The following is a 105539-nucleotide window of genomic DNA, read 5'->3' as shown; positions in this document are numbered from 1 at the left end:
CCTACGGCAGCGTCTCGTCGGCGACGCGGGCGCGGGCGCGCGGCTGGGCCATCGCCATGGCCGCGACCCTGATCGACCACGCCCCGCCCGACGATCCCGACTTCGCGGCCATGGGCGAGCGCACCTTCAGGGCGCTGGTCGAAGGCCCTTAGTCCTCCTCGCGGCGCTCATCCTCGCGTTCGCGGCGGCGGGCGTCGCCGGCCGGTTCGGTCAGGCTGGGCGGATCGCTGGCCGGGAAGGTGCCGTCCAGCTCCTCGTCGAGTTCCTCGTCGGTGGGCTTGCGCGGGGCCATGGCCAACCTCCTCTGCGGAGCGGCCAGTCGAGACCCTGCCGTCCGCCCCCGTCAAGCGCGCCCGTCAAGCGCTTCAGCGCGAGGGCGGCGTCCATTGCGCCAGCCAGTCGGCCAGAGCCTGGGGCGTCATCGAGCGGGCGTCGGCGAGCGCGGCCACGTGGCCCTTGTCGAGCAGCCGGTTGGTCCTCGGGTCGACCACCAGCAGGGCGGGCACGCCCTCCAGCCGCTCGGTGATCCCGTAGCGGGCGGGCACCTGCAGGTTCTTGTTGAAGCGGCCGACGTCCACCAGCACCACCTCGTAGTGGCGGTCGACGAAGGCCTTCAGCTCCGGCAGCTCCATGGTGGCGGCGAGGATCCGGCAGTCGCCGCACCAGTTGCCGCCGAGATCGACGATCAGGAGCTTGTGCGCCTTGGCCGCGCGGGCCCGCGCCTTGGCGACCGCCGCATCGACCGCCTTGGCCTCGGCGGCTTCGTCGTAGGGATAGGGCAGCGGCGTCTTCAGCTCGGCGAAGGAGGAGATGCCGACCTTCGGCGCGGCGGCCGCGTCGGCGGCGCCCGCCAGGGCGAGGGAAAGGCCGAGGGCCAGGAAAAGGCGAGAGAACATGGGCGCTCAAACTGTGGTGGTGTTCAGCGCCTTCTAGCGTGGCCGCTCGCCGCAGCCTCCGTAGAATTCCTTAGTTTGGCGCCAGCGCCACTTACATTAGCCCCATCCGAAGCCCCGCCTTCCGGCCCGGCGCCCCCCAAACCGGATCTCGACCCCATGACCGAAGCGGCCCGCGCCGCCGCCAATCTCTATCGCCCCAAGCTCGCGACGACCTTCGCCGAGGGCTATGGGCTCGGCGACCTGCGCAAGGACGCCATCGCCGGCCTGACCGTGGCGATCGTCGCCCTGCCCCTCTCCATGGCCATCGCCATCGCCTCGGGCGTGTCGCCGGACCGCGGGCTCTACACCGCCATCATCGGCGGCTTCCTGGTCTCCGCGCTCGGCGGCAGCCGCTTCCAGATCGGCGGCCCGGCCGGGGCCTTCATCGTCTTGGTCGCCGCGACGGTGGCCAGGTTCGGCGTCGAGGGCCTGGCCCTCACGGTGCTGATCTCCGGCGCCCTGCTGACGCTGATGGGGCTGTTCCGCCTCGGCAACCTGATCCGCCACATCCCGCATACGGTCACGGTCGGCTTCACCGCCGGCATCGCCGTGACCATCGCCGCCAGCCAGATGAAGGACCTGTTCGGCCTGCGCCTTGCGGGCAAGGAGCCGGGCGAGTTCATCCCCAAGATCGCCGCCCTCGCCAAGGCCGCGCCGACCGCGAGCCTGTCGGCCTTCATCCTGGCGGTCAGCGTCATCGCCATCACCACCGCCATCCGCCGCTGGCGGCCGATGTGGCCCTCGATGCTGATCGCGGTGGCCGCCGCCTCGCTGGCGGCCCTGGCCCTGCACCTGCCGGTGGAGACCATCGGCACCCGCTTCGGCGGCATCCCGCACGGCCTGCCGGCCCCCAGCCTGCCGCACATCGACGCCCAGAAGATCCTGCAGGTGCTGCCGGCGGCCCTGTCCTTCACGCTGCTCGGCGGCATCGAGAGCCTGCTCTCGGCCGTGGTCGCGGACGGCATGACCGGACGGCGGCACCGCTCCAACATGGAGCTGATCGCCCAGGGCGCCGGCAACATGGCCTCGGCCCTGTTCGGCGGCATCAGCGTCACCGGCACCATCGCGCGAACGGCCACGAACGTGCGGGCCGGGGCGCGCAGCCCGGTGGCCGGCATGCTGCACTCGGCCTTCCTGCTGGCCTTCATGATCGTCGCCGCGCCGCTGGCCAGCTACATCCCGGTCTCCGCCCTGGCGGGGGTGCTGATGCTGGTCTCCTGGAACATGGCCGAGAAGGCCGAGTTCGCCCACCTGCTGCGCGACTGGCGCACCGCGGTGGTGCTGCTGGCCACCTTCGGCCTGACCGTCGTCCGGGACCTGACCACCGGCATCATCGCCGGCTGCGGCCTGGCGCTGGCGCTGTGGCTGGCGGGCCGCGGGCGCGCCAAGCCGCAGCCCTGACCGGCGGCGCCTAGGCCCGGGGCAGGCGCGCCAGCACCGCGCTGGTGATCCGCTCGCAGCGGGCGCCGAGGAACGGGAAGGCGCCGGTGAGCGCCGAGGCGAGCTGCTCGTCGAGGGCCTCGCGCAACTGGCGACGGGCGCGGAACAGGCGGGTCTTCACCGTCTCCGGCTTCACCGACAGGGCCTGGGCGGTCTCCTCGATCGTCAGCCCCTCGACCTCGCGCATGACGAACACCAGGCGGAACGCCTCCGGCAGGGCGTCCACCGCCCGCTCCAGCAGGCGCCGCGTCTGCGCCAGGGCCGCGTCGCGCTCCGGGTCGTCGGACGCGCCGGGGAAGAGGAGGATGCGGCCGGGATCGGACTGGGCCTGCTCGAGGGCGTCGAGCTCGACGGTCGGGCGGCGCTTGCGCAGCCGGTCGTGGGCCTCGTTGAGCACGATGCGCGTCAGCCAGGTGAACACCGAGGACTCGCCGCGGAACGACGGCAGGGCGGCGAAGGCGCGCAGATAGGCCTCCTGCAGGACGTCCTCGGCCTCGCCCTCGTCGCGGACCACCGAGCGGGCGATGCGGAACAGGCGCTGGTTGCCGCGCTGCATGAGGGCGGCGAAGGCCTCGCGCACGCCGGCGCGCGCCTGGGCGACCAGCTCGCCCTCGGGCAGGGCGGCGTAGTCCACCGTCTTGAGGGTCACGGCCATGCGCATCTCCCGCTCGTCATGCTGGTTGGATGAGCCGCGCGGCGCAAGGTTCCCGTGCGGCCGGCCGGAACCTGACGGGAACCTCCCGGGCCAGGCGCCATCCAAGGCTCCGGGGCGGCGATCCGCCCGAAGGAGATCCAGATGAACCTCAAGACCCTCGTCGCCTCGGCTGCGGTCAGCCTGATCCTGCCGGCCGCGGCGCATGCGCAGGCGGCCAAGCCGAACGACGCCCAGATCGCCCACATCGCCTACACCGCCGGCGCCATCGACGTCGCCGCGGGCAAGCAGGCGCTGGCCAAGTCCAAGGACAAGCAGGTGCGCGCCTTCGCCGCCGAGATGGTGCGCGACCACACCGCGGTGAACGACAAGGCCCTGGCCCTGGTGAAGAAGCTCGGCGTCACCCCGCAGGACAATCCGACCAGCGCCTCGCTGCAGACCGGGGCCTCGGCCAAGCTGAAGTCCCTCGCCCAGCTCTCCGGCCCGGCCTTCGACAAGGCCTACGTCGCCAACGAGGTCGCCTTCCACAAGACCGTCAACGGGGCCCTGCAGTCGACCCTGATCCCCGACGCCCAGAACGGCGAACTCAAGAGCCTGCTGCAGAGCGGGCTGAAGCTGTTCGAGGAGCACCAGCACCACGCCGAGATGCTGGCGCACGGGATGAAGTGATGCGCGCCGCGCCGCTCCAGATCCTCGTCCTGGGCGCGCTGCTGACGGTCGCCGGCTGCGGGAAACCGCAGCCGCGCACCTTCACGGTGACCATCGCCGACATGGCGTTCGGGCCGGCCCCCGCCGACGCCCGGGTCGGTGACCACATCCGCTTCGTCAACGCCGACATGTTCGAGCACACCGCGACGGCGCGGGACGGCGCCTTCGACCTCGACCTCGCGCCCAAGGCGAGCGGCGAGGCGGTGCTGAGCCGGGCCGGCCAGCTCGCCTTCTACTGCCGCTTCCATCCGGGAATGACCGGCGTGATTGCGGTCTCGCCCTGAAGACCGCCCCGGGGCTGCAACCTTGGCTTAAGGAGTTCCCCTGATTGAGGGCGCTCGGGGCTTCGGGCTAAGCTCGGCCCCAGGACCTCAACTCAGAAGGGGGCGCCTTCATGCGCAAGTTCTCCGCGACCGCCGTCGCGCTCGGCCTCGCCGCTTCCCTGGCCGCCGTGTCTCCCGCCGCCGCGCAATACGGCATGGACAAGAAGCCGCCGAAGAACGCCGCGACGCCCGAGCTGCCCCGTTGCGCCACCCCGCTCGGCCGCGCCGCGGTCCGCGAGCCGGAGCGCGACTGGTGGACGCCGCTGGGCCTGTCCAACCCCGAGGCCCTGCTGAAGCTGTTCGCGGCGCGCTCCAACTGCCTGCGCATCGTCGACCGCAACGCCGGCCTGGCCATGCGCAACCAGGAGGCCGCCCTGGGCGCCTCGGGCGACCTGCGCCGCGGCTCCAACATCGGCAAGGGCCAGGTGGCCGGCGCCGACTTCTTCATCGTGCCGGACATCGCCAACTCGAACTCCAACTCCGGCGGCTCCAACCTCGGCGCCATCGCCGGCGGCCTGATCGGCGGCCGCGTCGGCGGGCTGGTCGGCGGCCTGCGCACCAAGAGCTCCGAGGCCCAGGCGCTGATCACCCTGGTGGATGCGCGCACCACCGAGCAGCTCTATGTGGCGGAGGGCGTCGCCAAGAAGACCGACGTCGGCTTCGAGGTCGGCGGCGGCGGCGGCGGCTGGGGCGGCTTCGCGGCGGCGGCCGGCGGCGGCTATTCGAACACCGAGATCGGCAAGGTGATCTCGGCCGCCTATTTCAACGCCTTCATCGACCTCGTGCACTACATGCAGAGCGGCTCGGCGCCGACCGGCGAGCAGGCCAGCCAGGCGGCGGGGACCCAGGGCTATCACGTGACCCAGGCCACCACCGTGCGGGTCACCCCCTCGCCCAAGGCCAAGGCCGTGCGCACCGTGGCCGTCGGCGACCTCCTGTTCCCCACCGGCCAGAAGAACGGCATCTGGTGGGAAGTGGACGACGAGAACGGCAACCGCGGCTGGGTCACCTCGACCACCATCAGCCCGCGCTGAGGCCGAGCGGAACCGTAGGAACCGGTGTTTGGCGACCGGGTTGAGGGGCGGACCCTCGACCCGGAGACCGCCATGACCACCGACTCCCAGAACGACCACGACGCCGACCGCAAGCTGGACCAGGGCGAGGCCGAGACGCGGCTCTGGGACGCCATGGAGAAGCGCCGCATCGGCATGCTCGGGCCCGCCGAGGGCGGCCAGCACTTCCAGCCGATGACCGCCTTCGTCGAGCGCGACACCGGCCAGATCTATTTCTTCGCCTATGCCGACAGCGACCTCGCCGCCCTGATCGGCGCCGGCGCCCCGGCGATGTTCGTCTTCCAGGACGACGACGACCTCTATGCCTGCATCGAGGGACGGCTGAGCCCCGACGCCGACCGCTCCCGGATGGATCGCTACTGGAGCCCGATGGTCGCGGCCTGGTATCCGGAGGGCAAGGACGACCCGCGGCTGACCCTGCTTCGGCTCGACTGCGACGATGCCCAGGTGTGGATCACCAAGGCTGGCCCCGTGCGGTTCGCCTGGGAGGTCGCCAAGGCCAACGCCCGCCACGAGCGGCCCGACCTGGGCGGCCAGACGCGGCTGGATCTTCACTGAAAGCCCCGCGGCCTCCTGCCCGAAGCAGATTTCGGGAGCGCAATAGTTAGGCGCTCCCGAATCATTTCTTTCAGCGCGCGAGATGTCCCGATTCTCGCGCCGGAATGGCGGTCAGATATAGTTACGTCGCCTGCCCGACATTCTCGAACTCCCGCAAAAGTCCTTCCTTCGATACTTTCGACGCAATCTTTTCTGCACTTCCGGGGATAAACGCGGCGGAATGTCGAGTTCTCGACAGTCTTTGCCTCATCGCATCGATAACTTGAAACCTAAGCCGGACGGCGACGTTTCGTACCCCCGATGCAGAGGCCTTATTCCGCGTTGCCAAACCTGCTGCTCGCCGCTCTTCCGCCGGACGACTACGGGCTGCTGGCGCCCCACTTCGCCCATGTGGAGCTGGAGCGGGGGCGGTTGCTCTACGATCCGGGCGACCGGATCGACTACATCTATTTCCCCCACGACGGCGTCATCTCGCTGATGACGCTGATGGACAGCGGCGCGGCCATCGAGAGCGCCACCATCGGCCGCGAGGGCGCCCTGGGCCTGGCCGCCGCGGTGGCGCCTCGCGCCTCGCTGGTGCGGGCCATCGTCCAGACGCCGACGCGCGGGGTGCGGATCAGCGCCACCCAGATGCACGAGGCCTGGGAGAAGAGCGCCAAGATCCGCGAGCTGGTCGACCGGCATGGCGAGGCCCTGTTCGGTCACGCCATCCAGTCGGTGGCCTGCAACGCCCTGCATTCGGTGGAGGCGCGGTTCTGCCGCTGGCTGCTCACCTGCCACGACCGGATCTCAACCGACACCATCGCCCTGACCCAGGAGTTCCTGGCCGACATGCTGGGGGTGCAGCGCACGACGGTCACCGCCGTCGCCCGCGCCCTGCAGGAGAAGGGCGCGATCCGCTATCGCCGGGGCGTGGTGGACATCATCGACCGGGCCGCCCTCGAGGCCATGACCTGCGAGTGCTACGGCGTCATCCGCCGCACCTACGAGCGCCTGCTGCCCGAGAGCCAGAAGGCGAGCGCCGTCGGCTAGCAGGCGGTGGCGATGCAGGGCCGCGCCCGCAGGCGCCGGTCCTTGGCGGCCGGCGCCTTCAGGCTCTGCATGAACGCCGCCAGGTCCTCGGACTCCGACAGGGTGAGGAAGCGCTGCGGCATGCCGTAGTGCGGATTGCCGAGCAGCAGCTTGAGCCGCGCCTGCAGGGCATGCGGCGGGATCGGCGGCAGGTCGCGGAACGGCGGCGCGGCGCGATAGACGCTGGCGCCCACCGGATTGATGCTGTGGCAGCCGGCGCAATAGGTCGCCGCGAGCTCCTGGCCGCGGGCGATGGCCGCGGACCGCGTCTCGGGCCTCGCCGGATGAGCGGCGGCGAAAAGAGTCACCACAAAGGTCATGGCCGCGACGGCGGTCCGCGCGCCCGCATGCGCCGTCATGGCAGCACCCCCGCTCCCCGAAGATCCGGTACGGTGAAGACGCCACGCGGGCGCGAAGCGGTCCAGCGCCCGGCGCGCGAGAGTGCGACGCGGCGCTACTTGCGCGCGCAGCATTCTTCCTCTCTTGATGCCGCTCCGCGGTCGGACGATCCAAGAACCGGCCCTTCAACGCTGTATCGGGGGCGAAATGACGCCGTTCTTTAGAAGCCACTTGCTGTCCGCCGCGGCCGTCGCCGCCCTCGCCCTGTGCGCCGCGCCCGCCGCGGCCCAGACGGCTCAGATGGACCAGACGGCCAAGCCGGACCTCGCCCACAAGGCCTCACAGGAAGCGGCCTCGTCGCTGGCGGCGCCGAAGTACGGGACCTGGGGCTTCGACCTGTCGGGCATGGACCGCAGCGTGAAGCCGGGCGACGACTTCTTCAAATACGCCAACGGGACCTGGGACCAGCGCACCGAGATCCCCGCCGACCGCGTGCGCTACGGCAACTTCAACAAACTGCGCGAGCTCTCCGAGAACCGCATGCACGCGATCCTCGAGGACGCCGCGGCCGGCAAGCTCGCCGACCCCGACGCGGCCAAGATCGCCGCCGGCTACCGCTCGTTCATGGACGAAGCCTTGGCCGAGAAGCTGGACGCCAGGCCGATCGCGCCGGAGCTGGCGCAGATCCGGGCGGTGAAGACCAGGGACGGCTTCACCGGCCTGATGGCCAAGGCCAACACCACCGCCTTCACCACCGTCCTGCCGGTGTTCATCACCATCGACGCCAAGGCCCCCACCCGCTACGCGGTCTCGGCCGCCACCGGCGGGCTCGGCCTGCCCGACCGCGATTACTATCTGCAGCCCGGCTTCGCGGAGAAGAAGGCCAAGTACCAGGCCTATGTGGCCCAGATGCTGGGCATGATCGGCTGGGACAAGCCGGCCGAGAACGCCAAGGCCATCGTCGACTTCGAGACCCGCCTGGCCGAGGCGAGCTGGAGCCGGATCGAGCGCCGCGACCGCGACAAGACCTACAATCCGATGAGCCCGGCCGAGCTCTCCGCCTACACCCCCGGCCTCGACTGGAACCGCTACCTGGCCGGCGCCGGCCTGCCCAAGGTGGAGCGCGTGGTGGTGACCACCAACACCGCCTTCCCCAAGGTGGCCAAGGTCTATGACGAGACGCCTCTGGAGACCCTGAAGGCCTGGCAGGCCTTCCACGTGGCGGACAACGCCGCGCCCTACCTCTCCAAGCGCTTCGTCGACGCCAACTGGAGCTTCCGCCAGCACGAGCTGGCCGGCCAGCCCGAGCAGCAGGCGCGCTGGAAGCGGGCGGCGGCCTTCATGGACGGGGCGATCGGTGAATCCGTCGGCCGCGTCTATGTGGCGCGCTACTTCCCGCCGGAGAGCAAGGCCAAGATGGACGCCCTGGTGGGCGACATCCGCACGGCCCTGGCCGCCCGCATCGAGAAGCTCGACTGGATGGGGCCGCAGACCCGCGCCAGGGCGCTGGAGAAGCTCTCCAAGTTCACCGTCAAGATCGGCTATCCCACCCACTGGCGCGACTACGCCAAGCTGGAGCTGAAGGCGAACGACCTCTACGGCAACGTCACGCGGGCCGGCGCCTTCGAGTGGAACCGCGACGTGGCGCGGCTCAACCAGCCGGTGGACAAGTCCGAGTGGGGCATGACCCCGCAGACGGTCAACGCCTACTACAACTTCGCCAACAACGAGATCGTCTTCCCGGCGGCGATCCTGCAGGCGCCGTTCTTCGATCCCGACGCGGACCCGGCGATCAACTACGGCGGCATCGGCGGGGTGATCGGCCACGAGATCAGCCACGGCTTCGACGACCAGGGGCGCAAGTCCGACGGCGACGGGGTGCTGCGCGACTGGTGGACGGCCGAGGACGCCGGCAAGTTCAAGGTCCAGGCCGAGCGGCTGGGCGCCCAGTACTCGGCCTTCGAGCCCCTGCCCGGCGCGCACGTCCAGGGCGGCCTGACCATGGGCGAGAACATCGGCGACATGGGTGGGCTGAGCCTCGCGCTCGACGCCTACCACGCCTCGCTGAAGGGCCAGCCGGCGCCGGTGGTGGACGGTTTCACCGGCGACCAGCGGGTGTTCCTCGGCTGGGCCCAGGTGTGGCGCGAGAAGACCCGCGACGAGGCCCTGCGCCAGCAGGTGGTCACCGACCCGCACTCGCCGGCCTACTACCGCGTCGACGGCACGATCCGGAACATCGCCGGCTGGTACGAGGCGTTCGGCGTCAAGCCGGGCGACAAGCTCTATGTGCCGCCCGAGGAGCGCGTGAAGATCTGGTGAGGCCGCTAGCGGCCGAGGTCCACGCGGTAGACGGCCGGCTTGCCGTAGGGATTGTGGATCTCGGCCACATAGCCGTGGCCTTCGGCGGGCGGGTTGACCTGGACCGCGAAGAGGGTGCGCTCGTCGTTGCGCCAGAGCAGCCAGCCGCGCTCGGACCAGCCGGCGGCGTCGTGCACCCGCAGGCCCTTGCGGTTGACGGCGTTGGCGAAGTCGTCGCGCTCGAACCGGTTGCCGCCGGCGACGGTGAAGCGCACCTCCACCTCCCACGGCACGCCCTGGTGGGCGCGGGAATAGGATGCGGCCGAGACGGCGCGCAGGGTGAACGGGCCCATGGCCATGTCCTCGCCCATGACCGCGGGCGTCGGCTGCGGGGCGCAGCATGCGAGGGCCAGTACGGCGGCCAGGACCGGGAGCGCGGTCAGCACCGGGAGTTCAGGGCAGCGCACGGACGGCCTCGCGGGCGGCTGTGTGCGAGCGGTCCTCGGCCATCGCCTCGGCGCCGGGCAGGCCGTAGTAGCAGTACATGATGTAGGCCTCGCGCGCGGAGACCAGGTCGTAGTTGAGGCGCACCAGCCGCTCGTCCGCCCAGCGCACATGGACCAGCTTGTCGGTCCCGCCGGCCTCGTCGATCAGCCGGGTGAGCGCGGTGTTGGCGTTGAAGCAGGCGGTCTTGGCCTTGAGCCGCTCGGCCTTGGGGCGCGCCGCGTCGCCGAGGATCGCCAGGGCCGCGTGCATCCGGTCGAGCTCGGCGACCATGGCCCGTGCGCAGGGGCCGTACTGGGCGCGGCTGACCCCGGCGTCGGTGTAGGTCAGGCCCGCGCAGGCGCTCTTCTTCGGCCCGGCGCAACCCGCCAGGGCCAGGACGCAGACGGCGAGCAGGACGAGACGCCTCATGCCCCAGCGCTAGACCCGCGCCCGCCCAGGGCCTTGATCGCGATCAAGCCCGCGCCCCGGCTTGAGACCCTCTGGAAGACCCGCTAAGGGGAAGGCTGCGCGGGTGTAGTTCAGAGGTAGAACGTCAGCTTCCCAAGCTGAATGTCAGGGGTTCGATTCCCCTCACCCGCTCCAAGCCTCCCCGCAGACCCCTGCCGCCCGCGACCCTGTCTCACAGGCGCCGCAGAATCCCTGCATTGGCGCCCTTGCGGCAGCTTCGCTAGGGTTCAGCCCGAACAAGCGTTTGAGGATGCTGCCTTGACCGACGTGCTGTCGCCGATGTCCTTCGCCCGCGGACCTGAGATGAAGAACAGGTTCGCGCTCGCCCCGCTCACCAACTCCCAGAGCCACGCCGACGGCGTGCTGTCGGACGAGGAGTTCCACTGGCTGACCCTGCGGGCCAAGGGGGGCTTCGGCCTGACCATGACCTGCGCGGCCCACGTCCAGGCCGTCGGCCAGGGCTTCCCCGGCCAGCTCGGCGTGTTCGGCGACCAGCACCTGGCGGGGCTGACCCGGCTGGCCAAGGCCATCAACCAGGAAGGCTCGTTGAGCGTCGTCCAGCTGCACCACGCCGGCAACCGCTCGCCCAAGGAGCTCGTCGGCCAGCCGGTCTGCCCCTCCGACGATCCGGAGACGGGCGCCCGGGCGCTGAGCGCCGCCGAGGTCGAGCAGTTGATCGAGGACTTCGTGGCCGCGGCCGTGCGCTGCGAGAAGGCCGGCTTCCACGGCGTCGAGATCCACGGCGCCCACGGCTACATCCTCGCCCAGTTCCTCTCCCCGGAGATCAACAAGCGCACGGACAAGTGGGGCGGCAGCCTCGAGAACCGCATGCGGATCATCAAGGAGATCATCGCCGGCATCCGCGCCCGCACGGGCAAGGACTTCAACCTCGGCCTGCGCCTGTCGCCGGAGCGGTTCGGCCTGAAGCTGCTGGAGATCCGTGAGGTCGCCGCCGAGGTGCTGCGCGACGGCCAGCTCGACTACCTCGACATGAGCCTTTGGGACTACGCCAAGGAGCCGGTGGAGGAGGAGCACAAGGGCAGGAGCCTGATGAGCTTCTTCACCGACCTGCCGCGCGGCGAGACCCGGCTGGGCTGCGCCGGCAAGATCATGAGCGGCGACGATGTGCGCGCCTGCCTGGATCAGGGGATGGACTTCGTCTTCCTCGGCCGGGCGGCGATCCTGCACCACGACTATCCGAAGCAGTACGCCGCCGATCCGGACTTCGAGCCGGTGGCGCGGCCGGTGAGCCCGGAATACCTGGCGTCGGAAGGGCTCAGCCCCACCTTCGTGCAGTACATGCGCAACTGGCCGGGCTTCGTCACGGCCCCGGCCGTGGAGCCGGCGGAGTAGGCCTCGCCGCGTTGACGTGCGGCCAGGCCGGCCGCACGATCACCGCCAGAAGAACAAGATCACAGGGAGGCCGCGATGGCCGACGACGCCAGCATCCAGGTTCAAGACCGCGCCAAGTTCCACGCCATGACCGAGGGCACCCTCGAGGACTGGCAGACGATCATGCGCGCCAACGCCCAGCATCGCGGCCAGCACGTCGACGCCATCCTGGCGCACCTGAAGCTGTTGGACGAGGACTACGGCGGCTACGCCGTGGACCGGCTGGAGCACTCGCTGCAGACCGCGACCCGCGCCCACAAGGACGGCCGCGACGAGGAGTACGTGGTCTGCGCCCTGCTGCACGACATCGGCGACATCCTGCTGCCGGCCTCACACGCCGAGATGGGCGCGGCGATCCTCAGGCCCTACATCTCCGACGCCAACCACTGGATGCTGGAGAAGCACGGCGTCTTCCAGGGCTACTACTTCTTCCATCACCTGGGCCTCGACCGCGACATGCGCGAGGAGTACCGCGGGCATCCGCACTTCGAGTACTGCGCCCAGTTCTGCCACCTCTACGACCAGAACTCGTTCGACCCGACCTACGAGTCCATGCCGCTGGAGGCCTTCGTGCCGATGATGCGGCGGGTGATGGATCGGCCCAAGCGCTCGATCTACATGCGGCCAGCCGAATAGCTACTGGATGCGCTCGACGTCGTAGCCGCGGGCCCTGAGCAGGGCCGGCAGGCCGTCGTCGCCCATCATGTGCAGGGCGCCTACGTTGACCAGCTCGACGGGGGCGCCGGTGGCGAGCTCGCGCTCCAGCCGGGCGGCCCAGGCCTCGTTGCGTCGCTTCAGGAGGGCGTTGTAGAGCGCTGGGTTGTTGGTCTTCATCTGACCGACCAGGGCCGGCCCCAGGCGGGCGAGATCGCCGTCGAGCCAGGCCTGCTCCATCGGCTCCTGCCTGGCGGGGCCATGGCCCGACGGCCGGCTGCGCTCCTTCAGCACGTCGGCGAGGTACTTCACCTCGGCCGGTTCGGGCAGGTCGGCGAAGAGGCGGGCCTGATCCTCAAGGGTCTCGAAGAACTTCACCGGCTTGGCGCCGGCGCGGGCGGTCCGCGTCATGGCGATGTCGGCCCCGGCCTGCACCTGGGCGCCGCCGGAGAGGACGGGCTGCATGGAGAGCATCAGGGCCGCCGCCCAGGGCCGCAGGTGGTCGATGCGCGCGAGGTCGGCCTGGCGGCGCAGGACCTCGACCTGGGAGGGAGCGAGCTTCTGGCTGAGCGGGTGCAGCGGATCGACGCCGTAGTGGGCGACGAGGTCGGCCACGGCCTTCGGGTCGGCGCCTTCGACGTCGGTCTCGAACCACAGGGTCTGGGCCTGGCCGAACACCTGATCGTAGAGCGGCGTGCGCCAGGCCTTGGCGGCGGCCGGCGACAGGGCGTGGAGCGTGCCGAACAGATAGATCTTGGCGTGGTCGGATTTGACGAGCCAGAGGGCCGGCGCAGCATCCGCCGCGCCAGCCGCTCCGAGCCCCCCGATCAGGACCGCGGCCGCAGCCGCCATCCTGCAAAACCAACGCTTCACGCCGTCGCTCCCGCCCCTTGTCTCCCGGGGCGCGGCGGATCAGTTCCCCCAGGCCCTGAAGTGCTTGGATAGCTTGAGGCCCTGGCGCTGGTAATGCGACCCGAGGTCGCCGTAGAGCCGCGCGGGCCGGGCGGTCAGCGGCTCGTAGACCAGCCGGGCGACCGTCTGGCCGTCCTCCAGGATGAAGGGGGTCTCGTGGCTGCGCACCTCGAGCACGCCGCGGCTGCCCTTGCCGTGCGCCTCGTCGGTGCCGAAGCCGGGATCGAAGAAGCCGGCGTAGTGGACGCGGAACTCGCCGACCGAAGGGTCGATGGGCGTCATCTCGGCCGCTTCCATGACCGGGATCTCCACCGCCTCCTTCGAGGCCAGGATGTAGAATTCGCCGGGATCGAGCAGCAGCTGGCCGTCGCGCGGGATCAGGGGCTCCCAGTAGTCGCTCGGGTCGTGGCCGTCCTCGCGGTCGAGGTCGACGACCGGCGCGTGGCGGCGGGCGCGGAAACCGGCGATGCCGTCGGTGAGGTCGACCCCGACGCTCTCGATGCGCAGCCGCGAGGGTTGGCCGCGCTTGAGCCGCAGCTGGTTGAGGCGCGTGCCCTGGCGCACCAGGACCGAGAAGGTCTGGGGCGCGATCTCGATGTAGATCGGGCCATGGTAGCCCTCGGCCACGTCGTCGAAGGCGGGACCGGCGTCGGACAGCAGGCGCACGAAGACGTCGACCCGGCCCGTGGAGCTCTTCGGATTGGCCCGGGCCGAGACGCCCGGCGGCAGCTTCAGATGCTCCTGCAGCTCCGCGATGTAGACGCAGCCGCGCTCCAGCACCGCGCCCTTGGTCAGGTCGAGCTCGTGCATGGCCACGTCGGCGATGCGCTCGGTCACCTTGCGGCCGCGGCCGGGCAGGAAGGAGGCGCGCACCCGCCAGGCGCGGGCGCCGAGCCGCAGGTCGAGGCTGGCCGGCTGGACCTGATCCTTGTCGAACGGCTTGTCGGAGAGGATCGCGCCCTTGGCGATCAGCTCGTCGATGGACTGCGAGGGCAGGATGCCCGGGGCGGTGGTATCGCTCATGGGCGGCGAAGACTTAACGCAGACGGCGAGTCTGGCAAGGTTCGGCTCAGCTTTCCTTCTCCGCGCGACGAGACTGGCTGCCACCTTGGGCAGAATCCCTGCCTTGACCTCGGCGCCCGCGTGCGGTTCCTGCCCCCACCGTTCTGGCTTTGCGACGAAAGGGGCCCGCCATGGCCGAAGATCCGCGCGCCGAGGATCCCAAGAACTGGGAGATCGAGACCAGGTCCGTCCGCGGCGGCATGGCCCGCTCGCCGTACGGAGAGATCTCCGAGGCCCTGTTCCTGACCCAGAGCTTCGCCTACCCCAGCGCCGAGGCCGCCGACCGGCGGTTCAGCGGCGAGGATCCCGGCTTCATCTACCAGCGCTTCGGCAACCCCACGACGTCGATCTTCGAGGACCGCCTGGCGCTGATCGAGGGCGCCGAGCAGTGCCGCGCCACCGCCTCTGGCATGGCCGCGGTGCAGATGGCGCTGATGGGCCTGGTGCGGGCCGGCGACCACATCGTGGCCGGCCGCGCCCTGTTCGGCTCGTGCCGCTGGATCCTGTCGAACTGGATGCCGCGCTTCGGGGTGGAGACCACCTATGTGGACGCCACCGACCTCGACGCCTGGAAGAACGCCGTTCGGCCCAACACCAAGGCCTTCCTGGTGGAAAGCCCGGCCAATCCGCTGCTGGAAGTCACCGCCATCGGGGCGGTGGCCGAGATCGCCCATGCGGCCGGCGCCAAGCTGGTGGTGGACAACGTCTTCGCCACGCCCGTCTTCCAGAAGCCGCTGGCGCTCGGCGCCGACGTGGTCGTCTATTCGGCCACTAAGCACATCGACGGCCAGGGCCGGGTGCTCGGCGGGGCGATCCTCGGCTCCCAGGCGGTGATGGACGAAGCCTACAAGGACATGCTGCGCCACACCGGCCCGGCGCTGTCGCCGTTCAACGCCTGGGTGCTGATGAAGGGACTGGAGACGCTGGAGCTTCGCGTCGTGCGCCAGGCCGAGGGCGCGGCCAAGCTGGCTGAGGCGATCGCCGCCTCGTCCAAGGCGAGGTCGGTGCTCTATCCGACGCGGCCCGACCATCCGCAGGCGGCGGTCATCGCCAACCAGATGACCGGCGGCGGCAACGTCGTGGCCTTCGACCTCGGCAGCCGCGAGGCCGCCTGGCGGTTCCTGAACGCGCTGCAGATCGTCGACATCTCCAACAACCTCGGCGACGCCAAGTCGATGGCCACGCACCCGTGCACGACCACGCACCGCTCGATGTCGGACGCCGAGCGGGCCGAGATCGGCCTCACCGAAGGCTGGGTGCGGATGAGCGTCGGCCTCGAAGGCGTCGGCGACCTGACCCGCGACGTCTGCCGGGCGCTGGACGCGGCCTGACCCCGGTCAGGCCGCCGCTTCGTCGAGGCTGTCGGGCTCGACCGCATAGACGCGGCTGCAGTACTCGCAGGTGACGCGGATCTTGCCGTCGTCCTCGACCATCTCGGCGCGGTCGGCGGCCGGGAAGGACTTGAGCACCGTCTCGATGCGGTGCTGCGAGCAGCGGCAGAAGGCGCGCAGCATCTTCGAGCCGAACACCCGCACCCCGTCCTCGTGGAAGAGCCGCCACAGCAGGGTGTTGGAGGCGAGCTCCGGGTCGATCAGCTCGTCCTCGCCGATGGTCTCGAAGAGGGCCTGGGTGCGGTCCCACGCCTCCTGGGTCGAGCCGCGGGCGTCGTCGCCGGCGATGTGCTGGATGAGCACGCCGCCCGCGCGCCACTTGGGGCCCTGGCCGTCGTCGGCCTGGCCGACGGCCAGCAGGATGCGGGTGGGCGTCTGCTCGGACTGGGCGAAGTACTGCTCGGCGCAAAGCGCCAGGGTCTCGCCCTCGATGGCGGTGACGCCCTGGTAGCGGTCCATGTCCTCGCCCTGGTCGATGGTCATGATGAACACGCCGTCGCCGAGCAGCGAGCGCGCGCCGGGCCGCTGGAAGCCCTCGCAGGCCTTGGCGACCTCCTCCTCGGAGTAGCGGCAATAGCCGCGCAGCCCGCCGGAGGTGTCGTAGTCGGCGACCACGTAGCGGACCGGGCCCGAGCCCTGGGCCTGGACGATCAGCCGACCCTCGAACTTCATGTTGGAGCCCACCAGGGCGGCGAGCGCGCAGGCTTCGCCCAGCAGGTTGGCCACCGGCTCCGGATAGGAGTGGCCGGTCAGGATCTCGTGGATGGCGGGACCCAGCCGGGCGAGGCGGCCGCGGACGGGCTCGCCTTCGATCTGGAAGGCGCCGACCAGGTCATCGGAAACTGTCGTCATGCGGCCCCATATAGGATGCTGGGACGATTTCGCGAGCCTGCGCTGCGTCGCAGCCTTCCGGAAGGCGCGGGCTACCTTGCGGCATCTGTCGCGACAAGACGACGCGCGCTATAGGAGGGGTCATGTCGAAGATCGCCCAAAAGCTTTCCGCTCTCGGTCTGACCCGCGCCGGCGCCCTCGCCGCGATCGCCGCGGTGTGCCTCTACCGGATCGTCCCGCACCTGCCGAACCTGACGCCGGTCGGCGCGATGTTCGTGCTCGGCGGGCTCTATCTCGGCGGCGGGTTGATGTGGATGGCCGCGCCGTTCATCGGGCTGCTGATCTCCGACACCGTGCTGAACCTGGCCTTCGACGGCCGCGCCGTGCACCCGGACCGGGCGTTCGACTACCTGGCCTTCGCCCTCATCGCGCTCGGCGCCCGCTGGGCGGCCAAGCGTCCGGCCGCGGCCCGGATCGGCGTCGTCGTCGGCGCGCCGGTCGCCTTCTTCCTGGTCTCCAACTTCGGCGTCTGGCTGGCGGGCGGCATGTACGCCCACACCCCGGCGGGCCTGGCGGAATGCTACACCGCCGCCCTGCCCTTCTTCCGCGGCACCCTGTTCGGCGACTGGCTGTTCGCCGGCGCCGGCATGCTGATGCTGGAAGGCCTGAAGACCCGCGAAGCCAGGACCGCCGCCCTGGCGGCCTAGTCCTTTTCCCTCCTCTTTAGGGGAGGGATGATCCCTTCAGATCTTCCCGAAGCACCACGCCAGGATCGACTTCTGGGCGTGGATGCGGTTCTCGGCCTCGTCGATGACGACGCTCTGCGGCCCGTCGATGACCTCGTCGACCACTTCCTCGCCCCGGTGGGCGGGCAGGCAGTGGAGGAACAGGGCCTTGGAGTCGGCGAGGCTCATCAGCTCCTCGTCCACCTGATAGGGCTCGAGCGCGTCCATCCGCTCGTCATGGTCGGTGTCGCCCATGGAGACCCAGGTGTCGGTGATGACGGCGTGCGCGCCTTTCACCGCTTCGCGCGGATCCTCGGTGGTCTCGATCAGGCCCTGCTGCTCGGCGGCGCGGGCGAGGTCGACCAGGTCCGGGTGATAGACCGCCGGGCTGGCGATGCGCAGCCGGTAGCCGAGCTTGGGCGCGGCGTGGATGAAGCTGGCGCAGACGTTGTTGCCGTCGCCCACCCAGGCCAGGGTCTTGCCCGACACCGGCCCCAGCCGCTCCTCGATGGTCAGCAGGTCGGCGATGATCTGGCAGGGGTGGCCCTTGTCCGACAGGCCGTTGATCACCGGCACCGAGGCGTTCAGCGCCAGCCGCTCCAGGTCCTCGTGGACGTTGGCGCGGACCATGATGGCGTCGACCATGCGCGACAGCACCTTGGCGGTGTCCTCGATCGGCTCGCCGCGGCCGAGCTGCATGTCGGCGGCGTTGGAGATGATCACGTGGCCGCCGAGCTGGCGCATGGCCGCGTCGAACGAGAAGCGGGTCCGCGTGGAGTGCTTCTCGAAGATCATGGCGAGGGTCCGGTGCTCGGCCGGCTTGTCCGCGTCCGGCTGACCCTTCGGCCACCCGAGGCGCGCGGCCTTGCGGGTGCGCGCGTCGTCGAGGATCGCGCGGACGTCCGCGTTCTCTAGCTTCCAGAGATCGATGAAGTGTCTGACGGGCTGGGTCATCGTGAACCCCCCAAGGCCCGCTCCCGGCGCTGACGCGAGGAGCGGGTGGCTGTGATCGGAAATCCGGCGGGCGCCGGGATGGATGGCGGGATCAGGCGGCGGCCTTGGCCTTGGCCTGGGCGGCCTCGCAGGCGCGCTCGAACTTCTCGATGGCCTCGCGGGCCTCGTCGAGAGTGAGGGTGAGCGGCGGCAGGAGGCGCACGCAGTTCTCGCCGCCGCCGGCGATCAGCAGGTGCTGGTCGCGGGCGTGCTGCATGAACTCGCGGTTCGGCGTCACCAGCTTGACGCCGATCAGCAGGCCCTTGCCGCGGATGTCGGCGACCACGTCCGGGTAGCGGTCCTTCAGGCCCGAAAGCTGCTGGGTGAAGTAGCCGGCCACCTCGCGCACATGGGCGAGCAGCTCGGGCTTGGTCAGCTCCTCGACCGCGGCGATGCCGACGGCCATAGCCAGCGGGTTGCCGCCGTAGGTCGAGCCGTGCGAGCCGGGGGTCATGCCCTTGGCCGCATCGACCGTGGCGAGGCAGGCGCCGACAGGGAAGCCGCCGCCGAGCGCCTTGGCCACGGCCATGATGTCCGGGTCGGCGGCCCCGTCGAGCCACTCGTAGGCGAAGAGGCGGCCGGTGCGGCCGAGGCCGCACTGGATCTCGTCGTAGATCAGCAGCGTCCCGGTCTCGTCGCAGAGCTGGCGGATGGCGCGCAAGGTCGCCTCCGACCACGCCCGCGCGCCGCCCTCGCCCTGCACGGGCTCGAGGATGATCGCCGCGGTGGTCGGGCCGACCGCTTCCCGGATCGCGTCGAGGTCGCCGAACGGCAGCTGGACGAAGCCCGGCAGGCGCGGGCCGAAGCCCTCGAGGTAGCCGGCGTTGCCCGAGGCGTTCACCGCCGCGATGGTGCGGCCGTGGAACGAGCCCTCGAAGCCGATGATATCGATGCGCTCGGGCTGGCCGTTGGCCCAGTGGTGCTTACGCGCGGTCTTGATGGCGCACTCGATCGCCTCGGTCCCCGAGTTGGTGAAGAACACCACGTCGGCGAAGGTCGCGTCGGTCAGCATGCCGGCGAGCGTCTGCTGGCCCGGGATCGTGAAGATGTTGGAGACGTGCCACAGCTTCTCGGCCTGGTCCTTCAGGGCCTGGACGAGCTTGGGGTGGGCGTGGCCGAGCGCGTTCACCGCGATGCCGGCCATGCAGTCGAGGTAGGCCTCGCCCTCGGCGGTGTAGAGGCGCGCGCCTTCGCCTCGCTCGAACGCCAGCGGGGCGCGCTGATAGACGCCCATGATGTGGTCGCTGGGAACGGTCGCGGCGGCTTGCGGCGCGGTCTTCTCGGTCACCGAAGGAGCCCTCCAAAAGGCAAACGTCCCCGGCGTGCGCGCACGGGGACTGGAAGGCCTGGCCTTTTCCGCTCGTAACGGCGGGATGTCAACGATTTAGGGGCGCCCGGGCGCTGCGCGACAGAACCGCGGCGATGGCGAGCCCGACGCCCACATGGGCGGCGATGTCGGTCAGGGACTGGACGCCGTCCCAGCGCGGGAACCTCGCCGGGAACCGCAGCGGCAGGACGAGGCCGTACATCACCCCGTAGAGCACCAGGCCGTAGACGGCCCCGGCGGCGAGCGGCCGGGCGTAGAGCTGGCGCAGGCGGCTTGCGACAAGGGCGAAGGCGGCGGCCATGCAGGTGGCGATGGCGAAGTGGGTGACGACGCCCAGCGCCGCCGTGGCGAGGCCGCCCTCCCCCGCCGCCTTGCCGATCCAGCCGCTCGCCACGCCCTGCCAAGGCCGCAGGAGCGAGCGGCCGTGAACCAGCGCGACGCCGCAGGCGTAGACGAAATCCACCGCGCCGCCGGCCAATCCGGCCAGCACCACAGCGCGGATCGAGCCCTGACCCGCAGGCGAAGCCTCGGAGGCGTGAACGGCGGCCATGGCGTTTCTCCCGGCGAACCCCGCGGGAGCTTGACCTTAAAAGCCGCCGGGTTGCGAGCACATTCCGATGCCCGGCCAGGTGGCGCTCAGGTCTTGATCTTGTAGCCCGTGGCGAACATCCGGTAGCAGACGAAGCCGGTGACGAGGGTCAGGGCCAGGGTCAGCGAGACGCCGACCGTGAGCGAGCCTTCGGCGTGGCCGATGAAGCCGTACCGGAAGCCGTCGATCAGATAGAAGATCGGATTGTACTGGCTGATCGTGCGGAACGGCTCGGGCAGGCGCTCGATCAGGTAGAAGGTCCCCGAGAGGAACGTCATCGGCATGATGACGAAGTTGGTCACCGCCGCGATGTGGTCGAACTTCTCCGACCAGAGCCCGGCCATGATCCCGACGAAGCCCATGATCAGCGCCGCGCCGAGGCCGAAGAACAGGGCCGCCCAGGGGTGGGCGAGGGTGATGTGAGCGAAGGGCAGGACCGCCAGGCCGGCGACCGCGCCCACCAGGATGCCCCGCGTGGCCGCGCCGCCGCCGAAGCCGATCAGATGCTCCAACGGGGTGAGCGGCGGGGTCATGAAGTCGCCCATCAGGCCGTTGAACTTGGCCTGTAGCAGCGAGGACGAGGAGTTGGCGAAGGCGTTGGAGAGGACCTGCATCATGATCAGGCCCGGCGCCACGAAGGCGCCGTAGGCGATGCCCTCCACCGGCCGGCCGCCGCCGACCGCCACCACGAACACCAGCATGTACAGCAGGGCCGTCACCACCGGGGCGGCGAGCGTCTGCATGCCCACCTTCCAGAAGCGCCGCACCTCCCGCAGATAGAGGGTCTTCAGGCCCTCCCAGTTGATCCCCTGATAGACCCGGGGCTGGGGCGGCAGAACGACTTCGTCTTGGGTGGCCATGTCCTTCATGACCCCTCATGTGCGCCGCCCGCGGCCCAGCCGCAAGCCTGCGACGGGTTAACCCAACATCTAGTTCCTGTGGATGAAGCGAAGGGCGCCTATTGTGTCCCTTAAGGACTTGTTTACCACTGATAGTGGTTGGTGAGCGCTGAGACTGTCGGGCGCCACAAGATGTTGAGTCCGAGGGCCGCCGTGGGGGAGGTCCGGACCGCAGGCTGGGAGGCGAGCATGGGTTGGACTGACGAACGGGTCGAGCTCCTGAAGAAGCTCTGGCAGGAGGGTCTCTCCGCCAGTCAGATCGCCAAGCAGCTGGGGGGAGTCACCCGCAACGCTGTGATCGGCAAGGTGCACCGCCTGGGCCTCTCCGGCCGCGCGGCGCCGTCCAAGCCCGCCCGCACGGTGTTCAAGGCGCCGCGCCCGGCCCGTCCGGCGGCGGCTCCCTCGGCCCCGCGCCGGCTGGCCGAGCCCGCGACCCTGGCGCCGGCGCCCTCGCCGGTTCGCTACGTGGACGAGGAGCCGGGCACGGCCACCGTGCTGACCCTCGGCGCCCACATGTGCAAGTGGCCGATCGGCGATCCGGCCCTGGACAACTTCACCTTCTGCGGCCGCCGCACGGACGAGACCGGCCCCTACTGCCACGAGCACGCCCAGGTGGCCTATCAGCCCGCCCAGGCGAAGAAGAAGAGCTCCGCCGCCGAATTGGCCCGCTCGCTGCGTCGGTACATCTGACCGACCGGCCTTCGGGCTCCCTGGATCCGTTGGGGATGGGGGCGCGTCCGCAAGCTTCGGCGGCGGGCGCGCCCTTTCCGTTTGGGGCCTAGCCTTCCGGCGGCGCGACGGCCGTGAAGTCCGGCGCCTCGACCGCGGGCGTGGCGGCCGCGGGCACGACCTTGTTCATCACCGTCACTAGGTGGACGCCGTTGTCGTGGCGCTTCTGGCTCTGGATCCGGAAATAGCCCTTGAACCCGTACATCGCGGCCATCCGGCGCTGGTCGTCGAAGTAGAGGGGGAAGGTCTCCTCGGTGATGATGTTGACGTGCGTCGGGTCGCGCCACGCCGGCCCGGCGGGGAAGGCCGGGGTGTAGGACAGGAACGCCCCGCCCGGCTTCAGCACCCGCCAGATCTCGTTCATCAGCTCGACGAACGGGAACCGCCGCCCCGGCGCGTAGAGGATGCGCGGCACGTGCTCGATGAAGTCGAAGGCGGTGACCACGTCGAAGAAGTCGTCCTCGAAGGGGATCGGCTCGATCGCCAGGTCCGCCTGCACTACCCGCGCGGCGGCGTCCTCGCGGATGTCGACGCCATAGACCTCCTCGGCGGAGAACGGGTTCTGGGGCGCCGAACCGCAGCCCAGGTCGAGTGCTCTCTTGATCACGGCGCCGCCTGTGAAGTGATGATGCGTCCGGGCTTCATAGGCGCAAACGCCCACCGCCCCGAAGCGCAAAGCGCACATTGGGAATCGCGGGCTGCGGGACTACCTTCTCCCCGATGACCGACGTCGCGCCCGAGGCCTCTCCCGACACCGTCGCCCAGGATGGCAACGCCCGGCCCTATTCGGTGTCGGAGCTGGCGTTCGCGCTGAAGCGGACGCTGGAGGACGCCTACGGGTTCGTCCGCCTGCGGGGCGAGCTGTCCAAGGTCACTCATCACTCCAACGGCCACGTCTACCTGACCCTCAAGGACGAGCGGGCGGCGATCGACGGGGTGGTCTGGAAGGGCCAGGTGCGCGGGCTGTCGATCCGGCCCGAGCAGGGGCTGGAAGTGATCGTCACCGGCAAGATCACCGCCTATCCCGCCGGCTCTCGCTACCAGATCGTCATCGAGACCATGGAAGCGGCGGGCATGGGCGCCCTGCTCGCCCAGCTCGAGCGGCTGAAGGCCCGGCTCGCGGCCGAGGGCCTGTTCGCACCGGAGCGCAAGAAGCCCCTGCCCTCGATGCCCGCCGTGGTCGGGGTGGTGACCAGCCCGACGGGCGCGGTGATCCGCGACATCCTGCACCGCATCCGCGACCGCTGGCCGTGCCGGGTGGTGGTCTGGCCGGTGGTGGTGCAGGGCGATGCGGCCGCGGCCCAGGTGTCGGCGGCGATCCGCGGCTTCTGCGCCCTGGGACCGGCGGCCGGCGTCCCGCGGCCCGACGTCCTGATCGTGGCGCGCGGCGGCGGCTCGGTGGAGGACCTGTGGCCGTTCAACGACGAGGGCCTGGCGCGCACCGTCGCCGACTGCCCGATCCCGCTGATCAGCGCCGTGGGCCACGAGACCGACACCACCCTCATCGACTTCGTGTCCGACCGGCGCGCCCCGACCCCCACGGCGGCGGCCGAAATGGCGACGCCGGTGCTGGCCGAGCTGAAGGCGCTGGTGGGCGACCTGGGCAGCCGGATGCACCGCTGCGGCGGGCGCGTGGTGGAGGACCGCCGCGCGCGGGTGATCCACGCCGAGCGGGCGCTGCAGCGGGTCCCCGATCTGGTGCGGCTTGCCGAGCAGCGGTTCGACATCGTCTCCGGCCGGCTCGGCGCGGCCCTGGCCAAGAACGCCGCCGCCCACGAACGCGACCTCGTGCGGGTGGCCTCGCGCCTCTCGCCGCTCCTTCTCCAGCGGCCCCAGGCGGTGCAGCGCCAGCGGCTTGATGCCGTGGCCCAGCGGCTGCAGCCCGCCGCCGAGCGGCGCCTCGCCCGGGCCGGCGAGCGGCTGGAGGCGCTGGGCAAGCTGCTGGTCAGCGTCGATCCCGACCGGCCCCTGCAGCGCGGCTTCGCGCGGGTAGCGCGGGCCGACGGCAGCCTGGTGCGCTCGGGCGCCGAGCTGGTGAGCGGCGAGACGGTCGCCATGACTTTCGGCGACAAGGTGACCCGCAGCGCCGTGGTGGACGGTCAGGGGCCCGCCGGCGGCGGCGATCCCGTCGCCAAGCCGGCTCCGAAGCCCGCCAAGCCGAAGGCCAGGCCAGGCCCGGCCGCAACCTCGGTGCAGGGCGATCTGTTCTGATCGTCATCGAGGGCTTAAATAGGCCCCATGAACGCCCACGATCGCGATTTCGCCAGCCAGGACCTCGCCGTGCTGCACTATGGCGACGGCGAGTTCGCCGTCCTCAAGCCCGGCCGCTTCGTGCTCTGCGCCGTCACCGGCCAGAAGATCCCGCTGGAAGCCCTGCGCTACTGGAGCGCGCCGCTGCAGGAGGCCTACGCCGGCCCGGCGGAGGCGCTGAAGCGCTGGCAGGAAACCAGCAACCCGGCCTAGTTCCCGCCCCTCCCCCGCTACGCGTGGGAGGACGATTTCTTGTAGATCTCGTTCGGCCAGCGCTTGTGGACCCAGAACCACTGGGTCGGCTGGGCGAGGATGCGCTCTTCCATGAAGGCGTTGACCTTGCGCACGCCGGCCTCGAGGTCGGCGTCCCGGTCGCCGGTGTCGTCGAGCCAGATCGGCTCGTGGGCGGTGACGCGGAAGTGGGTCTTGCCGATCCGCTCGACGCTCATCGGCTGCAGCGGGATCTTGAAGCGCAGGGCGAAGGTCGAAGGGCCGGGCGCGGTATGGGCCATGACCCCGAACAGCGGCGCGGCGATGCCGCCGTTGAACTTCTGGTCGTTCATCAGCGCCACCGACTCCCCGCGCGAGAGGGCGCGGATCAGCTCGCGGGCGCCTTCCAGGCCCTTGGGCGCGAAGAGCTCGACGCCGTAGCGCGTGCGGGCCCGGTGGATGCGGGCGTCCACATAGGGGTTGTTGGTGGCGCGGTAGGTGATCTGGCAGGTGATGCCGGCGTGCAGGATGACGGCCGGCATCAGCTCGAAGGACGAGAAGTGGCCGGAGATGAACACCACCGGCCCGCCGCCCTCGGCGATGGCCTTCAGCCGCTCGGCGCCGACCACCTCGACCCGGGCGGGATCGGCGACGATGCGGTCGAGGATCGGGAACTCCGCCGCCCAGCGGCCGAGCTGGCCCCACTGTTCGTCCAGGAGGCGCGCGATCTCGGCGTCCGAGGCCGCCGGAAAGGCGATCCGCAGGTTGGTCTCGGCCACCCGGTGCGAGGAGGTCAGCGGGCCGAGCCTGCGGAACAGGGCTGATCCGAAATCGGACACCGCATCGATGGGGAAGGCGCGGGCGAGCGCCTCCACGACATCGTAGGCGAACGCCTCGAGCCGCCAGAGGAGATGCTGTCCGAAGGAAGCCTTGGCCATCGTCCTCCTACTAGTTGGCGTCGCCGCCCCAGCGCAACGCGGCGCAGCGCGCGAGGCCTCTTTTGGCGCCCGTCTTGCGGGAGGCGAAGCGTGGGGTCCCGAAAGGGGACATGAACCAGCGCGGACGGCGCGAACACGAGAATACCGGGTGATGGCGGACGATATCGATGTGCATCTGGGACGGCGGCTTCGGCGTCGGCGGCGGTTGCTGGGCCTGACCCAGCAGGAGCTCGCGCACGCCTGCGGCGTCCGCTTCCAGCAGATCCAGAAGTACGAATGCGCCGCCAACCGCATGTCGGCCGCCCGCGTCTGGCAGCTGGCCGAGGTGCTCGAGGTGCCGGTCAGCTACTTCTTCGAAGGCTTCGCCGAGGCCCAGGCCCAGGGCATGGAAGAGAGCGGCGAGATCTTCTCGCGCAAGGAGACGCGCGACCTGGTGCGCGCCTACTACCAGCTTGGCGAGCGCCCGCGTCGCCGCCTGCTCGACCTCGCCAAGTCGCTGAACGGCGACATCGAGGGCGAGAGCTGTTCCTAAAGCCGCCGCCAACCTCTAAACCGGCGTCATGCCGGCGCTGTCCCAAGACCTGATCGACGAGCTCGACGCCTTCCTGATCGAGCTCAACCACGCCGCCGCGGGCGAGATCCTGCCGAGATTCCGCGGCGACCACGGCATGGTCCACAAGGAAGGCCGCTGGAGCTTCGATCCGGTCACCGAGGCCGACAAGGGCGCCGAGCGGGCGATCCGCAAGCTGGTCTCCGAACGCTATCCGCACCACGGCTTCATCGGCGAGGAATATGGCGAGGACCGGCCGGACGCCGACTTCGTCTGGGTGCTCGATCCGGTGGACGGCACGCGGGCCTTCATCGCCGGCCTGCCGCTGTGGACCACGCTGATCGGCCTGCGGTTCGAGGGCCGGCCCGTGCTGGGCTCGATCGGTCAGTCCTATCTGGACGAGATCTACATCGGCCATGCGGGCGGCTCGCGCCTGATCCGCGGCGGCGAGACGACGCCCTTGAAGGTGCGTCCCTGCCTCAAGCTCACCGACGCCATCATCGCCACCACCGATCCGGAGATGTGCTTCACCGGCGCCGAGCTCGGCGCCTGGACACAGGTGCGCGCCGCCGCGCGGCTGGCGAGGCTCGGCTGCGACGCCTACGCCTACGCCATGGTGGCGGCCGGCACGATGGACATGGTGATCGAGGCGGGCCTCCAGGCCTGGGACATCGAGGCCGCCATCCCCCTGATCGAGGGCGCCGGGGGCCTGGTCACCGACTGGCGCGGACAGCCGGTCGGCCAGCAGGGCGGGCAGATCGCCATCGCCGGCGACCGCGCCTGCCTGGACGAGGCGCTGGTCGCCCTGCGGCGGTCCGCGGCCTGACGAGGCCGCGGCGCCTTACGCGTACGAGCTGAAGCTTACTTCTTGGCCGGAGCCGCCTTCTTGGCGGCGGGCTTATTGGCGGCCGGCTTCTTGGCCGTAGGGGCCTTGGCGGCGGCGGCCGGCTTCGCAGCGGGCTTGGCTGCAGCCTTGGCCGGAGCCTTGGCCGGCGCCTTCTTCGCCGCGGCGGGCTTCTTCGCCGCAGCCGGCTTCTTGGCGGCGGCCGGCTTGGCCGCGGGCTTCTTGGCGGCGGGGGCCTTCTTCGCCGCAGCGGGCTTGGCCGCAGCCTTGGCCGGAGCCTTGGCCGGAGCCTTCTTGGCGGCGGCCGGCTTGGCCGCCGGCTTCGCAGCCGCTGTCTTGGCCGTCGACGGCTTCTTCGCGGCGGCGGGCTTGGCGGCCTTAGCCTGAGCGGTCTTGGCTGGGGCGGCCTTCTTGGCGGCGGCCGGTTTCTTGGCCGCAGCCGGCTTCTTGGCGGCGGGCTTCTTAGCGGCGGCCGGCTTCTTCGCGGCGGGGGCCGGAGAGGCGGCGGCAGCGGCGGCGGGCGCCGGCGCGGCCGCGGGCCTGGGCGTCGGAGCCGCGGCGGCGGGCGCCGCCTCGGCGGGCTTGGGCGGAGTGGGCGGCGCGGCCTTCGGCGGCTCGGCCGGCTTGGGCGCAACGCGCCCGGTGAGGGCGTCGAAGGCCCTCATGAAGATGTTACGCATCTCGTCGGTCTCCATCAGGATTTCGTGGAAGGCGCCGGGGACGTTGATCAATTTGCCCTGCGGCAGGTGGCGGGCGGCCGCTCGTTGGGCCGCGTTGTCGACCAGCTTGTCTTCTTCTGCCGAAAGAATGATTACCGGAACGGTTATGTGCGACAGACGCTCGGGACGGGCGAGTTCGGCCGTCGCCCGCAGCGCGAAGTCGAGCCAGCCCCAGGTGGGCGCACCCAGGGCCAGCTGCGGCTCGGCCTTCAGCTGGCCGAGCGTGCGCTCGAAGCGCTGGCGGTCGTGGGTCAGGGCGTTGGCTTCGAAGTCCTCGTCGAACGGCTTGCCCGGATCGTTCATCACATAGCGCCGGGCCCGGCCCATCATCTTGGAGATGCGGGTCATCATCTTGGCCGTCGCCAGCGAGCGGCCGCCGGTCTGCACGCCCAGCATGGGGGCCGAGAAGATCGCGCCGGCGAACCGCGTCTCGCCGTGGGCCATGGCCAGGAGGGTGAGGCACCCGCCCATCGAATGCGCCACCGCCACCCAGGGCTTCGGCAGCCGCTCGGCGTAGGCGTCGAGCAGGATCCTGAAGTCGTCGAGGAAGGTCTTGGCGCCGTCGGCGTGGCCCTTCAGCGGGTCGCCGAGCATGCGATGCGACAGCCCCTGGCCGCGCCAGTCGTGGGCCAGCACCACGAAGCCGCGGTCGAGGAAATCCTGGATCACCTCGAAATACTTCTCGATCGGCTCGGTGCGGCCGCCGGAAAGCACGATGGAGCCGCGCGCCCGCCCCTTGGGAGAGAACAGGGCCGCGCGCAGGCGCGCCCCGCCGGCGCCGGAGATCCAGGCCGGCTCCGCGCCGTCCGGGATCGGCGCGTCGGACGTCGCGATCAGGGGCGCGGGGTCGAACATCAGTCGCGGGCCTTGGAGAATATCGCCTGGATGCGGGGCTGCAGCTTCATCGCCAGCCCCATGTCGGAGAGCTTCAGCCGGCCGGTCATCATGGCGCGCACCGGGTCGAGTTCGCCCTTGCCGAGCGCCTCGAGGTCGCGGCGGGCCACCGTGACCGTCAGGTCCGCCGGGCGGTCCTCGTTGCTGACCGCCGCCCCGTCGATGTGGATGAAGCCCTCGCCCTTCAGGTCGAGCTTGATCGTCGTGGAAAGCGGGCCTTGGCCGAGGTCGGCGTCCGACGCAGCAGCCCGGCGGATTCGCTCCGTCAGCTCCTCCAGCGTCGCCATGCCCCCAAATGCTCCCCGAATCACAAGAGAGCTTCGCTTTAGGCGCGAGTGAAGTAAACCGCCCCGGTAGCGCTGTTACGGTTTCAGACCGCCTTCGCGCGCCCTGGCGGAGCGGCTCGCCGCCCCTGCGGCGCACGCCTTAGACGACCTCTTGAACGCGGTTTTCGGTCACCCATCTAGATTGGCGGAAGGCGCTGGATTTCCGGGCTTTCCGGGCGCGCGTGCGAGGCCTGATCGGCTCGTGCAAAGCGCTCCACATGAACATCGCAACCTTGCTTGAAGAGAAGGATGTGACCCCTATGCGTACGTTTGACTTCGCTCCCCTCTATCGTTCGGTCGTGGGCTTCGATCGCCTCGCCAACCTCCTGGAAGCCGCCGCCACCGAGACTGCGCCGGCCGGCTATCCCCCGTACAACATCGAGCGCACCGCCGAGAACGAGTACCGCATCGAGATCGCGGTCGCCGGCTTCCGGCCCGATGAGCTCAACGTCGAGGTCAAGGAAAACCTCCTGACCGTCCAGGGCCGCAAGGCGGCCAACGACGAGACCCGCCACTTCCTGCATCGCGGCCTGGCCGAGCGCAATTTCGAGCGCCGGTTCCAGCTGGCCGACTACGTGGTCGTGACCGACGCGAACCTGCAAGACGGCGTGCTGCAGATCGCCCTGAAGCGCGAGCTTCCCGAGGCGCTCAAGCCGCGCCGCATCGAGATCGGCACGGCCTCCCAGCCGCTGATCGAGGGCGAGGCCGCCGACAAGGCGGCCTGATCTCCCGCCCCGCCACGCGGCGAGGAAAGCTATTCCAGGCAAGCGGCGCGGGGCGGTCCCCGCGCCGCTTTTCTTTTGCCCGTCGCCTCAGTCCTCGTCGCCGAGGGCGAGGCCGCGCGCGGCGCGCTTCTGCTGGGGCGAGAGTTCGACCGCCGCGAGGGTGGCGCCGGCGAGATCGCAGCCCTTGAGGTCGGCGTCGGCGAGCGCCGCGCCCGAAAGATCCGCGCCGCGGGCGAAGGCGCCGCGCAGGCGCGCGCCGCTCAGGTTGGTAGGCGTCGAGCGGCCGCCGCCCAGCGGCAGCGGCGACAGCAGCGCCGCGTCGAGCTTCGCCTTGGTGAGATCGGCGCGGGGCAGGCGCGCGCCGCGCAGGTCGGCGTCCTTAAGCACGGCGCCGCGCAGGTCGGCCTCTTCGAGGTCCGCGCCCTGGAGCTGGGCGCCGGTGAGATCGAGGCCCACCAGGCAGGTGCGCTTGGCGCTGATGGCGGTGAGCCGCAGGCCCTTCAGCGCCTCGGCGTGGGGCCGCATGTCCTCGCCGTCGATCACGGCCCGCTGGCCTTCCTTGCCGCCGGAGCGGACCCAGGCGTCGTGCCCCTTGAGCAGGCCGGCGATCTTGTCGGTGCGCAGGGCGCTGACCCGCGGCGCATCGGTGAGCGCGCCTTCCAGCCGGGCGCCGCGCGTGCGCGCCGTGGCGAGGCCGACGCCGGTCAGCACGGCGCGCTTGAGGTTGGCGCCCTCGAGGTTGGCCCCCTCGACCTTCGCGCCTTCCATCAGGGCGCTGGAGAACACGGCGTCCTTGAGGTTGGCGTCGGTGAGCATGGCGCCGCGCAGCGAGCAGTCGGAGAAGTCCGTGCCGGGGGCGTGCAGGCCGTCGAGGCGCGAGTCGTCGAGGGTGGCGCCGGTCAGCACCGCATTGTCCGCCTCGCCCGAGCGCGGCTCCTCGACGACGGCGGGGAAGCCCTTGCTGGGGTGCGGGCGCGCCACCTTGCCGGGGCGCAGGTCGACCCCGGTGAGGTCGGCGTGGGCGAGATTGGCGCTCTGCAAGCACGCGCCGCGCAGGTCCGCCCTGGCCAGGAACGCGCCGCGCAGGTCCGCCCCGCGCAGGTCGCAGCCCGACAGGTTGGCGCCGTTCAGCCGCGCGCCGGTGAGGCGGGCGGCGTCGAACACCGAGCCGGAGAGCTCGGCGCCGGACATCTCGCGGCCCGAGAGGTCGAAGCCGGTGAAGTCGACGAACGGTAGGGACAGGCGCTTGCCGCCGGGCTGGCCGGCGACGAAGCGCGCGTGCGCCGCAAGGATGATGTCGAGTTCGCCGGGAGTGAGCTTGCGGCGACCCGAGAGGGCGGGTCTGGCCACCTAGATCACTTCCTCCAGGCCGCGCGCGCCGTGCCGGCGCACGCCCGTGAAGTTGGCCTGGCGCAACATCGCCCCGCGGAAGTTGGCGCGGCTGACGTCGGCGTCGGTGAAATTGGCCTGGCGCAGGTCCGCGCCGGCCAGTTCGGCGAACTTGAGCGAGGCGCCGGCGAGGTTGCACGGCAGCAGCCGGTCGGCGCCCAGCAGCAGCGGGCCCATCTGGGCCTCGCGCAGGTCGGCGCTGTTGAGCTTGGCGTTGACGAGGCGCGCGCCGCGCAGGTCGGCCCGGCGCAGGTTGCAGCCGCGCAGGTCGGCCCCTTCCAGATGGGCGCCCTGGAGCTGCACGCCCTCCATGTCGAGGCCGTAGAAGATCGCCCCCTTCGCCGAGAGCGCTGTGAGGTTGTAGCCCTTGATGCTCTCCAGGGTGCGCAGGTCGGCCTTGTCGAACGACGAGGGGCTGCCCTCGGCGCCGTCGGTCTCGCACCAGCGGGCGTGTTCCTTGATGAGGTGGCCGTAGTTGATCCGCTCGCTGGCCGGCACGGTGGGCTCGTCGGTGAGCACGCCGGCCATGTTGGCGTCCATGACGTTCCAGGCCATCGTCTTGGCGCCCACCAGGATCGCGTCGCGCAGGTCGGCGCCCTTCAGGTCCGCGCCGGAGAGATCCGCGCCGGAGAGGTTCGCGCCGGAGAGCGAGGCGTGCTTGAGGTTGGCCCGCACCAGCTTGGCGTCCTTGAGCACCGCGTCGGTGAAGTCGGCCCGCACGGCCATGACCCCCGAGAGGCGCGAGCGCTCGAGGTTGGCGCCGGACAGGTTGGCGCCCTGCACCTCGCCCACGGCGGCGGGGTTGGTCTCCAGGCGCCGGAAGCCGTACTTGCGGTCGGCGGCGGCGAGCGCGCCCTCGCGCAGGTCGCATTCGAAGAGGTCGGCGCCGGTCAGGTTGGCGTTGCGCAGGCAGGCGCCGCGCAGGTCGGCCCGGCGCAGCGAGGCCTCGGAAAGGTTGGCGTCCTGCATATCGGCGCCGAACAGGTTGGCGTGGTCGAGCCGGGCGTGGACCATCCGGCAGGAAGCCAGGATCGCGCCGGTGAAGTCGGCGTCGCACAGGTTCTTGCCCGAGAGGTCGAGCCCCGACAGGTCGCACCAGGCGAACACGGCGCGGGCGCCGCCGGGCTTGGAGCTCCACAGACGGTCGTGCTTGGCGCAGATGGCCTCGACCTCCGCCTGGTTCAGGCGGCGGACGACGAGGCTGGCGGCGGGTGCGCTGGGCATGGCCACGACGGTCGGAGTCTCCTTTCTCCGAACAAGGCTATGCCGAGCGGATTAAGGATGGATTTCCAATATTTAGCCTTCGGGCCGGACGATTTTCCCGGGGAAGTAGCCCTCGTACAGGGCGGCCGCCTCTCGGGACATCAACCCCAGGTCGGTCTCTACCCCGGATGCACGCAACCTGGCGACGCCGACGCCGGCGGCGTAGGGCGAGGCGTCGCTCGCCGCAACCACCACGCGATCGACCCCCGCCATCACCAGCCGCTGACTACATGACGGCGCGCCGGAGGAGCGCTCGCCGCAGGGCTCCAGGGTGACGTAGGCGGTGGCCCCGCCGGCGCGTTCGCCGGCCTGGTCGAGCGCCAGCTCCTCCGCGTGCGGCCGGCCACCCTCGCCCGTGACGCCCTCGCCGACCACCTCGCCGTCCTTGACGATGATGCAGCCGACGGCCGGATTCTCGGCCGTCTTGCCGACGCGGGTCGCCGCCAGGGCGATGGCCCGGCGCATGTGGGTTTCGTCGTCGGCTGAGTTGCTCATCAGCCCTCTACATGCCCCTTCTGCCCTCGCGGGAGAAGGTTCAGATCGCCGGCAGCGGCTGCGCCCGGTCGGCGTCGAGGTAGCGGGCGGCGGTGGGCTTGAGGTTGGCGTCCAGCTCCACCACCAGCGGGTTGCCGGTGGGGATCTCGACGCCGACGATCGCATCGTCCGCCACGTTGAAGATCAGCTTCACGATGGCGCGCAGCGAGTTGCCGTGGGCGGCCACCAGCAGGGTCTCGCCGGCCTTCAGGTGCGGGGCGATCTCGCCCTCCCAGTATGGCTGCACCCGGTCGAGGGTGGTCTTCAGGCTCTCGGTTTCGGGCAGGTCCGCGCCGGCGTAGCGGCGGTCCTTGGAGAAGTCGAACTCGCCGCCGGGCGCGAGCGGTGGCGGCGGCACGTCGTAGGAGCGGCGCCAGATCTTCACCTGGTCGGCGCCGTGCTTCTCGGCGGTCTGGGTCTTGTTGAGGCCGGTCAGGCCGCCGTAGTGGCGCTCGTTGAGCCGCCAGTCCTTGGTCTCGGGCACGAAGGTCTGGCCGGCCGCCCACAGCGCCAGCCACGAGGTGCGGATCGCCCGCGTCAGCACCGAGGTGAAGCAGCGGTCGATGGACAGCCCCGCGGCCTTGATCAGCTGGCCGCCCTTCTTCGCCTCGGCCTCGCCCTGCGGCGTCAGGTCGACGTCCACCCAGCCGGTGAAACGGTCCGCCAGGTTCCATTCGCTCTGGCCATGGCGCAGCAGGATGAGGGTGGGCAAGGCGGGTCTCCGAGATGGTGTGGGCGACGCGCTAGGGCCTGGGAGGGGCCGCCGTCAAGCGCGCAGCGCCCAGAGGCGCGTTGGCCCGAGTCGCTGGGACCGCTATAGGAGGCGGCAAGATGCTCGATCGCCTCTACCTGCCGCTCCTGGCCCTCGCGGCCCTGGCCGCCGTCGGCTTCTCCATGGTCTGGCCCCAGGGCCTCGGCGACCGCTCGCCCGCCCCGTTCGGCCACACGCCGGTGCAGCAGACGCCGGCCATGAAGGCGGCCATGGACCGCGAGACCGAGGCCTCCGAGAAGCGCATCCGCCAAGCGCGCGACGCGGTCCGCGACCTGCAGGCCCAGGCGCTCTCGCCGAACCAATGAGCACGTCGGACGCCATCGCCGTCGGCCGCCGGGTCCTGGCCGCCGAGGCCGACGCCCTTAAGGCCCAGGCCGACGCCCTCGGGCCGGACTTCGCCCGCGCCGTCGACATCCTGTTCGCCGCCCAGGAGAAGGCGAAGGGCGGCCGGATCATCTGCACCGGCATGGGCAAGTCGGGCCACGTGGCGCGCAAGATCGCCGCCACCTTCGCCTCGACCGGCTCGTCGGCCTTCTTCGTCCATCCGGCGGAGGCCAGCCACGGCGACCTGGGCATGATCGGCGAGAGCGACGTGATCCTCGGCCTCTCCAAGTCCGGCGAGGTGCGCGAACTGGCCGACGTGCTGGCCTACGCCACCCGCTTCCGCATCCCGCTGATCGCCATCACCGCCAAGGCCGACAGCGCGCTCGGCCGCGCCGCCGACGTGGTGCTGCTGCTGGCCGACGCGGCCGAGGCGACCAGCGAGGTCAACGCGCCGACCACCTCCACCACCCTCCAGATCGCGCTCGGCGACGCCCTGGCCGTGGCCCTGCTCGAGCGGCGCGGATTCAAGCCGCAGGACTTCCACGTCTTCCATCCGGGCGGGAAGCTCGGGGCCATGCTGCGGGTCGTCGGCGACCTGATGCATGCGGGCGAGGAGCTGCCGCTTGTCAGTCCCGACACACCGATGCGCGAGGCGCTGCTGGAGATGACCGGCAAGCGGTTCGGCGTGGTCGGCGTCACCGGCGCCGACGGCCGGCTGGTGGGCGTCATCACCGACGGCGACCTGCGCCGCCACTCCGAGGGCCTGCTGGATCACACCGCCGGCCAGGTGATGACCGCCGGGCCCAAGAAGGCGGTGCCGCCGGACATGCTGGCCTCCGAGGCCCTGGCCCTGATGAGCGACCCGCCGCCCTCGGTGACCGTGCTGTTCGTGGTCGACGACGGCAAGCCGGTCGGCATCCTGCACGTGCACGACATCCTGCGCGCCGGGGTGATGTGATTCTCTCCGTCCGACGCGGACGATTCGCAGCGAACCAAGCTCGGCCATCCGGCGTTGCAATGGTCTTGTCGCTCTCCACCCAGTAAGAAGCGCCTCTCGTCCGCTTGAGTCCGGAGCCCCGATGCTGCCCAAACCCCGCGCCGACCTGCTCGCCAACACCCTCGCCTACGAGACCGAGCCGCTGGTCAAGGCCACGGGCTTCCGGGAGTACGACGCGCGCTGGCTGTTCGGGCCGGACATCAACCTCCTGGGCATCCAGGCGCTCGGCCTGGCGCTCGGCACCTACATCCACGAGCTCGGCCACCGGAAGATCGTCGTCGGTCACGACTTCCGCTCCTATTCGCTGTCCATCAAGCAGGCCCTGACCATCGGCCTGATCGGCGCCGGCTGCGAGGTGCTGGACATCGGCATGGCGGTGACGCCGATGGCCTATTTCGCCCAGTTCGACCTCGACGCGCCCTGCGTCGCCATGGTCACCGCCAGCCACAACGAGAACGGCTGGACCGGGGTGAAGATGGGCGCCCAGCGCCCCCTGACCTTCGGCCCCGACGAGATGGGCCGGCTGAAGGAGCTGACGCTCAATGCGCAGTGGAAGGAGCGGGAGGGCGGCAAGCTGACCCGCGTCGACGGCGTGGCGGAGCGCTACATCGCCGACGCCGCCGCCCGCGCCAAGCTGAGCCGGCCGCTGAAGGTGATCGCCGCCTGCGGCAACGGCACCGCCGGCGCCTTCGCGCCCGAGGGCCTGCGCCGGATGGGCGTGGCCGAGGTCATCGAGATGGACACCAAGCTCGACTGGACCTTCCCGAAGTACAATCCGAACCCGGAAGATCAGGTCATGCTGCACGCCATGGCCGACGCCGTGCGCGAGCACGGCGCGGACGTCGCCCTGGGCTTCGACGGCGACGGCGACCGCTGCGGCGTGGTCGACGACGAGGGCGAGGAGATCTTCGCCGACAAGATCGGCCTGATGCTGGCCCGCGACCTGTCGGCCCTGCACAAGGACGCGACCTTCGTCGTGGACGTGAAGTCCACCGGCCTGTTCGCCACCGACGAGGTGCTCAAGGCCAATGGGGCCAAGACCCTCTACTGGAAGACCGGCCACTCCTACATCAAACGCAAGACCGCCGAGGTCGGGGCCCTGGCCGGCTTCGAGAAGAGCGGCCACTTCTTCTTCAACCCGCCGATCGGGCGCGGCTACGACGACGGCCTGGTGGCCGCCGCCGCCATCCTCTCCATGCTCGACCGCAACCCGGGCAAGAAGCTGTCGGACCTGAAGAAGGCCCTGCCGGTCGCCTGGACCTCGCTGACCATGAGCCCGCACTGCGCCGACGAGGAGAAGTACGGCGTGGTCGAGGACATCGTGCGCGAGTACGAGCAGTTCCGCGCCGCCGGCGGCACGATCCTCGGCCGCAAGATCGTCGACCTGATCACCGTCAACGGCGTCCGCGTGGCGCTGGAGGACGGCTCCTGGGTGCTGGTCCGCGCCTCGTCCAACAAGCCGGAGCTGGTGGTGGTGGTCGAGAGCACGCGCTCGGAGGAAGACATGCGCGCCCTCTTCCGCGAGGAGGTGAAGCCGCGCCTGGCCAAGCGTCCGCAAGTCGGCGCCTACAACCAGGAAATCTAGGCACGAAACCTGCAGTCGTGGCGCGCGGCCGCTAGCGGCGCGGCGCGCCCTGTGTCAAAGCGCGACCACTCCAGAGGGAACAGCTTCGCATGCATGTAGCGATGATCGGCACCGGCTATGTGGGTCTGGTGAGCGGCGCCTGCTTCGCCGACTTCGGCCACATCGTCACCTGCATCGACAAGGACGCCGGCAAGATCGAGCGGCTGAAGTCGGGCGGCATCCCGATCTACGAGCCGGGGCTCGACAAGCTGGTCGCCCAGAACGTCCAGGCCGGCCGGCTGTTCTTCGACACCGACGCCGCCGAGGCCGTGAAGAAGGCCGACGCGGTGTTCATCGCCGTGGGCACGCCCTCGCGGCGCGGCGACGGCCATGCGGACCTGTCCTACGTCCACGCCGCCGCCGAGGAGGTGGCCAAGCTGGTCGACGGCTTCACCGTGCTGGTCACCAAGTCCACCGTGCCGGTCGGCACGGGCGATGAGATCGAGGCCATCGTCAAGCGCGTGCGCCCCGAGGCCGACGTCGCCGTGGTGTCGAACCCGGAGTTCCTGCGCGAGGGCGCGGCGATCGAGGACTTCAAGCGCCCCGACCGCGTGGTGGTCGGCACCGACGACGATCGCGCCCGCGAGGTGATGCGCGAGCTCTACCGGCCGCTTTATCTCAACGAGACGCCGATCCTGTTCACCGGCCGGCGCACCTCCGAGCTTATCAAGTATGCGGCCAACGCCTTCCTGGCGATGAAGATCACCTTCATCAACGAGGTCGCCGACCTCTGCGAGGCGGTGGGCGCGGACGTCCAGCAGGTGGCCCGCGGCATCGGCCTCGACAACCGCATCGGCGGCAAGTTCCTGCACGCGGGCCCCGGATACGGCGGCTCGTGCTTCCCGAAGGACACCCTGGCCCTCGTCCAGACCGCCCGCCAGTACGGCGCGCCGATCGATCTCGTGGAGACCACGGTCAAGGTCAACGACGAGCGCAAGAAGGCCATGGCCCAGAAGGTCATCCGCGCCGTCGACGGCCAGGACCTGTCGGGCCGCACGATCGGGGTCCTGGGCCTGACCTTCAAGCCGAACACCGACGACATGCGCGACGCCCCCTCGCTGGACATCGTGCCGGCCCTGCAGGCCGCGGGCGCAAAGGTCCAGGCCTTCGACCCCGAGGGCCACGAGGCGCGCCAGATGCTGGCCGACGTGGATTTCAAGGACAGCCCCTACGATGTCGCCGAGGGCGCCGACGCCCTGGTCATCATCACCGAGTGGGACCAGTTCCGGGCCCTCGACCTCGACCGCATCAAGCTGCTGATGAAGCGGCCGGTGATGGTCGACCTGCGCAACATCTACAAGCCCGACGACATGAAGGCCCGCGGCTTCGCCTACACCAGCGTCGGCCGGCCGGGCGTCTGAAGGGGCGAACGGCCCGACCTGCGCGCGCGCGCGCCGGCCGAAAAGGAGCTAGGCTGCCCGCCGGAAGCGGGGAACCCTCATGGCAGGTCTGAAGGACAAGCGCGGTTTCATCGACAAGGAGCGGCTCGATCTCTCCGAGCGCAAGGCCGTCGAATATTGGATGAAGCGGTGGGGCGTGACGCGCGATCAGATCACGACGGCGCACCGCAAGGTCGGCCGGCTGACGAAGGATATCGCAGCGGAGCTCGGCAAGAAGCGCTGAGCGCACGGTGTCCGACCAAGCCGGCGGATGCGCTCTGCCTGAACGGCCGTAACGTCAGCTGGCGGTAGGGCTAGAAGCCGGTCTGGCTGATCCGCAGCAGGACCTGGCCGATCCACAGAGCGCCGGCCCAGAAGGCCAGGCCGAGCAGGGCGACGAAGGCGAGGCAGGCCACGGAGCTGACGCCCCGATTCAATTCCTGCCGCGCGACTCCCCCGAAAGCGAGGTTGGGCCGCATATCTCCTCCCCAGTTCTTAGCTCCGTGACGGTCGAGCGCCACAGCTTGTGTCGAGACTGACATAATCATTTAGCTTTGGGTAGGGTTGCTCACACATGACGTGACGTGAGGTCACGAAGACTTTTCCGCCCGCGCCTTGAGGTAGGCGTGCAGGGCCGAGATCTCCTCGTGGCTGAGGGCGTTGAAGCGGCCGGGCGCGGCCTCGCTCATCAGGCCGAGGCGGCGGTTGCCGGCGGCGACGCCGGTGCGCAGCAGCCGCTCGAAATCCGCCGGATCGTAGGCGCCGGCGATGGCGAGGTCCGGTGCGTGGGTGGTGGCGCTGCCCTTCAGGTCGAGCCCATGGCACTCCATGCAGGCGCGGGCGAGGGTGCGGCCCTGCTCGTACTGGGGTCCGAGGTCGACCGGCGCCGCGTGGCCTTCGGCGGCGAGGACCGCGGGCGCGGAGCGGAACTTGCCGAGCAGCACGCCGAGGCGGCCGACGGGGCCGATCTGCTTGACCGGCTGCAGGCCGCCCTTGGCCGGGAAGGTGCGCAGATAGGCGATCAGGTCGGCGGTCTCGCCATCGGTCAGGCGCGAGAAGGCGTCTGAGGGCATGATCCACAGGGGCCGGCCGTCGGCCGCCACGCCGGTGCGGATCGCGCGCGCCAGGTCCTCGTCCGACTGGTGGGCCATGGCCAGCGACAGGTTCGGCGCGGCGATTCGCGCCACCGGCATCTCGTCGAAGAAGGTGCGGCCGCCGAGGTCCGCGCCGTGGCAGTCGTGGCAGCCGTAGAGCGTCGCCACGCGCTTGCCGCGGGCGATGGCGTCGACGTCGCGGGCGGCGGCGAGGCGGACAGGCGCCTTGGCCGCGGGCCAACGGATCATCGCCTCGCTGGCGGCGAAGGCCCCGAGCGCGGCAAAGACGACGACGACGGCGAGGCCCGCCAGGCCCAGGCCGATCCAGCGCAGAACGCGGCGCATGAGAAACTCCCGCTGCTTCGGTGCAACGGGAGCGCGTCCCGCTGCGGAGAGCGCGGGGAAATAGAGCGAGCCTCAGGCTTCGCCAATCAGCGGTATCGCAACACCGGTCTGCGGATTTGCAGAGGCCCCTGCCCGGCGGTCAGGCCGCGGCCTTCTTCACCGCCCCGACGATCTCCTTGACGACCTGGTTGACGAGCTTCTCGTCGTCGCCCTCGGCCATGATGCGGATCAGCGGTTCGGTGCCCGAGGCGCGGACCACCACGCGGCCCGTGCCGTTCAGCTTCTGCTCGGCGCCGGCGATGACCGACTTCACCTGATCGGTGTCGAGCGGCTTGCCGCCGGCGAAGCGGACGTTCTCGAGTTTCTGCGGCACCGGCTCGAACTGGCGGGCCAGGGCGCTCATCGGCTTGCCCGTCTCCTTGAGCACCGCCAGCACCTGCAGCGCCGCCAGCAGGCCGTCGCCGGTGGTGGCGAAGTCGCGCAGGATGATGTGGCCGGACTGCTCGCCGCCGAGGTTGAAACCGCCCGCGCGCATCTGCGCCATCACGTAGCGGTCGCCGACCTGGGTGCGCTCGAGCTTGAGGTTGCGGGCCTTCAGGAAGCGCTCGAGGCCGAGGTTGGACATCACCGTTGCCACCACACCGCCGCCGGTCAGGCGGTCGCGCTTGGCCCAGTTGTCGGCGATCAGGGCCATGATCTGGTCGCCGTCGACGACCTGGCCCTTCTCGTCGCAGATCACCAGCCGGTCGGCGTCGCCGTCGAGGGCGATGCCGATGTCGGCGCGGTATTCCTTCACCGCCTTCTGCATGGCGGCCGGGGCGGTCGAACCGCACTCCTCGTTGATGTTGAAGCCGTTGGGCGAGACGCCGATGCGGATCACCTCGGCGCCGAGCTCGTAGAGCGCCTCTGGCGCCACCTTGTAGGCCGCCCCGTTGGCGCAATCGATGACGATGCGAAGGCCGCTCAGGTTCAGCCGGCGCGGGAAACTCGCCTTGGCGATCTCCACGTAGCGGGCCTGGGAATCGTCGATGCGCTGCACCCGGCCGAGGTTGTCGGGCGAGGCCAGGCCCTCCTCGAGCCCCTGGTCCATCAGGGATTCGATCTCCAGCTCGCGCTCGTCGGAGAGCTTGTAGCCGTCAGGCCCGAACAGCTTGATGCCGTTGTCGGCGAAGTGGTTGTGCGAGGCCGAGATCATCACCCCGAGGTCGGCGCGCAGGGAGCGGGTCATCATCGCCACGCCCGGGGTCGGCAGCGGGCCGAACAGGCGCACGTCCATGCCCACGCTGGTGAAGCCGGCCACGAGCGCCGGCTCGATCATGTAGCCCGACAGCCGGGTGTCCTTGCCGATCACCACCAGGTGGCGGCGGTCGTCCTTCGACATGAAGAGCTTGCCCGCGGCCATGCCGACGCGCAAAGCCACCTCCGCCGTCATCGGATAGCGGTTGGCCTGGCCACGGATGCCATCTGTTCCGAAATAGGCGCGCTTGGTCATGGGCAGCTCACGAAACGATCGGAAACCACGATTTAGTCGACGGGATTTGGTTGAATGGTAAAGCCCGCTGCTCACGGGTTCGACGCCCCGCGTTTATCATAAAGGACGCCAAAACCTATGTGCGGCATCATCGGCATCGTCGGTACGAAGCCTGTCCAGGACCGGCTCATCGACAGCCTCAAGCGCCTGGAATATCGCGGCTATGATTCGGCGGGCGTCGCGGGGGTCGTCGACGGCCAAGTGGAGCGCCGCCGCGCCCAGGGCAAGATCAGGGCGCTGGAGGAGGTGCTGGCCGGCGAGCCGCTGAACGCCAGCGTCGGCATCGGCCACACCCGCTGGGCCACCCACGGCGCCCCGTCGGTCAGGAACGCCCACCCGCAGCACGCGGGCCGCGTGACCCTGGTCCACAACGGCATCATCGAGAACTACGCCGAGCTGAAGGAGGCGCTGAAGGCCAAGGGCCGCGTCTTCGAGAGCGACACCGACACCGAGGTCATCGCCCAGCTGCTCGACGAGGAGCTGAAGACGAAGCCGCCCATCGAGGCGCTGAAGGCGACGCTCGACCAGCTCACCGGCGCCTACGCCCTGGCCGTGCTGATCGACGGCGAGGAGCAGCTGATCATGGGCGCGCGCCGCGGCTCGCCCCTGGTGGTCGGCTTCGGCGACGGCGAGATGTTCCTCGGCAGCGACGCCCTCGCCGTCGGCCCCTTCACCAATCGCATCGCCTATCTCGACGAAGGCGATTACGTGGCCATCGACCACAACACCGCGCGCATCTTCGACGAGACGGGCCAGGCGGTGAACCGTCCGGTCCGCACCGTCGCCGCCTCCGCCGCCCTGGTGGAGAAGGGCAACTATCGGCACTTCATGGAGAAGGAGATCCATGACCAGCCGGACGCCTGCCAGCACACGCTCTCCGCCTACATCGACCCGACCACCGGCCATGTGCACGCGCCGAACGGCCTCGACTTCACCAAGTTCGACCGGGTGCAGATCGTCGCCTGCGGCACCGCCTCCTACGCCGGCGCCATCGCCCGCTACTTCTTCGAACGGCTGGCCGGCCTGCCCTGCGACGTCGAGGTCGCCTCCGAATTCCGCTACCGCCAGCCGGCGGTGACGCCGAACACCCTGGCCGTGGCCGTCTCCCAGTCGGGCGAGACCGCCGACACCCTGGCCGCCCTGCGCTGGTGCAAGAGCCAGGGCCTGACCACCGCCGCGGTGGTCAACGTCCACGAGAGCACCATGGCCCGCGAGGCCGACGTCGTCCTGCCGACCCACGCCGGGCCGGAGATCGGCGTCGCCTCGACCAAGGCCTTCACCAGCCAGGTGGCCGCCCTCACGGCCCTCGCCGTCGCGGCCGCGGCCGCCCGCATGCGCATCGACAAGGCCGAGGAGGCCCACTACACGCGCCTGCTGCTCGAGGCGCCGCGCCTGATCGCCGAGGCGACCCAGATGGAGGACGAGATCCGCGCCCTGGCGCCCGAGCTCGCCCGAGCCCGCGACGTGCTCTACCTCGGTCGCGGGGCGATGTTCCCGCTCGCGCTCGAGGGGGCTCTGAAGCTCAAGGAAATCAGCTACATCCACGCCGAGGGCTACGCCGCCGGCGAGCTGAAGCACGGACCGATCGCGCTGATCGACGAATCCACGCCGGTGATCGTCATCGCCCCGTCGGACAGCCTGTTCGAGAAGACCATCTCCAACATGAGCGAGGTGGCGGCGCGCGGCGGCAAGGTGATCCTGATCACCGACGCGGAGGGCGCGCGCAACGCGCCGAAGGACGCCAAGGTGATCGTCGGGCCAAGCTGCGACCCGATCCTGGCGCCGCTGGTCTACGCCCCGCCGATCCAGCTGATGGCCTATTACGTCGCCGTCCAGAAGGGCGCCGACGTCGATCAGCCGCGCAACCTCGCCAAGTCGGTGACCGTCGAATAGCCCACGCTTGTCCTTGACGGCCGCGGCGGGTCGTGTTCTCTTTTTGTTCATGACCCGAGTCCGCCCGCCCCGTCTTCGCCGCATGCGCGCCCTCGATACCGTGATCGACAGCGGCCGGCGCGTGGCCGAGGCGCTCGCCGACGACGCGGCGAAGTGCCGGACGACCGCCGAGAAGATCCGGCTCGCCGAGGCGTTCAGTCAGGTGGCGGAAGAGGTCTGCAGCGCCATTGCGCTGGAGGCGGAGCTGGTGCGCCAGCCGGCTGAGCGGAGCGCCGCGCCCGAGCGCGATCCCGAGGGCGCTTCGGGGGGCGCCCCCGCGGCCAAGCCGCCGGTTCACTAGATCCGGCGTCAGTAGATCCGACGTTCGGTAGATCCGGGCAACGGCTCGGAACAGGACCCCAGAATGCAAAACGGCCGCTCCATCCGGAGCGGCCGCTCGCAAAAGAAAGATCGTGAGATCTTACTTCGTGGTGTTGGTCGTGGTGGTGTTGGTGGTCGTCTCGGTCGTGTTCGACGCGGTGTTCGAAGCCATCGCGTTGGTGTCGGCCGGAGCGGTCGTGGTGGTGGTGTTGGTGTCAGTCGCGGTCGCGTTGGTGTCCGCGGTGTTGGTCTCGGCCTTCTTTTGGCAGGCGGCGACGCCCAGAGCCAGGGCGGCGGCGACGGCGACGGAAGTGGCGATACGCAGTTTCATGGAATTGCTCCCCTGGAGGACTATCCCCCGACGCGCGAGTCATACACGGCTTTGTGAGTTCTCGAAATCGTGATCGTCGTTCGGAAGCGATTTTTTGTGAGACGAGCTGTGGATTTCCCGCCGGCCGTCCGTTAGGGCCGCCTCACGGCCGGTCCGGCGCGCGAGATTTCGCTGGGCCGGGATCGATGGGGCGGTGACGGCGTTTGTGTGCCGCCGAACGCTGAAGCTACGGCGTTTTGAAGTTCGGGTCGGAGGGGAAGTATGACCAAGCGTGTGCGTAAGGCGGTCCTGCCGGTGGCGGGGCTGGGCACCCGTGTGCTGCCGGGCGCGAAGACCACGCCCAAGAACCTGCTGAACGTCGTCGACCGGCCGATCCTGTCCTACATCGTCGAGGAGGCGCGGGCCGCCGGCATCGAGCACTTCGTGTTCATCGTCGGCCGCGGCCAGGGCGCCATCGAGGACTATTTCGACTCCATTCCCGAGATCGAGAACGCCCTGGAGGCCAAGGGCAAGGTCGAGATCCTGGCCGACGTGCGCCGCGACCTGCCCAAGCACGCCGGCGAGATGAGCTTCATCCGCCAGATGGCGCCGCTGGGCCTCGGCCACGCCGTCTGGTGCGCCCGCGACGTGATCGGCGACGAGCCCTTCGCCGTCATGCTGCCCGACATGCTGATGGCCGCCGAGCCGGGCGCCCTGGCCCAGGCGGTCGCCGCCTACGAGCAGGTCGGCGGCAACATCGTCGTGGTCGAGCCGGCGCCGGAAGGCGAGGCCCACAAGTATGGCATCGTCGCCCTGGAGGGGCAGGACGGGCGGTTGAACCGCATGACCGGCATGGTCGAGAAGCCGGCCCCGGGCACGGAGCCCTCCAACCTCTTCATTTCCGGCCGCTACATCCTGCAGCCCGACATCTTCCACATCCTGGAGACCCAGGAGCGTGGGGCGGGCGGGGAGATCCAGCTCACCGACGGCATGGCCAAGCTGATGCAGAGCCAGGCCTTCCACGCCCTGGAATACGAGGGGACCACCTACGACTGCGGCGACAAGATCGGCCTGCTGCGCGCCAACGTCGCCTTCGCCCTGCGCCGCCCCGATCTCGCCGACGCGGCCCGCAAGGCGATCGAGGAGCTGCTCTAAGCCTGCGTCAGCCTGTCGCAGGTTCTGCTTGGCGAGCGGGGCCTTCGTGCGTTAGCCCTTTGTAGGTCGGGGGCGACACGTCACGGAGCAGCGATGCGCGTACTCATCCTCGGCGGCGACGGCTTCTGCGGTTGGCCCACGGCGCTACACCTGTCGGCGCGCGGCCATGAGGTCGAGATCATCGACAACCAGTCCCGTCGGCGGATCGACGAGGAGCTGGGCGCCGGATCGCTGACGCCGATCGTTCCCCTGGCCGAGCGGATCGCCGCCTGGGAAGAGGTCTCCGGCCGCACCATCCGCGCCCACGACCTGACCGTCGGCAAGGACTACGAGGGCCTCCTGGCGGTGCTCAACGCCTTCCGCCCCGAGGCGGTGGTCCATTTCGCCGAGCAGCGGGCCGCGCCCTATTCGATGAAGTCGGCGGCCCACAAGCGCTACACCGTCGACAACAACCTCAACGCCACCAACGACATCCTGGCCGCCATCGTCGACTCCGGCCTCGACGTCCACCTCGCCCATCTCGGCACCATGGGCGTCTATGGCTACGGCACCAGCGGCATGGCCATTCCCGAGGGCTATCTGACGGTGAAGGTTCAGACCACCGAGGGCTGGGCCGAGCGGGAGATCCTCTATCCGGCCAATCCCGGCTCGATCTACCACCTGACCAAGACCCAGGACGCCCTGCTCTTCCAGTTCTACGCCAAGAACGACGGGGTGCGGATCACCGACCTGCACCAGGGCATCGTCTGGGGCACCCAGACCATCGAGACCCGCCTCGACCCGCGACTGGTCAACCGCTTCGACTACGACGGCGACTACGGCACGGTGCTGAACCGGTTCCTCATGCAGGCGGCGGTGGGCTATCCGCTGACGGTGCACGGGCCGGGCGGCCAGACCCGGGCCTTCATCAACATCCAGGACACGGTGCGCTGCGTGGAGCTGGCGCTGGCCCACCCGCCGGCCCGCGGCGAGCGGGTGAAGGTGATGAACCAGATGACCGAGTGCTGGCGCGTCCGCGAGCTCGCCGAGATGGTCGCACGGCTGACCGGGGCCAAGGTCGCCCACCTGCCCAACCCGCGCGCCGAGGCCGACGAGAACGAGCTGATGGTGGAGAACCGCCGTCTTTTGTCCTACGGCCTCGATCCGATCACCCTCGAGGAGGGTCTCCTGATGGAGGTGGCCGAGATCGCCCGCGCCTACGCCCACCGCGCCGACCACGCCAAGATCCCCTGCGTCTCGGCCTGGAACGCCGAGCGGGCGGCGGCGACCTCCGGCGCCGGCCCCGGCGCCGCTGTGGCGGCGGAGTAGCGCGATCCGGCCTTGAAGCTCTTCGTTTTCGGATACGGCTTTTCGGGCCAGGCGCTGGGACGACGCCTCAAGGCCGAGGGCTGGGAGGTGATGGCCAGCGCGCGGCGCGCCGACGACGCCGCCCGCCTGGTCGCCGCCGGCGTGCGGCCGGTGGTGATCGCCGACGCCGAGGCCTTGGCCGGCGCCCTGGCCGAGACCCAGGCGCTGCTGATCACCGCGCCGCCCGGTCCCGACGGCTGTCCCGGCCTCTCCCGCCTTGTCCCGGCCCTGGCCCGCGCCCGCGCCTTCCCCGACTGGACGGGCTATCTCTCCACGACCGGGGTCTATGGCGACCGGCGGGGGCGCTGGGTGTTCGAGACGAGCCGCCTCGCCGCCCAGTCGCCGGAGGGCGCGCGCCGGGTGGCGGCCGAGCGCGACTGGCTGGAGGTCGGCCGCGGCATGGGCCTGACGGTCGGCGTCTTCCGCCTGCCCGGCATCTACGGCCCCGGCCGCTCGGCGCTGGACCGGCTGCGCGCCGGCCAGGCCCGCCGCATCGTCGCGCCGGGCCAGGTGTTCTCGCGCATCCACGTGGACGACCTGGCGGCCGGGCTCGCCGCCTCGATCGCGCGGCCCCGGGCCGGCGGGATCTACAATCTCTGCGACGACGAGCCGGCCCCCAATCCCGACGTGATCGCCTACGCGGCCCGACTGCTGGGCATGGAGCCGCCGCCGGAGATCCCGTTGGCGGAGGCCGGACTTTCACAGCAGGCCATGCGCTTCTACGCCGAGAGCAAGCGCGTCTCGAACGCCCGCGCCAAGGCCGAGCTCGGCTGGCGCCCGGCCTATCCCAGCTACCGCGAGGGGCTGACTTCGATCCTGGCGGCTGGCGGCTAGGCCACTTCCTCGACCGCCGCGATCAGGCGGGCGATGTCCTGGGGCCGCGAGAGGCGGTGGTCGCCGTCCTTGATGAGGGTGAAGACGAGGTCCTGGCTCTTGATCGCCTGGGCCAGCTCCAGGGCGTGGCGCCAGGGCACGTCGGGATCCTCGCCGCCCTGAAGGATGCGCACCGGCGCGGCGATCGGGATCTCGGAATCGAGGATCGACCAGCGGGCGCCGTCCTCCAGCAGGTTGCGGGTGATCGGATAGGGATCGCCGTAGAGCGAAGGCCGATACCAGACCCCGTTGGCCTCGAGGTCGGCCCAGCCCTCGGCCGGGATCTCCGGCGTCATCAGCTTGGCGGTGAAGTCCGGGGCCGGCGCGACCAGCACCAGGGCCTTCACCCGCTCCGGCGCGGCCAGCGCCGTCAGGCACGAGATCCAGCCGCCCATCGACGAGCCGATCAGCACCGCCGGCCCGTCCACGAGCTCGTCCAGCACCGCCAGGGCGTCCTCGCGCCAGCGGGTGATGGTCCCCTGGGCGAAGTCGCCGCTGCTCTCGCCGTGGGCGAAATAGTCGAAGCGGACGTAGGCGTGGCCTGTGGCGAGCGCCCACTCCGCCAGGGCCTGAGCCTTGGTTCCGGCCATGTCCGACCGGAAGCCGCCGAGCCACACCACGGCCGGGCCGTTTCCGGCCACGCGGCGCCAGGCGAGGCGCTCGCCGCCCGGCCGTTCGAGGAAGCCTGAGGTCTCGCTCATGACCCGCTCTTAGCCTGCGGCGACGCGGCCGTCAGCGGCCGCTGTACGCCCGGCCGTTTCGGGGTATGCAAAGGGCGTGGCCCTGCCCCCGAACTTCACCCTCCTGCAGGTCGTGCCCGAGCTGGAAACCGGCGGGGCGGAACAGACGACCATCGACGTCGCGCGCGCGGTGATCGAGGCCGGCGGCAAGGCCCTGGTGGCCACCCGCGGCGGGCGCATGGCCGCGCGCCTGATCTCCGATGGCGGCCGCCTGGCGCAGATGCCGGTGAACAGCAAGAACCCGCTGACCATGCTGGGCAACGCCGCGCGCCTGGTGGACCTGATCCGCCGGGAGAGGGTGAGCGTGGTCCACGTCCGCTCGCGCGCCCCGGCCTTCGCCGCCCTGTGGGCCGCCAAGACCACCGACACCCCGCTCGTGACCACCTACCACGGGATCTACAAGGCAAGGTCCGGCCTCAAGCGCTGGTACAACGCGGTCATGACCCGCGGCGACGTGGTGATCGCCAACTCCGAGTACACCCGCGCCCACATCCTCGCCGAGCACGAGGTCGACCCGGCCAAGGTGGTGACCATCCCGCGCGGCGTCGATCTCGAGCGCTTCAACCCGGCCTGGGTCACCGCGGACCGCATCGCGGCCCTGCGCCAGGCCTGGAGCGCCCCGGAGGACCCGCGGCTGACGCGCTTCCTGCTGGCCGGGCGCCTGACGCGCATCAAGGGCCACCTGACCATCATCGAGGCCGCCGCCCGCCTGAAGGCGGCCGGCCGCACGGACTTCGAGGTGCTGTTCGCGGGCGACGACCAGGGCCGCACCGACTACCGCGAAGAGCTCGTCCGCGCGATCGACGCGGCTGGCCTTAACGCGCAGGTGAGGATCGTCGGGCATTGCGACGACATGCCGGCGGCCTACCTTGTTTCCGACGTGGCGATCCTGCCGACCAACGTGCCCGAAAGCTTCGGCCGCGCGGCGGTCGAGCCGCAGGCGATGGGCCGGCCGGTGATCGCCTCCAACCACGGGGGCACGGTCGAGACGGTGGTCGACGGGGTCACGGGCTGGCTGGTGGAGCCCGGCGACGCCGAGGCCTGGGCCAAGGCCATGGCGCGGGCGGCCGACCTCGGTCCCGGCAAGCGCGCCGAGATGGGCCAGACCGGCATGAACCGCGCGCGCCAGCTCTACACGAACGCCGGCATGTGCGCCGACACCCTGGCCGTCTACGAACGCGTGCTGGAGGCGCACCGCTGATGGCCCATCGCGGCGTCGAGAAGATCCTGGTCATTAAGCTCTCCGCGCTCGGCGACTTCGTCCTGGCGCTGGCGGCGATGAAGAAGATCCGCGAGGCGCACAAGAAGGCCCACATCACCCTTCTGACCACGCCGCCCTTCGAGGCCCTGGCCAAGACCTCGCCCTACTTCAACGCGATCTGGACGGACGGGCGCCCCGAGACCTTCGGCCAGTGGACCGCCCTGCGGAAGAAGCTGCGCGCCGCCGGCTTCGACCGGGTCTACGACCTGCAGACCTCGGCCCATTCGGGGCGGCTGTTCCACCTGATGCGCCCCGGCCCGCCGGACTGGTCGGGCATCGCGCTCGGCTGCTCCCTGCCGCACAAGAACCCGCTGCGCGATTCCATGCACACCCTGGAGCGCCAGGCCGACCAGCTGATGTACGCCGGCATCTGGCCGGATGCGCCCACCGAGCCGGGCACGGCGCCCGGCCCGGACCTCTCCTGGATCTGGAAGAACGAGCCGGCCGAACGGCCCGTGCCGGGGGCGGTCAAGCCCAGGCCCTATGTGATGTTCGTGCCCGGCGGCTCGGCCCACCGGCCCGAGAAGCGCTGGCCGGTGGAGAACTACGCGGAGCTGGCGCGCATCCTCTACGCCCGCGGCTACGACATCGTGATCATCGGCGGGGTGCAGGAGACGCCGCTGGCCCACGCCATCCAGCGCGTGGCGCCGCGGGCCCGCGACCTGACCGGCCGCACCGACTTCGGGCGCATCGCCATGCTGGGCGCCAGGGCGGCGCTGGCCATCGGCAACGACACCGGCCCGCTGCACCTGGCCGCCGCCGCCGGCGCGCCCACCGTGGTGCTGTTCTCCAGCGCCTCCGACCCCGCCCTGGCCGCCCCGCGCGGCCGCGTCACCATCCTGCGGTCGGACCGGCTCTCGGAGCTGCCTGTTGCAAAGGTGGCGCAGGCGGCCTCCTCCCTGCTGTCCGAGACCACCGGCGCAGCTTGATAGAGTAGTAACCGTCCGCCATATACTGGCGACGAGCGACCGGCCCGTCTTCGACGGCCGGCATTTCGCGTTGAACTACGACCCGAATTACGACCGTCGAAACAACATACGGAGCACCGCCTATTCGCCGCCCCATGCAAGCGCCACCCGTCAAAGACGGCCCGCGCATGAACGAAGACATCCGCGTTCCCCGCGTCCTCCTCATCGACCAGAACGGTGAGAAGCAGGGCGTGATGCCCACCTCCGCCGCCATCGAAGCGGCCGAAGAGGCGGGCCTCGATCTCGTGGAGATCGTCCCCAACGCGGATCCGCCCGTTTGCAAGATCCTGGACTACGGCAAGTTCAAGTTCCAGGAGCAGAAGAAGAAGAACGAGGCGCGCAAGCGGCAGAAGGTGGTGGAGATCAAGGAGATCAAGCTCCGCCCCAACATCGACATCCACGACTACGAAGTGAAGTCGCGCTCGATGCACCGCTTCTTCGAGGAAGGCGACAAGGTGAAGGTCACCCTGCGCTTCCGCGGTCGCGAGCTCGCTCACCCGGAACTTGGCATGAAGCTGCTTCAGAAGGTGAAGGCGGACTTCGAGCCGGTGGCCAAGGTGGAGTACGAGCCGCGCATGGAAGGCCGCCAGATGATCATGATCCTGGCCCCGCGCTAGGCGTCGGATCACTGGACAGAGTTCGCAGATGGCCGGGGATCTCCCCGGCCATTTTCTTTTGCTCGCCCCGCCGTCCATACTCGCCGGCAGATCGGTAAGGGGGGACTATGCGGACATTCGGAATTGCGCTCGCCGCCATGTCGGCGCTTGCGGCCACCCAGGCGCTCGCCCTGCCGCACGACAACGATCCCGTCGCGCCGTTCAAGATCGGCGAGGGGCTCTATTACGTCGGCGCCTCGGACATCACCGCCTTCCTCCTGAAGACCCGGGACGGGCTCGTCCTGATCGACGGCGGCTACCCCAGCACCGCGCCGCAGATCCTCGCCAACATCCGCACCCTGGGTTTCGGCCCCCGGCAGGTGAAGGTCCTGCTCTCCACCCACGCCCACATCGACCATGCCGGCGGCCTCGCCCAGCTGAAGCGCGAGACCGGCGCCGTCCTCTACGCCAGCAAGCTCGACGGCGCCCTGATGGCCCGCGGCGGCAAAGGCGACTTCGGCCTCGGCGACGCCGCCGCCTATCCGCCGGTGACGCCGGACCGCACCCTCGCCGACGGCCAGAAGGTCAGCCTCGGCGGCTGGACCCTGACCGCCCACATCACCCCCGGCCACACCCGCGGCTGCACGACCTGGACCTTCCCCGTGACCGTCGCCGGCCAGACGCGCCAGGCGATGGTGCTCTGCTCGAATTCGGTGCTGCCGATGTACCGGCTGGCCGGCAAGGAATCCTATCCCGGCATCGCGGCCGACTATCGGCGCAGCTACGCCACCTGGCGCAGCCTGCCGTGCGACGTCTTCCTGGCCAGCCACGGCATGTTCTTCAACCTGAAGGCCAAGCGCGCGGCGCTGGAGGCCGGCCAGGCCGACGCCTTCGTCGACCCCGCCGGCTGCAAGGCCTACTTCGAAAAGGGCGAGGCGGCCTTCGACGCTGAGCTTCGGCGGCAACAGGCGGCCGCCAAGGCGCCCTAGACCCGCGTGCGCCGGCTTGCCCCCTCGCGCGGGGCAGCTTACCAGCGTTAACTCATGTCAGACTCTGCGCCGCGAGAGGCGTCGCCGCCTCGTTGGGCGGCGCCGTCGCTGATCGCCCTGATCTTCTTGAACCAGCTCGGCTTCGGGATCATCGTCCCGCTGCTGCCCTTCTACGCCAAGTCGTTCAACGCGCCGGCCTGGATGATCGCCCTGATCTTCTCGGCCTTCTCGGTGGGCACCTTCTTCGGCGAGCCGTTCTGGGGCCGGCTGTCGGACAAGTACGGCCGCAAGCCGCTCCTGATCTCGACCATCTGCGGCAACGCCCTCTGCTATTTCGCCCTCGCCTTCGCGCCCAACGCGGGCATCGCCTTTCTCATCCGCCTGCTCGGCGGGCTCTCCAGCGGCAACGGCTCGGTGGTCCAGGGCTATCTGGCCGACGTCACGGCGCCGGAGAAGCGCACGCGGGTGATGAGCTGGATGAGCGCCTCGTGGAACGTCGGCCTGATCGTCGGTCCCTCGCTCGGCGGCTTCTTCGCCAAGCCGAGCCTCGGGCCGATCGGCTTCCAGCTGCCGCTGTTCATCGCCTCGGGCCTGTTCGCCACCTCGGCGATCTGCATCGCGCTGTTCATCAAGGAGAGCCGCGCGCGCGACCTGACCAACACCTTCCGGCCCAACCGCTGGGCGGCCTTCGGCGAGGCCTATCGGCATCCGGTGATCGGCCGGTTGTTCCTGGTCACCTTCATGGCCGGCTTCGCCTTCACCGGCGTCGAGAGCGTCTTCGGCCTGTGGACCCAGGCCAAGTTCGGCTGGGGCCCGCGCGACGTGGGCGTCGCCTTCGCCTTCGTCGGCGTCGCCTCGGCCTTGACCCAGATGACCGTCACCGCGCCGCTCTCCGAGCGCTTCGGCCAGGGCGTGATGCTGGCCGTCGGCATGGCCATCGTCATGCTCTGCATGGCGCTGCAGCCGTTCTCGGTCGGCGGGCCGATGACCATCGCCCTGATGAGCCTGTCGGCGATCGGCACCTCGGTCGCCTGGCCCAACGTCTCGGCCCTGATCTCCCAGACCGCCGACCCGCAGCGGCAGGGCCAGATCCTGGGCCTGAACAACGCCATGGGCGCGGCGGCGCGCGTCATCGGCCCGTTCTGCGCCGGGCTGTCGTTCTCGGGACTGACGATCGACGGGCCCTACATCCAGGGCGCCCTGATGTGCGCGCCGGCCATCTGGCTGGCGCTGTCGGCCGGGCGGCGGGCGGAGACCGTCCGCGCGCACACCGAACTCGAACCGACCTAGCCGATCTTGGCCTTGAGCGCCGCGGCCGTCTCCTTGGCCGCCTCGATCACCGCCGGCGAGACGTCGGCCATGATGTAGAAGTCGTGCACCAGCGCGGGGTACTCCACGTGGCGCACCTCGACCCCGGCGTCCTTCAGCCGCTCGGCGTAGGCGAAGCCCTCGTCCTTCAGGCAGTCGTGGCCGGCGGTGACCACCAGGGCCGGGGCCACGCCCCGCAGCTCGGCGGCCTTCATCGGCGACAGGCGGTGCGCCTCCGGATGGCCGGCCGCGGCCAGCAGCTTCTCGAACCAGCGCATGGCCTCGAAGGTCAGCAGCGGGCCGTCGAGGGTCTTGCGCGACGGGGTCTCCCACTCGTCGGTCAGGGCCGGATAGAGCAGGAGCTGGAAGGCCAGCTGGCGGCTCTGGTCGTCCTTCAGGTCGAGGGCCACCGAGGCGGCCAGGTTGCCGCCGGCGGAGTCGCCGCCGACCGCGATGCGCTTGGGATCGACGCCGAGGTCGACGCAGTGGTCGAAGGCGTACTTGGCGGCCGCCAGGGCGTCGTCGTGTCCCTTGGGAAACGGATGCTCGGGGGCCAGGCGATAGTGCACCGCCATCACCCGGCAATTGCCCCAGCGCGCCATGCGGCGGCAGTGGCCGTCGTGGGTGTCGAGGTCGCCGATCACCCAGCCGCCGCCATGATAATAGACCAGCAGGCCGGACGGCTTGCCCAGGCCCTGCGGCTCATAGAGGCGCACCGGGATGTCGCCATGCGGGCCGGGGATGGAGAAGTCGCGGACGTCGAGGTCCTTGGGCGCGTTCTGGTCCTGGGCCTGGCGCTGCATCACATAGCCGGCGCGGACCATGTCCGGCGGGGTCTGGTCCAGCGGCGGCAGGGTCTGGCCCTCCATCGCCTTGGCCTGGGCCTCGAGCATGGCCTGGAAATGCGGATCGATGGCGCCCATCGGATTGACCTTCCCTAATGAAAGAGGGGGCCGCTCTTCCGGCGGCCCCCTGCAGTCGTCTTGGCGGTGTTACTCGGCGGCTTCCTTCGGCGCGTAGCCGAGGATGGCCTTGGTCTCGAGGAACTCGTGGAAGGCGAAGTCGCCCCACTCGCGCCCGTTGCCGCTCATCTTGTAGCCGCCGAACGGCGCCATCATGTCGCCGCCGCCGCCGTTGATCGACACCTGGCCCGCGCGGATCTTGCGGGCGACCTCGCGGGCCTTGTTGAGGTCCGCCGCCTGCACGTAGCCGGCCAAGCCGTATTCGGTGTCGTTGCCCTCAGCGATCGCCTGGTCGAGGGTGTCGTAGCCCAGGATCGACAGCACCGGCCCGAAGATCTCCTCGCGGGCGATGGTCATGTCGTTGGTCACGTTGGCGAAGACGGTGGGCTTCACATAGTAGCCCTTGTCGAGGCCTTCCGGACGGCCCGTGCCGCCAATGACCAGGGTCGCGCCCTCGTCGATGCCCTTCTGGATCAGGCCCTGGATCTTCTTGAACTGGACCTCGGAGACCACCGGGCCGAGCTGGGCGTTGCCGTTCGGGTCGCCTACAGTGACCTGGGCGGCCGTCTCGCGGGCCACCGCGATCGCCTCGTCCATGCGCTTCTTCGGCACGAACATCCGCGAGGGGGCGTTACAGGACTGGCCGGAGTTGGTCATCATGGTGACCACGCCGCGGCTCACGCCCTTGGCGAACGCGTCGTCGTCGAGGACGATGTTCGGGCTCTTGCCGCCCAGCTCCTGGGCCACGCGCTTGACGGTCGGGGCGGCGTTCTTGGCCACCTCGATGCCGGCGCGGGTCGAGCCGGTGAAGGACACCATGTCCACGTCCGGGTGGCTGGAGAGCGGCACGCCGACGCCGATGCCGTCGCCGTGCACCAGGTTGAACACGCCGGCCGGCACGCCCGCCGCATGCATGATCTCAGCGAAGATGTGGCCCGAGAACGGCGCCACTTCCGACGGCTTCAGCACCATGGTGCAGCCCGTCGCGATGGCCGGCGCCACCTTGCAGACGATCTGGTTGAGCGGCCAGTTCCAGGGCGTGATGAAACCGCAGACGCCGATCGGCTCCTTCACGAGCATGGTCGGGCCGCGGTCTTCCTCGAACTTGAAGGTCTTGAGGACCTCGACGGCGGTGGCCAGGTGCGCCATGCCGATCGGCACCTGCGCGCGCTGGGCCAGCGAGGCCGGGGCGCCCATTTCCTCGGTGACGGCGGTGGCCAGGTCGCCGAAGCGCTTCTGGTACTCGGCCAGGATCCGGCCCAGGACCTCGATCCGCTCCTCGCGGCTGGTCTGCGACCAGGACGCGAAGGCCTTCTTGGCGGCCTTCACGGCCTTGTCGACGTCGGCCGCGTTACCGAGCGCGATCTTGCCGCAGACTTCCTCGTTGGCCGGGTTGATGACGTCGAGCGTCTTCTTCTCGGAAGGCTCGACCCATTGGCCATCGATATAAAACTTGAGGTACTCGCGCATGGACGTCCTCCTGGACCGTTCGTTCGTTGATCGTCTGTCTGGCTGGCTGGGAGCCATCGGCCCCGGCTTTCAAACGCTCATTTTAGTGATCGGCGGTAACCTGGGAAGCCCCGCCGTCGCTACAGTTGATGCACCAGGGGCTGGCCCGCAACCGGGGACCTCCCCTTGAGCACATAATCCGCCCGGATCGAGCCGACGTAGAGGTCCCTCAGGTCGGGCCCGCCCCAGGTGACGTTGGTCGGATGATTGATCACGGCTCCCGTAGGGTCATGGAAGACGGTGACCACCCTTCCGTCGGGCCGGATCGCCACCACCTTGTTGGCCGCCGGCAGGCAGACCCAGAGATTGCCTTCCGCATCCAGCCCGACGCCGTCGGTGTAGCCGAGCTCGTTGTGGTCGATCGCCTCGCCGGCCCCCTGCAGCTTGCCGAGCACGGGGCCATAGCGCTCGCCGGGCCCCAGCCGTCCGACCGGCAGGACGGCGAAACGGACGACGTCCGCGCCGCTCGTCTGGGCGCAATAGAGCCAGCGCTCGTCTGCCGAGAGCGCCATGCCGTTCGGGAACTTCAGTCCTTCGGCGACCACGTCGGACGAGCCGTCCGGCCGCAGCACGAAGATGAAGCCGTCCGGCCGCCCGTCCAGCGCCTGGGGCCAGGTCTCCGCATGGGTGGAGTTGGCGCACCAGATGTTCCCGGCCCGGTCGATCACCGGATAGTTGGACGAGGTCAGCCGCCTGCCGCCGACCCCGGCCAGCAGGGTCTCGTGCTCGCCGCTGGCCGGATCGAACCGCTGCAGCGGACCTTCCTCGCGGTCGTAGATGCCGAAGTTGGCGATCACGATCCGGCCCTGGGCGTCCATGTTGATGCCGTTGGGCGCGCCGCCCTTCGGGCCCAGGCGCTTGAAGCTGCCGTCCGCGAAGATCTCGGCGACGGCGCACTGGTGGTCGGAGGCGAAGACGCGCCCGTCCTTGCCGACCACGACGTCCTCGGGCCGGTCGATCCCCTCGGCGATCTTGACGAACGCCTCGGTCGGAATGGCTGAAAGCGGCATCGTCCCTGAACTCCTCCCCATCGTTCTTGTCTGGCGGAGGCAGCAAGCCACATTCTGCGGGCCAGAGCCAAGGGGCCGCCGCCGAGGGCGGCCTAGGCCTCCAGGGCCTTGATCATCTCCACCCGCGGCGCGTGCCGACCGCCCTCGAAGGCGGCGGCCAGGAAGGCGTCGACGATGTCGAGCGCGAGGCCCTCGCCGACCACGCGGGCGCCGATCGCGATCATGTTGGCGTCGTTATGCTGGCGGATCATCCGCGCCGAGAAGGTGTCGCCGCAGACCCCGCAGCGGACGCCCTTCACCTTGTTGGCCGCCATCATGATGCCCTGGCCCGTGCCGCACAGGATGACGCCGAACCGGCAGTCGCCGGAGGCCACCATCCGCGCCGCCGCCGCGCCGTGTTCGGGATAGGGCGTGCTCTCCGGCGTCGTCGGGCCGATGTCGACGGCCTCCCAGCCCTGGGCGGCGATGTGGACCGCGATCGTCTGCCGGAGGCCGATCGCGGTGTGGTCGCTGGTGAGGACGATGCGCCGGTTGCTCGTCATGAGAAGTCGTCCCCCGATCCGAAGGCCGCCTGGCGGCGCGGCGGAGTTGGATCAGGCGCGCCCCGCTTCGTCAATTTGGCGCGTTCCATAAGGCCGCTTGCGGCGGCGCGGGCGCCTCGCTAAAGCCGCGGGTGAAAGCTTCGGAGCCCCACCATGCTCGGCATCGCCGCCATCATCATCTTCCTCGTCGTGATCGCCGCCCTCAACAAGTACGAGTTCGGCCGCTTCGACTGAGCCTGAGACGGGCCTGAGAGGGTGACGTCCGCCATGGCTGCGCGCGGCGCGGCGCTGGTGACGGGCGGCGCGCGGCGCATCGGCCGGGCGCTGGTGGCGGCCGCCGCCGACCTGGGATTCGACGTCGCCATCCATGTCCGCAGCGTCGACGACGACGCCGAGGCCGCCGCCTCCGAGGTGCGCGCCCGCGGACGCAAGGCGCAGATCGTGGCCTGCGACCTGCGCAAGGAATCGACCACCGTCGCCCTGGTCGGCGAGGTGGAGGCCGAGCTCGGCCCCGTCACCCTGCTGGTCAACTGCGCCAGCGTCTTCGAGCGTGACGCCTTCTCCGACATGAACCGCGCCTCCTGGGACGCGCACATCGAGACCAACCTCCGCGCGCCCCTGGTGCTGGCCCAGGCCTTCGCCCGCCGGCTGCCCGCCGACCGCGAGGGCCTGATCGTCAACATCCTCGACCAGCGGGTCTGGAAGCCGACGCCGGAGTTCTTCTCCTACTCGCTGTCCAAGGCGGCCCTGTGGGAGGCCACCCGCATGCTGGCCCAGGACCTGGCGCCGCGGATCCGCGTCAACGGCATCGGGCCCGGCCCGACGCTGGCCTCGATCCACCAGACCGAGGAGGACTTCGCCGCCGAGGTCCGCTCCACCCTCCTGCAGCGCCCGTCCGATCCGGCCGAGATCGCCGCCGCGCTCAGGTACCTGGTCGACGCCCGCGCGGTGACCGGCCAGATGATCGCCGTCGATTCCGGCCAGCACCTGTCGTGGAGCTGAGCGGCGTGAGCGAACCCACCGTCGTCATGAGCAAGGTCTTCGTGACCGGCCTCAACGTCCAGGCCGAAATCGGCATCTACAAGCACGAGATCGGCAAGGTGCAGCCGCTCGTCGTGGACGTCGAGCTGGAGGTGCCCACCGCCGGCGCCGAGAAGCTGGCCGACACCCTGAACTACGAGACCATCCTGGAGGCCGCCCAGCGGGTGGCCGGCGAGGGCCACATCGCCCTGGTCGAGACCTTCGCCGAGCGGCTGGCCCGCGCCTGCCTGGCCGACGGGCGCGTCACCCGCGCCCGGGTGCGTGTGGAAAAGCCCCTGGCGCTCGCGCCGCACGCGGTCGGCGCCGGCGTCGAGATCACCCTCGCGCGCTGAGTACGCACGCCCGCGACGTCAGGTGAGGAAACTGTAACTGGCGTAACAGGGGCGTTGCGGCATGATCGGGCGTGGGAGGGCCATGCCCCATGACCGACAACGTCAACACCACCGCCACGCCCGTCGAGGACCGCACCCTGCCGGGCGTCTGCTACGCGCTCTACTTCATCGGCCTGACCCACGGCCTGACGACGATCATCGGCCTGATCATCGCCTACGCCAGCCGCGACCAGGCCGGGCCCAAGATGTACAGCCACTACACCTACCTGATCCGCACCTTCTGGATCAGCCTCGCGGGCTTCGCCGTCGGCGGCGCCCTGCTGCTGGTCGGCGTGCCGCTCAGCCTGATCCTGGTGGGCGTGCCGATGGTGATGGCCGGCGGCCTGATCGTCGGCCTGGCCTGGGTCTACATGGTGGTGCGGCTGATCCTGGGCGTCATCTACCTCGCCCGCGACGAGGAATATCCCCGCCCCTACGCCATCGTGGCGTGAGCAACCTCCCCCATCGCGAGATGGGGGAGGCCTTGTCTCTAGGCCATCACCAGCTGGCGACGGACCATCTTGGAATAGTCGTCCATCAGGCTGAGCGAGATGTTGCCCGGCTTGAAAGTGTACTCGCCGATCTCGGCCACCGGGGTGATCTCGGCCGCCGTGCCGGTCACGAAGCATTCGGTGAAGCCCGCGAGCTCCTCCGGCTTGATGTGCCGCTCGACCACCTCGAAGCCCTTCTCGCGGGCCAGCTTGATCACCGACTGCCGGGTGATCCCGTTGAGGAAGCAGTCGGCGAGCGGGGTGTGGATCACCCCGTCCTGGATGAAGAACACGTTCGAGCCGGTGCTCTCGGCGATGTAGCCGCGGTAGTCGAGCATCATCGCGTCGGTGTAGCCCTCCTTCTCCGCGGCGTGCTTCGAGAGGGTGCAGATCATGTAGAGGCCGGCCGCCTTGGCGTGGACGGGCTCGGTCTCGGGGCTCGGACGCTTGTACTTGGCCCAGGTCAGGCGGATGCCCTTGGCCCGCGCTTCAGGCGAGAAGTAGCTCGGCCAGTCCCACACCGCGATGGCGACGTGGGTCTTGGTGTTCTGGGCCGAAACGCCGATCATCTCGGAGCCGCGCCAGGCGATCGGGCGCAGGTAGGCGTCCTCCAGCCCGTTCTTGGCGCAGGTGTCCTTGCACGCCTGATCGATCTCGGCCACGGTGAACGGAATTTCCATGTCGAGGATCTCGGCGGACTTGAACAGTCGCTCGGTATGCGCCGTCAGCTCGAAGATCTCGCCCCCGTACATCCGCTCGCCCTCGAACACGGCCGACGCATAATGCAGGCCGTGCGTGAGTACGTGCACCTTCGCCTCGCGCCAGGGCACGAACTGGCCGTCCAGCCAGATCCAACCGTCGCGATCGTCGAAGGGAACTATAGACATGAGGGAAAGACCTCCTTTCGTACGGCCCCCCTTCAACTCCGCGAAGGGGGCCGCGTCAAACGAAATGGGGTGAATTCCTTGGGGCTCAAGCCGTGAACGCGCCCGCCGATCCGCGGCTCATCCTGCGCGAGGACGAGCTGGACGCCGGCCTCGAGCTGCTGCTCCTGGCCGAGGCCGCCGTGTGGAGCGCCGTCGACCGCAGCCTCGAGGCCCAGGGGCTGGGGCTCGGCCGCTCGCACTGGCGCGCCGCCTTCCTGCTGCGCCGCCGGCCGGGCGTCGGGGTGCAGGACCTCGCCCACCTCACCAGCCTCTCCAAGCAGGCCGCCAGCCGCATCCTCGTCGACCTCGCCGCCAAGGGCCTGATCGAGAAGAGCGCCGGCGATCTCGACGGCCGCCGCCGCTCGGCCCGCCTGACCGCCCGCGGCGAGGCCTTCGAGGCCGCGGTCACCGCCAGCCTGCGCGACGAGCTGATCCACGCCTACCGCGCGGCCGGGCTCGAGGGCGTCGCCGGCTCGCGGCGCATCCTCGCCGCACTGGCCGGCGGCCGCGCCCGCAACCCGACGGCCGGCGCGCCCTCAGCAGGAGGCGCGCGATGAGCGAATCCCGCGGCCGCCACCTGCTGGTCGTCGACGACGACGACCGCATCCGCGAGCTCCTCAAGGAGTACCTGACCCGCGCCGGCTTCCGGGTGACGGCGGCGTCCGGCGGCGCGCCGGCCCGCCGGCTGATCGAGAGCCTGTCCTTCGACCTCGCCGTGCTCGACGTGATGATGCCCGGCGAGGACGGCTTCTCCCTGACCCGATGGCTGCGCGACCAGCGCGCGCCGGCCGGCAAGACGCCGGTGCTCATGCTGACCGCCCGCGGCGAACCCGGCGACCGCATCGAGGGCCTCAGGCTCGGCGCCGACGACTACCTGGCCAAGCCCTTCGAGCCAGAGGAGCTGCTGCTGCGCATCGAGGCCATCCTGCGCCGCGCCCAGGACCGGCCGAACCATGTGGGCGAGCCGCTGTCGCTGGGCCGCTGCCAGTTCGATCCGGAGCGCGGGGAGCTGACCTGCGACGGCGAGCTGGTGCGCCTGACCGAGGCCGAGGTGGCGCTGCTCCGCCAGCTCGCCCGCACGCCGCACGAGCCGGTGGACCGCCTCGAACTCGCCCGCGGCTCCGTGGACCCGTCGGGCCGGGCGGTGGACGTCCAGGTCACCCGCCTGCGCCGCAAGATCGAGCGCGACCACAAGGCGCCCCGCTACCTGCAGACCGTGCGCGGCGTCGGCTACATGCTGGCCCCGGACTGATGCGCCTGCGTTCCCGCATGCTGGGCCGCTGGATCAAGCGGCGGATGCCGACCACCCTCTTCGGCCGCTCGCTGCTGATCATCGTCCTGCCGATCGCGCTGATGCAGGTGGCGGTCACCTACGTCTTCTTCGACGCCCACTGGAAGACCGTCACCAGCCGCCTGTCCGAGGGCCTGGCCGGCGACATCGCCTGGGCCGTCGAGAGCTACAAGGACGACCCGAGCCCGGAATCCTTCGCCAAGCTGTCGCAGCGGGCCGAGGACTCCATGAGCCTCTCCATCGCCTTCCAGAAGGGCCGCAAGCTGCCGGCCACGCGCCGCGACCCGCCGGTGCTGTTCGAGCCCTTCTTCGCCCCCATCGACCGCAGCCTCGAGCGAGCGCTGCAGGAGCGGCTGGACGATCCGTTCTGGTTCGACACCACCCGCTACCCGGCCTACGTCGACATCCGCGTGGCGGTGCCCGGCGGGGTGCTGCGGGTGCTCGCCCCGCGCGACCGCGCCTTCGCCACCCAGGGCCACATCTTCGTCCTCTGGATGACCGTGGCCACGGTGCTCCTCACCGCCATCGCCATCCTGTTCATCCGCAACCAGGTCCGGGCCATCGAGCGCCTGGCTGACGCCGCCGAGGCCTTCGGCCGGGGCGGCGAGATGGTCGCCTTCAAGCCACACGGGGCCAAGGAGGTGCGCCGCGCGGCCACCGCCTTCCTGGCCATGCGCTCGCGCATCCAGCGCCACATCGAGCAGCGCACCAATCTCCTGGCCTCGGTGAGCCACGACCTGCGCACCCCCCTCACCCGGCTGAAGCTCTCGCTCGCCCTCATCGAGCCGACCAAGCGCACCGCCGACATGAAGCGTGACGTCTCCGAGATGGAGCACATGATCGACGAGTACCTGGCCTTCGCCCGCGGCGAGGGCGGCGAGGCGGTCGAAGCCGTGCGCCTGCGCGACCTGATCGAGGAGGTCTGCGAGGGCGCCGTGCGCGCCGGCGCCAAGGTCAGTGTCGAGGCCGATCCGAACCTGATGGGCGAGGTGCGCCCCAACGCCCTGAAGCGCGCCCTCTCCAACCTCGTCATGAACGCCGCGGTGCACGGGGAGCAGGTCGCGGTCGCGGCCCGGCCGCGGCCGCAGGGCGGGGTTGAGATCCTGGTGGACGACGACGGGCCCGGCATTCCCGAAGGCCGCTACGAGGAGGCCTTCAAGGCGTTCGGCCGCCTCGACGAGGCGCGCAACCAGAACACCAAGGGCGTAGGCCTCGGCCTCGCCATCGCCCGCGACGTGGCGCGCGGCCACGGCGGCGACATCACCCTCGACCGCTCTCCGCTGGGCGGCCTGCGGGCGGTGCTTCGGCTGCCCGGCTAACGCCGCCCCCGCCGCGCCGCATTCCGCTGCAAGATGGACCGGCCATGATCCTTCCCGCTCTCGCCAGCGCCCTCGCCCTCCTCGCGCCCGCCGCCATGACGGGCGCCGATCCCGCCACCGGCGAATGGCTGACCGAGGACGGCGCGGCCAAGGTCGCCATCGCGCCCTGCAGCTACGCCCCGGCGAGGATGTGCGGCGCGGTCACCTGGCTGCAGGACCCGGTGCACAAGCCGACCCGCGACGTCATGAATCCCGACAAGGCCCTGCGCGGACGGCCGCTGGTCGGCCTCCTCGTGGTGCGCGACATGCAGAGCGCCGGCCCCGGCCGCTGGACCGGCGGCAAGATCTACGACGCGGAGTCCGGCAAGACCTATGCGGGCAAGCTCAAGGCCCTGAGCCGCAATCGGCTGCAGGTCGAGGGGTGCGTGCTGATGGTCTGCGACAGCGAGACCTGGACGCGGGCCAACTGACCCGCCGCTAGCCGCCGAGTTCGGTCGACCGGCGCACGGCGGCGGCCACGGCCTCGCGCAGCAGGGGCTCCAGCCCGGTCTCGGCCATCAGCACCTTCAGCGCCGCCTCGGTGGTGCCGCCGGGCGAGGTCACCTGGCGGCGCAGCTCGGCCGGCTCGGCCTGGCCCTCGGCCAGCAGGGCGGCGGCGCCGGTGAGGGTCGAGCGCGCCAGGCGCGCGGCGTCCCTGGCCGGCAGGCCCGCGGCCACGGCGGCCGCCTCCAGGGCCTCGGCGAAGGCGTAGAGATAGGCCGGCCCCGAGCCGGAGACCGCCGTGGCCGCGTGCATCTGGCGCTCGTCGGTCAGGTCGACGACCGCGCCGAGCGGCTCGAACAGGGCGTGCGCCCGGGCGAGCGCGGCCGGATCGTCGGAGTAGAGGCTGGCGGTGCCCTGGTTGATCGCCGCCGCCGTGGTCGGCATCACCCGCGCCACGCAGCGCCCGCCGAACTCCTTGGCGATGTCCCTGGCGCGCACGCCGGCGGCGATCGAGACGATCACGGCGTCGGCCGCCAGCCAGGGGACGTATTGCGCGGCGGTGTCGGCCCAGACCTGCGGCTTCACCGCCAGGATCACCGTCTTCGCCCGGGCCAGCTCGGCCTCGGGCGGATTGAGCTGGGCGCCGTCGAGCGCCAGGGCGAGGGCCGCCTCGCTAGGCTGCGGGTCGCAGATCATGACGTCGGCGGCGGTGAAGGCGCCGGCGCGCCGCCAGCCCTCCAGGATCGCGCCGCCCATGCGCCCGGCGCCCAGCATCAGAATGGGAGTGATCATCGAGGCCAAACTAGCGGGCCAAATCCCAGTGTCATCCCGGTTTCGACCGAAGGGAGAAGACCGGGCCCCATAAGCGTCGAGGCTCAGGATCTGGCGGGGCCGTCCCGAGAGCCGACCCGCGCCATCAGGTGTTCATGGATCCCGGACAAGCCGCTGGCGCGGCCTTCCGGGATGACAGCTCAGGTCAGGCTTCGCCGACGGTCTCGAACATGCAGGCGGCGATGGCTTCCTTGGGCGACTTGGCGCCGCGCACCAGGAAGTCGAAGGCCGGGTAGAAGCGGTCGGCGCACTCGACGGCGACGTCGATCATCGCCGCGGCCTGGGCCAGGCTCGGCTGTTCGCCGGCCATCAGCGGCATGCCGTGGCGGAAGATGATCTCGCCGTCTTCCCAGACCTCGAAGTGGCCGAGCCAGACGCGCGGATTGACGGCGGCCAGCAGCTCGTAGGCCGCGACCCGCTGCTCCTTCGGCACGGTCAGGTCGATGGACAGGCACAGCTGGAGGCACTCGCCTTCCGGCCGCCAGGCGAACCACAGCTCGTAGTCCTTCCAGTCGCCGGCCAGGGAGAAGGCGAGATCGCCGTCTTCGGTGCGATCGAAAGGCAGGTTCTCGGCGGTGAGGACGTGTTCCACCACATCGAGGGGATCGTTGCCGATCAGGACGTTGTCGTCAGACTGAATGTCCATAGACCCGAGGTCCTTTCGCAGGTGGCGAAGGGAGCGGGCGTCGCCCCCGAATCGCCTGCGATATTGAAAGTAAGCTGTTTCGCGGCTTGGCCGTCACCCGGTTCTTCCCAGGCTTGGCCCACATTCGCGTGTTTTCGGTGGATGATCAGGGGACGTCTTTCGGCGCGGCTGTGGACGCTTGTGCGGCGTCACCGCCGCCACGAAGCGCGGCCACTTCGGCGCGAAGCGCGGCCAGCTCGGCTTTCAGGGCCTCGAAGTCCTCGCGTCGCACCAGGTCGAGTTCGGCGGCGATCCGATCGGCCTGGGAACGGAAGGCGGCCTTCGCCTCGTCGCCGGCCGCCTGGGCGAGGCCCATGGCGGCGGTGGTCAGCTTGGCCATTTCGTCGAGGAAGGGATTCTGGGTCTGCATCTCTAAGCTCTGCGGCGGGCTTCTGCCTGCCTTTGCTCCCTTATATGGCCCCGAGGGCCGTGAAAGCGAGGGGGTGAAAGCGTCGGGGTTCTCGTCTAAAGCCTCGTTAGCCTCGTTGCTGAACGCCGGAGCCGCCAACCCGTGCCATTCCCGAATTTCGATCCGGTGCTGGTTCACATCGGACCGATCGCCATCCGCTGGTACGCCCTGGGCTATGTGGCGGCGATCCTCCTGGGCTGGCGCTACGCCGTCTCGATGATCCGCAATCGCCGGCTGTGGCTGAACCGCCCGCCGCCCCTGACCGCCGAGAAGATGGACGATTTCATCCTCTGGGCGACGCTCGGCGTGATCGTCGGCGGCCGCCTCGGGCACGTCTTCTTCTATACGCCCGAGCTGATCTGGACCGATCCGGTCGAGATCCTGAAGACCTGGCACGGCGGCATGAGCTTCCACGGCGGCGCGCTCGGCGTGCTGATCTCCGGCCTGATCTTCTGCCGGGTCAACAGGATCGACCCGCTGCGGCTCGGCGACCTCGTGGTCGCGGTGGAGCCGATCGGCGGCTTCTTCGTGCGCATCGCCAACTTCATCAACGGCGAGCTCTGGGGCCGCCCGACGCACCTGCCCTGGGGCATCGTCTTCCCGGGCGCCGGCCCGGAGCCGCGCCATCCGAGCCAGCTCTACGAGGCCGCGCTCGAGGGCCTGGCCCTCTTCCTCATCCTGCGGTGGGGCACCCACGGCAGGAAGCTGCTGAACCGCCGCGGCGTGGTGCTCGGCATGTTCGCCATGGGCTACGGCCTCATCCGCATCAGCCTCGAGAACGTCCGCGAGCCGGACAGCTACATGCCCAACTTCCCGTTCGGCCTGACCATGGGGATGATGCTGTCCGCGCCCATGGTGCTGGTCGGCGCCTGGCTGATCTGGCGCGGCCTCAAGGAGCCCCTGCCGCCGGCGCTGGCCGACGAGGAAGCCCATCTGGCCCAGGACGCCCAGGACACCAAGACGGCCGATGAGCCTGCGTGACCGGCTGGCGGCCCAGATCGCCCACACCGGACCGATCACCGTCGCCCAGTTCATGACCGCCGCCCTGCACGATCCCCAGGACGGCTATTACGCGACCCGCCCGGCGCTCGGCGAAGACGGCGACTTCATCACCGCGCCCCTGATCAGCCAGATGTTCGGCGAGCTGGTCGGCGTCTGGGCGGCCTCGGCCTGGGTGCTGATGGGCGAACCGGCAGAGGTCCGCCTGGTGGAGATGGGCCCCGGCGACGGGACCCTGATGAGCGACATCCTGCGCGCCGCGCGCATGGCCCCGGGCTTTCTGGAGGCCGCCGACGTCTGGCTCGTCGAGACCTCCGCCCCGCTCCGCGCCCTGCAGGAGAAGCGCCTCGGCGACCAGGCCCGCTGGGCCGCCTCGCTCGACGACGTGCCGCGCGGCTCGCCGGTGATCGTCGTCGCCAACGAGCTCCTCGACTGCCTGCCCGTCCGCCAGTTCGTGCGCACCGCCACCGGCTGGGCCGAGCAGCTCGTCGGCCTCGACCGCGCGGGCGGTCTCTGCTTCACGCTCAACGCCACGCCGGCCGCGGGCCTGCTGCCCGACGCGCCCGAGGGCGCGGTCTATGAGCAGTCGCTGGCCCAGGAGACCCTGGGCGCCAAGCTCGGCTCGCGCGTGGCGCGCGACGGCGGCGCGGCCCTCTTGATCGACTACGGCCGCGACCGGCCCGAATTCGGCGACACCCTGCAGGCGATCCGCCGCCATCGCCGCGTCGACCCCCTGGAGGATCCGGGCGCCGCCGACCTCACCGTCCACGCCGACTTCCCGGCGGTCGTCGCAGCCGCCCGCCAGCAGGGCGCCGAGACCGCCATCCTCACCCAGGCCGAGTTCCTGGCCCGCCTCGGCATCGGCCTGCGCGCCGAGGCCCTGGTCCGCGCCCGGCCCGACAAGGCGCCGATGATCGGCCGCCAGCTCAACCGCCTGGTGGCCGCCGACCAGATGGGCGAGCTGTTCAAGGCCTGCTGCATCCATTCTCCCGGCTGGACCCCGCCCGCCTTCGAAGACGCCTGAAAGAGGGACGCCTGATCATGAGCGAGCCGCCCGTCCTGACCTCGCCCCTGCTGGCCGAGCTGCCGCGCGTCCGCCACGCCTTCTTCACCCGCCAGGGCGGGGTGTCGGAGGGGATCTATTCGAGCCTCAACGTCGGCGTCGGCTCCAAGGACGATCCCGAGGCCGTCGCCGAGAACCGCCGCCGCTGCGCCGCCCATTTCGGCCAGGAGGCCATCGTCACCGCCTACCAGGTCCATTCGGCCACCGCCCTGGTGGCCGACGGGCCGTGGCCGGCCGGCCCGCCGCAAGCCGACGCCGTGGTCAGCGCCACGCCGGGCGTGGTCTGCGCCGCGCTCGCCGCCGACTGCGCGCCGATCCTCATCGCCGACCCGGAGGCGCGCGTGGTCGCCGCCACCCACGCCGGCTGGCGCGGCGCCCTCTCGGGGGTGATCGAGGCGACCGTGAAGCGCATGCAGGGCCTTGGCGCGAGCCCGAAGTGGATGACCGCCGTGGTCGGCCCCTGCATCGGCCCGGCTTCCTACGAGGTGGGCCTGGAGTTCCGCGCCGAGTTCGTGAAGGCCGATCCCGCGTTCGGCCGCTACTTCTCCACCGGCGTCAGCGACGACAAGCGCCAGTTCGACCTGCCGGCCTTCGTGCTCGACCGCCTGCGCGCCGCCGGCGTCACCCGCTGCGAGTGGATCGGCCGCGACACCTGCGCGGAGGCGGACTGGTTCTTCTCCAACCGCCGCGCCTTCAAAGAGGGCGAACCCGACTACGGCCGCCTGCTCTCCGCCATCGTGCTGGACTAGGCGTGGCTGGACTAGGCGTGGCTGGACTCTGGCCCTCCCCCTGCCTACAAGCGCGCAACACCGAAAATCAGGACGGGGCGCCTCCGATGAAGCTGCTGGCCGGCAACTCCAACCACACGTTGGCGCAGGCCGTATCCGACCACCTGGACGTGCCCCTGACCAAGGCCCAGGTGAAGCGCTTCGCCGACAACGAGGTCTGGGTCACCATCGACGAGAACGTCCGCGGCGAAGACGTTTTCGTCATCCAGTCGACCAGCTACCCGGCCAACGACAACCTGATGGAGCTGCTGATCTGCATCGACGCGCTGAAGCGCGCGTCGGCCAAGCGGATCACGGCGGTGATGCCCTACTTCGGCTACGCCCGGCAGGACCGCAAGACCGGCGGCCGCACGCCGATCTCGGCCAAGCTGGTCGCCAACCTGATCACCCGCGCCGGCGCCGACCGCGTGCTGACGATGGATCTGCACTCCGGCCAGATCCAGGGCTTCTTCGACATCCCGACCGACAACCTGCTGGCCGCCCCGCTGATGGCCCAGGACATCAAGGAGAACTACGAGAAGTCCTCCGAGCTGATGATCGTCTCGCCGGACGTCGGCGGCGTGGTCCGCGCCCTGGCCCTGGCCAGCCGCCTGAACGCCGACCTCGCCATCGTCGACAAGCGCCGCTCGGGCCCCGGCAAGAGCGAGGTGGCCAACATCATCGGCGACGTCGCCGGCCGCCGCCTCATCATGTTCGACGACATCGCCGATTCCGCCGGCACCCTCTGCTCGGCGGCCCAGTCGCTGATGGACGCCGGCGCCAAGGAGGTCTCGGCCTACGTCACCCACGGGGTGCTCTCGGGCGCCGCCGTCGAGCGGGTGAAGAACTCCGTCCTCAAGGAGCTGGTGATCACCGATTCGATCGGCCAGCCCGACCACATCGAGGGCGTGAAGAAGATCCGCCAGGTCACCTGCGCGGGGCTGATCGGCGAGGCGATCCGTCGCATCGCCAACGAAGAGTCGGTCTCCAAACTCTTCGACTAAGGGGAGAATTCCGGTCTCCAGCCCGCGGGGATTTGTCGCCGCGGCGCCCGGCCACGCTTGCTCAGCAAGAGTTTACCGGGCAAGGCCACACTCTCTCGGGGGGCAAGTGCTAGTTCTTTGACCACTCGCTCGAGGGGAAGCCTGTTGATGAGTTCCGCCCGCCTCCGCCTGGTGCTGGCCGCCGTCGCGACGACCGCGATCCTGGCCGGCTGCGCCCAGCCCGCGCCGCCGCCGCCGCCGCCTGCGCCGCCGCCGGTCCCGAGCGTCAGCCTGTCCAACAAGCTGCTCGACCAGGCCAGCGCCTACCGCGCCTACGTCGACCGCGCCGCCCAGATCTCGCCGGCCTTCACCGACGGCGCCAACGTCGCCCAGAGCCTGAAGACCGGCGAATCGTACGAGCCGGGGCAGTTCCTGCGCGGGGCCATCGCCTACGGGGCCGTGGTCGCCCTGCAGGATCCGGCGTTCCGCGCCGGCGTGCGCACCTACGCCGCCGACGCCGACCAGCGCCGTACCGTCGCCTATTCGATCATGAAGGACCCGGCCTATGTGCTGGGCATCACCGGCGCCCAGAGCGCCGCGGGCCTGGTCACCAGCGCGCTGGGCGACGACGGCAAGAAGCTGCTCGACCAGGGTCGCGCCGTGAAGCAGGCCGCCTACGACGTCCAGCACTACGCCTGGTCGAAGAGCGACGTGGCCGCCCGCGAGAGCCGGCTCGCCATGGCCAAGCAGCTCTCGGCGACGCCGATCTCGGGCTCCACCGACATCACCGCCAAGCTGGAGCTCGCCGTCGCCGGCAGCCAGCCGATGACCCTCGCCGCCGATCCGGCCAGCCCGCCCTACACGCCGCTGGTGGTCCGCAGCCTGGCGGTGGCGGCGCTCGGAGCCCTCGGCTACGCCGACGACGCCAGCCTCGAGCAGGTGATGCCGCTCACCGCCGAGCCGGCCTCGGCCCAGTGCCTGAATATGTCCAAGCTCAACCTTTATCAGTGCCTGGCGGTGGCCAAGCCGCACTACGAGGACGTCTTCTGCCTCGGCCAGCACGTGCTGATGGACACCGGCCAGTGCCTGATGAAGGGCGTCGGCGTGGCCGAACCTGCGCCGCCGCCGCCGCCGGTCCAGCTCACCCCGGTTTCCACGAAAGGGTCGGCCAAGGGCGCCAAGTCCCGGGCGCGGACCCTCAAGGGGAAGCGCCCTTAAGCTTTCGTCTCCCGCCCCGTTGCGCGGGGCGGGCCTTTTGTGTATCTACGCGCACCCAATTTCCGTCGCCGCGCGCCGGTCGCGCGGCGGCTTCGTTTTGAGGCAAGGCCATGGCCGAGATCATTCTGAACGTTGAACTGCGCCAGGGCGCCGGCACGGGCGCGGCCCGCGCGGCCCGTCGCGAAGGCCTGGTCCCGGGCGTGCTCTACGGCGGCGACAAGGATCCCGTCGGCGTCACCGTCAAGGCGAACGAGTTCCGCAAGGCGCTCTACACGGGCAAGCTGCTCGGCCACCTCGTGACCCTGAAGTACGGCTCCGAGACCCAGCCGGTCATCGCCAAGGACGTGCAGATGCACCCGGTGACCGACGAGCCGATCCACTTCGACCTCTATCGCGTGGACGAGCACCAGGAGATCAAGATCGCGGTGCCGGTGCACTTCCGCAACCACGACGACGCTCCGGGCCTGAAGCGCGGCGGCACGCTCAACATCGCCCTGCACGACCTGACCATCTCGGTCCCGGCCGACCAGATCCCGGAAGAGCTGGTGATCGACCTGACCGGCCGCGAGATCGGCGACAGCATCAAGGTGTCGGACATCAAGCTGCCGGCCAACGCCACCGCGACCGTAGACGGCGACACCGTCGTGGCCTCGGTCACCGGCGTCCAGGCCGAAGTGGCCGAGGAAGCTGCGGAAGGCGCTGAAGCCGCCGAAGCCAGCGAAGGCGGCGAGGGCTGATCCCCTCGCCTTCCCTTAAGGGGGAGGCCTCGCCGTGCTGCTGATCGCCGGCCTCGGCAATCCAGGGCCGACCTACGCCAAGAACCGTCACAACATCGGCTTCATGGCCGTGGACGAGATCGCGCGCCGCTGGGGCTTCGGCCCTGAGCGGAAGCGCTTCCAGGGGCTCGCCAGCGAAGGCGCGATCGAGACGCCGCAGGGCCCGGTCAAGGCGCTGATCCTCAAGCCCCAGACCTATTACAACGAGAGCGGCCGCGCGGTCGGCGAGGCGCTCAAGTTCTTCAAGCTCAAGCCCTCCGATCTCGTCCTGTTCTACGACGAGATCGACCTCGCCCCCGGGCGCTTCCGGATGAAGACCGGCGGCGGCGCGGCCGGCAACAACGGCGTCCGCTCGGTGACCTCGCAGGTCGGCGCGGAGTTCCGCCGCGCCCGGCTCGGCACCGGCCATCCCGGCGACAAGGAGCTGGTCCACGGCCACGTGCTGTCGGACTTCCACAAGGCCGAGCTCAAGTGGGTCGAGCCCCTGCTCCAGGCCTGCGCCGACGCCGCCCCCATGCTGGCGCTCGGCGAGGACGACAAATACCAGGCCGAGGTCATGCGCCTCGCCCCCGCCGAGAAAGCCGACCCGCGCGCCATCGCCCGCGGCAAGGATTGAATTCTAGAGGATCTGTAGAGACCCCATGGCCCTGAAAGTCGCCATCGTCGGGCTGCCCAACGTAGGCAAGTCGACCCTGTTCAACGCCCTGACCCAGACCGCGGCGGCCCAGGCGGCCAACTATCCGTTCTGCACCATCGAGCCGAACACCGGCGACGTGGCCGTGCCCGAGCCGCGGCTCGAGGCCCTGGCGGCGATCATCCCCTCGAAGGAGATCATCCCGGCGCGGATCAACTTCGTCGACGTGGCCGGCCTGGTGCGCGGCGCCTCCAAGGGCGAGGGCCTGGGCAACCAGTTCCTGGCCAACATCCGCGACTGCGACGCCGTGGCCTTCGTGGCCCGCTGCTTCATCGACGACGACATCACCCACGTGGAGGGCCGCGTCGACCCGATCGCCGACCTCGAGACCATCGAGACCGAGCTGATGCTGGCCGACCTCGAGAGCCTGGAGAAGCGCGTCGCCAACCTCGAGAAGCGCGCCAAGGCCGGCGACAAGGAGAGCGCCACCACCTTGCGCCTGGTGAACCTCGCCCTGGCCGAGCTGAACGCCGGCCGTCCGGCCCGCAAGGCCACCGTAGCCGCCGAGGACGACAAGGCCTGGCGGATGCTGCAGCTTCTGACCTCCAAGCCTGCGCTCTACGTCTCCAACGTCGACGAGGCCTCCGCCGCGACCGGCAACGAGCTCTCCAACCAGGTGGCCGAACGGGCCAAGCGCGACGGCGCCGACCATGTCGTGATCTCGGCCCAGATCGAGAGCGAGATCGCCCTCCTCGAGCCCGCCGAGCGCACCGAATTCCTGGAGACCCTCGGCCTCGCCGAGCCGGGCCTCAACAAGCTGATCCGCGAGGCCTACCACCTGCTCGGCCTGCAGACCTACTTCACGGTCGGCCCGAAGGAGGCCCGCGCCTGGACAATCCACAAGGGCGACACCGCCCCGCAGGCGGCCGGCGTCATCCACACCGACTTCGAGAAGGGCTTCATCCGTGCCGAGACCATCGCCTATGAGGACTACGTCCGCCTGAAGGGCGAGGCCGGCGCGCGGGACGCGGGCAAGCTGCGCCAGGAAGGCAAGGACTATGTCGTCCGCGACGGCGATGTGATGAACTTCCGCTTCAACGTCTAGAGACGAACGGGACAGAGCCTCCAGGGAGGGCGAGATGGGCGAGACGATCAAGATCGCGGGCGCGGACGGTTTCGAGTTCTCCGCCTACCACGAGCCGGCCTTCACCCCCTCCAAGGGCGGGGTGATCGTCATCCAGGAGATCTTCGGCATCGACCGCCACATCCGCGCCGACGTCGGCCGCTGGGCGAAGATGGGCTACCACGCCGTCGCGCCCTCGCTCTACGACCGGCGCGAATGGGGCTTCACCGCCGAGCACGACCCGGCGGGCCTGCAGGCCGGCGTCGGCCATGCCCGCGCCACCCCGATCGAGCAGGCGCTGACCGACATCGCCGCCTGCCGCGACTTCCTCAAGAGCCACGGGGCCGCCAAGGTGTGCGTCGTCGGCTACTGCTACGGCGGCTCGCTGGCCTGGCTCTCGGCCTGCCAGCTCGACGGTATCGCGGCCGCCTCCAGCTACTACGGCTCCATGGTCCAGGCGAACGCCGCCCTCGAGCCGAAGTGCCCGGTGATCGTCCACCTCGGCCGCCTCGACGCCGGCATCCCGGCCGACGATGTCGAGGCCGCCGTGCACCAGCACCATCCCGACCTGCCCGTGTATATCTACGAGGCCGCCGGCCACGGCTTCAACAACGAGAGCCCCGAGCGCTACAACGCCGAGGCCTCCGACCTCGCCCGCCACCGCACCCTCGAGCTGTTCGACAACGCCTGAAGCCGCAGGAGCGCGACCATGGGCGAGATGATCCGCCTGAAGAGCCGCTTCGATGGCTTCGAGCTCGGCGCCTATCACGCGCCGCCCAATGACGCGCGGCGCGGCGGTCTCCTCTTGATCCAGGAGATCTTCGGGGTCACCGAGCACATCAAGGAGCTCTGCGACGGCTTCGCCGAGGACGGCTACGAGGTGATCGCGCCCGCGTTCTACGACCGCCTGGAACGCGGCTTCACGGCCGACTACAGCCCCGAGAGCATCCAGAAGGGCGTCCAGTATTCCACCGCGACGCCCTGGGACCAGGTGGCCGGCGACGCCCAGGCGGCCATCGACGCCCTCCAGGCGCCCGTCTTCGTCACCGGCTACTGCTGGGGCGGGGCGGCGACTTGGCTCGCCGCCTGCCGCTGCGAGGGCGTGGCGGCCGCGTCGTGCTTCTACGGCCGCCGGATCAGCGAGCTGAAGGACGAGACGCCCAGGGCGCCGACCATCCTGCACTTCGGCAAGACCGACGCCTCGATCCCGCCCGAGCGCATCGAGGAGATCCGCGAGCGCCATCCCGACCTGCCGATCTACCTCTACGAGGCCGGCCACGGCTTCGTCTCCGACCGCCGCAGCGACTACGACGCCGACTCCGCCCGCCTCGCCCGCCTGCGCACCCTGGCCCACTTCTCAAGGAACGGCGGCGGCAAGGGCGAGGTCTGAGAGATGCTCCCCTGAGGGGAGAACGACCTTCCTACCGCTCCTCGATCTTCTCCCGCACGTCCGGCAGCTGCTCCAGCGCCCTGACGAGGATCGCCTGGGCGGCGAGGATGCCGATGCCGGCGGCGTAGGCCGAGAAGACGTTCGCCTGATAGCGGCCGGTCGCCTGCACAGAGGCCACCTGCCAGTAGATGAACAGCGCCGCGCCCATCAGCAGGGCGACGCCGGTGACGATCGAGCCCGGCGTCTGGCCGAAGCCGGCCTGGAAGCTCATCCACACATAGCGCGCCAGCCAGCGCTTGAGGGGCGCGATGACCAGCGGCACGAACAGCGAGACCAGGAGGAACAGCGCCGGCCACATCAGGGTCCAGCGCAGCACCACCGCCGTGCCGCCCGGCAGACGGTCGAAGGCGTGCACCACCGCGCCCGCATAGATCAGTCCGGCGGCCGCGACCGTGAGGTCCTGCATCCGCTTGAAGTTCCGCCAGGCGCGCGTGAAAGCCATACCGCTTGAACTCTAGGCCGCCGATGGGGCGGGGTTAAGGCGCCGCGCGCTGCTGTTATCCTCTTCGCTGCAACCATGAGTCTCGCTGCCCTCCTCCTGGCGCTCGTCGCGCCCGCCCCGCCGGTCTCCTGCTGGTTCGAGAACGGCGTGGTGGTGGTCCCGGCCGAGGTGGCGGGCGTCGCCGGCGACTTCATCCTCGACACCGGCCAGGCGCAGACGATCCTCGCCGAGACCCAGGCCCAAGGCGCGGGTTTCTCCGAGACCGCGCTCACCGCCCAGGTGCGGCTCGCCGGCCGTCGCACGGCGGGCGTGCCGGTCGCGGTCCAGGACATCGACGTCCGCGCCGGCCTCTTCCCGACGCCCATCGCCGGCGTCATCGGCGCCGACGTGCTGAAGGCCTATGTGGTCGACATCGACTTCGCGCCCTGCCGGGTGCGGCTCAGCCTTCCCGCCCGCGCACCGCGCTTCCGCGCCGCCGCCGCCCTGCCGCTGACCTGGATCGCCGGCGCCCCCGCCGTCGAGGCCGCCGTCGCCGACGGGCCGCACGCCTTCACCGGCGACTTCGCCCTGGCTACAGGCTCCGACACCGCCGTGCGCCTCTCCGACGCCCTCGCCGCGGCGCCGGGCGCGGCCAAGCCGCGCGAGCTCTATCCCTATGGCGTGCTGCGGCCGCGGCTGCGGGCTCTGTCCTTCGCCGGACGCCTGGCGGAGGATCTGCCCGCCGGCCTCGTCAAGCCGGCCGACCCGGCCCTGGCCGGCGAGATCGGCGCGCCCCTGCTCGCCGCCTGGCGCGTGCGCCTCGACTTCCCTGGCCGCCGGCTCCTGCTCGCGCCCAACGAAAAGGGCCCCGGCGATCCGCCGAGGCCCTAATCGATCGGTATTGTCAGCCGGCGCTAGTGCGCCACGTTCCGCCAGATGCGGCGGTAGCTGGCGTAGAGCAGGCCGGTGAAGATCAGGAGGTAGATCATCGCCCCCAGGCCGAACTGCTTGCGCTGCTCCATCTTGGGCTCGGCGGCCCACATCAGGAAGGCGGAGACGTCGCGGGCCTGGTTCTCGACCGTCGACTTGGTGTTGTCGTCGAAGGTCACCTTGTTGGCCGCGAGGGGCGGCGGCATGCCGATGAAGCCGCCCTTCGGAACCTCGCCCTTGCCCGTCCAGAACGAGCTCAGGTCGCCCGGGAAGTAGGGATTGTAGTACTTGCCCGGCGAGACGGTCAGGCCGGCCGGCGGCTGCACGAAGCCGGTCAGGATCGAGTAGATGTAGTCCGGGCCGCCCTCGCGGGCCTTGGCGATGACCGACAGGTCCGGCGGCAGGGCGCCGCCGTTCGAGGCCCGCGCCGCCGCCTCGTTGGCGAACGGGCTCGGGAAGCGGTCGGCCGTGCCGGCCGGACGCTTGATGGCGTCGCCGGTCTCATTGTCGATGTCGCTGACCTGGATGTCCTTGGCGAGCGACTTCACATAGGGGTTGTCGTTCGGGTTCGGGTACTTCGGATCGTAGAACGGCCCGCCCTTCTCACCGAGGTTGCGGAACGACACCAGGCTCATCGCGTGGCAGGCCGAGCAGACCTCGCGATAGACCTTGTAGCCGCGTTGCAGCTGGGCCTGGTCGTACTTGCCGAGCGGACCGGTGAAGGACCAGTCCATCTCCTTCGGCTCTTCCTTGCTGGTCGCGGAGAGCGCGGGACCCGCCACGAAGGCGAGACCCAGCGCCGCGAGCATCAAACCTTTGCGCAGCATCTTCGGCTCAATCCTTCTTGGAGAGAACAGGCTCGGAGATCGACTCCGGCAGGGGCAGGGGCGTCTCGCGGAGACCCACCATCGGGGTGATGACCAGGAAGTAGGCGAAGTAGTAGAGCGCCGCGATCCGGCTCAGCCACACGTAGCTGTTCAGGTCGCTGTCCACGAGGGTGAAGGTGGACAGGCCCGGGATCACCGGATCGTCCGGCAGCTTCGCGCCGCACCAGCCCAGCACCAGGCAGGCGAGGATGAAGATGAAGAAGTACGGCCGGATGGTCGGGCGGTAGCGCATGGACCGCACCTTGGAGGTGTCGAGCCAGGGCAGGACGAACAGCACCGCGATGGCGCCGAACATCGCGAGCACGCCGCCGAGCTTGTTCGGGACCGCGCGCAGGATCGCGTAGAACGGCAGGAAGTACCATTCGGGGACGATGTGCGCCGGGGTCACCAGCGGGTTGGCCGGGATGTAGTTGTCGGCGTGGCCCAGGATGTTCGGGTTCCAGAACACGAAGGAGCCGAACAGCAGCAGGAAGACCGCGATCGCGAAGCCGTCCTTCACCGTGTAGTACGGGTGGAAGGGAACGGTGTCCTCCTTGGACTTCACGTTCACGCCGGTCGGGTTGTTGTTCCCCGGCACGTGCAGCGCCCAGATGTGCAGGGCGACGACGCCCGCGATCACGAAGGGCAGCAGGTAGTGCAGCGAGAAGAAGCGGTTGAGCGTCGGGTCGTCCACCGCGAAGCCGCCCCACAGCCAGGTGGTGATGGACGGACCGACGATGGGCAGGGCGCCCAGCAGGTTGGTGATCACCACCGCGCCGTGGAAGCTCATCTGGCCCCAGGGCAGGACGTAGCCCATGAAGGCCGTGGCCATCATCAGCAGGTAGATCACGCAGCCGAGGATCCACAGCACCTCCCGCGGCGCCTTGTAGGAGCCGTAGTAGAGGTTGCGGAACATGTGGATGTAGACCGCGATGAAGAACATCGAGGCCCCGTTCGCGTGCATGTAGCGGATCAGCCAACCGTAGTTGACGTCACGCATGATGCGCTCGACCGAGTTGAAGGCGTAGTCGACGTGCGGGACGTAGTGCATGGCCAGCACGATGCCGGTCACCAGCTGCACCGCCAGGCACACCGCCAGGATGCCGCCGAAGGTCCACCAGTAGTTGAGGTTCTTCGGGGTGGGGAAACTGATCGCCGTGTCGTAGGCCATCCGAACGATCGGAAGGCGCATGTCCAGCCAGCGCTCGAAGCCGGTCTTCGGCTCGTAAGTGGAGTGTCCGCTCATCGTCAGCCGACCTTGACCTTGGTGTCGGAAAGGAACGCGTAGTCCGGCACCACGAGGTTCTTCGGCGCGGGACCCTTACGGATCCGGCCGGAGGTGTCGTAGACCGAGCCGTGGCAGGGGCAGAACCAGCCGCCGTACTCGCCGCCGCCGAACGTGGGCACGCAGCCCAGGTGGGTGCAGGTGCCGACCAGGATCAGCCACTGCGCCTTGCCGGGCTTGTGGCGCTGCTCGTCCGTCTCCGGATCGCGCATGTCCGCGTGGTCGTCCTTGATCGCCGCGGCGATTTCCTTGGCCGTCCGGTTGCGGATGAACAGCGGCTTGCCCCGCCACTTGACCACCACCTGCTGGCCCTCGGCGACCTTGGTCAGGTCGAACTCGATGGAGGCCAGGGCGAGGGTGTCGCCCGCCGGGTTCATCTGGTCGATGAACGGCCAAGCCAGGGCGCCCACGGCGCCCACGGCCGCGGCGCCCGCGGCGATATGGATGAAGTCGCGACGATTGGGATCGTCGCTGTGCGGATCGGGGTTCGCGCCCACAGCGGTGTCGGACACCTAAAGCCTACCCTTCAATTCGACGCCCTCGAGACGAGCGCGCTCTGCCTTTGGACCCCACCAGAGCGCTGGTAAAGGGCCGTATTGAGATGACCTTGGGGCAGACAATTTCTTTGGAGCGCGCGAGCGAAGTCCCCCTTCGCAAGCCGTTCCGCGATTCGCCCTATATGCCCCAGACCATCCCGTGGCGGATCGCTTAGAATGCGTTTGGCGCTTTTTCAACCGGACATTCCGCAAAACCTCGGGGCAAGTCTTCGTCTCGGCGCCTGTCTTGGGGTTCCGGTGGACGTCATCGAGCCCTGCGGCTTCCCGCTCTCCGACCGCGCCGTGAAGCGCGCGGCCATGGACTACGCCGAGAGGGCGGAGGTGATCCGTTACCCTGGATGGGGTGATTTCCTGGCCCGTCGGGCTCCTGGACGGCTGGTGCTCTTCACCACCCGCGCCGAGGCCGCCTTCCACCAATTCGAGTACCTGCCCTGCGACACCCTGCTCTTCGGCCGCGAGAGCGCCGGCGTCCCGGATGAGGTGCACGCCGCGGCCGATGCACGCGTGACTATTCCGCTGGTCGCCGGCGCGCGGTCGCTGAACGTCGTGACCGCCGCCGCCATGGCCCTCGCCGAGGCCCTCCGGCAAACCGACGGCTTCCCAAGCGCGGTGCAGACCGGGTAGCACGTCACCCCATGTCCGAGACCCTGACCCTTCCGCCGGAGATCCTCGAGCGCCGGGCCCGCGCCCAGGCCTGGTTCGAGAGCCTGCAGCAGCGCATCTGCGCCGAGCTCGAGCGCCTGGAGGACGAAGCGCCGGAGGAGCTCTATCCGGAGCCGGCCAGCCGGTTCGACTTCCGCCCCTGGACGCGCGAGACCGGCGTCGGCGGCGGGACCGGCGCCTTCTTCGCCGGGCGGCTCTTCGAGAAGGCCGGGATCCACACCTCGGCCGCCACGGCCCGCTTCTCGCCGGAAATGGCCAAGACCATGCCGGGCGCCGACAAGGACCCGACCTACGTCTCGGCCTCGATCAGCCTGATCGTCCATCCGCGGAGCCCGCGGGTGCCGACCGTGCACATGAACACGCGCTTCCTCTCCACGGCCGAAAGCTGGTTCGGCGGCGGCGCCGACCTCACCCCGATGCTGGACGAGCAGCGCAGCCAAGAGGCCGACGACGCCAGGCTGTTCCACGCCGCCATGCAGGCCGCCTGCGATCCCTTCGATCCGGAGTGGTATGGCAAGTACAAGGCCTGGTGCGACGAGTACTTCTTCCTGCCGCACCGCAACGAGCCGCGCGGCATCGGCGGCATCTTCTACGACCGCCACAACTCGGGCGACTTCGAGAAGGACTTCGCCTTCACCCGCGCCGTCGGCGAGGCGTTCCTGGAGGTCTATCCGAAGATCGTCCGCCACCGGATGAGCGAGCCCTGGACCGACGCGGACCGCGCCGAGCAGCTCGTCCGCCGCGGCCGCTACGTCGAGTTCAACCTGCTCTACGACCGCGGCACCATGTTCGGCCTCAAGGCCGGCGGCAACATCACCACCATCCTGTCGTCCATGCCGCCGCTGGTGGCCTGGCCGGTCTGAGGGAGGACTGCACGTTCGGGGTGATAAGTGAACCTTTTGCAACCTGAAGCGTAATCGCTCGGGGGCGGCGCCGTAGCGATCAGGAAGGTCCGCCCATGTCGCTCCACAGCCCACCCTTCCTGGCCGCCGTCGCGTCCCGCGACCTCCGCGCCTCCGCCGCCGTGGCGGCGCGTCCGATCCGCCTGGATCCGTGGCGGCTTCCCCTGATGCTGCTCGGCTGCGCCCTGCTGCTGGTCGGCGCCTATGTGGTCACCCAGCTGTGGGTCCCCCGGGTGCTGCACGGCCAGGGCGGCACGCTGGCGATGATCCAGTTCTTCGACCTCGACCGCGAGGGCAACCTGCCGAGCTGGTTCTCCGCCACGCTCTGGACCCTGGCCGCGGCGCTGGCCTTCGGCGCCTCGGCCCAAGGCCACGCGGACCGTCGCGCCCGCCCCCGCTGGCTGGCGCTCGGCGGGCTCTACCTGTTCCTGTCCATGGACGAGATGGCCGGCTGGCACGACATGCTCGGCATCGTCCTGCGGCGGGCGCCGGGGGCGGCCGGGACCCTGCATTACGCCTGGCTGATCTACGGGATGATCCTGGTGGCCGTCGCCGGGCTGTACTTCGCCCCGTTTGTCCTCCGCCTGCCCCGCTATGTGGCCGGCTGCATCGGCCTGGCGGCGACCGTCTATGTGGGGGCGGCCGCGGGCCTCGAATTCCTCGGCGGCAAGGTCCGGGACGGGGTTCTCGCCTATCCCTTCGGCCTGACCGGGTTCCACGAGATCATCGGCGAGGAGTTCGGCGAGATGCTCGGCGTGATCATCCTGATCCACGGCCTCATCGTCTTCCTCCGGGGCAACGACGGGCGTGGAGGGTTCGCGGTCCAGGCCGGCGCGCGCGCCTGAACTAGCGCCCGGTCGCGCTGCTCACCGCGGCGATGAGGACACCGAGGTCGTCGGGCTGCGGCTGGGCCTGCGCCGTCAGGCCCACGGCCAGCGCCGCCACGGCGCTCGCCGCCACGATCAGCAGCCTCCAACGGTTCATGACCCGCTCCACACTCGCCCCCGCGATGTTCGCGTTTGGCCTCCAACAAGCGTTCGGGTCAAGTGGTTGCGTGTCTCAGGAATGTCTTGATCCAGCCGCCGACCCGGTCGCGGTCGTCGGCGCCTGCGTATGAGGCGATGGCCGCGTCGGCCTGCGCGTCGGCATAGCGATCGCCCCGCCGGTGCTCGATCAGCGAGATGGCGTAGGCCGGCTCGAACTCGGGGTGCAGCTGGATCGACATCGCCGGCTGGTCGCGCCAGACGAGGCCGCCGAACGGGGTGAAGTCCGAGGCGGCGAACACCTCGGCGCCCTCGGGCAGGCTGACCACCTGGTCCTGGTGCGAGCCCGGCAGGCGGATCGTCTCGGCCTCATCCATCCAGGGCTCCCGGCGCAGAACCCGGTATTCCTGCTCGCCGAGCCCCCAGCCCCTGGGCGACTGGATGACCTCGCCGCCGAACGCCTTGGCCATCAGCTGGTGGCCGAAGCAGACGCCCACCAGCGCCGCCTCGCCCTTGGCGGCCTGCAGGAACTCCACTGCCCGACCGATCCAGTCCAGCGGCTCGTAGACCCCGGCCGAGGAGCCGGTCACCAGGAAGGCGTCGGCGTCCTTCGGGCTTTGCGGCAGCTCGCCCTCGTCCACCGCATAGACGCGGTAGTCGTAGGCGTCAGGTCCCAGCAGCCGCATGAACATCTCGGGATAGGTGCCGAACTGCGGGATCGCCGGCGTCGGCGGCCGACCGGTCTTGAGGATGCCCAGGCGCATCAATAGGCCAGTCCCTGCGCCACGGCCTTCAGCTTCTCGATGGCCGACATCTTGTCGTCGAGGAAGTCGTGGTCGATCCACCAGTCCTCGACCTCGCGCATCACCCGCCCGACCAGCGGCCCCTTGGGCACGCCGGCCGCCATCACGTCCTCGCCGGTCAGCGGGAAGACCGGGATCGTCCACCCTTCTGCCAGCGCGATCATCCCGCGCCATTGCGGGGCCGTGGCCGTGCGGTTCGAGGCCGCCCAGGCGAGCTTGGCGCGGTCGCGGAAGCTCGCCTGGCCCTCGCGGTAGACGCAGCGGCGGATCTCCCGCGGGCTCATCCAGCTCTTCAGCTTCGGCGCGGGCGCGAGCGCGGCGACGATCCGGTCGCGGTCGGCGTTGGAGAGCCGCAGGGATTCGGCCAGCCGCGTCGCCACGAGCTGGTCGTCGGGCAGCAGGGCGGCGAGCCGCAGCACCGGCTCGGTCTCGAAGAGCTGCTCGCCCTCGATCTCCACCAGGCCCTTGAACCGATCGATGTGGATCGGCTCGGGCAGCACCATTGGCAGGACGCCGGTCTGGGCCATCAGCTCGACCGCCTCGCGGGGATCGTCGGCCTTCAGCAGCTTCAGCAGCTCCTTGGAGATCCGCTCCGCCGCCAGGGTCGTCACATGGGCCTTCAGCGCCGCGCAGGCGGCGACCGCCGCCGCGTCCGGGCCGCCCTTGCCGTACCAGGCGTAGAACCGGAAGAAGCGCAGGATGCGCAGGTAGTCCTCGTGCAGCCGCTGCTCGGGCTCCCCGACGAAGACGATGCGCCCGGCCAGGGCGTCGGCGACACCGTGCCCGGTCGGGTCGAAGATCGAGCCGTCGCGGCGGGCGTAGAGCGCGTTCAGGGTGAAGTCCCGCCGTTGGGCGTCCTCCAGCCAGTCGGTGGTGAAGGCCACCACCGCCCGCCGCCCATCGGTCGAGACGTCCCGGCGCAGGGTGGTGATCTCGAACGGCCGGCTGTTGCAGACCGCCGTCACCGTGCCGTGGTCGATGCCGGTCGGCACGGCCCGCAGGCCCGCCGCCTCGAGCGCCTTGGTCACCGCTTCCGGCGTCAGCACCGTGGCGATGTCGATGTCGTCCACCCCCTGGCCCACCAGGGTGTTGCGCACGCAGCCGCCCACATAGCGGGCGCAGTCGGCCCCGCCGGCGGCCTCCAGGGCGTCGAACACCGCCTGGGTCTCGCGGGCGGTCATCCACGGGCGCTGGCCGATGGTGTCGGTCATGGTCTGTGACTAGGGAAAGTTCGGGGTGGTGTCACGCCACCGCGGCTCCGTAGAGCCGGTCGTAGAGCGCCCGCAGCATCCCCGCGGTGGCGCCCCAGATGAAGCGGTTCTCGTGGGTCATGGCGTAGAAACGGCGGAGTTCGCCGTTCGGCAGCGCGCGCTCGTGCTCCTCGTGGTTGGCCGGGTCCATCAGGAAGCCGAACGGCGTCTCGAAGATATCGGCCACCTCGTCCGGGTTCGGCGTGAGGTCGAAGCCGCCGCGCACGAAGCCGACCACCGGGGTGATCAGATAGCCGGTGCCCGTCCGGTAGGGCGTCGACAGGCCGGCCAGGGAGACGAAGCTGGGGCTGAGGCCGATCTCCTCCTCGGCCTCGCGCAGCGCGGTCTGCCAGGGCGTCTCGCCCGGATCGCGGCGGCCGCCGGGAAACGCCACCTGGCCGGTGTGCTTGCGAAGGGTGTCCGAGCGGCGGGTGAGCAACACCGACAGCCCATGCTCGCGCTCGACCAGCGGCACCAGCACCGAGGCCGGGGTCAGCGGCTGGTCCGGCGGCGCCCAGCCGCCCGGCGTCAGGTCGAAGTCCGAGCGGGTCTCGCCCTCGGCCGGCTCGCGCTCCTCCAGCGGATCGAGGTGGCGGGCGATCCAGGCGCGCAGCTCGTGCGGCGGGGCGAGGTGGGCGTGGGGCGCGTTCATGCGGCCTCCGCGTCGCCGATCTCGAACCACACTCCGTGCGAGGGCAGGCCGAGCGTCCCGTCCCGCTCCTCGGCCATCTCGACGAGCTCGTAGAACACCGGCCGGGCGATCAGCGCCTCCAGCCCGCGGCGCACGTGGACGTAGGGCCGCGGCTCGCCCTGGTCGTCCACGACCACGCGGATCGGGTTCTCCGCATCCGCCTCGACGGTGTCGCCGACGTTGGTGGTGAAGCGCAGCACCGGCTCGCCGGCGGCGTCCGTGGCCCGGTCGACCCGCACCGCCACGAACGGCGCGTCCTCGACGGTGATCCGCATCTTCTCGACCGGCGTCACCAGCCAGAACCCGTCCGGGTCCCTGCGCAGCACGGTGGAGAACAGCCGCACCAGCGCCTCGCGCTGGATGACCGACCCTTCGTGAACCCAGCGGCCGTCCTTGCCGATGACGATGTCGATCTCGCCGGAATGGGCGGGATTCCACAGATGCACCGGCGGCAGCCCGCGTCCCGGCGCCTGCTTCGCCGCCGCCGCCACCTGATCCAGCTTGTCCCTGCTCCCGCTCATAGCGCTGAAGTTAGGGGCGCTCGCCCCACCGCGCCAGGGCCGTGCGCTACAGCGGCCGGATCATCCCCGCCAGCGCCTCGCCCTCGGGCCTGAAGGCCACCGCCAGCACGCGGCGCTGGTCCACCGGGCCGGGCAGGCGCACATCCTTCGCCAGGGCCGCCGAGAAGCCGAAGCGCTGGAAATAGGGCGCGTCGCCGACCAGCACGATGGCCGTCTCGCCCGCCGCCCGGGCGGCCGCGACGGCCGCCTCCACCAGCAGGCCGCCGATCCCGCCGCTGCGCTCGTCGCTCTCCACCGCGATCGGGCCGAGGAACACCACCGGCGTGCCGCCAACGCGCACCCGCCACTGGCGCACCACGCCCATCAGCCGCCCCTCGCGCCAGGCGACGAACGACAGGTCGGGGGCGAACTCGGCGAACTCGCGCACCCGCTCGGAGCTCTTGGTGAAGCGGCCCGGCCCGAACGCCCGCTCGATCAGGGCGTCGGCGGCCGGGATGTCCTCGGCCTGCTGGAGGCTCACGGCCGGCGCTGCGGGCGCCGGGTCGGTGGGTTGAAGGCTCATCGATGGGAAAGCTTGCGACTGGAGGACGACGAATGCGGCCGGGCTCAATGCGCCGGCCGGGCGGAAGTTCAGGCGCGGGTTCGGCCCGCACAGGTTCGTCGCAGTCGCATGTCGGGGCTCCTCGGCCGCCAACGGGAAGCGCGCAGGTAAGGCCCGGGGGCCCCGCCGTCAACGGTGATTGCGGTCGCGGGCGAAGCCGGGCAGGCTCCGCCGGCCCATGCCCGCCGCCGATCCGGACCCGTCGCAGGACATCGTCCCCTCCGCCCGCGCGCTCCTCAAGGAGCGCGACTACCTGGCCTTCTGGGCCTCGCGCTGGACCGGCTCCTTCGCCGCCCAGATCCAGAGCGTCGCCATGGGCTGGCAGATGTACGCCCTCGCCCGCCAGACCCGCTCGGTGGAGGAGAGCGCCTTCCTCGTCGGCATGATCGGCCTGGCCGCCTTCGCGCCGGTCTTCCTGCTCACCCTGCCGGCCGGCGAGACCGCCGACCGCCACGACCGCAAGACCGTGCTGCTGTGCTGTTTCGCCGGCGAGATCCTCAGCGTCCTGGCGCTGGCCTTCGCCTCCTGGCGCGGGATCGCCTCGGTTCCCCTGCTGCTGATCATCGCCGCGCTGTTCGGCGCCGCGCGCGCCTTCTTCGCTCCAGCCAACACCGCCATGGGGCCGATGCTGGTGCCGCGCCGCCTCTTGCCACGCGCCATCGCCTGGAACTCCCTGGCCTGGCAGACCGCCTCGGTGGCCGGACCGGCCGCCGGCGGCCTGCTCGTCGCGCTCTCGCCGACCCACGCCTACATGGTCACCTTCGTGCTCTACCTCGCCTCGGCCCTGTCGGTGATCGCCATCCGCAAGTCGACCCGGCCCGAGCGCCAGCCGGGCTCGCGGTGGACGCTGATGAAGGAGGGCCTGCACTACGTCTGGAAGCAGAAGATCGTCTTCGGGGCGATCTCGCTCGACCTGTTCGCCGTGCTGCTCGGCGGCGCCACCGCCCTCTTGCCGGTCTTCGCCCGCGACATCCTCCATGTCGGCGCCCAAGGCTTCGGTGTGCTGCGCGCCGCGCCGGCCATCGGCGCCACCGTCGTCGGCTTCTGGCTCGCGGCCCATCCGATCCGCCACAAGGCCGGGGTCTTCATGTTCGCCGGCGTGGCGACCTTCGGCCTCGCCACCTGCGCCTTCGCCCTCTCGAGGTCGCTGTGGATCTCGGTCGTCGCCCTGGCCGTGCTGGGCGGCGCCGACATGCTCTCGGTCTTCGTGCGCCAGACGCTGGTCCAGCTCGTCACCCCGGACGCCATGCGGGGCCGCGTCGCTGCCGTCTCCTCGGTCTTCGTCGGCGCCTCCAACGAGCTCGGGGAGTTCGAGAGCGGCGTCGTCGCCCGCTTCCTGGGTCCGGTCGGCGCGGCCCTGTTCGGCGGGATCGGCGCCCTGCTGGTCACCGGCCTCTGGGCGCGCCTGTTTCCCGCCTTGCGCCGGGCGGATCGCCTCGAATAGCCTCCCTCCCATTCATTTGGGAGATAAGCCGATGGGCGTTTTGGATGGTAAGGTTGTCCTGGTTACAGGCGGCGGCAACGGCATCGGGCGCGACTGCGCCCTGATCGCGGCGGCCGAGGGCGCGAAGGTCGTGGTCAACGACCTGGGCGGCGGACTGAAGGGCGAGGACGAAGGCTCCGCCGGTCCCGCCGAAGCCGTGGCGCAGGAGATCCGCGCCCGTGGCGGCGAGGCGGTCTCCAACTCGGAGAGCGTCACCAACTACCGGTCCGTCCAGGGCATGGTCGAGCAGGCCCGCGATGTGTTCGGCGGCCTGCACGCGGTGATCAACCCGGCCGGCATCCTGCGCGATGTGATGTTCCACAAGATGAGCGAGGACGACTGGGACCGGGTGATCGAGGTCCACATGCGCGGCTCGTTCAACGTCTGCCGCGCCACCATCGAGCTGTTCCGCGAGCAGCAGGACGGCGCCTACATGCTGTTCACCTCCACCTCGGGCCTGTTCGGGAACGTCGGCCAGGCCAACTACGGCGCGGCCAAGATGGGCATCGCCGGCCTGTCGCGGATCATCGCCATGGAGGGCGCGCGCAACAACGTCCGCTCCAACTGCATCGCCCCGGTCGCCTGGACGCGCATGACCCAGTCGGTGCCGATCAAGGACGAGGCCCAGGCCGCGCGCCGCCAGGTGATGGCCGAGAAGATCCGTCCCGACCAGCCGGCGCGCTTCTCCGTGGCCATGGTCTCCGACGCGGCCAAGAGCGTCTCCGGCCAGATCTTCGGCGTCTCCGGCGAGCAGATCATCCTCTACTCCCAGCCGCGGCCGATCGAGACCTGCGCCAAGCCGGAAGGCGAGAGCTGGACGGTGGAGTCGATCCTCAAGGAAGCCGTGCCGAAGATGGCGCCGAAGTTCTTCGACCTCGGCCGCGCGGCCCCCGCCGCCCCGGCCCAGAAGCAGCCGGCGTAAGTCCGATGCTCCCCCTCAGGGGGGAGCATCACCTACCCACTGGAACACCTCCTCGAGCCGCACGCCGAATACGGCGGCGATGCGGAAGGCCGCCTCGAGCGAGGGCGAGTACTTGCCGGCCTCGATGGCCGCCACGGTCTGGCGGGTCATGCCGATCTTCTCCGCCAGCTGGCCTTGGGTCATCTCGCCGTGCTCGAAGCGCAGACGGCGGATCTGGTTGGCGATGGGCAGGGCCCGCTCCTCGCGCGCCACCTCACATGCCCCGCCGCAGCATGACGATCTGGGCCACCGCCACCGCGATCCCGGCCACCACCACGTCCATCAGCGCGAAGTTCAGCAGGTCGGCGACCGGATGTCCGAAGTGGCCGGGCACGGCCAGCAGCAGCACCAGGGCGCTCAGGACATAGTAGCCCACCGTGTGCGAGCGCGACTGGATCAGCATCTCGCGCTCGTCGAAGGCCGAGCGGCCGTCCTTCGGCGTGGTCCGCGCCGCGACCAGGGTGAGGCCCGCCTGCAGCGCCACGAAGGCGGCGGCGCAGACCGCCAGCAGCTCCAGAGCCGCCGGCCCGCGCGCCGGTACGACGCCCGCGAGCAGCAGCCCGAAATAGCTCCCGAAGCACAGCACCGCCGAGGCGAGCGCGATCCAGGCGGCCTTCTCACGGAACGACATCGGCGGCTCCAATGACAAACATGCTGGACATGATGTAAAAGATATCTAACATCATGTCTGCCTTTCTTGTCACTCGATACCAGCCCGGCCGGCGGCCCACAACCGCCTCCGGCGAGGAGATCCCATGTCCCGCATCCATCCCCTGATCATCGGCCTGGCCGGCGCCCTGGCCGTCGCCAACGCCGCCGTCGCCGCCCATCCGGACTCCCACCGGCAGGACGCGCCCGAGCCCGCCGCCATGAACATCCAGGGCGAGCAGCAGAGCTGGATCGCCGACCCGCACATGCACGCCTTCTACGACCTGACGGTCCAGGCCTTCGCCGGCGGCCCGGCGCACGTCGACCAGGCCGCCTTCACCGAGAAGTCCTACGCCCTGTTCCGCGACTTCGCGGTCTCCCGGCGCATGTCGCCGGAGGGCATGGTCGATCACCTGAAGCTGATCCCCGGCCAGGTGGTCCAGATCGCCAAGGACGATCCCGAGGTGCTGAAGAGCTACGACAACTTCGTCGCCGCGGTGTTCGGCCCGCAGTAGGCCGCAGCCCGGCCCGGCCTCACCGCCAGAGTAAGTCCGAGCTGTGCAGGCTGCTCACCGCGGTGTGGTCGAGGTTGGCGATGTAGTCGGGCCACAGGTGGCCGCCGCCCAGGCCGTCCGGGTCGAACAGCACCCGCGTGCCGCCGGCGCCGTCGTCCTGCAGGGTCAGGTAGTGGTCGGCGAACGGGTCCGAGCCCCAGTAGCCGGCCGCTGCGAACAGCGCCTTCAGGTCGATCACGTCGACGCCCGGGGTGAAGCCGGTCACGTGCACCGGGGTCCACGGCTCGGCGGGGAAGACGAAATGATCCGCGCCGGAGGTCCCGGCCAGGGTCCCGCCGGCCGCGTTGGCGACCAGCTGCGCCCCCGGGGCCGTCGATCCGCCCGCGCCCGCACCGCTCGTGAACAGGCCGGCGCTGTTGGCCGTCGCCACCGACACGCCCTTGAGATCAACCACATAGGTCGGCCAGCCGCTGCCTGGGTTCGGGGAGACCAGCACCTCGGTCCCGCCGGCGCCGTCGTCGGCCAGCTGGACATGGCCGTCGGCGATCGGATTCGAGCCGGTGTAGCCGGGCCAAAGGGCCGACAGGTCGAGGTGGTCGACGCCCGGCTGGAAGTTGCCGATCGAACCCGGCGTCCAGGGCAGGCTCTTGAAGACGAAGGTGTCGGCGCCCGCCGTCCCGGCGAGCGAGGGCCCATAGCCCTCCGGCGCCATGATCGTCCCGGCCGCGGCCGCCGGCGCGCCTGAGCTTCCCGCCCCGCCGAACAGGCCGCTCGCCGCCGCCACCGAGACGCCCTTCAGGTCGACCACATAGGTCGGCCAGACGCCGCCCGGCGCCGGGGTCACGAGCACCTTGGCGCCGCCCGCCCCGTCGTCCAGCAGCTGGACGTAGCCGTCGGCGATGGGGTTGGAGCCGGCGTAGTTCGGATAGAGCGCGGAGAAGTCCAGCCGGTCGACGCCCACCTGGAAGTTGCTGATCGAGGCCGGCGTCCACGGCAGGCTCTTGAAGACGAAGGTGTCCGCGCCGCCCGTGGCGCTGAGCGACTGGCCGTAGCCGCCGGCGACGACCACCGCGCCGCCCGCGCCCGACGACGGCGCCGGCGCCGGGCTCTGGGCCACGCCGAACAGGCCGCCGGCGCTGGCCGCCGAGAGCGACACGCCCTTCACGTCGACCACGTAGCTCGGCCACGCGCCGGGGTTGCTGGTGACCAGCACCTTGGTCCCGCCGGCCCCGTCGTCCAGCAGGCGCACATAGCCGTCGCCCACGGGGTTCGAGCCGCTGTAGCCGCCCTCCAGGGCCGAGACGTCCAGCCGGTCGACGCCGAGCTGGAAGTTGGTGATCGTCGCCGGCGTCCAGGGCTGGCTCCTGAAGACGAAGACGTCGGCGCCCGATCCGCCGGACAGCGTCTGGCCATAGCCCGCCGCGGCGACGATGGTCCCCGAGCCGCTCACCGCGGTATCCACGGCCGGCGCGGGCGTCGGGGCCGCCGGAGTCGGCGCAGGCGCTGCGCCGCCCAGGTCGCTGTAGGCGCGGATGTAGTCGATCTGGAACTGGGCCGGGAAATGCGTCGACCAGTCCGGGCTGCCGGGCCAGTTCCCGCCGACCGCCAGGTTGGCGATCATGTACATCGGCTTGTTGAGGTCGGCCGGGGTGGCCAGCTGGTAGAGCGGCTTGCCGTCCAGATAGTAGGTGATCTTGTCGGGCTCCCAATCGACGCCGAACCGGTGGAACGACTGCGACAGGTCGGGCAGGCCGGTCGCCCACTGCGAGAACAGTTGCGGATAGCCGGCCGCCTGGGTGTGCACCGACATGACGAGGGTCGTCGGCGTCTGGCCGAGCACCTCCATCACGTCCAGCTCCGGCAAGGTCGAGCCGTCGGTCGGCATCAGCCAGAAGGCCGGCCACAGCCCCTGGCCGGCGGGGATCTTCGCCGAGATCTCGAAGTAGCCGTAGGTCTGCTGGAACGACGAGGCCGTCGTCATGAAGCCGGAGGTGTAGTTGTAAGAGCCCATCGCCGGCAGGCCGGGCTCGTTGTAGCCGAGGTAGCCGCGGATCGACGGATCGGTCTGCTGGGCGGTGATCGTCAGGACGCCGTTATTCACGGTCCAGGGGCGCACCCCGGACGTCGGCCCGTAGTTGGAGTTGATGTACCACTCCAGCTCCCCGTTCGAGGGCAGCGACGAGCCGTTGGAACCCAGATAGCCCGGGCTGGTTCTCCACGTGCCTCCATAGCCATTCCATAGGCTGAGGCTGTTGAATTCGTCACTGAAGGTAAGCTTCGCCGTAGCATTCAGATTGTTCGGATCAATCGTCACCGTCGGGCCCCATCGACTCGAGGAGTGTAAAGCGTCGCGGATTGCTTGAATCGCGCCCACCCGCCGCCGGGCGCGGTCGGTTGCTTACACTTCAAATCGTGGCGGAAAACGGGCAGCTTGACCGCTGTTATTGTATAAAATCAGCGATTACAGCTTTGCCGTAGTCTTTTTATTGTCGGAACCCGGGCGAAACTCTGCCGGATCGCAATCCGGTTCCCGAACATCTGCGTTCCCGGCGCCTGCGCTCAGGCCGCCGGCAGCGGCGGCCCGGTCAACGTCGTGCCGACGCTGGCCCCGCGGGTCAGGAGCTTGTGGATCGGACAGGCCTCGGCGATCTGCAGCAGGCGGGCGCGCTGCGCCTCGTCCAGTTCGCCGTCCAGCGAGATGGTCCGTTCGAAATGCTCCGGCGGATCAGCCGCCGCGTCGGTGCTCGAGGTGACGCTCACCTCCACCCGGCCGAGCGCCCAGCCCTTGCGCGCCGCGTAGAGCCGGAGCGTCTGGGCCGTGCAGGCCGCCAGGCCGGCGGCGACGATCTCGTGCGGCGTCGGCCCGAGGTCCAGGCCCGCCGGCGCCGGCTGGTCTGCGACGAACCCGGCCGGGCCTGCGGTCATCACCAGTTGCAGGCCGCCACCGCCATGGTCCAGGGCCGTCGATGCACGCCTCGTGCTCACGTCGAAGTCCTCGCTTCCGGCACGCGGCTCAGAGCCGGTGCAGCTTCTCCCACTCCTCGCGGGTCAGCTCCCAATAGACCGAATTGCGCGTGGTTCCGTCCGGGCGCACCACCTCGCGCTCGCCCATCCGGCGGAAGCCGGCCGCGTCGATGCCCTTCTGCGAGCGCACATTGTCCAGCGCCGCGGTCAGGCACATCAGCCGCACGCCCAGCGTCTCGAAGATCCAGGCGAAGCTCTGCCGCATGCCCGAGCCGCCCTGCCCCCGGCCCTGCAGGTCGGCGCGGATCGCCCCGCCGATCTCGGCCGACGACCGCTCGGGCCAGACCGCGATGTGCGAATAGCCGGAGACCTTGCCCGCCTCGTCCAGCGTCAGCACCAGCAGCCCCTCGCCCGCCAGATGCTCGGCCTGGCGTTCGGCCACCCAGCGGGTGACGCTCTCCGTCGTGATCGGCCGCGGCAGGTCGTAGATCGGACCCGAGACCCGCTCGTCGGACAGCAGTTCCACCAGGCCCGGCACATGCTTCATCTCGGCCAGCGCCCGGTTCGGCCCAAGACCCGAGACGTCGGCCTTGCGGACCGCCTCGCGGATCGCCTCGGCCTCGGCCTGCGAGGCGTGCAGCACGGTCTTGGGCGGGGTGCTCATTCCGAGGCGAGCCTCTCCAGCGCCTCCCCGGTGAGGCGGCGGGTCGTCCAGTCGCTCATCGCCGAGGCGCCGAGGCTGTCGTAGAAGGCGATCGAGGGCGCGTTCCAGTTCAGCACCGCCCACTCCAGCCGCGCCAGCCCCTGCTCCACGCAGCGCTCGGCCAGCCGCTTGAGCAGCGCCTTGCCCGCCCCGACGCCCCGGGCGTCCGGCTCGACGAACAGATCCTCCAGCCAGATGCCGTGGCGGCCGCGGAAGGTCGAATAGTTGTAGAGCCAAAGGGCGAAGCCCACCGGCTCCCCGTCGTGCTCGGCGATGTCACAGAACACCTTGGGCCGAGAGCCGAACAGGTCGCGGACGATGTCGCCCTCGGTGGCCTCCACCTCGTGCAGCAGGCGTTCGTACTGCGCCAGGTCACGGATGAACTTCAGGATCAGGCCGGCGTCGCCGACGGTGGCCTCACGGATGACCAGGCTCATGCGAAATGGTGTCCAGGAACTGTCACGGCCAAGGTTTTAGGCCGCCGCCCGGTACCAGTCGACGCCGTTCTCGTCGCGCGTGCGCACGGCCTCGCCCCGCGAGATCAGACAGTTCAGGTGCGCCAGGCTCTCGCCGGTCGCCAGGCCCAGGAGATTGTGGTCGATCTTGCGCCGGAACAGCGCGTGGAAGACGTCCACCGCCCGCTTGGGCTCGGTGATCATCGCCTTCAGCCGCGTCAGGCCGCGCTCGTGGCCGCCGATCAGGTGGTCGAGCCGCGCGTGGAGGCCGCGGAACGGGTCGTTGTGGGCCGGCAGCACCAGCACGTCGTCTGGCACCCGGCCCTTGATCCGCGCCAGCGAGGTCAGCCACTCGGTCAGGGGATCGCCCTCCGGCTCGGTCGGGAACACCGAGACGTTGGACGAGATCTTCGGCAGCACCTGGTCGCCCGAGATCATCAGCTTCAGGTCCGGGCAGTAGAGGCAGACGTGCTCCGGGGAGTGGCCCGAGCCGATCACCACCTGCCAGACGTGGGCGCCGATCCGCACTTCGTCCCCGTCGCGCACCCGATGGAAGCTGTCCGGCAGGGCGTGCAGCCCGCGCCCGAAACCGCCGAACCGGGCGCGGTAGGTCTCCAGCGCCTCCTCGTCCCAGCCGGCGGCCTTGTAGAACTCCAGCGCGTCCGGCGGCGCCTCGCGCCCCGTGTCGGCGGCCAGCGACCGGCACATCAGGAACTCCAGCCGGCTGATCCACAGCCGGCAGCCGAAGCGCCGGGTGATCCAGCCCGCCATGCCGATGTGGTCGGGATGCATGTGGGTGCAGAACACCCGCGTCACCGGCTTGCCGCCGAGCGCGCCTTTGAACGCCGCCCGCCAGGCCTGCATGGTGTTGGAGCCGGCGATGCCGGTGTCGACGATCGCCCAGCCGTCGCCATCCTCTAGGGCCCAGGTGTTGATGAAGGCGAGGCTGCCGCCCAGCGGCATCCGCAGCCACTTCACGCCGGGCGCGACGTCGATCGCCTCGCCCTCCTTCGGCCCGTGCTCGAACGGATAGGTCAGCTTCGGCCGCGCCGGCTCCGCCGCGATCTCCTCGATCCCATCCCGCACGCGCACGCCCTCCGAACTCCGAGGCCCCATTGTGCGGACTTGCCCCTGCGGGAGCAAATGGTCTGCCCAGCCTTGGCGGGCGCGGCGCGGTCTATCGCGCCTGATCCGCCGCCGCGAAGAGCGCGATCTGGTCGGCCTGCGCCTTGAGGAACGCCGGCCGCGCGGTCAGGCGGGCGACATAGGCCTCGCTCGCCGGCCGATCGCCGAACGCCCTCACGTCCGGCACCCGCAGCACATCGGCCATCAGCAGGTCGGCGACCGTGAAGCGGCCGGCCGCGAGCCATTCCCGCTCCCTGAGGATCCGCTCCACATGATCCAGGCGCTGGGTCAGCCAGCCGGTGAGCTGGTTGTCGGCGTCGCCGCTCATCTTCAGGAACCACCAGGGAACGCTCACCATCTCGATGGAGTTGAGCGCCGCGATCGTCCACTGCAGGGTCTCGGCCTCGCCGCGGGGATCGCGCGGCATGAGCGTCTCGCTCTTGCGGGCGAGGTGCAGCAGCCCCGCCCCGCTCTCGAAGATCTTCACATCGCCGTCGTCGAGGAATGGAATCTGGCCGAACGGCTGGCGCGCCAGATGATTGGTCTCGCGCCCGTCGAACGGGATCGTCCGCACCTCGTAGTCGAGACCGCCCTCCTCGCAGGCCCATCGCAGCCTCAGGTCCCGCACGAACCCACGCGGCCCCTCGGGGACCCAGTCATAGCTCCAGACGATCAGTCCGCTCATCCCGGCAAGGTCCTCACCATCCGCTCGGCTGTCAGTGGCGCTCGCTCGCCGGCCCGGTCAGTAAAGCCGCGCCCCGTTCAGCACGGCCGCCGCGCCGACCACCAGGAACAGCGCCGCCGCGAAGGCGAGCGCATAGGCCATCTGGGTCCCGAACGGCGGCGGCGGGTCGCCGGGCTTGCGGGGCGGTGTCGGGATGATGATGACCATCGGCAGGGCTCGTGTGGCGGCGGCGCCCGCGGTCGAACGCCGATCCGCCGAGTAGACGGCCATCGGGCGAACGGCGCAAGCTTGGCCCTCAGGCCGGTAGGGCCAGTTCCTCCGGCCGGGCGATCACCACCGCCGCCCCGGCCGCCTCCAGCTCGGCCCGGTCGCCGAAGCCCCAGAGGACGCCCACCGTGGGGATCCCGTGCCGCGCGGCCCCGATCACGTCGTGCTCGCGGTCGCCGACCATGCAGGCCTGCGCCGGGTCGAGCCCCTCGGCCTCGAGGATGTGGGCGATCAGCTCGGCCTTGTTCTCCCGCCGCCCGTCGAGTTCGGCGCCGTAGACCGCGCTCAGCAGGGGCGCGAAGCCGAAGTGGTCGACCACCTGGCGCGCGAACACCGCCGCCTTGGAGGTGCAGAGGATCAGCCGCGTGCCGTCGGCCTTCCGCGCCGCGAGAGTCTGAAGCATCCCGGGATAGGGCGTCGCCTGGCGCAGCCCCCACTCGGCGTAGCGCTCGCGGTAGAGCGCGACCGCTTCCTCCGGATCGACCGTCTCGCCCAGCAGCCGCGCCACCGACGCCCGGATCGGCGGACCGATCATCCACGACAGGTCCGCATCCTCCGGCGCGTCGGCCCCCAGCCGCGCCAGCGCATGGCGCATGCTGCCGAGGATGCCCGGCGCCGGATCGACCAGCGTCCCGTCGAGGTCAAGCAGCAGGGTCTTGCGGGCGCGTACGGGCATGGACGGGCTGTACCACGTCCACGTCCTCCGCTCCCAGGCGCCCCTCGCCAGTGGAGCCGGCGCGCAAAAACGGGTAGCTGACGCGGCTTCGGCTCCCGTGGCGGGAGCGCACAGGGGATCTCCAAGCTTGGCCACCGGCGCGACCACCTGCGTCTACGGCGCGCCGCCGGCGGCGCTGGCCGAGGTCCCGGCGGGGGCCGTGCAGGTCAGCCCGCTGGTCCCCGGCGCGGCCGACCTTGAGGCCCTCACGCCACAAAGCCTCGCCGGCGCCGTCGTCGCCGCCCCGCCGGGCACGGTCGAGCGCCGCTATGTCCTCGCTCGCCTGCTCGCCGCCCTCGCGCCGGGCGCGCCGCTCACCGTCCTCGCGCCCAAGGACAAGGGCGGCTCGCGCCTGAAGAAGGAGCTGGAGGCCTTCGGCTGCGCCGTCTCGGAGACCGGCCGCCAGCATCAGCGCATCTGCCAGACCCGCCGCCCGGACGCGCCCGCCGGCCTCGAGGCGGCCATCGCCGCCGGCGCGCCGCGCTGGTCCGAGGAACTCGGCCTCTGGACCCAGCCCGGCGTGTTCAGCTGGGACCGGCCCGATCCGGGCACCCGCCAGCTCCTCGCGGTGCTGCCGCCGCTCGCCGGCCAGGGCGCCGATCTCGGCTGCGGCCTCGGCGTCCTCGCCCGCGCGGTCCTCGCCGCCCCGGCGGTGACCCGCCTCGATCTCATCGACATCGACGCCCGCGCCATCGCCGCCGCCCGCCGCAACGTCGAGGACCCGCGGGCGCACTTCCACTGGGCCGACGCGCGGCTGGCGCCCGAGCTCGCCGGCCTCGACTTCGTGGTCATGAACCCGCCGTTCCACGATCGCGGGCTCGAGGACCGCGAACTCGGCCAGGGCTTCATCCGCCGGGCCCACCAGGTGCTGCGCCCCAGCGGCGTCGTCTTCCTGGTCGCCAACCGGCATCTGCCCTACGAGGCGGTGCTGAACGGCCTCTTCTCCCGCGTCACCGCGCGCGGCGAAGCGGCCGGCTTCAAGGTCTACGAGGCGCGGCGATGAGCTCCACCTTCCGGCTCGACCGGCTCCTGGCCAACATGGGCTACGGCTCGCGCCGCGAAATCCAGGCCCTGGTCCGCGCCGGCGAGATCGAGCTCGACGGGGCGCCGGTCGCCACGGCCGACATGCGCCTCGCCGTCACGCCCGACCTTGCCGAGCGCATGCGGGTCATGGGCGCCCGCCTCGACCCGCCGCCGGGCCTCGCCCTGATGCTGCACAAGCCGCTCGGGGTGACCTGCTCGCACAAGGAATCCGGGCCGCTGGTCTACGACCTGCTGCCGACCCGCTGGCGGGGCCGCGAGCCGGCGATCTCCACCGTGGGCCGGCTCGACAAGGACACCTCGGGCCTGTTGCTGCTGACCGACGACGGGGCCCTGCTGCACCGGATCATTTCGCCGCGCCAGCACGTCGCCAAGCGCTACCTCGCCACCCTCGCCCGTCCGCTCGAAGGCCACGAGGCGGCGCGCTTCGCCTCCGGCGAGCTGAGGCTGGAGGGCGAGGACAAGCCGCTGGCCCCGGCGGTGCTCGAACCCCTGTCGCCGACCAGCGCCTATCTGACGGTCGGCGAGGGCCGCTACCACCAGGTGCGGCGCATGTTCGCCGCCGTCGGCAACCACGTGGAGGCCCTGCACCGCGACCGCATCGGCGGCCTCGACCTGCCGGCCGACCTCGCCCCCGGCGCCTGGCGGCTGATGACGCCGGCCGAGATCGCGACCGTGTTCGCCGCCGCCCCGAAATGATTCCCTGGGAACACCTCGACACCGCGCAGATCCCCGGCGGCGGCGAGCTGCGCCTGATGCGCCGCGGCGCCGAGCTGTCGATCATGTCCGGCTCCATCGAGCTGATGAACAGCCGCCTCAGCGGCTCGGAGCAGGCGCTGGCCGAGCTCACCTGCGCCCCGCTCGCCGGCGCGGCGCGGCCGCGGGTGCTGATCGGCGGCCTCGGCATGGGCTTCACCCTGCGCGCCGCCCTCGCCGCCCTGCCGGCCGCCGCCGAGGTCGTCGTCGCCGAACTCGTCCCCGCCGTTGTCGAATGGGCCCGCGGCCCGATGGCCCAGATCTTCGCCGGCTGCCTCGAGGATCCGCGCGTCGCGATCCGCGTCGCCGACGTCGCCGACCTGATCGCCGAGGCCCAAGGGGCCTACGACGCCATCCTGCTCGACGTGGACAACGGCCCTGGCGGGCTGAACCGCGCGGCCAACGACGGGCTCTATGGCCTCCCCGGCCTCGCCGCGGCCGCGGCCGCGCTCGGGCCGGGCGGCGTGCTCGCCGTCTGGTCGGCGACGCCCGACGACGCCTTCGCCCAGCGCCTGCGCCGCAGCGGCTATCTGGTGGAGGAGAAGCGGGTCCGCGCCACCGGTTCGAAGCGCGGCGCGCGACACGTCATCTGGCTGGCCCGCAAGCCCGCAGGCGAGATCAGCCCAGTCGCTCGACCCAGCTCTTCAGCAGCGCCGCATCGGCGACGCCGGAATGGCTCGCCGCGACCTTCCCGCCCTTGAAGGCGAACAGCGCCGGGATGCCGCGGATGCCGAGCTTGGCCGAGATCTGCGGATTGGCGTCGACGTCGACCTTCACGAACCGGGCGTGAGGCTCCAGTCCCGCCGCCGCCCGCTCGAAGATCGGCGCCATGGCCCGGCAGGGTCCGCACCAGGCCGCCCAGAAGTCGGCGATCACCGGCAGGTCGGAGCGCGCCACGTGGGTCTCGAAGCGCCGCTCGTCGAGGGCCACGGGTTCGCCCGTGAACAGCGCCTTGTGGCAGCGGCCGCACTTCGGGCCGGCGGACAGCTTGTCGGCCGGGATGCGGTTCACCCCGTCGCAGTGCGGGCAGACGACATGCAGGGCTTCGGACATGCTGGCCTCCAAACTCCCGGCGCACCCCTAGCGGTTCCGCCGCTCCTGGCGCTGCGGCCCAGATCAAAAATCGCCGCCACCTCTCGTACGGCGCCGCTTGCCACCCTACTTCAATCCTTCGCGTCCGTGGGGGACGCCAGGGAGGACGCATCGATGTTTTCGCATGTCATGGTCGGCACCAACGACCTCGATAAGGCCAAGGGCTTCTACGACAGCCTGATGGGCGCGCTGGGCGTGGGCCCCGGCGTCGTCGACCGCCACCGGGTCTTCTACCTGTCGCCCAACGGCGTCTTCGCCGTCTCCCTGCCGATCGACGGCGAGCCGGCGACCTTCGCCAACGGCGGCACTGTCGGCTTCGCCTGCTCCTCGACCGAACAGGCCGACGCCTGGCACGCCGCGGGCGTGGCGGCTGGCGGGGTCTCCATCGAGGATCCGCCCGGCGTCCGCGAAGGGCCGAACGGCAAGCTCTACCTCGCCTATCTGCGCGATCCGGACGGCAACAAGCTCTGCGCCATGCACCGCCTGGCCTAGCGGACCGTCAGGGCGTCACCAGGCCGAACGGCTTGGCCGAGAGCGGCTCGAGCCAGGACATCAGCCGCAGCAGGGCGCCCGCATCGCCGTCGATCTTCACCGCTCCCGCCGCCGGCCGATGGCCGGTGAGCGCGGCGGCGAGGTCGGCGTGGCTGAGCGTGATCGTCGCGTCCACCTTGCCGGGCGCGGCGATCGGCTCGTGCACCAGCACCCCGTTCTCCACCGTCACATAGGCCCGGTCGCCCTCGGTGAGGACGAACTCGAGCCTCAGCCGGCCGTCCCCGACCTTGGCCGGGTCGAGCCGCACGGCGATGGCGTCCAGCAGCAGCGGCAGGGGCGCGCCGGCCAGCAGGGCGCCGGCCTGGCCGATGCCGCCCTTTGCGCCGGTGCGCAGCTCGTCGGCGCCAGACAGGTATTCGTTCCGCTCCAGCGAGTTCTGGGTCTGGTAGCCGAGCTGCTCGTACGCCCGCGCCAGCAGCGCCTTGGCCTCGGCGTCGGCCGGATCGGCGAACACCGCCTTGTCCAAAAGCTCCGCCGCCCAGGCGTAGTCGCCGGCCTCGAACGCCGCCTGCGCCCGCGCCCGCACGGCCGCCGCGCCGCCCATCGCCTCCACATAGCGCCTCGCGGTCTCGGTCCGCGGCCGCGCCGCCAGATGCACCGGGTCGCCGTCGTACCAGCCCATGTAGCGCTGATAGACCGCCCGCGAATTGAAGCTCATCGAGCCGTAGAAGCCGTGGTTGTACCACTCCTTCGCCAGCACCGGCGGCAGGGCGATCCTCGAGGCGATCTCCGGCCCCGTCAGCCCGTCGTTCATCAGCCGCACCGACTGGTCGTGCAGGTACTTGTAGGCGTCCCGGTGCTTGGCGAGGAAGTCGCGCACCGCCTCGCCGCCGAACCGCGGCCAGGCATGGCTGGTGAACATCACGTCCGTCCGGTCGCCGAACAGCCGCAGGCTGCGGGTCAGCTGGTCGGCCCAGCCCTTGGCGTCGCGCACCACCGCGCCGCGCGGGGTCAGCACGTTGTGCATGGTCGCATTGGCGTTCTCGGCCATGCACAGGGCGCGGAACTGCGGCAGGTAGATGTTCATCTCCGCCGGCGCCTCGGTGTCCGGCGTCAGCTGGAAGACCAGCTTCACCCCGTCGACGCTCATCTCCTGGCCGTCCCGCTCGATCAGGGTATTGGGCGCGATCAGCGCCGGCGTCCCGCGCGACAGGCCCGGCCCGATGCCGGCGTTCACCTGGCCCTCGGGACCGGGCTTCAGGAAGACGCCGAACTGGTAGATCGCGCGCCGCGCCATCGCCGGCCCGGCGAGGATGTTCTCCGAGCTCGCCGCCTCCATGAAACCGTGCGGGGCGATCACCTTCACCCGGCCCGACCTCGCCTCCTCCGGCGTGATCAGCCCGCCGGCGCCGCCGAAGTGGTCGGTGTGGCTGTGGGTGTAGATCACCGCCGCAATCGGCCGCTTGCCGAGCTTTTCGCTGACCAGCTCGTAGGCCGCCTTGGCCGTCTCGGCCGAGCCGAGGGTGTCGATGACGATCCAGCCGGTCTTGCCCCGGATGAAGGTGGCGTTGGCGAGGTCGAAGCCGCGCACCTGCCAGATGCCCTCGCTGACCTGGAAGAGGCCGTTCATGGCCAGGAGCTGGGCCTGGCGCCACAGCCCCGGCTCGACGGTCGGCGGGGCCGGCGCCTTCAGGAAGTCGTAGGTGGCCAGGCTCCAGACCGGCGTCCCGCCCGCCCCGCGGATCACCGGGTCGGCGCGGGTCCCGAGGAAACCGCGGCTCGCGAACTCGAAGTCCTGCCGGTCGGCGAACTCCGGCGCCGCGGCGGCCTTCTGCTGGGCCGCGAGGGTCTGGGCCGTCGGCGGCTCGGCCCTGGTGGTCGTCGGGACGGCGCCGGCGAGCGCCACGCCGATGGCCGCGCCGGCCGCGGCGCGCACGACGACGCGCGTGAGGTTCTGGGACATGATGGACGTGCCTCCCTGCGCCGGAGCTAGAGGCAGGCGCTCTGCGCGCGCAAGGCAGGTCCCCCATAGCCGGGGGCTATCGGCCCGCTGGGGCGTCCTGTCCGCTTGCGGAACGTCGTTAGGATGCGCACCCTGCGCGGCAGGAGGAGACGAGATGACCCAGGCATTCGCCCGCGCCGCCGACATCGAGGCGAGTCTCGAGCTCGCGGCCGAGCGCGGCGACCCGACGCCGCTGGTCTATGAGCGCCTCTTCGTACGCCACCCGCAGATGAAGCCCTACTTCTGGCGGGACACCAACGACGCCATTAAGGGCGAGATGCTGTCGCGCACCTTCGCGGCCATCTTCGATTTCATCGGCGAGCGCCGCTACGCCGACCACATGATCGGCACGGAGATGGTCACCCACGAGGGCTACGACGTCCCGCGCGAGATCTTCGCGACCTTCTTCGAGATCATCCGCGACACCCTCAAGGCCCAGCTCGGCGCCGACTGGACCCCGGCCTTCGACACCGCCTGGGCCGAGCTCCTCGTCGACCTAAACCACTATGTCACCGGCGCCCCGCGCACCGAGACCGACAACGCCTACTTCAAGCAGCTGCGCGAGAGGTTCGAAGCCGGCGAGCTGACTTAGCGCGCGTCACCGCTCCGCCGCCGCGCAGACGGGCCCGCTGGCGTATTCGCCGCGCCAGGGATCGAGCTGACGCACATAGGCGACGCGCGCGCAGCCCTGCAGCGAGGCCGGCCTGAACGGCCGCACGTAATGCCCGCGCGGCCCGAGATAGGGGTCGTAGTCGTAGACATAGCTGTAGCCCTCGGCGCAGGCCGAGAGCGTCATGAGCGTCGCGAGCGCGAGCAGGGCTCTTCCCATGGCCCCTCAACGCGCGAAGCTCGGGCTTGGCCTCAGCCGCGCTTCAGCAGCCGCCAGTAGACGAGCTCGGCCCCGCAGTCGCGGGCCAGGAGGTCGGCCAGGGTCGTGCCGTGGGTCAGGTAGGCGAAGGGCGAGGCGGCGCGGGCGGTCACCTCGCACGGCTCCTCGCTGACCACCCGGAAGGCGTGGCCCTCCAGCTCGTCCTCCAGCCGCGCCGCGATTCCCGCGCCGGTCTCGAAAGCGAGCTCCAGCACGCCGGCGTCGCTGTGGCCGTCGGCCAGCGCTCCGGCGAGGTCGCTGTTGCGGGCGTCATGGACACGCCAGAGCGCGTCGAGGTCGACGCCCAGGCGAGCGGCCAGTCGATGATGCGGCGCGTCGGCCGCCAAGGCGCGGAAAGCCGTCACGGGATCGAGCATGCCTGAGTCGCGCCCGGGCGCCCTATGGGAACGTCGCGCCCCGCTGCGGATTGCCTTGCCATGCGCGGTCTCGGTGCAGGTCCATTCGGCGGCGGCTGCGGCCTCGTCGCCACCCTCGCGGTCCTCGCGGGCTGCGCATCGTCCGAGCACGCGGCGGTCACGACGCCAGCCTCGCCCGCCTCGACGCGCGGCGTCGTCGTCCCCTCCGGCTCGCCGCCGCAGCCGAGCCCCCTCGCCCCGGAATCGGTGCCCGACAAGCCGCAGCCGATCCCCGAGCAGATGCCGGGTGTAAAGCCGCCGCGCTGACCAGCTCCTACGCCGGCGCGGCGTTGGTCGTCGCCAGGCGGGCGGTCTCGTCCATCCACTCCCGCAGCGCCTTGAGGAACGGCAGGACCTCGCGGAACTCCTTCTGGGTGAAGCCCTCGCGCAGGCTCTCCATGCGCGGCTTGATGGCCGCCATTGCCCGCTGGTAGGCGCTCCGCCCGGCCGGAGTCAGGCGGACGCGCTTCTTGCGCCCGTCCTTGGGGTCGGGCTCGACGAGCGCCAGCCCCGTGGCCTCCATCCGCTGCAGGGTGTTGGTGATGGCGCCGGGCGTCATCTGCAGGGCGGCGGCGATCTGGGCCGGCGTCTGGTCCTCGCCGCGGCGGGCCAGCAGGTTCATCACCTCGAACTGCGGATAGTTCACCCCCACCGGCAGGCAGCGGGTGATGATGGTGCGGACCCCGACCTCGATCATGCCGATCTCGTCGAAGACCTGGACCTCGGGGTGTTCCTCGATCAAGGGCGCCATGGCGCGCCTCCTCGTTCAATCTCGAACAAGCCAGGCCATACACCAACCGGGATCATTGTTCAATTTTGAACGACTAGGACTAGGCTGCGTTCAGCACGTCCTTGATCCCGCGTCTCGCCAACGCGTCAGCCAGCTCGTTGAGCTCGTGACCGGCGTGACCTTTCACCCAGCGCCACTGCACATCGTGACGCGATCGGGCTTCGTCAAGGCGGCGCCAGAGATCTTCGTTCTTCACCGGCTTCTTGTCGGCCGTCAGCCAGCCGCGCTTCTTCCAGCCGTGGATCCACTCGTGGATTCCCTGCTGCACATATTTGCTGTCGGTGTGCAGCTCGACCTGGCAGGGTTTCTTGAGGCTCTCCAGCGCCTGGATCGCGGCCATCAGCTCCATGCGGTTGTTGGTCGTCGCCAGCTCCCCGCCGCAGATCTCCTTGCGGTGCTCGCCCGAGAGCAGCACCGCGCCCCAGCCGCCGGGCCCCGGATTCCCCGAGCAGGCGCCGTCGGTGTAGATCACCACCTTCGGGGTCACGCCGGCGCCCCGAACAGCACGAGGTCGGGCGAGGAGCGGTGCACCGCCAGCTTGCGCTCGTACTCCAGCGGATCCTTCGGCCTGACCAGCGCCCCGGCCGGCGTCGCGCCCCAGTCGTGCAGCCGCGTCAGGAAGAAGCGCATCGCCGCGCCGTGGGCGAGGATCGGCAGGGCCGCCCGCTCGGCCTCGGTGAGCGGCCTGCGGCTCTCGTAGCCGGCCACCAGCTGGCGGGCCGCGGTGATGTTGAACGATCCATCCGGCTCGAAGCACCAGGCGTTCAGCGCCACCGCCACGTCGTAGGCATAGGCGTCGGTGCAGGCGAAGTAGAAGTCGATCGTCCCGGCGAACCTTTGAGATTGAAAGAACACATTGTCCGGGAAGTAGTCGGCGTGGATCGTGCCGCCCGGCAGGCCGGTCGGCCAGCCGGCTGAGAACTTCGCCAGGTCCGCCTCGAGGGTCGCGGCGAGGCCCGGCTTGAGCGCCTCGGCTTGATCTTTCAATCTTGAAAAAAGCAGCGCCCAGGCCGCCTGGCCCAGGTCGTTGGGCCGGGTCATGGAGAAGCCCTCGCCGGCCAGGTGCAGCCAGGCGAGACCCTCGCCGGCCTCGCGGCACAGGGCCGCCGTCGGCCGGCGGGCCGAAAGCCCGCTCAGGAAGCTGACGATCACGCAGGGCTTGCCGCGCAGGGTCTTCAGCGCCTCGCCGGAGCGGTCGGCGATCGGCGTCGGGCAGGGGTAGCCGCGCCGCGCCAGCCACTGCATCAGCCCCAGGAAGTAGGGCAGGTCGTCGGCCTTCACCCGCTTTTCGTAGACGGTCAGGATGTAGCGGCCGGTCTCGGTCTCCAGCAGGAAGTTGGAGTTCTCCACCCCCTCGGCGATGCCCTTGAACGCCAGGGGCTGGCCGAGATCGAAGTCGGCGAGGAGCCCGGCCAGCTCTTCGTCGGTTATGTCCGTATAGACCGCCATGGGCTCGCGAATGGGCCGAAGCGCAGGGGCGGGTCAAGACGCCAGTCGCCCGCGGTGCTAAAATCCACCGTCCATCCAGGGAGAGGCCGATGATCGCGCTGAAGGTCGAAAAGATCGGCGACCAGATCGCCGTGGTGCTGACGGAAGAAGCCCTCGAGGTCCTCGACCTGCAGGTCGGCTGCGACCTGCACCTGGAGCGGGCCGGCGACGGCAGCGTCCTGTGTTCGGTCACCCAGGAAACCTGGGTCGAGGATCCCCACGCCCGCGGCCGCGCCTTCCTCAAGCGCTACACCAAGAGCCTCGACCGCCTGACGGCCAGCTAGCCGACGGGTTCTCCCCCACAGGGGGAGGTGGCCGCGGGCCGGAGGAGGGTTCAGCCCCCGGACGCCTGCGCGTCTCGCCCCCCAAGTCGCCCCGAGCCCCCGGCTTGCTTAGACGTACGAGCGCGGGCAAGCTTGGCCGCACGGGGAATTCCGAAGGGGCGTCATGAAGGGTTTGCGGACCGGCAAGGCATTGCTGGCGATCGGCGTCGCCTGTTCGATCGGGCTCCAGGGCGCGCCCGCCGTCGCCGCCGGCCAGGCTGCGGAGGCCGCCGCGGCTTCCCGGCCCGCCCCGCAGCGGGAGGCCCTGAGCGAGCCCGCCCGCCTGGGCCTGGAGGCGCTGAAGCGCGGCGACCTCGCCGAGGCCAACCGCCAGTTCGCCATGGCCCTGGCCCGCGACCCGCGCAACCCAGGCCTCAACAGCCTCAACGCCCTCGCCTACCAGCGCCGCTTCGAGGCCGGCGAGCGCGACCTCTTCGGCCTCGCCGAGACAGGCTACCGCGCCGCCCTCGACGCCCGTCAGGACAGCCTGCCGCTCGCCCTGCAGCTCGCCCGCCTCTACTTCGACGACGGCCGCTGGGCCGAGGCCGAGCAGGCCGCCGCCTACGCCCTCGACGTCGAGCCGCACGCCCCCGACGCCCTGCGCCTGCTGGCCGCCTCCGCCTACTACGCCGGCGACGTCCAGCTCGCCCTGTGGGCCGTCGAGGACGCCCGCAAGCGCGGCCTCGCCGACCGCGACATCGCCGCCATCCGGCCGCTCGTCTACGCCCAGGCCGGCCTCGACGAGCCGGCCCGCCAGGCGCTCGGCGAGGCGGTCGCCGCCGGCGCGGTGGCGCCCGCCCGCCAGGCGCGGCTCGACCGCCGCATCGACCAGTGGCGCGACCTCTGGACCGACGCCGCCTTCAAGACGGCCGCGGCTGCGCCCGTCACGGCGCCCGTCGTCGCGCCCGCCGCGGCGGCTCCGACCACCCCGCCGCCGCCCGCGCCGGTCGACGCCGCCCCGGCCAGCCTCGCCTGGTGGGACTGCCAGCAGCAGCTCACCCAGACCCTGACGATCCCCAACACCCTGCCGCAGGTTCCCACCTACTCCACCAGCACCACCAGCATCGTCACCGCGCCCAGCACGGCCGACGAGACCTCGGCCCTGCCGCCCCTGCCGGCGCCCTGCCGCGGCCGGCCGCTGCCGCGCATGGCGATGATGGACACGGTCATCCTGCGCACCGACGACATCCGCACCGACGGCCACGGCCTCAACCTGCTGGATGGGCTCTCGTTCTTCGTCGGTGACAGCATCTCGCTCAGCAAGACCATCACCAACGGCGTGGTCACCAAGCAGCGGACCTGGAGCCGCGGGGTCTCCCTGGGCGACGCGGCCGACAGCGGCATCGCCTATTCGCTGAACATCGCCAACGCCAGCAATGAGCGCACCGACGTCCTGGCCCGGCCGAGCCTGCTGGCCCTCGACCGCCAGCCGGCCATGTTCTTCTCCGGCTCGACCGTCTCGGTCGCCCTGATCAGCCCGCAGGGCGGCGGCGGCACCATCCAGGACAAGCCGGTGGGCGTCAGCCTCTCGGTCACCCCGACCTTCGTCGACGATGACACCATGCTGGTGTCGGTCAAGGCGGTGCGCTCGTTCTTCGAGGAGACCGCGCCCTCGGCCACCTTCGCCCAGTCGGTCCAGACCTCGCGCAACATGGTCACGGCCAACGTCATGATGCGCTACGGCCAGACCCTGATCCTCTCGGGCCTCTCCGAGCGCGAGGAGGCGAGCACCGACAGTCGCACGCCCGTCCTCGGCAAGGCGCCGGGCCTGCAGTACCTGTTCCGCCGCCGCGACAGCCGCGACTTCACCCGCTCGGTGGTGATCCTGCTGACCCCGCGCCGGGTGCGGGAATACCAGGACGAGGGCGCCGACGCCCTCAAGCTCGGGACCGAGCCGCCGCTGATGGCCGAGACCCGCGGCCGCGCGGCGCGCGACCTCGCCGCCATGCAGCCCAACCTGCCCGTGGCGCTCAAGCAGATGGACCGCAACCGCCTCTACCGCGCCGCCCGCACGGGGGACGTGGAGCTGCC

Annotated in this window: 125 protein-coding genes and 1 tRNA gene (2 of these 126 running past the window's edge); 66 read left to right on the top strand and 60 right to left on the bottom strand. The window is 70.5% G+C overall.

What is annotated here, in order from left to right:
* Window positions 1-152, top strand: the end of a protein-coding gene (locus DJ017_RS07395) for an aminoglycoside phosphotransferase family protein (RefSeq protein ID WP_111528109.1). It extends 733 nt beyond the left edge of the window; 152 of the gene's 885 nt are visible here — the last part of the coding sequence; its start codon lies off the left edge, out of view; the stop codon is at window positions 150-152.
* Here the strand turns inward: DJ017_RS07395 and DJ017_RS20280 are convergent.
* Window positions 149-292, bottom strand: coding sequence for a hypothetical protein (locus DJ017_RS20280; RefSeq protein WP_165830553.1), 144 nt, complete (start codon window positions 290-292; stop codon window positions 149-151). The genes DJ017_RS07395 and DJ017_RS20280 overlap by 4 nt on opposite strands.
* 73 nt (window positions 293-365) lie before the next feature.
* Window positions 366-896 (bottom strand): thioredoxin family protein, encoded by a 531-nt coding sequence (locus tag DJ017_RS07390; protein WP_111528108.1) that lies wholly within the window; start codon window positions 894-896, stop codon window positions 366-368.
* 156 nt (window positions 897-1052) lie between these two features.
* On the opposite strand from DJ017_RS07390, the gene DJ017_RS07385 reads away from it, so the two are divergent.
* Entirely contained in the window at window positions 1053-2336 is a 1284-nt protein-coding gene (locus DJ017_RS07385; protein WP_111528107.1) for a SulP family inorganic anion transporter, read from the top strand.
* Window positions 2337-2346: 10 nt separating this feature from the next.
* Here DJ017_RS07385 and DJ017_RS07380 read toward each other — a convergent pair whose 3' ends face one another.
* The gene (locus tag DJ017_RS07380; protein WP_111528106.1) at window positions 2347-3030 is read right to left on the bottom strand and encodes an RNA polymerase sigma factor; all 684 of its coding nucleotides are present in this window, start codon (window positions 3028-3030) and stop codon (window positions 2347-2349) included.
* Window positions 3031-3171: 141 nt separating this feature from the next.
* Here DJ017_RS07380 and DJ017_RS07375 point away from each other — a divergent pair, with 141 nt between their 5' ends.
* The 5 genes from DJ017_RS07375 (at window position 3172) to DJ017_RS07355 (ending at window position 6721) form a co-directional block, all read left to right on the top strand.
* On the top strand, window positions 3172-3696 hold the full coding sequence (locus tag DJ017_RS07375; RefSeq protein ID WP_111528105.1) for a DUF4142 domain-containing protein: 525 nt from the start codon (window positions 3172-3174) through the stop codon (window positions 3694-3696).
* Window positions 3696-4019 (top strand): cupredoxin domain-containing protein, encoded by a 324-nt coding sequence (locus tag DJ017_RS07370; RefSeq protein ID WP_227000057.1) that lies wholly within the window; start codon window positions 3696-3698, stop codon window positions 4017-4019. Before DJ017_RS07375 ends, DJ017_RS07370 begins: the two co-directional genes overlap by 1 nt.
* A 110-nt stretch (window positions 4020-4129) precedes the next feature.
* Window positions 4130-5092, top strand: coding sequence for an SH3 domain-containing protein (locus DJ017_RS07365; protein ID WP_111528104.1), 963 nt, complete (start codon window positions 4130-4132; stop codon window positions 5090-5092).
* 72 nt (window positions 5093-5164) lie between these two features.
* A complete protein-coding gene (locus tag DJ017_RS07360) occupies window positions 5165-5689 on the top strand; it encodes a pyridoxamine 5'-phosphate oxidase family protein (RefSeq protein WP_111528103.1) in 525 nt (174 codons plus the stop codon).
* Between the two features lie 300 nt (window positions 5690-5989).
* On the top strand, window positions 5990-6721 hold the full coding sequence (locus tag DJ017_RS07355; RefSeq protein ID WP_111528102.1) for a Crp/Fnr family transcriptional regulator: 732 nt from the start codon (window positions 5990-5992) through the stop codon (window positions 6719-6721).
* On the opposite strand, the gene DJ017_RS07350 is transcribed toward DJ017_RS07355, so the two are convergent.
* Complete coding sequence (locus tag DJ017_RS07350) at window positions 6718-7119, bottom strand: c-type cytochrome (RefSeq protein ID WP_165830551.1); 402 nt, start codon at window positions 7117-7119, stop codon at window positions 6718-6720. The genes DJ017_RS07355 and DJ017_RS07350 overlap by 4 nt on opposite strands.
* A 187-nt stretch (window positions 7120-7306) precedes the next feature.
* Here DJ017_RS07350 and DJ017_RS07345 point away from each other — a divergent pair, with 187 nt between their 5' ends.
* Window positions 7307-9418 carry a M13 family metallopeptidase gene (locus DJ017_RS07345; protein ID WP_111528100.1) on the top strand — a complete coding sequence of 704 codons (2112 nt, stop codon included), beginning with the start codon at window positions 7307-7309 and terminating at the stop codon, window positions 9416-9418.
* A gap of 5 nt (window positions 9419-9423) precedes the next feature.
* Here DJ017_RS07345 and DJ017_RS07340 read toward each other — a convergent pair whose 3' ends face one another.
* Window positions 9424-9843 carry a hypothetical protein gene (locus DJ017_RS07340; RefSeq protein ID WP_111528099.1) on the bottom strand — a complete coding sequence of 140 codons (420 nt, stop codon included), beginning with the start codon at window positions 9841-9843 and terminating at the stop codon, window positions 9424-9426.
* 7 nt (window positions 9844-9850) lie between these two features.
* Window positions 9851-10312, bottom strand: a complete 462-nt coding sequence (locus DJ017_RS07335; RefSeq protein ID WP_111528098.1) for a hypothetical protein — start codon at window positions 10310-10312, stop codon at window positions 9851-9853.
* Between the two features lie 99 nt (window positions 10313-10411).
* Here DJ017_RS07335 and DJ017_RS07330 point away from each other — a divergent pair.
* The 3 genes from DJ017_RS07330 (at window position 10412) to DJ017_RS07320 (ending at window position 12379) form a co-directional block, all read left to right on the top strand.
* Window positions 10412-10486: transfer RNA gene (locus DJ017_RS07330), tRNA-Gly, on the top strand.
* A gap of 132 nt (window positions 10487-10618) precedes the next feature.
* On the top strand, window positions 10619-11704 hold the full coding sequence (locus DJ017_RS07325; RefSeq protein WP_227000211.1) for an NADH:flavin oxidoreductase: 1086 nt from the start codon (window positions 10619-10621) through the stop codon (window positions 11702-11704).
* Window positions 11705-11779: 75 nt separating this feature from the next.
* Complete coding sequence (locus DJ017_RS07320) at window positions 11780-12379, top strand: HD domain-containing protein (RefSeq protein WP_111528097.1); 600 nt, start codon at window positions 11780-11782, stop codon at window positions 12377-12379.
* On the opposite strand, the gene DJ017_RS07315 is transcribed toward DJ017_RS07320, so the two are convergent.
* Window positions 12380-13249: a TraB/GumN family protein gene (locus DJ017_RS07315; protein WP_111528096.1), complete on the bottom strand. Its 870-nt coding sequence runs from the start codon at window positions 13247-13249 to the stop codon at window positions 12380-12382.
* A 60-nt stretch (window positions 13250-13309) separates the two neighbouring features.
* Window positions 13310-14332 carry a 2'-deoxycytidine 5'-triphosphate deaminase gene (locus tag DJ017_RS07310; RefSeq protein WP_111528095.1) on the bottom strand — a complete coding sequence of 341 codons (1023 nt, stop codon included), beginning with the start codon at window positions 14330-14332 and terminating at the stop codon, window positions 13310-13312.
* Window positions 14333-14502: 170 nt separating this feature from the next.
* Here DJ017_RS07310 and metZ point away from each other — a divergent pair, with 170 nt between their 5' ends.
* Window positions 14503-15702: an O-succinylhomoserine sulfhydrylase gene (metZ, locus tag DJ017_RS07305; protein WP_111528094.1), complete on the top strand. Its 1200-nt coding sequence runs from the start codon at window positions 14503-14505 to the stop codon at window positions 15700-15702.
* Between the two features lie 6 nt (window positions 15703-15708).
* Here the strand turns inward: metZ and DJ017_RS07300 are convergent, their stop codons facing one another.
* Complete coding sequence (locus tag DJ017_RS07300) at window positions 15709-16626, bottom strand: Hsp33 family molecular chaperone (RefSeq protein ID WP_227000210.1); 918 nt, start codon at window positions 16624-16626, stop codon at window positions 15709-15711.
* A 110-nt stretch (window positions 16627-16736) separates the two neighbouring features.
* Between DJ017_RS07300 and DJ017_RS07295 the strand changes: the two genes are divergently transcribed.
* Window positions 16737-17300 (top strand): DUF6580 family putative transport protein, encoded by a 564-nt coding sequence (locus tag DJ017_RS07295; RefSeq protein ID WP_111528092.1) that lies wholly within the window; start codon window positions 16737-16739, stop codon window positions 17298-17300.
* A 36-nt stretch (window positions 17301-17336) separates the two neighbouring features.
* Here the strand turns inward: DJ017_RS07295 and argF are convergent, their stop codons facing one another.
* From argF to DJ017_RS07275, 4 genes are all read right to left on the bottom strand, one after another.
* A complete protein-coding gene (gene argF, locus DJ017_RS07290; protein ID WP_111528091.1) occupies window positions 17337-18272 on the bottom strand; it encodes an ornithine carbamoyltransferase in 936 nt (311 codons plus the stop codon).
* Between the two features lie 91 nt (window positions 18273-18363).
* Window positions 18364-19545 (bottom strand): aspartate aminotransferase family protein, encoded by a 1182-nt coding sequence (locus DJ017_RS07285; protein WP_111530007.1) that lies wholly within the window; start codon window positions 19543-19545, stop codon window positions 18364-18366.
* A gap of 142 nt (window positions 19546-19687) precedes the next feature.
* The gene (locus DJ017_RS07280) at window positions 19688-20188 is read right to left on the bottom strand and encodes a hypothetical protein (protein WP_111528090.1); all 501 of its coding nucleotides are present in this window, start codon (window positions 20186-20188) and stop codon (window positions 19688-19690) included.
* An 86-nt stretch (window positions 20189-20274) separates the two neighbouring features.
* Window positions 20275-21096, bottom strand: coding sequence for an ABC transporter permease (locus DJ017_RS07275; RefSeq protein ID WP_111528089.1), 822 nt, complete (start codon window positions 21094-21096; stop codon window positions 20275-20277).
* Between the two features lie 219 nt (window positions 21097-21315).
* On the opposite strand from DJ017_RS07275, the gene gcrA reads away from it, so the two are divergent.
* Complete coding sequence (gene gcrA, locus DJ017_RS07270) at window positions 21316-21816, top strand: cell cycle sigma 70 cofactor GcrA (protein ID WP_111528088.1); 501 nt, start codon at window positions 21316-21318, stop codon at window positions 21814-21816.
* Window positions 21817-21904: 88 nt separating this feature from the next.
* Here gcrA and DJ017_RS07265 read toward each other — a convergent pair whose 3' ends face one another.
* Window positions 21905-22462, bottom strand: coding sequence for a class I SAM-dependent methyltransferase (locus DJ017_RS07265; protein ID WP_227000056.1), 558 nt, complete (start codon window positions 22460-22462; stop codon window positions 21905-21907).
* A 113-nt stretch (window positions 22463-22575) separates the two neighbouring features.
* On the opposite strand from DJ017_RS07265, the gene xseA reads away from it, so the two are divergent.
* Both xseA and DJ017_RS07255 read left to right on the top strand, forming a co-directional pair.
* Window positions 22576-24066 (top strand): exodeoxyribonuclease VII large subunit, encoded by a 1491-nt coding sequence (xseA, locus tag DJ017_RS07260; RefSeq protein WP_111528087.1) that lies wholly within the window; start codon window positions 22576-22578, stop codon window positions 24064-24066.
* 27 nt (window positions 24067-24093) lie between these two features.
* The gene (locus DJ017_RS07255) at window positions 24094-24318 is read left to right on the top strand and encodes a DUF2093 domain-containing protein (protein ID WP_111528086.1); all 225 of its coding nucleotides are present in this window, start codon (window positions 24094-24096) and stop codon (window positions 24316-24318) included.
* A 17-nt stretch (window positions 24319-24335) separates the two neighbouring features.
* Here DJ017_RS07255 and DJ017_RS07250 read toward each other — a convergent pair whose 3' ends face one another.
* Entirely contained in the window at window positions 24336-25253 is a 918-nt protein-coding gene (locus DJ017_RS07250; RefSeq protein ID WP_111528085.1) for a lysophospholipid acyltransferase family protein, read from the bottom strand.
* Window positions 25254-25404: 151 nt separating this feature from the next.
* On the opposite strand from DJ017_RS07250, the gene DJ017_RS07245 reads away from it, so the two are divergent.
* Complete coding sequence (locus tag DJ017_RS07245) at window positions 25405-25785, top strand: helix-turn-helix domain-containing protein (protein ID WP_111528084.1); 381 nt, start codon at window positions 25405-25407, stop codon at window positions 25783-25785.
* 28 nt (window positions 25786-25813) lie between these two features.
* Window positions 25814-26629, top strand: coding sequence for a histidinol-phosphatase (gene hisN / locus DJ017_RS07240; RefSeq protein ID WP_111528083.1), 816 nt, complete (start codon window positions 25814-25816; stop codon window positions 26627-26629).
* Between the two features lie 35 nt (window positions 26630-26664).
* On the opposite strand, the gene DJ017_RS20780 is transcribed toward hisN, so the two are convergent.
* Window positions 26665-28221 carry an alpha/beta fold hydrolase gene (locus DJ017_RS20780; protein ID WP_133255402.1) on the bottom strand — a complete coding sequence of 519 codons (1557 nt, stop codon included), beginning with the start codon at window positions 28219-28221 and terminating at the stop codon, window positions 26665-26667.
* Window positions 28221-28547, bottom strand: coding sequence for an SCP2 sterol-binding domain-containing protein (locus tag DJ017_RS07225; protein ID WP_111528082.1), 327 nt, complete (start codon window positions 28545-28547; stop codon window positions 28221-28223). Before DJ017_RS07225 ends, DJ017_RS20780 begins: the two co-directional genes overlap by 1 nt.
* 299 nt (window positions 28548-28846) lie before the next feature.
* Here DJ017_RS07225 and DJ017_RS07220 point away from each other — a divergent pair, with 299 nt between their 5' ends.
* A complete protein-coding gene (locus DJ017_RS07220; RefSeq protein WP_111528081.1) occupies window positions 28847-29311 on the top strand; it encodes an Hsp20 family protein in 465 nt (154 codons plus the stop codon).
* Between the two features lie 87 nt (window positions 29312-29398).
* Here DJ017_RS07220 and DJ017_RS07215 read toward each other — a convergent pair whose 3' ends face one another.
* The 4 genes from DJ017_RS07215 to gpmA form a co-directional block, all read right to left on the bottom strand.
* Window positions 29399-30661 (bottom strand): pentapeptide repeat-containing protein, encoded by a 1263-nt coding sequence (locus DJ017_RS07215; protein WP_111528080.1) that lies wholly within the window; start codon window positions 30659-30661, stop codon window positions 29399-29401.
* Complete coding sequence (locus DJ017_RS07210; protein WP_111528079.1) at window positions 30662-31924, bottom strand: pentapeptide repeat-containing protein; 1263 nt, start codon at window positions 31922-31924, stop codon at window positions 30662-30664.
* A gap of 72 nt (window positions 31925-31996) precedes the next feature.
* Complete coding sequence (locus DJ017_RS07205; protein ID WP_227000055.1) at window positions 31997-32458, bottom strand: bifunctional diaminohydroxyphosphoribosylaminopyrimidine deaminase/5-amino-6-(5-phosphoribosylamino)uracil reductase RibD; 462 nt, start codon at window positions 32456-32458, stop codon at window positions 31997-31999.
* Between the two features lie 40 nt (window positions 32459-32498).
* Complete coding sequence (gpmA, locus tag DJ017_RS07200; RefSeq protein WP_111528078.1) at window positions 32499-33209, bottom strand: 2,3-diphosphoglycerate-dependent phosphoglycerate mutase; 711 nt, start codon at window positions 33207-33209, stop codon at window positions 32499-32501.
* Window positions 33210-33328: 119 nt separating this feature from the next.
* Between gpmA and DJ017_RS07195 the strand changes: the two genes are divergently transcribed.
* From DJ017_RS07195 to DJ017_RS07175, 5 genes are all read left to right on the top strand, one after another.
* A complete protein-coding gene (locus DJ017_RS07195; RefSeq protein WP_111528077.1) occupies window positions 33329-33574 on the top strand; it encodes a hypothetical protein in 246 nt (81 codons plus the stop codon).
* On the top strand, window positions 33571-34551 hold the full coding sequence (locus DJ017_RS07190) for a KpsF/GutQ family sugar-phosphate isomerase (RefSeq protein ID WP_111528076.1): 981 nt from the start codon (window positions 33571-33573) through the stop codon (window positions 34549-34551). The genes DJ017_RS07195 and DJ017_RS07190 overlap by 4 nt, the downstream gene beginning before the upstream one ends.
* Window positions 34552-34672: 121 nt before the next feature.
* On the top strand, window positions 34673-36175 hold the full coding sequence (locus tag DJ017_RS07185) for a phosphomannomutase/phosphoglucomutase (protein ID WP_111528075.1): 1503 nt from the start codon (window positions 34673-34675) through the stop codon (window positions 36173-36175).
* An 89-nt stretch (window positions 36176-36264) separates the two neighbouring features.
* On the top strand, window positions 36265-37575 hold the full coding sequence (locus tag DJ017_RS07180) for a UDP-glucose dehydrogenase family protein (protein WP_111528074.1): 1311 nt from the start codon (window positions 36265-36267) through the stop codon (window positions 37573-37575).
* A 79-nt stretch (window positions 37576-37654) separates the two neighbouring features.
* Window positions 37655-37837 (top strand): DUF3606 domain-containing protein, encoded by a 183-nt coding sequence (locus DJ017_RS07175; protein ID WP_111528073.1) that lies wholly within the window; start codon window positions 37655-37657, stop codon window positions 37835-37837.
* 346 nt (window positions 37838-38183) lie between these two features.
* Here DJ017_RS07175 and DJ017_RS07170 read toward each other — a convergent pair whose 3' ends face one another.
* Together DJ017_RS07170 and glmM are read right to left on the bottom strand one after the other, a co-directional pair.
* Window positions 38184-39032 carry a c-type cytochrome gene (locus DJ017_RS07170; protein ID WP_111528072.1) on the bottom strand — a complete coding sequence of 283 codons (849 nt, stop codon included), beginning with the start codon at window positions 39030-39032 and terminating at the stop codon, window positions 38184-38186.
* A 139-nt stretch (window positions 39033-39171) separates the two neighbouring features.
* Window positions 39172-40524, bottom strand: coding sequence for a phosphoglucosamine mutase (glmM, locus tag DJ017_RS07165; RefSeq protein WP_111528071.1), 1353 nt, complete (start codon window positions 40522-40524; stop codon window positions 39172-39174).
* 117 nt (window positions 40525-40641) lie between these two features.
* Here glmM and glmS point away from each other — a divergent pair, with 117 nt between their 5' ends.
* Window positions 40642-42456 (top strand): glutamine--fructose-6-phosphate transaminase (isomerizing), encoded by a 1815-nt coding sequence (gene glmS / locus DJ017_RS07160; protein WP_111528070.1) that lies wholly within the window; start codon window positions 40642-40644, stop codon window positions 42454-42456.
* Between the two features lie 49 nt (window positions 42457-42505).
* Complete coding sequence (locus DJ017_RS07155; protein ID WP_165830549.1) at window positions 42506-42796, top strand: hypothetical protein; 291 nt, start codon at window positions 42506-42508, stop codon at window positions 42794-42796.
* A gap of 120 nt (window positions 42797-42916) precedes the next feature.
* On the opposite strand, the gene DJ017_RS07150 is transcribed toward DJ017_RS07155, so the two are convergent.
* On the bottom strand, window positions 42917-43147 hold the full coding sequence (locus DJ017_RS07150) for a hypothetical protein (protein ID WP_111528068.1): 231 nt from the start codon (window positions 43145-43147) through the stop codon (window positions 42917-42919).
* Between the two features lie 261 nt (window positions 43148-43408).
* Here DJ017_RS07150 and DJ017_RS07145 point away from each other — a divergent pair, with 261 nt between their 5' ends.
* The 3 genes from DJ017_RS07145 (at window position 43409) to DJ017_RS07135 (ending at window position 46462) form a co-directional block, all read left to right on the top strand.
* A complete protein-coding gene (locus DJ017_RS07145; RefSeq protein ID WP_111528067.1) occupies window positions 43409-44281 on the top strand; it encodes a UTP--glucose-1-phosphate uridylyltransferase in 873 nt (290 codons plus the stop codon).
* A 93-nt stretch (window positions 44282-44374) separates the two neighbouring features.
* A complete protein-coding gene (locus DJ017_RS07140; RefSeq protein ID WP_111528066.1) occupies window positions 44375-45589 on the top strand; it encodes an NAD-dependent epimerase/dehydratase family protein in 1215 nt (404 codons plus the stop codon).
* Between the two features lie 12 nt (window positions 45590-45601).
* Complete coding sequence (locus DJ017_RS07135) at window positions 45602-46462, top strand: SDR family oxidoreductase (protein ID WP_111528065.1); 861 nt, start codon at window positions 45602-45604, stop codon at window positions 46460-46462.
* Here the strand turns inward: DJ017_RS07135 and DJ017_RS07130 are convergent.
* Window positions 46459-47202: an alpha/beta fold hydrolase gene (locus tag DJ017_RS07130; RefSeq protein ID WP_111528064.1), complete on the bottom strand. Its 744-nt coding sequence runs from the start codon at window positions 47200-47202 to the stop codon at window positions 46459-46461. The genes DJ017_RS07135 and DJ017_RS07130 overlap by 4 nt on opposite strands.
* Before the next feature lie 76 nt (window positions 47203-47278).
* Here DJ017_RS07130 and DJ017_RS07125 point away from each other — a divergent pair, with 76 nt between their 5' ends.
* From DJ017_RS07125 to DJ017_RS07105, 5 genes are all read left to right on the top strand, one after another.
* The gene (locus DJ017_RS07125; RefSeq protein WP_227000054.1) at window positions 47279-48442 is read left to right on the top strand and encodes a glycosyltransferase family 4 protein; all 1164 of its coding nucleotides are present in this window, start codon (window positions 47279-47281) and stop codon (window positions 48440-48442) included.
* On the top strand, window positions 48442-49431 hold the full coding sequence (locus DJ017_RS07120) for a glycosyltransferase family 9 protein (RefSeq protein WP_111528063.1): 990 nt from the start codon (window positions 48442-48444) through the stop codon (window positions 49429-49431). The genes DJ017_RS07125 and DJ017_RS07120 overlap by 1 nt, the downstream gene beginning before the upstream one ends.
* Window positions 49432-49565: 134 nt before the next feature.
* The gene (gene infC, locus DJ017_RS07115) at window positions 49566-50087 is read left to right on the top strand and encodes a translation initiation factor IF-3 (protein ID WP_111528062.1); all 522 of its coding nucleotides are present in this window, start codon (window positions 49566-49568) and stop codon (window positions 50085-50087) included.
* 137 nt (window positions 50088-50224) lie between these two features.
* Entirely contained in the window at window positions 50225-51055 is an 831-nt protein-coding gene (gene bla, locus DJ017_RS07110) for a subclass B3 metallo-beta-lactamase (protein ID WP_165830548.1), read from the top strand.
* 54 nt (window positions 51056-51109) lie between these two features.
* A complete protein-coding gene (locus tag DJ017_RS07105) occupies window positions 51110-52345 on the top strand; it encodes an MFS transporter (protein ID WP_111528060.1) in 1236 nt (411 codons plus the stop codon).
* Here the strand turns inward: DJ017_RS07105 and DJ017_RS07100 are convergent.
* From DJ017_RS07100 to rpiB, 4 genes are all read right to left on the bottom strand, one after another.
* Window positions 52342-53286 (bottom strand): alpha/beta hydrolase, encoded by a 945-nt coding sequence (locus DJ017_RS07100; protein WP_111528059.1) that lies wholly within the window; start codon window positions 53284-53286, stop codon window positions 52342-52344. The genes DJ017_RS07105 and DJ017_RS07100 overlap by 4 nt on opposite strands.
* Window positions 53287-53355: 69 nt before the next feature.
* Entirely contained in the window at window positions 53356-54795 is a 1440-nt protein-coding gene (locus DJ017_RS07095; RefSeq protein ID WP_111528058.1) for an aldehyde dehydrogenase family protein, read from the bottom strand.
* Between the two features lie 119 nt (window positions 54796-54914).
* Window positions 54915-55844 carry an SMP-30/gluconolactonase/LRE family protein gene (locus DJ017_RS07090; protein ID WP_111528057.1) on the bottom strand — a complete coding sequence of 310 codons (930 nt, stop codon included), beginning with the start codon at window positions 55842-55844 and terminating at the stop codon, window positions 54915-54917.
* 92 nt (window positions 55845-55936) lie between these two features.
* A complete protein-coding gene (rpiB, locus tag DJ017_RS07085; RefSeq protein ID WP_111528056.1) occupies window positions 55937-56386 on the bottom strand; it encodes a ribose 5-phosphate isomerase B in 450 nt (149 codons plus the stop codon).
* Between the two features lie 267 nt (window positions 56387-56653).
* Between rpiB and DJ017_RS07080 the strand changes: the two genes are divergently transcribed.
* From DJ017_RS07080 to DJ017_RS07070, 3 genes are all read left to right on the top strand, one after another.
* Window positions 56654-57388, top strand: coding sequence for an SDR family oxidoreductase (locus tag DJ017_RS07080; protein ID WP_111528055.1), 735 nt, complete (start codon window positions 56654-56656; stop codon window positions 57386-57388).
* Window positions 57389-57393: 5 nt separating this feature from the next.
* The gene (folB, locus tag DJ017_RS07075) at window positions 57394-57759 is read left to right on the top strand and encodes a dihydroneopterin aldolase (protein WP_377284535.1); all 366 of its coding nucleotides are present in this window, start codon (window positions 57394-57396) and stop codon (window positions 57757-57759) included.
* 89 nt (window positions 57760-57848) lie between these two features.
* Window positions 57849-58250 carry a DUF4870 family protein gene (locus tag DJ017_RS07070; protein WP_111528054.1) on the top strand — a complete coding sequence of 134 codons (402 nt, stop codon included), beginning with the start codon at window positions 57849-57851 and terminating at the stop codon, window positions 58248-58250.
* A gap of 38 nt (window positions 58251-58288) precedes the next feature.
* Here the strand turns inward: DJ017_RS07070 and DJ017_RS07065 are convergent, their stop codons facing one another.
* A complete protein-coding gene (locus DJ017_RS07065) occupies window positions 58289-59176 on the bottom strand; it encodes a branched-chain amino acid aminotransferase (RefSeq protein ID WP_111528053.1) in 888 nt (295 codons plus the stop codon).
* A gap of 92 nt (window positions 59177-59268) precedes the next feature.
* Between DJ017_RS07065 and DJ017_RS07060 the strand changes: the two genes are divergently transcribed.
* Genes DJ017_RS07060 through DJ017_RS07045 form a run of 4 tightly spaced genes read left to right on the top strand, consistent with a single transcriptional unit; the run spans window position 59269 to window position 62295 of the window.
* On the top strand, window positions 59269-59772 hold the full coding sequence (locus DJ017_RS07060) for a MarR family winged helix-turn-helix transcriptional regulator (RefSeq protein ID WP_111528052.1): 504 nt from the start codon (window positions 59269-59271) through the stop codon (window positions 59770-59772).
* The gene (locus DJ017_RS07055) at window positions 59769-60467 is read left to right on the top strand and encodes a response regulator (protein ID WP_111528051.1); all 699 of its coding nucleotides are present in this window, start codon (window positions 59769-59771) and stop codon (window positions 60465-60467) included. The genes DJ017_RS07060 and DJ017_RS07055 overlap by 4 nt, the downstream gene beginning before the upstream one ends.
* Window positions 60467-61825: an ATP-binding protein gene (locus DJ017_RS07050; protein WP_111528050.1), complete on the top strand. Its 1359-nt coding sequence runs from the start codon at window positions 60467-60469 to the stop codon at window positions 61823-61825. The genes DJ017_RS07055 and DJ017_RS07050 overlap by 1 nt, the downstream gene beginning before the upstream one ends.
* A gap of 44 nt (window positions 61826-61869) precedes the next feature.
* Window positions 61870-62295 (top strand): DUF2147 domain-containing protein, encoded by a 426-nt coding sequence (locus DJ017_RS07045; RefSeq protein ID WP_111528049.1) that lies wholly within the window; start codon window positions 61870-61872, stop codon window positions 62293-62295.
* 7 nt (window positions 62296-62302) lie between these two features.
* Here the strand turns inward: DJ017_RS07045 and proC are convergent, their stop codons facing one another.
* The 3 genes from proC to DJ017_RS07030 all read right to left on the bottom strand — a co-directional run bounded on the left by proC (window position 62303) and on the right by DJ017_RS07030 (window position 64194).
* A complete protein-coding gene (proC, locus tag DJ017_RS07040; protein ID WP_111530002.1) occupies window positions 62303-63097 on the bottom strand; it encodes a pyrroline-5-carboxylate reductase in 795 nt (264 codons plus the stop codon).
* Between the two features lie 187 nt (window positions 63098-63284).
* Window positions 63285-63785 carry a type III secretion system chaperone family protein gene (locus DJ017_RS07035; RefSeq protein WP_111528048.1) on the bottom strand — a complete coding sequence of 167 codons (501 nt, stop codon included), beginning with the start codon at window positions 63783-63785 and terminating at the stop codon, window positions 63285-63287.
* Between the two features lie 145 nt (window positions 63786-63930).
* Window positions 63931-64194 carry an accessory factor UbiK family protein gene (locus tag DJ017_RS07030; protein WP_111528047.1) on the bottom strand — a complete coding sequence of 88 codons (264 nt, stop codon included), beginning with the start codon at window positions 64192-64194 and terminating at the stop codon, window positions 63931-63933.
* A gap of 141 nt (window positions 64195-64335) precedes the next feature.
* On the opposite strand from DJ017_RS07030, the gene lgt reads away from it, so the two are divergent.
* The 10 genes from lgt to DJ017_RS06980 all read left to right on the top strand — a co-directional run bounded on the left by lgt (window position 64336) and on the right by DJ017_RS06980 (window position 73186).
* On the top strand, window positions 64336-65214 hold the full coding sequence (lgt, locus tag DJ017_RS07025) for a prolipoprotein diacylglyceryl transferase (RefSeq protein WP_111528046.1): 879 nt from the start codon (window positions 64336-64338) through the stop codon (window positions 65212-65214).
* Window positions 65201-66256 (top strand): class I SAM-dependent methyltransferase, encoded by a 1056-nt coding sequence (locus DJ017_RS07020; protein WP_111528045.1) that lies wholly within the window; start codon window positions 65201-65203, stop codon window positions 66254-66256. The genes lgt and DJ017_RS07020 overlap by 14 nt, the downstream gene beginning before the upstream one ends.
* Window positions 66257-66273: 17 nt before the next feature.
* The gene (gene pgeF / locus DJ017_RS07015) at window positions 66274-67044 is read left to right on the top strand and encodes a peptidoglycan editing factor PgeF (RefSeq protein WP_111528044.1); all 771 of its coding nucleotides are present in this window, start codon (window positions 66274-66276) and stop codon (window positions 67042-67044) included.
* A gap of 86 nt (window positions 67045-67130) precedes the next feature.
* Window positions 67131-68066, top strand: a complete 936-nt coding sequence (locus DJ017_RS07010; protein WP_111528043.1) for a ribose-phosphate pyrophosphokinase — start codon at window positions 67131-67133, stop codon at window positions 68064-68066.
* Between the two features lie 147 nt (window positions 68067-68213).
* On the top strand, window positions 68214-69263 hold the full coding sequence (locus tag DJ017_RS07005; RefSeq protein WP_319417942.1) for a hypothetical protein: 1050 nt from the start codon (window positions 68214-68216) through the stop codon (window positions 69261-69263).
* Window positions 69264-69373: 110 nt separating this feature from the next.
* A complete protein-coding gene (locus DJ017_RS07000) occupies window positions 69374-70000 on the top strand; it encodes a 50S ribosomal protein L25/general stress protein Ctc (protein ID WP_111528041.1) in 627 nt (208 codons plus the stop codon).
* 34 nt (window positions 70001-70034) lie between these two features.
* Window positions 70035-70655 (top strand): aminoacyl-tRNA hydrolase, encoded by a 621-nt coding sequence (gene pth, locus DJ017_RS06995; RefSeq protein ID WP_111528040.1) that lies wholly within the window; start codon window positions 70035-70037, stop codon window positions 70653-70655.
* 25 nt (window positions 70656-70680) lie between these two features.
* Window positions 70681-71778: a redox-regulated ATPase YchF gene (gene ychF, locus DJ017_RS06990; RefSeq protein WP_111528039.1), complete on the top strand. Its 1098-nt coding sequence runs from the start codon at window positions 70681-70683 to the stop codon at window positions 71776-71778.
* 34 nt (window positions 71779-71812) lie between these two features.
* Window positions 71813-72487, top strand: coding sequence for a dienelactone hydrolase family protein (locus tag DJ017_RS06985; protein WP_111528038.1), 675 nt, complete (start codon window positions 71813-71815; stop codon window positions 72485-72487).
* Between the two features lie 18 nt (window positions 72488-72505).
* Window positions 72506-73186: a dienelactone hydrolase family protein gene (locus tag DJ017_RS06980; RefSeq protein WP_111528037.1), complete on the top strand. Its 681-nt coding sequence runs from the start codon at window positions 72506-72508 to the stop codon at window positions 73184-73186.
* A 31-nt stretch (window positions 73187-73217) separates the two neighbouring features.
* Here DJ017_RS06980 and DJ017_RS06975 read toward each other — a convergent pair whose 3' ends face one another.
* Window positions 73218-73688 carry a hypothetical protein gene (locus DJ017_RS06975; RefSeq protein ID WP_111528036.1) on the bottom strand — a complete coding sequence of 157 codons (471 nt, stop codon included), beginning with the start codon at window positions 73686-73688 and terminating at the stop codon, window positions 73218-73220.
* Window positions 73689-73763: 75 nt separating this feature from the next.
* Here DJ017_RS06975 and DJ017_RS06970 point away from each other — a divergent pair, with 75 nt between their 5' ends.
* The gene (locus DJ017_RS06970; protein WP_111528035.1) at window positions 73764-74558 is read left to right on the top strand and encodes an aspartyl protease family protein; all 795 of its coding nucleotides are present in this window, start codon (window positions 73764-73766) and stop codon (window positions 74556-74558) included.
* Window positions 74559-74581: 23 nt separating this feature from the next.
* Here the strand turns inward: DJ017_RS06970 and DJ017_RS06965 are convergent, their stop codons facing one another.
* From DJ017_RS06965 to petA, 3 genes are read right to left on the bottom strand one after another with little or no spacing between them, the layout of a single operon-like run.
* On the bottom strand, window positions 74582-75424 hold the full coding sequence (locus DJ017_RS06965; protein ID WP_111528034.1) for a cytochrome c1: 843 nt from the start codon (window positions 75422-75424) through the stop codon (window positions 74582-74584).
* 7 nt (window positions 75425-75431) lie between these two features.
* A complete protein-coding gene (locus DJ017_RS06960; RefSeq protein ID WP_111528033.1) occupies window positions 75432-76709 on the bottom strand; it encodes a cytochrome b in 1278 nt (425 codons plus the stop codon).
* Window positions 76710-76711: 2 nt separating this feature from the next.
* On the bottom strand, window positions 76712-77260 hold the full coding sequence (gene petA / locus DJ017_RS06955; RefSeq protein ID WP_111528032.1) for a ubiquinol-cytochrome c reductase iron-sulfur subunit: 549 nt from the start codon (window positions 77258-77260) through the stop codon (window positions 76712-76714).
* Window positions 77261-77461: 201 nt separating this feature from the next.
* Here petA and DJ017_RS06950 point away from each other — a divergent pair, with 201 nt between their 5' ends.
* The 3 genes from DJ017_RS06950 to DJ017_RS06940 all read left to right on the top strand — a co-directional run bounded on the left by DJ017_RS06950 (window position 77462) and on the right by DJ017_RS06940 (window position 79715).
* Window positions 77462-77929, top strand: a complete 468-nt coding sequence (locus DJ017_RS06950) for a tRNA (cytidine(34)-2'-O)-methyltransferase (protein WP_111528031.1) — start codon at window positions 77462-77464, stop codon at window positions 77927-77929.
* Window positions 77930-77952: 23 nt separating this feature from the next.
* Window positions 77953-78831, top strand: a complete 879-nt coding sequence (hemF, locus tag DJ017_RS06945) for an oxygen-dependent coproporphyrinogen oxidase (protein ID WP_193540005.1) — start codon at window positions 77953-77955, stop codon at window positions 78829-78831.
* Window positions 78832-78926: 95 nt separating this feature from the next.
* Complete coding sequence (locus tag DJ017_RS06940) at window positions 78927-79715, top strand: hypothetical protein (protein WP_111528029.1); 789 nt, start codon at window positions 78927-78929, stop codon at window positions 79713-79715.
* A 1-nt stretch (window position 79716) separates the two neighbouring features.
* Here the strand turns inward: DJ017_RS06940 and DJ017_RS20275 are convergent, their stop codons facing one another.
* The 6 genes from DJ017_RS20275 to DJ017_RS06915 are packed head-to-tail and all read right to left on the bottom strand — an operon-like array spanning window position 79717 to window position 83680.
* On the bottom strand, window positions 79717-79854 hold the full coding sequence (locus DJ017_RS20275; RefSeq protein ID WP_165830547.1) for a hypothetical protein: 138 nt from the start codon (window positions 79852-79854) through the stop codon (window positions 79717-79719).
* 58 nt (window positions 79855-79912) lie between these two features.
* Window positions 79913-80617, bottom strand: coding sequence for a glutamine amidotransferase-related protein (locus tag DJ017_RS06935; protein ID WP_111528028.1), 705 nt, complete (start codon window positions 80615-80617; stop codon window positions 79913-79915).
* Window positions 80617-81867 carry a CCA tRNA nucleotidyltransferase gene (locus DJ017_RS06930; protein WP_111528027.1) on the bottom strand — a complete coding sequence of 417 codons (1251 nt, stop codon included), beginning with the start codon at window positions 81865-81867 and terminating at the stop codon, window positions 80617-80619. The genes DJ017_RS06935 and DJ017_RS06930 overlap by 1 nt, the downstream gene beginning before the upstream one ends.
* 31 nt (window positions 81868-81898) lie before the next feature.
* Window positions 81899-82558 (bottom strand): CoA pyrophosphatase, encoded by a 660-nt coding sequence (locus DJ017_RS06925; protein ID WP_111528026.1) that lies wholly within the window; start codon window positions 82556-82558, stop codon window positions 81899-81901.
* Window positions 82555-83118, bottom strand: coding sequence for a DUF1285 domain-containing protein (locus DJ017_RS06920; RefSeq protein ID WP_111528025.1), 564 nt, complete (start codon window positions 83116-83118; stop codon window positions 82555-82557). The genes DJ017_RS06925 and DJ017_RS06920 overlap by 4 nt, the downstream gene beginning before the upstream one ends.
* A gap of 46 nt (window positions 83119-83164) precedes the next feature.
* A complete protein-coding gene (locus DJ017_RS06915) occupies window positions 83165-83680 on the bottom strand; it encodes a GNAT family N-acetyltransferase (protein ID WP_111528024.1) in 516 nt (171 codons plus the stop codon).
* Window positions 83681-83897: 217 nt separating this feature from the next.
* Between DJ017_RS06915 and DJ017_RS06910 the strand changes: the two genes are divergently transcribed.
* Together DJ017_RS06910 and DJ017_RS06905 are read left to right on the top strand one after the other, a co-directional pair.
* Window positions 83898-85163: an MFS transporter gene (locus DJ017_RS06910; RefSeq protein WP_111528023.1), complete on the top strand. Its 1266-nt coding sequence runs from the start codon at window positions 83898-83900 to the stop codon at window positions 85161-85163.
* Window positions 85164-85194: 31 nt separating this feature from the next.
* Entirely contained in the window at window positions 85195-86124 is a 930-nt protein-coding gene (locus DJ017_RS06905; RefSeq protein ID WP_111528022.1) for an SDR family NAD(P)-dependent oxidoreductase, read from the top strand.
* Window positions 86125-86139: 15 nt separating this feature from the next.
* Here DJ017_RS06905 and DJ017_RS06900 read toward each other — a convergent pair whose 3' ends face one another.
* Together DJ017_RS06900 and DJ017_RS06895 are read right to left on the bottom strand one after the other, a co-directional pair.
* Window positions 86140-86376: a helix-turn-helix transcriptional regulator gene (locus tag DJ017_RS06900; RefSeq protein ID WP_377284534.1), complete on the bottom strand. Its 237-nt coding sequence runs from the start codon at window positions 86374-86376 to the stop codon at window positions 86140-86142.
* Between the two features lies 1 nt (window position 86377).
* The gene (locus tag DJ017_RS06895; RefSeq protein WP_111528021.1) at window positions 86378-86794 is read right to left on the bottom strand and encodes a hypothetical protein; all 417 of its coding nucleotides are present in this window, start codon (window positions 86792-86794) and stop codon (window positions 86378-86380) included.
* A gap of 124 nt (window positions 86795-86918) precedes the next feature.
* Between DJ017_RS06895 and DJ017_RS06890 the strand changes: the two genes are divergently transcribed.
* On the top strand, window positions 86919-87326 hold the full coding sequence (locus DJ017_RS06890) for a hypothetical protein (protein WP_111528020.1): 408 nt from the start codon (window positions 86919-86921) through the stop codon (window positions 87324-87326).
* A 19-nt stretch (window positions 87327-87345) separates the two neighbouring features.
* Here DJ017_RS06890 and DJ017_RS06885 read toward each other — a convergent pair whose 3' ends face one another.
* From DJ017_RS06885 to DJ017_RS06850, 8 genes are all read right to left on the bottom strand, one after another.
* Complete coding sequence (locus tag DJ017_RS06885; RefSeq protein WP_165830546.1) at window positions 87346-89640, bottom strand: family 16 glycosylhydrolase; 2295 nt, start codon at window positions 89638-89640, stop codon at window positions 87346-87348.
* Between the two features lie 245 nt (window positions 89641-89885).
* Window positions 89886-90311: an OsmC family protein gene (locus DJ017_RS06880; protein WP_227000053.1), complete on the bottom strand. Its 426-nt coding sequence runs from the start codon at window positions 90309-90311 to the stop codon at window positions 89886-89888.
* Between the two features lie 28 nt (window positions 90312-90339).
* Complete coding sequence (locus tag DJ017_RS06875; RefSeq protein ID WP_111528017.1) at window positions 90340-90954, bottom strand: GNAT family N-acetyltransferase; 615 nt, start codon at window positions 90952-90954, stop codon at window positions 90340-90342.
* The gene (locus tag DJ017_RS06870) at window positions 90951-91430 is read right to left on the bottom strand and encodes a GNAT family N-acetyltransferase (RefSeq protein ID WP_111528016.1); all 480 of its coding nucleotides are present in this window, start codon (window positions 91428-91430) and stop codon (window positions 90951-90953) included. The genes DJ017_RS06875 and DJ017_RS06870 overlap by 4 nt, the downstream gene beginning before the upstream one ends.
* Before the next feature lie 36 nt (window positions 91431-91466).
* Window positions 91467-92534: an MBL fold metallo-hydrolase gene (locus DJ017_RS06865; RefSeq protein WP_227000052.1), complete on the bottom strand. Its 1068-nt coding sequence runs from the start codon at window positions 92532-92534 to the stop codon at window positions 91467-91469.
* 91 nt (window positions 92535-92625) lie between these two features.
* The gene (locus tag DJ017_RS06860) at window positions 92626-93258 is read right to left on the bottom strand and encodes a glutathione S-transferase family protein (protein WP_111528014.1); all 633 of its coding nucleotides are present in this window, start codon (window positions 93256-93258) and stop codon (window positions 92626-92628) included.
* Between the two features lie 57 nt (window positions 93259-93315).
* Window positions 93316-93528: a hypothetical protein gene (locus DJ017_RS06855; protein WP_111528013.1), complete on the bottom strand. Its 213-nt coding sequence runs from the start codon at window positions 93526-93528 to the stop codon at window positions 93316-93318.
* Window positions 93529-93553: 25 nt separating this feature from the next.
* Window positions 93554-94201: an HAD hydrolase-like protein gene (locus DJ017_RS06850; RefSeq protein ID WP_111528012.1), complete on the bottom strand. Its 648-nt coding sequence runs from the start codon at window positions 94199-94201 to the stop codon at window positions 93554-93556.
* Between the two features lie 127 nt (window positions 94202-94328).
* On the opposite strand from DJ017_RS06850, the gene DJ017_RS06845 reads away from it, so the two are divergent.
* The 3 genes from DJ017_RS06845 to DJ017_RS06835 are packed head-to-tail and all read left to right on the top strand — an operon-like array spanning window position 94329 to window position 96738.
* On the top strand, window positions 94329-95243 hold the full coding sequence (locus DJ017_RS06845) for a class I SAM-dependent methyltransferase (RefSeq protein ID WP_227000051.1): 915 nt from the start codon (window positions 94329-94331) through the stop codon (window positions 95241-95243).
* Window positions 95240-95980, top strand: coding sequence for a pseudouridine synthase (locus tag DJ017_RS06840; RefSeq protein WP_111528010.1), 741 nt, complete (start codon window positions 95240-95242; stop codon window positions 95978-95980). The genes DJ017_RS06845 and DJ017_RS06840 overlap by 4 nt, the downstream gene beginning before the upstream one ends.
* Window positions 95977-96738 (top strand): polyamine aminopropyltransferase, encoded by a 762-nt coding sequence (locus DJ017_RS06835; RefSeq protein ID WP_111528009.1) that lies wholly within the window; start codon window positions 95977-95979, stop codon window positions 96736-96738. The genes DJ017_RS06840 and DJ017_RS06835 overlap by 4 nt, the downstream gene beginning before the upstream one ends.
* On the opposite strand, the gene trxC is transcribed toward DJ017_RS06835, so the two are convergent.
* Window positions 96656-97090: a thioredoxin TrxC gene (trxC, locus tag DJ017_RS06830; protein ID WP_111528008.1), complete on the bottom strand. Its 435-nt coding sequence runs from the start codon at window positions 97088-97090 to the stop codon at window positions 96656-96658. The two genes, DJ017_RS06835 and trxC, sit on opposite strands and share 83 nt — an antisense overlap.
* Window positions 97091-97243: 153 nt before the next feature.
* Here trxC and DJ017_RS06825 point away from each other — a divergent pair, with 153 nt between their 5' ends.
* Window positions 97244-97621 carry a VOC family protein gene (locus DJ017_RS06825; RefSeq protein WP_111528007.1) on the top strand — a complete coding sequence of 126 codons (378 nt, stop codon included), beginning with the start codon at window positions 97244-97246 and terminating at the stop codon, window positions 97619-97621.
* A gap of 7 nt (window positions 97622-97628) precedes the next feature.
* On the opposite strand, the gene DJ017_RS06820 is transcribed toward DJ017_RS06825, so the two are convergent.
* Entirely contained in the window at window positions 97629-99584 is a 1956-nt protein-coding gene (locus DJ017_RS06820) for an alkyl/aryl-sulfatase (RefSeq protein ID WP_111528006.1), read from the bottom strand.
* A gap of 154 nt (window positions 99585-99738) precedes the next feature.
* Between DJ017_RS06820 and DJ017_RS06815 the strand changes: the two genes are divergently transcribed.
* Window positions 99739-100215 carry a globin gene (locus DJ017_RS06815; RefSeq protein WP_193539991.1) on the top strand — a complete coding sequence of 159 codons (477 nt, stop codon included), beginning with the start codon at window positions 99739-99741 and terminating at the stop codon, window positions 100213-100215.
* A 6-nt stretch (window positions 100216-100221) separates the two neighbouring features.
* On the opposite strand, the gene DJ017_RS06810 is transcribed toward DJ017_RS06815, so the two are convergent.
* Entirely contained in the window at window positions 100222-100452 is a 231-nt protein-coding gene (locus tag DJ017_RS06810; RefSeq protein ID WP_111528005.1) for a hypothetical protein, read from the bottom strand.
* Window positions 100453-100484: 32 nt separating this feature from the next.
* Window positions 100485-100868: a hypothetical protein gene (locus DJ017_RS06805; RefSeq protein WP_111528004.1), complete on the bottom strand. Its 384-nt coding sequence runs from the start codon at window positions 100866-100868 to the stop codon at window positions 100485-100487.
* Window positions 100869-100928: 60 nt separating this feature from the next.
* On the opposite strand from DJ017_RS06805, the gene DJ017_RS20035 reads away from it, so the two are divergent.
* Window positions 100929-101174, top strand: a complete 246-nt coding sequence (locus tag DJ017_RS20035) for a hypothetical protein (RefSeq protein WP_133255401.1) — start codon at window positions 100929-100931, stop codon at window positions 101172-101174.
* A gap of 7 nt (window positions 101175-101181) precedes the next feature.
* Here DJ017_RS20035 and DJ017_RS06800 read toward each other — a convergent pair whose 3' ends face one another.
* From DJ017_RS06800 to thrB, 3 genes are all read right to left on the bottom strand, one after another.
* Window positions 101182-101658: a MarR family winged helix-turn-helix transcriptional regulator gene (locus DJ017_RS06800; RefSeq protein WP_111528003.1), complete on the bottom strand. Its 477-nt coding sequence runs from the start codon at window positions 101656-101658 to the stop codon at window positions 101182-101184.
* A 79-nt stretch (window positions 101659-101737) separates the two neighbouring features.
* On the bottom strand, window positions 101738-102184 hold the full coding sequence (gene rnhA / locus DJ017_RS06795) for a ribonuclease HI (RefSeq protein WP_111528002.1): 447 nt from the start codon (window positions 102182-102184) through the stop codon (window positions 101738-101740).
* The gene (thrB, locus tag DJ017_RS06790; protein ID WP_111528001.1) at window positions 102181-103146 is read right to left on the bottom strand and encodes a homoserine kinase; all 966 of its coding nucleotides are present in this window, start codon (window positions 103144-103146) and stop codon (window positions 102181-102183) included. The genes rnhA and thrB overlap by 4 nt, the downstream gene beginning before the upstream one ends.
* 89 nt (window positions 103147-103235) lie before the next feature.
* Here thrB and DJ017_RS06785 point away from each other — a divergent pair, with 89 nt between their 5' ends.
* Entirely contained in the window at window positions 103236-103469 is a 234-nt protein-coding gene (locus tag DJ017_RS06785) for a hypothetical protein (RefSeq protein WP_111528000.1), read from the top strand.
* Between the two features lie 163 nt (window positions 103470-103632).
* Window positions 103633-105539 carry the 5' portion of a hypothetical protein gene (locus tag DJ017_RS06780; RefSeq protein ID WP_133255400.1) on the top strand. It continues 67 nt past the right edge of the window, so only the first 1907 of its 1974 coding nucleotides appear in the window; its start codon is at window positions 103633-103635; its stop codon lies off the right edge, out of view.

The sequence above is a fragment of the Phenylobacterium soli genome, assembly GCF_003254475.1.
Lineage (GTDB): Bacteria > Pseudomonadota > Alphaproteobacteria > Caulobacterales > Caulobacteraceae > Phenylobacterium > Phenylobacterium soli.
Note: the sequence above shows the minus strand (reverse complement) of the source record. Positions and strands in the feature narration are given on the sequence as shown.

Excerpts from the sequence above, each read along its gene's own strand:
- DJ017_RS07065 (WP_111528053.1), bottom strand. The coding sequence starts at position 59,176 with ATGTCTATAGTTCCCTTCGACGATCGCGACGGTTGGATCTGGCTGGAC.
- DJ017_RS06930 (WP_111528027.1), bottom strand. The coding sequence starts at position 81,867 with ATGACCGACACCATCGGCCAGCGCCCGTGGATGACCGCCCGCGAGACC.
- DJ017_RS06820 (WP_111528006.1), bottom strand. The coding sequence starts at position 99,584 with ATGTCCCAGAACCTCACGCGCGTCGTCGTGCGCGCCGCGGCCGGCGCG.
- DJ017_RS20780 (WP_133255402.1), bottom strand. The coding sequence starts at position 28,221 with ATGTTCGACCCCGCGCCCCTGATCGCGACGTCCGACGCGCCGATCCCG.
- DJ017_RS07190 (WP_111528076.1), top strand. The coding sequence starts at position 33,571 with ATGAGCACGTCGGACGCCATCGCCGTCGGCCGCCGGGTCCTGGCCGCC.
- DJ017_RS07140 (WP_111528066.1), top strand. The coding sequence starts at position 44,375 with ATGCGCGTACTCATCCTCGGCGGCGACGGCTTCTGCGGTTGGCCCACG.
- DJ017_RS07355 (WP_111528102.1), top strand. The coding sequence starts at position 5,990 with ATGCAGAGGCCTTATTCCGCGTTGCCAAACCTGCTGCTCGCCGCTCTT.
- glmS (WP_111528070.1), top strand. The coding sequence starts at position 40,642 with ATGTGCGGCATCATCGGCATCGTCGGTACGAAGCCTGTCCAGGACCGG.
- DJ017_RS20035 (WP_133255401.1), top strand. The coding sequence starts at position 100,929 with ATGCGCGGTCTCGGTGCAGGTCCATTCGGCGGCGGCTGCGGCCTCGTC.
- DJ017_RS06950 (WP_111528031.1), top strand. The coding sequence starts at position 77,462 with ATGCGTTTGGCGCTTTTTCAACCGGACATTCCGCAAAACCTCGGGGCA.
- DJ017_RS07385 (WP_111528107.1), top strand. The coding sequence starts at position 1,053 with ATGACCGAAGCGGCCCGCGCCGCCGCCAATCTCTATCGCCCCAAGCTC.
- DJ017_RS07070 (WP_111528054.1), top strand. The coding sequence starts at position 57,849 with ATGACCGACAACGTCAACACCACCGCCACGCCCGTCGAGGACCGCACC.
- DJ017_RS06985 (WP_111528038.1), top strand. The coding sequence starts at position 71,813 with ATGGGCGAGACGATCAAGATCGCGGGCGCGGACGGTTTCGAGTTCTCC.
- DJ017_RS07310 (WP_111528095.1), bottom strand. The coding sequence starts at position 14,332 with ATGAGCGATACCACCGCCCCGGGCATCCTGCCCTCGCAGTCCATCGAC.
- infC (WP_111528062.1), top strand. The coding sequence starts at position 49,566 with ATGCAAGCGCCACCCGTCAAAGACGGCCCGCGCATGAACGAAGACATC.
- DJ017_RS06850 (WP_111528012.1), bottom strand. The coding sequence starts at position 94,201 with ATGCCCGTACGCGCCCGCAAGACCCTGCTGCTTGACCTCGACGGGACG.
- DJ017_RS06870 (WP_111528016.1), bottom strand. The coding sequence starts at position 91,430 with ATGAGCCTGGTCATCCGTGAGGCCACCGTCGGCGACGCCGGCCTGATC.
- DJ017_RS07000 (WP_111528041.1), top strand. The coding sequence starts at position 69,374 with ATGGCCGAGATCATTCTGAACGTTGAACTGCGCCAGGGCGCCGGCACG.
- bla (WP_165830548.1), top strand. The coding sequence starts at position 50,225 with ATGTCGGCGCTTGCGGCCACCCAGGCGCTCGCCCTGCCGCACGACAAC.
- trxC (WP_111528008.1), bottom strand. The coding sequence starts at position 97,090 with ATGTCCGAAGCCCTGCATGTCGTCTGCCCGCACTGCGACGGGGTGAAC.
- DJ017_RS07045 (WP_111528049.1), top strand. The coding sequence starts at position 61,870 with ATGATCCTTCCCGCTCTCGCCAGCGCCCTCGCCCTCCTCGCGCCCGCC.
- DJ017_RS06840 (WP_111528010.1), top strand. The coding sequence starts at position 95,240 with ATGAGCTCCACCTTCCGGCTCGACCGGCTCCTGGCCAACATGGGCTAC.
- DJ017_RS20280 (WP_165830553.1), bottom strand. The coding sequence starts at position 292 with ATGGCCCCGCGCAAGCCCACCGACGAGGAACTCGACGAGGAGCTGGAC.
- DJ017_RS07195 (WP_111528077.1), top strand. The coding sequence starts at position 33,329 with ATGCTCGATCGCCTCTACCTGCCGCTCCTGGCCCTCGCGGCCCTGGCC.
- DJ017_RS07370 (WP_227000057.1), top strand. The coding sequence starts at position 3,696 with ATGCGCGCCGCGCCGCTCCAGATCCTCGTCCTGGGCGCGCTGCTGACG.
- DJ017_RS07055 (WP_111528051.1), top strand. The coding sequence starts at position 59,769 with ATGAGCGAATCCCGCGGCCGCCACCTGCTGGTCGTCGACGACGACGAC.
- thrB (WP_111528001.1), bottom strand. The coding sequence starts at position 103,146 with ATGGCGGTCTATACGGACATAACCGACGAAGAGCTGGCCGGGCTCCTC.
- DJ017_RS06875 (WP_111528017.1), bottom strand. The coding sequence starts at position 90,954 with ATGAGCACCCCGCCCAAGACCGTGCTGCACGCCTCGCAGGCCGAGGCC.
- glmM (WP_111528071.1), bottom strand. The coding sequence starts at position 40,524 with ATGACCAAGCGCGCCTATTTCGGAACAGATGGCATCCGTGGCCAGGCC.
- DJ017_RS07145 (WP_111528067.1), top strand. The coding sequence starts at position 43,409 with ATGACCAAGCGTGTGCGTAAGGCGGTCCTGCCGGTGGCGGGGCTGGGC.
- DJ017_RS07090 (WP_111528057.1), bottom strand. The coding sequence starts at position 55,844 with ATGCCGCTTTCAGCCATTCCGACCGAGGCGTTCGTCAAGATCGCCGAG.
- DJ017_RS06785 (WP_111528000.1), top strand. The coding sequence starts at position 103,236 with ATGATCGCGCTGAAGGTCGAAAAGATCGGCGACCAGATCGCCGTGGTG.
- DJ017_RS07375 (WP_111528105.1), top strand. The coding sequence starts at position 3,172 with ATGAACCTCAAGACCCTCGTCGCCTCGGCTGCGGTCAGCCTGATCCTG.
- DJ017_RS07180 (WP_111528074.1), top strand. The coding sequence starts at position 36,265 with ATGCATGTAGCGATGATCGGCACCGGCTATGTGGGTCTGGTGAGCGGC.
- DJ017_RS07315 (WP_111528096.1), bottom strand. The coding sequence starts at position 13,249 with ATGGCGGCTGCGGCCGCGGTCCTGATCGGGGGGCTCGGAGCGGCTGGC.
- DJ017_RS07010 (WP_111528043.1), top strand. The coding sequence starts at position 67,131 with ATGAAGCTGCTGGCCGGCAACTCCAACCACACGTTGGCGCAGGCCGTA.
- DJ017_RS07225 (WP_111528082.1), bottom strand. The coding sequence starts at position 28,547 with ATGGCGACGCTGGAGGAGCTGACGGAGCGAATCCGCCGGGCTGCTGCG.
- DJ017_RS20275 (WP_165830547.1), bottom strand. The coding sequence starts at position 79,854 with ATGAACCGTTGGAGGCTGCTGATCGTGGCGGCGAGCGCCGTGGCGGCG.
- rpiB (WP_111528056.1), bottom strand. The coding sequence starts at position 56,386 with ATGACGAGCAACCGGCGCATCGTCCTCACCAGCGACCACACCGCGATC.
- DJ017_RS06815 (WP_193539991.1), top strand. The coding sequence starts at position 99,739 with ATGACCCAGGCATTCGCCCGCGCCGCCGACATCGAGGCGAGTCTCGAG.
- DJ017_RS07285 (WP_111530007.1), bottom strand. The coding sequence starts at position 19,545 with ATGGGCGTCTATCAGCGCGCCCCGCTGGCGTTCGAGCGAGGCGAAGGC.
- DJ017_RS07220 (WP_111528081.1), top strand. The coding sequence starts at position 28,847 with ATGCGTACGTTTGACTTCGCTCCCCTCTATCGTTCGGTCGTGGGCTTC.
- DJ017_RS06915 (WP_111528024.1), bottom strand. The coding sequence starts at position 83,680 with ATGAGCCTTCAACCCACCGACCCGGCGCCCGCAGCGCCGGCCGTGAGC.
- DJ017_RS07360 (WP_111528103.1), top strand. The coding sequence starts at position 5,165 with ATGACCACCGACTCCCAGAACGACCACGACGCCGACCGCAAGCTGGAC.
- ychF (WP_111528039.1), top strand. The coding sequence starts at position 70,681 with ATGGCCCTGAAAGTCGCCATCGTCGGGCTGCCCAACGTAGGCAAGTCG.
- gcrA (WP_111528088.1), top strand. The coding sequence starts at position 21,316 with ATGGGTTGGACTGACGAACGGGTCGAGCTCCTGAAGAAGCTCTGGCAG.
- DJ017_RS07185 (WP_111528075.1), top strand. The coding sequence starts at position 34,673 with ATGCTGCCCAAACCCCGCGCCGACCTGCTCGCCAACACCCTCGCCTAC.
- DJ017_RS06810 (WP_111528005.1), bottom strand. The coding sequence starts at position 100,452 with ATGGGAAGAGCCCTGCTCGCGCTCGCGACGCTCATGACGCTCTCGGCC.
- DJ017_RS06925 (WP_111528026.1), bottom strand. The coding sequence starts at position 82,558 with ATGAACGCGCCCCACGCCCACCTCGCCCCGCCGCACGAGCTGCGCGCC.
- DJ017_RS06860 (WP_111528014.1), bottom strand. The coding sequence starts at position 93,258 with ATGAGCGGACTGATCGTCTGGAGCTATGACTGGGTCCCCGAGGGGCCG.
- DJ017_RS06940 (WP_111528029.1), top strand. The coding sequence starts at position 78,927 with ATGTCGCTCCACAGCCCACCCTTCCTGGCCGCCGTCGCGTCCCGCGAC.
- xseA (WP_111528087.1), top strand. The coding sequence starts at position 22,576 with ATGACCGACGTCGCGCCCGAGGCCTCTCCCGACACCGTCGCCCAGGAT.
- DJ017_RS06855 (WP_111528013.1), bottom strand. The coding sequence starts at position 93,528 with ATGGCCGTCTACTCGGCGGATCGGCGTTCGACCGCGGGCGCCGCCGCC.
- metZ (WP_111528094.1), top strand. The coding sequence starts at position 14,503 with ATGGCCGAAGATCCGCGCGCCGAGGATCCCAAGAACTGGGAGATCGAG.
- DJ017_RS07155 (WP_165830549.1), top strand. The coding sequence starts at position 42,506 with ATGACCCGAGTCCGCCCGCCCCGTCTTCGCCGCATGCGCGCCCTCGAT.
- DJ017_RS06980 (WP_111528037.1), top strand. The coding sequence starts at position 72,506 with ATGGGCGAGATGATCCGCCTGAAGAGCCGCTTCGATGGCTTCGAGCTC.
- DJ017_RS07275 (WP_111528089.1), bottom strand. The coding sequence starts at position 21,096 with ATGAAGGACATGGCCACCCAAGACGAAGTCGTTCTGCCGCCCCAGCCC.
- DJ017_RS06805 (WP_111528004.1), bottom strand. The coding sequence starts at position 100,868 with ATGCTCGATCCCGTGACGGCTTTCCGCGCCTTGGCGGCCGACGCGCCG.
- DJ017_RS07105 (WP_111528060.1), top strand. The coding sequence starts at position 51,110 with ATGTCAGACTCTGCGCCGCGAGAGGCGTCGCCGCCTCGTTGGGCGGCG.
- DJ017_RS07345 (WP_111528100.1), top strand. The coding sequence starts at position 7,307 with ATGACGCCGTTCTTTAGAAGCCACTTGCTGTCCGCCGCGGCCGTCGCC.
- DJ017_RS07280 (WP_111528090.1), bottom strand. The coding sequence starts at position 20,188 with ATGGCCGCCGTTCACGCCTCCGAGGCTTCGCCTGCGGGTCAGGGCTCG.
- DJ017_RS07150 (WP_111528068.1), bottom strand. The coding sequence starts at position 43,147 with ATGAAACTGCGTATCGCCACTTCCGTCGCCGTCGCCGCCGCCCTGGCT.
- DJ017_RS07130 (WP_111528064.1), bottom strand. The coding sequence starts at position 47,202 with ATGAGCGAGACCTCAGGCTTCCTCGAACGGCCGGGCGGCGAGCGCCTC.
- DJ017_RS07380 (WP_111528106.1), bottom strand. The coding sequence starts at position 3,030 with ATGGCCGTGACCCTCAAGACGGTGGACTACGCCGCCCTGCCCGAGGGC.
- DJ017_RS07095 (WP_111528058.1), bottom strand. The coding sequence starts at position 54,795 with ATGCGCGAGTACCTCAAGTTTTATATCGATGGCCAATGGGTCGAGCCT.
- DJ017_RS06970 (WP_111528035.1), top strand. The coding sequence starts at position 73,764 with ATGAGTCTCGCTGCCCTCCTCCTGGCGCTCGTCGCGCCCGCCCCGCCG.
- argF (WP_111528091.1), bottom strand. The coding sequence starts at position 18,272 with ATGACCCAGCCCGTCAGACACTTCATCGATCTCTGGAAGCTAGAGAAC.
- DJ017_RS07100 (WP_111528059.1), bottom strand. The coding sequence starts at position 53,286 with ATGGGCGCCATCGATCCGCATTTCCAGGCCATGCTCGAGGCCCAGGCC.
- DJ017_RS07365 (WP_111528104.1), top strand. The coding sequence starts at position 4,130 with ATGCGCAAGTTCTCCGCGACCGCCGTCGCGCTCGGCCTCGCCGCTTCC.
- DJ017_RS07170 (WP_111528072.1), bottom strand. The coding sequence starts at position 39,032 with ATGCGCCGCGTTCTGCGCTGGATCGGCCTGGGCCTGGCGGGCCTCGCC.
- pgeF (WP_111528044.1), top strand. The coding sequence starts at position 66,274 with ATGAGCGAGCCGCCCGTCCTGACCTCGCCCCTGCTGGCCGAGCTGCCG.
- DJ017_RS07050 (WP_111528050.1), top strand. The coding sequence starts at position 60,467 with ATGCGCCTGCGTTCCCGCATGCTGGGCCGCTGGATCAAGCGGCGGATG.
- DJ017_RS06890 (WP_111528020.1), top strand. The coding sequence starts at position 86,919 with ATGTCCCGCATCCATCCCCTGATCATCGGCCTGGCCGGCGCCCTGGCC.
- DJ017_RS07120 (WP_111528063.1), top strand. The coding sequence starts at position 48,442 with ATGGCCCATCGCGGCGTCGAGAAGATCCTGGTCATTAAGCTCTCCGCG.
- DJ017_RS06960 (WP_111528033.1), bottom strand. The coding sequence starts at position 76,709 with ATGAGCGGACACTCCACTTACGAGCCGAAGACCGGCTTCGAGCGCTGG.
- DJ017_RS07350 (WP_165830551.1), bottom strand. The coding sequence starts at position 7,119 with ATGACGGCGCATGCGGGCGCGCGGACCGCCGTCGCGGCCATGACCTTT.
- DJ017_RS07030 (WP_111528047.1), bottom strand. The coding sequence starts at position 64,194 with ATGCAGACCCAGAATCCCTTCCTCGACGAAATGGCCAAGCTGACCACC.
- DJ017_RS07245 (WP_111528084.1), top strand. The coding sequence starts at position 25,405 with ATGGCGGACGATATCGATGTGCATCTGGGACGGCGGCTTCGGCGTCGG.
- DJ017_RS06800 (WP_111528003.1), bottom strand. The coding sequence starts at position 101,658 with ATGGCGCCCTTGATCGAGGAACACCCCGAGGTCCAGGTCTTCGACGAG.
- DJ017_RS07005 (WP_319417942.1), top strand. The coding sequence starts at position 68,214 with ATGAGTTCCGCCCGCCTCCGCCTGGTGCTGGCCGCCGTCGCGACGACC.
- DJ017_RS06975 (WP_111528036.1), bottom strand. The coding sequence starts at position 73,688 with ATGGCTTTCACGCGCGCCTGGCGGAACTTCAAGCGGATGCAGGACCTC.
- DJ017_RS07205 (WP_227000055.1), bottom strand. The coding sequence starts at position 32,458 with ATGAGCAACTCAGCCGACGACGAAACCCACATGCGCCGGGCCATCGCC.
- DJ017_RS07295 (WP_111528092.1), top strand. The coding sequence starts at position 16,737 with ATGTCGAAGATCGCCCAAAAGCTTTCCGCTCTCGGTCTGACCCGCGCC.
- DJ017_RS07320 (WP_111528097.1), top strand. The coding sequence starts at position 11,780 with ATGGCCGACGACGCCAGCATCCAGGTTCAAGACCGCGCCAAGTTCCAC.
- DJ017_RS07035 (WP_111528048.1), bottom strand. The coding sequence starts at position 63,785 with ATGGACATTCAGTCTGACGACAACGTCCTGATCGGCAACGATCCCCTC.
- hisN (WP_111528083.1), top strand. The coding sequence starts at position 25,814 with ATGCCGGCGCTGTCCCAAGACCTGATCGACGAGCTCGACGCCTTCCTG.
- DJ017_RS06835 (WP_111528009.1), top strand. The coding sequence starts at position 95,977 with ATGATTCCCTGGGAACACCTCGACACCGCGCAGATCCCCGGCGGCGGC.
- DJ017_RS06965 (WP_111528034.1), bottom strand. The coding sequence starts at position 75,424 with ATGCTGCGCAAAGGTTTGATGCTCGCGGCGCTGGGTCTCGCCTTCGTG.
- DJ017_RS06905 (WP_111528022.1), top strand. The coding sequence starts at position 85,195 with ATGGGCGTTTTGGATGGTAAGGTTGTCCTGGTTACAGGCGGCGGCAAC.
- DJ017_RS06920 (WP_111528025.1), bottom strand. The coding sequence starts at position 83,118 with ATGAGCGGGAGCAGGGACAAGCTGGATCAGGTGGCGGCGGCGGCGAAG.
- DJ017_RS07020 (WP_111528045.1), top strand. The coding sequence starts at position 65,201 with ATGAGCCTGCGTGACCGGCTGGCGGCCCAGATCGCCCACACCGGACCG.
- DJ017_RS06895 (WP_111528021.1), bottom strand. The coding sequence starts at position 86,794 with ATGTCGTTCCGTGAGAAGGCCGCCTGGATCGCGCTCGCCTCGGCGGTG.
- DJ017_RS07210 (WP_111528079.1), bottom strand. The coding sequence starts at position 31,924 with ATGCCCAGCGCACCCGCCGCCAGCCTCGTCGTCCGCCGCCTGAACCAG.
- DJ017_RS07250 (WP_111528085.1), bottom strand. The coding sequence starts at position 25,253 with ATGGCCAAGGCTTCCTTCGGACAGCATCTCCTCTGGCGGCTCGAGGCG.
- DJ017_RS07390 (WP_111528108.1), bottom strand. The coding sequence starts at position 896 with ATGTTCTCTCGCCTTTTCCTGGCCCTCGGCCTTTCCCTCGCCCTGGCG.
- DJ017_RS06935 (WP_111528028.1), bottom strand. The coding sequence starts at position 80,617 with ATGCGCCTGGGCATCCTCAAGACCGGTCGGCCGCCGACGCCGGCGATC.
- DJ017_RS06825 (WP_111528007.1), top strand. The coding sequence starts at position 97,244 with ATGTTTTCGCATGTCATGGTCGGCACCAACGACCTCGATAAGGCCAAG.
- DJ017_RS07335 (WP_111528098.1), bottom strand. The coding sequence starts at position 10,312 with ATGAGGCGTCTCGTCCTGCTCGCCGTCTGCGTCCTGGCCCTGGCGGGT.
- DJ017_RS06910 (WP_111528023.1), top strand. The coding sequence starts at position 83,898 with ATGCCCGCCGCCGATCCGGACCCGTCGCAGGACATCGTCCCCTCCGCC.
- DJ017_RS07175 (WP_111528073.1), top strand. The coding sequence starts at position 37,655 with ATGGCAGGTCTGAAGGACAAGCGCGGTTTCATCGACAAGGAGCGGCTC.
- DJ017_RS07080 (WP_111528055.1), top strand. The coding sequence starts at position 56,654 with ATGGCTGCGCGCGGCGCGGCGCTGGTGACGGGCGGCGCGCGGCGCATC.
- DJ017_RS07255 (WP_111528086.1), top strand. The coding sequence starts at position 24,094 with ATGAACGCCCACGATCGCGATTTCGCCAGCCAGGACCTCGCCGTGCTG.